Here is a 114,812-nt window from a genome sequence, read left to right as displayed (position 1 = left end):
GTCCTCCGGGGCGATCACCGTCGCCGGATCGGGCTCAGGAAGCGGAGGGGCGAGATGCACCACGGGCGCCGCGACGCGCCCCGCGCTCACCCCGCGTCCGCGGAGAACGGCACCGGAGGCGATCTCGGCCGGAGCCGCGATCTTCGTCACGGGCGCGGCAGAGCTCTGCGGCGCGGCGGTGGGACGCCCAGCCGACGCGTGCTCGGTCCCCTCGCCGAATCCGTCGTCGAAGAGCGCGGCCACGCGGGCCAGTGCCGCCTCAGCGTCTGCTCCCCGGGCTGTCAGCTCCACCTCGTCTCCCTGGCGGGCTCCGAGGATCAGCAGTCGGGAGAGGCTCGCGGCAGACGCATCCGGTCCCTCCGGAAGGCGACGCAGCCGCACGTCCGAACCCGCGGCGGCTCGGGCGATCAGCGCCGCCGGGCGCGCGTGGATGCCGAGGGGGTTGCGTACCCGCACCCGAAGGACGTGCGCGTCGCCCGCGTCCGCGGTCGTTCGCGTCGAGGCGGTCTCCACAGCATCGGACTCCCCGGGGCTCCCGAGCTGCCCGGTCTTCGCGCCGAGGGCCGCACCGGCCTCCGCCGCCACATCGTCGAGCGAACCGCCCGCGGCCGCCGAGACCACCGCTGCCAAGAGCCCCTCCACGAAGGGAGCGGGGGCGAGGCGCACCGGCACGTCGCTCCCGCGCAGCTCGAGGGCGAGCTCCGCGCTCAGCACGGCGGATCCGAGATCCATGAGCACCAGCACCCCGTCGCAGTCGGCGGCCAGCTCATCGATCGCGCCCGCGACGGCGACGGCATCCGTTCCGAGGATCGGCGCCCCTTCGCCGTCGGTTCCTGCACCGGCGGCGACCTTCACCCGCACATCCCCGCCCTGCACCATCTGCAGGGCAAGCTCCAGCGCCGCCTCCCCGAGTCGTGCACTGTGGGAGACGGCCACGATCCCGATCATCAGGAGCTGCCGGAGATCGCCGCGGAGAGCGTGTCGAACAGGATGGCCGTCGAGGCGGCACCCGGGTCGAGGTGTCCGGCGCTGCGTTCGCCCAGATAGCTCGCCCGGCCCTTGCGGGCCACGAGCGGTTCGGTCGCGTCTCGTCCTGCGGCCGCGGCATCGGTGGCCCGCCGCGCCGCCGACGACAGATCGGCGCCTTCGGCGATCGCCGCATCGAGCGCGTCGACCGCGGGTGCCATGGCGTCGAACATCGTCTTGTCGCCGGCCTCGGCCTTGCCGCGGGCGACGATGCCCTCGAGTCCCGCGCGCAACGCGGATGCGAGGCCGGCGGCGTCGAGCTCGTCGACCGCGCCGGCCGTCATCCCCATGCGCAGGAAGAAGGTGCCGTAGAGCGGCCCGCTGGCGCCGCCGACCGAGCTCACGAGCGTCATGCCGACGCTCTTCAGCAGTTCGTCCGCCGTCGCGGGGGCTCCCGCGGCGAGCTTCTCCCCCACCGCGCTCATGCCGCGCGCCATGTTCGCGCCGTGGTCGGCGTCGCCGATCGCCGAGTCCAGCTCCGTGAGCCACTCGCGCTTCTCGGTCACCGCGTCGCGGAAGCGCGAGATCCAGTCGACCAGGGTGTCGGTTCCGATGGTCGCCATCACGCCCCCCACCGCAGACCAGGGGTGTTCACCGGGGCGTCCCACAGGCGCAGCAGCTCGTCGTCGACTTTGAGCACCGTGACGGAGCATCCGGCCATGTCGAGCGAGGTGATGTAGTTGCCGACGAGGTTCCGCACGATCTGCACGCCCGCCTTCTCGAGGAGCGCCGCGACCTCGGCGTACATCAGGTACAGCTCGATCTGCGGTGTCGCCCCCATCCCGTTGACCATCACGATCGCGGGTCCGGCGAAGTCGAGGTCGGCGAGGATCGGCTCGACGAGCTGACGGGCGATGTCGGATGCCGGAGCCAGCGGCTCACGGTGCCGACCCGGCTCGCCGTGGATGCCGATGCCGATCTCCATCTGGTCCTCGGGGAGGTCGAAGGTCGGCTTGCCGGCGGCCGGGACCGTGCAGCTCGTGAGCGCCATGCCCATCGAGCGCCCCTGGCCGTTGACGCGCTTCGCGAGTTCGACCACCGAGGCGAGGTCCTGGCCCTCCTCCGCGGCGGCACCGACGATCTTCTCCAGCAGCACGGTGAGGCCTACGCCGCGACGCCCCGCGGTGTAGAGCGAGTCCTGCACGGCCACGTCGTCGTCGACCACGACGCTGCCGACCTCGATGCCCTCCATCGACGCCAGTTCGGCCGCCATCTCGAAGTTGAGCACGTCGCCGGTGTAGTTCTTCACGATGTGCAGGACCCCGGCACCGCGGTCGACGGCCTTGGTCGCGGCCTGCACGCGGTCGGGCGTGGGCGAGGTGAAGACCTCTCCCGCCACGGCGGCGTCGAGCATGCCCTCGCCGACGAACCCGCCGTGCAGCGGTTCGTGTCCTGATCCGCCGCCGGACACGATGGCGACCTTGCCCTGCGCCTTGGGCGTCGCCCTCATGATGACGTGGGTCTCGAGATCGACCGACAGCTCCGGATGGGCCAGCGCCACGCCTCTGAGCGACTCGACGAGCACGTCTTCCGGGGCGTTGATGAGCTTCTTCACTGCGATCTCCTTTGATCTCTTTCGCGAAAATCGGAAAGCAATTCGTTAATGTCGAATATGCTCGGACCCGGTCGGGTTGTCAAGATCAATCCGGAAGACCAGCACGACGAGCCGGTTCGACGTCGAACCGGAAGAAGGGATGCCCCGTGATCCAGGCGATCGACCGTGCGGCGAAGATCCTCGAGCTGCTCCAGGGCGCGCGCCATCTGGGCATCACCGACCTCGCGGCGGCCCTCAGCCTTCCGCCCTCCACCGTGCACGGCATCGTGAAGTCGCTGCGCTCGCACGGCCTCGTCGCGAAGGAGCGCGGCGGACAGCGCTACATGCTGGGCCCCACTCTCCTGCGTCTCAGCAACGTCTACCTCGACACGCTCGACGTGCGCGCGCGGGCGATGCGCTGGACGCAGGAGCTCGCCCGCCGCACCAACCTCTCCGTACGGCTCGGCGCCCCGCACTTCACCGATGTGCTGGTCATCCACCACAACCTCCGCCCCGATGACAGTCAGCAGATGCTGGAGACGGGGGTCGCGATCCCGGCTCACGCCTCGGCGATGGGCAAGGTGCTGCTGGCCTACGACCTCGGGTTCCAGCGGAGCGTGTTCGAGCAGCCGCTGCGCAGCCTCACCGGCGACACGGTGACCGACATCGCACGGCTCACCCTGGAGCTTCCCGCGATCGCCGAGCGCGGGAACGCGGCAGAGTTCGATGAGGCGGTGCTCGGCGAGTCCTCGATCGCGGCCCCCATCGCGGATGCCTCGAACGACATCGTCGCAGCCGTGGCGGTGGTGATGCCGACCACGCAGACACCGCCCTCGGATGCCATCCTCGACGCGCTCCGCGAGACGGCGCGCAACATCTCGCGGGAACTCGGCGCGACGTCCTGGCCGCCGCGCGTCGCCCCCGCGGAGGACTGACCGCGCGAGGCCGTCAGCTGCGCAGGGCCGACAGCCACGAAGGGTCGTCAGCCGCGCAGCGCGAGAGCGAGCGGAAGGACGTCGGTCGCGCCCGCCTGCCGCAGCGCACGAGCGGCGACCGCCATCGTCCACCGGCTGTCGACCAGGTCGTCGACGAGCAGCACAGGGCCGGCAGGCACCTCCAGGTGCTCGGCGCTGAACCGGTCCCAGAGACCGGCGAGGCGGAAGACGCTGTTCCCGCCGGGCTGCCCTGTCGGGCCGCCGCCGACCGGTTCGAGCGCCCCCAGGTACGGCAGGCGGCCGACCTCGGCGATGCCCCGGGCGAGCGAATCCACCAGCAGCGGACGCGAGCGCGACGGCAGGGCGACGACCGCCACCGGCCGCTCGGCCCAGCCCCACCCGGCGAGCACCCGGACGCACGCCTGGAGCAGCGCCGGCGTGACGGCTGCATCCGACGCGCCCGCCGCGAACAGGTCACGCAGCGTGTTCCCCCATCCCAGGTCGGTGAGACGCGCGAGCGCCCGCCCCTCCCCGGCCTGCTCGTCGGCGGCGATGCGGCCCTTGAGCGGCACCCCGAGCCGGTCGGCTCCCGTCGGCCAGGCCCGTCGGGGCTCGATCGGAACCCCGACCCGATCGAGCGACTCCGCGGCCTGCGTGCTCGCCGCCGTCCCGATCTCGCGCGGGAACCATCCGCCCGCGCAGTTGTCGCACCTCCCACACGGAGCAGCTGTGTCGTCGTCGAGCGAGCGCTGCAGGAACTCCATCCGGCATCCGTCGGTCTGCTCGTACTCGATCATGTGCTGCTGCTCGGCGACACGCTCGGCGGCGATCCGCTCGTAGCGCTCGGCGTCGTAGGTCCACGGCTCGCCGGTCGCGACCCAGCCGCCCTGCACACGCCGCACGGCCCCGTCGACATCGAGCACCTTCAGCAGCAGCTCGAGCGGCGTCCGCCGGATGTCGACCATCGCCTCGAGCGCCGGCGTCGAGATCGGCGTATCGCCGAGGGCGCCGATCACCCGCTCGGCGCGCTCCCTGTCGGGCATGGACGCGGTCGCGAAGTAGTGCCAGATGTCGCGGTCTTCCACCCCGGGCAACAGCAGAACGTCGGCGCTCTCGCTCGCACGACCGGCACGACCCACCTGCTGGTAGTACGCCACGGGAGACGAGGGCGCGCCCAGGTGCAGCACGAAGCCCAGATCGGGCTTGTCGAAGCCCATGCCCAGAGCACTGGTCGCGACGAGCGCCTTGACCTCGTTGCGCTTCAGCATCCCCTCCGACTCGGCGCGCTCCTCGGTGTCTGTCTGCCCGGTGTACGCCCGCACGTCGTGGCCGTGGTCGCGCAGCAGCCGGGCGGTGTCGACGGCCGCGGCGACGGTCAGCGTGTAGATGATGCCGGAACCGGGCAGGTCATCGAGATGGCTCAGCAGCCAGGCCAGGCGGCTCGCCGAATCGCGCAGCCGCAGCACGCCCAGCCGCAGCGAGGTGCGCGCGAGGGGGCCCCGGATCGTGAGCACCGGCGCGGCGGCTGCGGCGGCCTCCCCCGTGCCCTCGGTCAGACTGCCGAGCTGCTCGGCCACATCGGCCACGACCCGGCTGTTCGCGGTCGCCGTCGTCGCGAGCACGGGCACGTCGGCCGGCATCTGGGCGATGAGGTCGCGCAGCCGGCGGTAGTCGGGACGGAAGTCGTGTCCCCAGTCGCTGATGCAGTGCGCCTCGTCGACGACCAGCATGCCGATGCGCCGGACCAGTGCCGGCAGCTGCTCCTCGCGGAACGCGGGGTTGTTCAGCCGCTCGGGCGAGACCAGCAGCACGTCGACCTCGTCGCGGTCGAGCTGCGCGAGCACGTCGGTCCACTCGTGCGCGTTCGTGGAGTTGATGGCGACCGCGCGCACCCCGGCGCGCTCGGCGGCGGCGATCTGGTCGCGCATGAGCGCCAGCAGGGGCGACACGAGCACGGTCGGCCCGGCGCCCTGCCGCCGCAGCAGAAGCGTCGCGACGAAGTAGACCGCCGACTTGCCCCAGCCGGTGCGCTGCACCACGAGCGCGCGGCGGCGCCCCTCGACCAGCGCCTCGATCGCCTCGTACTGTCCGTCGTGGAAGTCGGCGTCGGGGCGGCCGACGAGCTCGCGCAGTGCGGCGAGCGCGGCCTCGCGGGTGTCGACGGGAGAGGGGGAGGTCATGCCCCCACTCTGCCTCACGCCACCGACACCTCGCGGCCGTCATCCACAGGCTCGACCGCGCCCGGGATCCCGGCATCCGGCATCCGGGCCCGACTTGTCGGATGAAAACACAGATGCAGGTTCAGAACACCTCTCCGGACCTGCATCCGTACTCTCAACCTGCAGATGTGTCGATCCCGGGCCGCAGATCGCGCCTAGCGTAGGAGCATGATCACCCGCGAACTCGCCGTCGCCCTGCGGGATGCCGGCATCGGCTGGCACCCGTCCGAAGGCGACCGCTTCCAGCTCGACCTGCCCGACGACGTGGAGCTCGAGGCGGAGGCCGACGTCTTCACGGTCAGCGAGATGACGATCGAGGCGCGCCAGACGCCGAGCGGCACCGATCTCGCGTTCAACGGCACGACGGAATGGGCGCTCGACGCCGTGACTCTCGCGGACGCGGTCTGGCTGCCGCGCGAGGACCAGCTGCGCGACCTGCTGCGCGGCACTTTCCGCTCGCTGGTGCGTCTCGACGACACCTTCCGCGTGGACATCGAGATCGCCGGGAACGGCCTCTCGTTCGAGCATCCGGACCCGGCCGAGGCGTACGGTCGGGCCCTCCTGGAACTGATCTCGCGCTCGCACTGACACCCGCCTTGAAGAGGGGCGACCTTCTGTGCCAGAATAACCTAACGATCGGTCAGTAAAGATGCTGAATGAGGAGCCATGACGACCACCCCCGGAGACCTCTCCCTGGTCCCGAGCGAGATCTCGGATGCGGAGCGCACGTTCGACGAGCTCATCGCGAACGAGCAGCGCATCGAACCCCGCGACTGGATGCCCGACGCCTACCGCAAGACGCTCATCCGGCAGATCTCCCAGCACGCGCACTCCGAGATCATCGGGATGCAGCCGGAGGGCAACTGGATCACCCGCGCGCCGAGCCTCAAGCGCAAGGCGATCCTGATGGCCAAGGTGCAGGACGAAGCCGGCCACGGTCTCTATCTCTACTCGGCCGCGCAGACCCTCGGGATCACGCGCGACGAGATGATGGACCAGCTCATCAGCGGCAAGGCCAAGTACTCGTCGATCTTCAACTACCCCACCCCGACCTGGGCCGACATGGGCGCGATCGGCTGGCTCGTCGACGGCGCGGCGATCGTCAACCAGGTGCCGCTGTGCCGTGCGTCGTACGGACCCTACGGCCGCGCCATGGTGCGCGTCTGCAAGGAGGAGTCGTTCCATCAGCGCCAGGGATTCGAGATCCTGCTCAGCCTGATGCAGGGCTCTGAGGAGCAGCGACAGATGGCGCAGGATGCCGTGAACCGCTGGTACTGGCCGAGCCTGGCGATGTTCGGGCCGCCCGACGAGCAGTCTCCGAACTCCGCTCAGTCGATGAAGTGGAAGATCAAGCGCTTCTCCAACGACGATCTGCGTCAGCGCTTCGTCGGGATGCTGGTGCCGCAGGCCGAGATCCTCGGCGTCACGCTGCCCGACCCCGACCTGCGCTTCGACGCGGAGACCGGCCAGTACGTCATCGGCGAGATCGACTGGGACGAGTTCTTCGAGGTGCTGCGCGGCAACGGTCCTTGCAACGCCGAGCGACTCGAACGCCGGCGGACCGCCCACGAAGAGGGCGCTTGGGTGCGCGAGGCCGCGGCGGAGTACGCCCGCAAGCAGGCCGTCAAGACGAAGGCCGTGGCCTGATGGCGAGCCCCGGCGCCGACGAGCGCGAGCCCTGGCCCCTGTGGGAGGTCTTCGTCCGCGCGAATCGCGGCCTGAGCCACGTGCACGTGGGCTCGCTGCACGCCCCGGATGCCGAGATGGCCATCCGCAACGCCCGCGACCTCTACACGCGTCGCGGCGAGGGCGTGTCGATCTGGGCCGTTCCGGCCGACGCGATCACCACCAGCGACCCTGATGCGAAGGGCGCGTACTTCGAGAGCCCCGCCGGCAAGAACTACCGGCACGCCGTGTACTACACGGCGTCCGAGGGGGTGCCGCACCTGTGACCCTTCGCTCGCCACACCCCACTCCGGATGCCGACATCCACGGCGACGTGACCGTCGACGCGCTGCAGCTCAGCGATGAGCTCTCCGGCACAGGCGCGATCGCCGCGTCCGCCGACATCGCCGAGTACGCGCTCCGCCTCGGCGACGACGCGCTGATCCTCTCGCAGCAGCTCGGCGCCTGGATCTCCCGCGCACCCGAGCTCGAGGAAGACGTGGCGCTCGGCAACATCGCCCTCGATCTGCTCGGCCATGCCCGCTCGCTCCTGCACTACGCCGGCTCCTATGACGGCCGGAGCGAAGACGACCTCGCGTTCTTCCGCGACGAACCCGAGTTCCGGTGCGCCTGGATCGTGCAGCAGCCCAACGGCGACTTCGCGCAGACCATCGCCCGGCAGTTCGTGGTGTCGACCTACATGTTCGAGCTCTACTCGGCGCTGCGGACGAGCAGTGACGAGACGTTCGCGGCGATCGCCGAGAAGTCTCTGAAAGAGGTCGACTATCACCGCGATCACGCCGTGCAGTGGATGCTGCGCCTCGCCGGCGGCACGGAGGAGTCGCGAGCCCGGGTCATCCGCGCGACCGGTGACGTCTGGCCGTACGTCGACGAGCTGTTCCGCGACGACGACCTGATCGACCGGCTGGGCGATGCCGCCGTGCGCCCGTCGAGCCTGCGCGCGGGCTTCGACGGTGTGGTCGACACGGTGTTCGCCGAGGCCGAGTTGGCCGTGCCGCCGGTCGCCGCCTCCTCCGCCGGAGGACGGCGCGGCGCACACGCGACTCCGCTGGGCCATATCCTCGCCGAGATGCAGGTACTCGCGCGTCGGCATCCGGGGGCGTCATGGTGACCCTCACTCCGACGCAGGCGGCATGGCGGATCGCCGCCGCCGTCCCCGACCCCGAGGTTCCCGTCCTCACGATCGAGGACCTCGGGGTGCTCCGCGCGGTCGAGGCCGACGGCGACCGTGTGCGCGTCGACATCACGCCGACGTACAGCGGATGCCCGGCGATGGACACGATCCGCGACGACGTGATCATGTCGCTGACGGCGGCGGGCTTCGCGGAGGTCGACGTGCGCTTCGTCCTCTCCCCCGCCTGGACGACGGACTGGATGACGGATGCCGGCAAGCAGAAGCTCGAGGCCTACGGCATCGCGCCGCCCTCCGGCCGCGCCGCTACGGGGTCCCTGAGTCTGTCGAAGGGCGGTCCGATCCGCCTGGCGATCAGCGTGCGCTGCCCGCGCTGCGGCTCGCTCGACACGCACGAGGTCTCCCGCTTCGGCTCCACCTCCTGCAAGTCCCTGTTCGAGTGCCGCGCCTGCCTCGAGCCCTTCGACCATTTCAAGGTGCACTGATGTCGCTCTTCTCCTCCGCGCGAGCCGCCGCCTCGGCATCCGTCCCGCCGCATCGCTTGCCCGGCGAGCGCACGCGCGCCCGCTTCCACACGCTCACGGTCGAGGACGTGCGTCCGCTCACCGACGACGCCGTCGAGGTGACCTTCACCGTGCCGGCCGAGTTGGCCGATGACTACGACCACCTGCCGGGCCAGTACGTGGCGCTGCGGACCACGCTCAAGGGCACGGAAGTGCGCCGCTCGTACTCGCTGTGCCGAGCTCCCGAGCACCGCACCGACGGCCGGCCGACCCGGCTCAGCGTCGCGGTGAAGCGCGACGAGGGCGGCCTGTTCTCCACCTGGGCGCAGACCGGCCTGCATCCCGGGTTCGAGATCGATGTGATGAGCCCGCAGGGCACCTTCACCTCGGGCCTCGACGATCTCGATCACAAGCACGTGGTCGGCATCGCCGCAGGCTCCGGCATCACGCCGCTCATGGCGCTCGCACACACGGTGCTCACCCGGTCGACGACCTCGCGCTTCACCCTGCTCTACACGAACCGGTCGACCCTCGACGTGATGTTCCTGGAGGATCTCGCCGATCTCAAGGACCGGTACCCGACCCGCGTGACGCTGCACCACGTGCTGTCGCGGGAGCAGCGGACGGCTCCGGTGCTCTCGGGGCGGATCGACGAGGAGAAGCTGCGGACCATCTTCGCCTCGCTCATCGATCCTGCCGACGTCGACGAGTGGTTCCTGTGCGGGCCCCTCGCGCTGGTGGATCTGTGCCGCGAGGTGCTCGCCGACGTCGGCGTCGCACGCGAGCACATCCGGTTCGAGCTGTTCACGACGGGTGACGAGCCGCTGCGCACCGCCCGGCCGGTCGAGGTGCGCGCGGGAGCTGCGACATTCCGCATCGAGGTGAATCTCGACGGCGTCTCCTCGACGGTGGAGAGTCCGGTCGACGCGCACGAATCGGTGCTGAATGCGGCGCTGCGCGTGCGTCCCGATGCCCCGTTCGCCTGCGCGGGCGGCGTCTGCGGCACGTGCCGCGCCCGCGTGATCGAGGGCAGCGTGAGCATGACGGAGAACTACGCGCTTGAGCCCGACGAGCTCGAGCGGGGCTACGTGCTCACCTGCCAGTCCCATCCCACCAGCGACCGCGTGGTCGTCGACTACGACGTATGACCGGAGTGCGTCGCCTGGGTCCCTGAGCTTCTCGAAGGGCCCGCCGAGAGGAACCCCATGATCGATCTCACCATCGCCGATGACGTCGCCACGATCGTGCTGAACGCGCCCGACAAGCTGAATGCCCTCGACGAGCAGGCACTGCACGGGCTCGACGCCGCGTACGCCGAAGCCGAGTCCGCGGGCGTCCGCGCCCTCGTGCTGCGCGGCGAAGGGCGGGCGTTCTGCGCCGGACGCGACATCTCCGGCGTCGACCCGCGAGAAGACGACGTGATCGGCTACCTCGGCGGACTCGTGACACCGCTGCTGCAGCGCATGTCGCGCTTCCCCGCACCGACGTTCGCGGTCGCGCACGGCGCCTGCCTCGGCGTGGGGCTCGGCCTGCTGATCGCGACGGATGTCGTCTACGTCTCGGAGTCCGCGAAGATCGGCTCGCCGTTCGCCGCGCTCGGGGCGACGCTCGATTCGGGAGGGCACGCGCTCTTCCTCGATCGGCTCGGTGCCCACAAGACCCTCGACCTCATCTACACCGGCCGCCTGATGAGCGGTGCCGAGGCCGTGGCATCCGGTCTGTTCTCGCGGGTCTTCCCCGACGACGAGGTCGTCTCCACGACGACGGATGCCGCTGCCACCGCCGCACGAGGAGCCACGGCTGCGTTCCTCGCCAGCAAGCAGCTCGTCGCCCGGATCCGCGACGAGCGACTGGCCCTGTGGGACTCGGTCGACATCGAGAACGCCGCGCAGGCCGCGCTCTGCGACTCGGACGACTACCGCGAGGGCTTCGCCGCCTTCCAGGAGAAGCGGAAGCCGGAGTTCCGGGGGCGCTGAGCGCGGCAGCATCCGCCGGCCGCCGCCTGATCCGGCGTCAGCGAACGATCTGACCGAGGATCGTCGGATCGGTGATCTTGTCGTCGCGCGAGAGCATCACGACCTTCGACACGATCTCCGCCGTTCGGGGATCGTCATCGACGAACGGGAGGAAGACCCGGCCGCGGTGCTGTGCGCTCACCGGGATGATGAACAGCGTGTTCCCCGGGATGCGATGCACGATGCCGGAGCCCAGGTGCACGGAGTAGATCCCGAGCGATCCCTTCACGCGCGCATGGTGTCCCTCGACCTCGACATTCTCGAGTCCGAGAAGCCGACACGTCTCGTCGACGAGTCTCTGGCGCATCTCGATACTCGACTCCGAGGCCTGCGGATCGACGCCGCTGGCATGGGCGACCGAGACCACCAGGTCGAGATCCCGCATCGTCTCTGAGAAGACGCGAGGTGGAACGTCGGCCAGCGCGAGCGCCTCATACGAGCCCGCGCGAGCGAACCGGACGTCGTCGAGTGCGGTCTCCTCGACGTCGCCGGGAGTTCCCCACCCTCCTGAGGCGTTGCAGAACGCCGTGATCCTCTCGTTGTGGAAGGTGCGCCCGTATCCGAGCCCGTAGTCCCTGACCCAGCCGCGGGCGAGGAACAGACCGGCTGCCCGCCTCGAGTCGAGCTGGTGTCCGACGTAGCGCCGCGACGAGATCCCCTGCTCGGACTTCTCGTTCTCGTTGAGGAGGTACAGCTCGCGGAACAGCTGCTTGAACGGCTGCGGACGTCCGCTCGTCATCACCGCGTGCTGGAGTTCGGGCCAGTCTCCGCTCGCCAGCAGATCGACCGGATGCGCGATGCGCAGGTCTCCGACCGCGCGGAACCTCGAGTCATCCGCGCGGACGAGCTCGTCTCCCCCGGCGCTGAGGAACCCCACGCGGCCTTCGCCATCGACCATCACCAGGTCCGACAGCATCCGGCCGAGGATCGGGTGCGCCTGCAGGAGCGCGAGCTCCTCCGCATCGATGACGTCGCCGAGCACGCAGGCGGCCTCGAGCGAGGCGCGGACCCGCTGCGCCTGCTTCTTGAGGTCGCGCGCCCGGGTCGTCAGAGCGGCGATCTCCTCGATCTTGCGGCTCTTGGCCGGCACGGCTGCCAGGGTCTTGCCGGCGCGGTCGACCGCGATCTCGGGCATGCCCATGTCGTCGATCGTGAGGCTGACCGTCACATCGCCGTCGACGGCCGTGACCGGTCCACGACTGAGGTCTTCACCCGCCCTCGCCTCCATCGCCCAGATCAGGCGCTGCGGATCGCGATACCCGGCCGTGCGGGCGAGGTTCTCCAGCGCCGTGTGCACGGCCGCCGTCTCGGTCGCGCGGCGCTGGGGTCCGTTCGTCTTCCCGGTGCTGACGAACGCACGGAGCACCTCGTACCGGCGCAACAGCTGATCCGGATCACCGCTCAGCGGCAGCAGTCCGTAGGCGCGCACGGCGTCCTGATGGCGCTTCTCGTGCATGCGCGTGAGCAGCTCGTCCTCGGCGACCTTGCCGCGCAGCGCGTTCGCGAAGAGCTCGGCCTGCTTGTGCTCACCGGACGCCGAGGCGAACTTCGATGCCTTGAGCACACGATCGAGCCGGTCGTCGCCCAGTTCGGCGTGGAGCCGGTGGAACCACTCGGCGTCCGCGCAGCCCTTCTCGCGCTCCTCGTCCGACACGGGTGTGCGCTGCTGGATCTCCCGTGACCGCTCTGCGCGGATGCGCCCGCTGACGTCGTACGTGTCGACGGGGGTGTGCGCGTGCAGCCACCAGACGGCGGAGGCGAATCCCGGCCATCCCAGGTGCTCCTCGAACAGCTGCGCCCACTGCGGCGAATACATCGCGGTCTCGATGATGCGGCTCTCGGGAAGCTTCGAGCCGGCGAAAGCACGAGCGATCGAGGCGACGGTCTCGTCGGGTGCGGGGTAGCTGATGCGGACGAGGTGGGAGAACACGCCTTCGCGGTCGCTCGCGTACAGATAGCGCCGCGTGAACGGACGTCGCCCCAGAGTCCGGAGCACGGCGACCAGGTTGTCGGCGCCCGTCGCCCGCTCCAGGGACATCGCCATCCGGGAATACGGCGTCTCGTGGTCGCCGCGAGGCAGTTCGAGCTCGGTCACCGTGCGCTGCACCTCCTCCACCACCGCCTGGGTCGCGGGCGGCGCGCCCGTGATCGCGGTGAACCGGGCCAGCGGATCGCTCTCGGCGACGTCGAGCTCGCCGCGCAGACGGGGGCGTGTGAACACATGGTCGACGAGGTCCGCGCGGGTGGCGATCCCGCGCTCGAACGCCTCGATCACCGTCGCCAGGGGCGGCCGGTACCGGAAAGGCTGGTCGACGACGGTCTCGGCGGCGCCCCAGTACGAAGGATCGCGCAGCTCGACCTTGGGCGCCGCCCACTGATCGACCGCACCCTCCGGTTCGTCCACGAAGCGCAGCATCCGCCACAGGCGATCGAGTTGCCCGTCGTCGAGCGACGCGGGGTTCAGGTGGTTCCACGCCCCCCGGAACACCGAATCGTCTTCTCGCGGGTCGCGTCCGATGCGTCGACGACTGTCGTCGAACTGGACGTTCCGGGGACCGATCAGCTGTTCGACCGGCAGCTCTGCGGCAGACAGGGCGATCAGGTCCAGCACGGGCTCCGTCCAGGTCGATCGCCACTCGCGGTGGACGAGGTGTCGGATCAGATCCAGTCGGAGGGATGCCGTCCGATCACCGCGGTCCCGCCCGATGTCGCCCAGCACCTGGACCCCTCGCGGCCCGTCATCCGCGTTCAGCAGCCGGAGCAGGACGAGCTCGACTCCGCCGTCGACGAGTTCACCGCTGATGCGCTCCCACCAGGGGTCCAGCAGGTCGGCGGCGGGCATCGAGCCGTCGTCGTTCCGCTCGATGTTCCTGATGTTGGCGAGCAGTTCGACGCCGCCCCGCGTCTGCACCTCGACGTTCGCGTGCTCGTCCAGCCACGCGCCCAACGACAGCCAGATGCGCCGGGCACCCGGGTGATACGCCTTCCATCGCGATGCCGGCGGGGCGGCCGGACGGACGGCCGGGGTGCGGTCGGCGACGCCGAATCGAAGGAGGGGCGGACGGCTGTCGGCATGCGCCATCGCGCCCGCGACGTCGTCACCGGCTGCACCTGATTCCGGGGCGGGGCTCTTCTCGTCGGAGTCGAGCCCGGCGAGCTGGGCGAGTTCGTCTGCTGCCCGTCGCTGATCGGGCTTTCCTGCGCGCAGCCGTGAGACGGTCGCCTCGAGGCGCCCGGGCGACTGCTTCAGCAGGAGACCCAGGGCCGACTTCCGGAGATCGTCGGTCTTCCGGGTGAGCGCCTGCTCGAGCGGCAACGCCTCTTCCTCAGTGATCTCGTCGACATCCAGCGCGCGTCGCGCCTCCCAGCGCACCTGCGACGAGACGTCGAGCACGAGGGTCAGCAGCTGCGACCGGTACCGCACCGGCTCCTTCGCGTAACGCTTCGCCGCGGCGTAGCGCGCGTCGGCCGATGCGCCGTCGAGATCGATCTCGTCCACACCGGAGTGGGCGGCCAGGAGATCGGTGACGTCCGACTTCTGCATCTTCACGACTCGCGGGGCGAGCATGCCGATGTCGACGTTCTGCACCGAACCCAGATCCTCCAGCCGCCGGCTCAGCGTCGTTCGGACTCGATCGGTGAACGGCATCGTCCCGTAGGCCTGCCCGCGCTGGATCGGCCAGGCCGCGAGGGCCACGGCGAAGACGCGTACGTCGTTGTCGCCCAGCGCTACGGCGAGAGAGTCTGCCGCGGCCGGATCTGAGACATCGATCAGGATGCGGGCCGCGGCGAGCCGTCGACCGGCGTCTTCATCATCGAGGAGCGCGGATGCCGCGGCGACAGCGGTGTCGACGTCGTGCACCGCGAGAACCCACAGGCCGAGGAAGACCTCGACAGGCGCGGCGGCGCGGAGCCGCTGGACGTCCGGCGTCTGACGCAGGAACCGCGCGAGCGTCGCGAAGGCGTCGGCGGCCTGCGATGCCCGGTCCACCTTCAGGTCTTCACCCACCCACTCCGACAGTGCCCGGACCGCGCTGGAGAACCGCACCAGGTTGTTCTCGACGATGAGCTCAAGGAAGAGCGTGAGCGCGTCGGGATGCGCAAGGTCCAGAGACTCGAAGATCGTCTGGCGCAGCCCTTCCGCCCGACCCGCCTCGCGCAGCTGCCGAGCCACGACGTCCCACAGTTCACGGTCGCTGCCGGCGAGCAGGGCGAGATATCCCTGCACCGACGGACCGCCGACCGCATGCGCACCCGCGACGCTGTCGACCAGGACCCGTCGAACGGCCGTGTTCCCGGCATCCATCGCCGAGGCGAGAAGGTCTCCGAGCGGCAGGTTCTCCGGAAGGTGCAGCAGCCACGTGGCGTGCCAATCGATCGGCTGGGGGTAATGGGTCGCGTGGCCCAGCAGCGCTGTCAAGGTCGACCACCGGTATGCGCGGGTGCGCGCCGGGTCGGACGAGCGATATCCGCGATGAGACCAGCCGCGCAGGTAGGGGCGCGACATCGACCACTCCCACCAGTGCGCGAGCTCAGCGGCGAGCGAGGGCGAGAACGCCTTGAACACCTTGGTGCGCTCGCGCGTCGAGAGCTCATCGAGTTCGGCAGCGATGGCGTCGGCAGTGCGTCGCACCTCTGCCGCCGCTTCCGGATCGTGATCACCGGAGCGATCGTTCAGGTTGTCCTCTATGCGGCGGGCGAGCCGCGGCGTGCCCCAGCCCTGCGCCTGGATGGGACGCCGCCCCTTGTCATCGCACGAGCAGTACGTGCGCAGTTCTTCCTTGGCCTGCTCGGCTGTCAGCACTGGTTCTGTTTCCCTATCCCGTCAGGGCGACGAGCCGCACGAGCCGGAGGCGGGTCTGCGGCTCGATCGTGATGATGTGGTCGAGGTCGGCGATCCGGACGTCGTCGACGAAGACGAAGAACAGCTCGTCGGAAAACGCTTCGACGGCGCGCGCGTAAGCGTCGTCGAATGCCGGGGCCTCGGGCATGGCGCGCGGCTCGCGGCCGTAGCGCCCGGTGTCGACGCCGATGGCGAGGTCGGCGGGTGTGAGGATCTGCAGCACGGCCGACCGGGAGCGATACGCCTCGTATGCGGCCAGCTCGTGCTCTACGAGAGTACGCAGCAGCGCACGCAGCGAGCGCTCGCCGTCGACACCGGATATGGTCAGCTCTTCGCCGACCGCTCGGCTACCCAGCAGTGCGGTCTCGACGATCATCCGACCATCCTGACATGAAGCCGTTCACGTTCCTTCCCGATGGTGTTGATGGGCGGGTCGCCGCGCCGCACGCCGGATGCGTGGACGATCGAGGTGTCGATAGTCGACAAGGATCGTGGCGCGATCGGCCGGTCGACACTCCGACAGATACAGCTTCTGTCCTCCGACGTAGCGCGTGTTCTCCTCGACATCGGGGTCGCCTGGCAGCCCGTCGCGCGCAGACATCCGGCGGACGGATTCCGTGAACGGCACGTCGAGGAAGATCGAGAGATCCCAGACGTCGACAAGCTCCGGTCGGTGAAGGAAAATGCCGTCGACGAGGAGGATGCTCCCGCGCGGAACATCACGACGGGGGCCGCTCAGGAGTCTGTCGGAGTCGACGTCGTGTCCCGCAGGCAGATAGGTGCCTCGGCCGCTGCGGAACGGGTCGATGACCTCCTGATGGAACTGTTCATAGTCGTAGGAGTCCAGCCAGAAGCCCTCCGGCGAGCTGGCTCCGAGGCGGTAGCGGTGCTCGCGCAGGTGGTGGAATCCGTCGATCGAGACCCGGACGACCGGGCTGGACGAGGGCATCTGCGCGGCCAGTTCATCCGCGAGCCGTGTCTTGCCCGAGCCGTCGACGCCGTCGATCCCGAAGATGACATTCGGGCCATCGGGCTCGGGGACGGGCATCAGCGCGAGCAGCGTCGCGAGGAACCCCGCCCGCTGATCGCTCATCTTCCGCCTCTCGCATGTAGGTCTCCGATCGTGCCATACCGATGACGTTCCTCAGGCTGCGCAGAATCCGGCGCGCGTGTCCGACCCCGGTGCGAGAATGCGGGGATGAAGCTCTCGGAGCTCGTCTCCACCACCGAAGAAGTCGCCGCCACGTCGTCGCGCCTGGCCAAGATCGACGCGCTCGCGCGGCTGCTGGCGACGGCGGAACCCGAGGAGATCGCGCCGCTCGTCGGGCTGCTCCTCGCGTCGCCGCGCCAGGGTCGGCTCGGCGTGGGCTGGCGAGGCGTCGCGGCACTCGAGGTCTCGCACGCCGAGAACTCGAGTCTCACGATCGCCGATGTGGACGAATCGCTCGACGCCCTCGCCGCGGCATCCGGCGCCGGTTCCGCTGCCACGCGCAGCAGCGCCCTCGGCACGCTCGCGGCACGTGCGACCGCCGACGAGTGGGACTTCCTCGTGCGCGCCATGCTCGGCGAGCTGCGCACCGGTGCGCTCGGCGGTGTGGTGCTCGACGCGATCGCGAAGGCGTCAGGCCGCGTTCCCGCGACCGTGCGGCGGGCAGCGATGCTCTCGGGCGACCTGGGCGAGACCGCGCTCGTTGCGCTGACCGGCACCGCCGAAGACCTCGACGCTATCGGCCTGCAGGTCGGGCGTCCCGTGCTGCCGATGCTGGCCGCCACGGCGGCGACTCCCACCGCAGCGCTCGAGATCACCGGCCAGGCCTCCGTCGAGTACAAGCTCGACGGCGCCCGCATCCAGGTGCATCGTCACGGCGACGACGTCGGCGTCTACACCCGCAGCCTCGCCGACATCACGCACCGCGTCCCGGAGCTCGTCGAGATCGTGCGGTCGCTTCCGGCGCACGATCTCATCCTCGACGGAGAGACCCTGTCCCTCGACGAAGACGGCGGGCCGCGTCCGTTCCAGGAGACGATGTCGCGGTTCGGCGCCGACGTCTCCCGCGAACTCCTGCTGCGGCCCTGGTTCTTCGACCTCCTGCACGTCGACGGCCGCGATCTGCTCGACGAGCCGCTGTCCACCCGCCTCGCCGAACTCGAACGCGTGGCCGGAGAATGGCGGATGCCGGGTGTCATCACCGCCGATCCGGATGCCGCCGAACAGCTGTCCCGCGAGGCCCTCGCGGCCGGGCACGAGGGCGTGGTCGTCAAGTCGATCGATGCACCCTACGCCGCCGGTCGGCGCGGCAAATCCTGGGTCAAGGTCAAGCCGGTGCTGACCTACGACCTCGTGGTCCTCGGCGCCGAGTGGGGCTCCGGCCGACGACAGGGCTGGCTGTCGAACCTGCATCTCGGCGCCCTCGACACTGACGGCGAGTTCGGCGATCCCGGTGGCTACGTCATGGTGGGCAAGACGTTCAAGGGCCTCACCGACGAGCTGCTGCGGTGGCAGACCGAGACGTTCCCCGGGTACGAGACGCGGCGTACGCAGGGCACGGTTTTCCTGCGACCCGAGATCGTCGTGGAGATCGCGATCGACGGTGTGCAGCGCTCTCCGCGCTATCCCGGCGGCATCGCGCTCCGCTTCGCCCGCGTGAAGGGTTACCGCCCCGACAAGACGCCCGCCGAAGCCGACACGATCCAGACGCTGCGCGCGCTGCTCCGCGGGTGAGGATAAATATCGCGTATCCGCGATATCATCAAAGCATGCGACGGGGAGCTTTCTTGATCAAGACCGCCCGTGAGCGCACAGGGCTGACGCAGAGCGCTCTGGCGAACCGCTCGGGCATCCGCCAGAGCGTCATTAGCGAGTACGAGAGCGGGAGGCGCGAGCCATCGGTCGCTGCTCTCGACAGGCTTCTGGGTGCCGCAGGACTATCGCTGGCCCTCGCCGACGAGCCTGAGACTCTTCGCCGGGTGCGCCTCCGAGCTGCGGACCTTCGGGCGATGTTCGCCGAGCACGGCGCGACGAACATCGAAGTGTTCGGCAGCGTCGCCCGCGGCGACGATCATGAGAACAGCGACGTCGACCTCCTCGTCGACCTCGCCCCGACAGTCGGGATGTTTGATCTGCTCCGTATGCAATCCGCGGCCGAGGCACTACTCGAGCGTGCAGTCGACATCGTTCCGCGTGCCAGCCTCAAATCCGGTGTCGCGGACGATGTTCAGCGAGAAGCGATTCCCCTATGAGCCGACGGACTCGTACACGGCTCGAAGACATCGCACTCGCCTGCGCGAAGATCTCGGGTTACGTCGAGCGCGCTGACAATGAGGACGAGATCGTGTTCGACGCGATTCGCATCCGCCTGCTGGAAATCGGCGAAGCCGTGAAAGACCTCCCGGCGGATATCCTCGACGCCGAACCCACGATCCCCTGGCGTGAGATCGCCCGTATGCGCGACCAGCTCGCGCATCGCTACTTTGACACCGCGCACGCCGTCGTCACCGCGACCGCACGGAACGATATTCCGCTGCTCGCGGCAGCCACCACCCGTCTTCTTGACGGGCTGGACGACGAGGACTGACGCGCCGCCGCGTCACGCCGACGGCGGAAGCCCCAGGTCCTCTTCCCGCACGGTTCCCTGGAACGACCACGGGAAGTTGATCCAGAGGTCGGTGTCCTTCCAGGCGTAGTCCGGCTGGATGATCGTCGAGGGCTTCGTGTAGATCGTGACCGAGCGTACATCGGCGCCCTTGTCTTTCAGGAGCTCCACCGCGAGCGCGAGGGTGCGACCCGAGTCGGCGACGTCGTCGACCAGCAGCACACGACGCCCGTCGAGGTACGCCATGTCGAGCTCGGGAGGGAGGACCTCCGGTGCGTCCAGCACTGTGCCGATCCCGGTGTAGAACTCCACGTTGATGGCGCCGCAGTTCTTGGCGCCCAGCCCGTAAGCGATGGCTCCGGCGGGAAGCAGTCCGCCGCGGGCGATCGCCACGACGACCTCCGGCTCGAAACCGCTGGCGAGGATGCTCCGCGCCAGTTCGCGTGTCGCCGTGCCGAAGCCGTCCCAGGTGAGCGTCTCGCGCTCGGTCGTCGTAGTCGTCATCGCCTCATTCTCCCCCACGCACCGTCAGTCGAGTCGCGTGACCTCGACGGAGACGAACAGCTCCGATGCGCTCGGTCCCGCGTACACGCCGCGCAGCGGTGCCACGTCCCCGTAGTCGCGGCCGTGCCCGACGTAGACGTGCGATTCTCCGATGTCCAGGAGGTTCGTCGGGTCGTACCCCCGCCACTCCCCCGAGTACCACTCCACCCACGCGTGCGACTCGCCGATCACCGGCTGGCCGATCGGCGCCGTCGGATCCGGATGCAGGTAGCCCGACACGTAGCGCGCGGGGATCCCCGCCGCCCGCAGCACGCCCAGCGCGACGTGCGCGATGTCCTGGCACACCCCGGATCGCGCGGCCCACGCCTCGCGCGCCGTGGAGTTCACGCCGGTCACGCCGCTCTGGTAGTCCATGGCTCCGCCGACCGTCCGGCAGATCTCGAAGGCGGTGTCGTCGACGCCGCCTCCCTCGGCTCTGATCCGCAGGGCGAGCTCGCGCATCTCGTCGTCGGGCATGGTCGCCGGTGTCTGCGTGACGCACTCGGCGAGCGAGAGTGACGACGGGATGCGCGCGTCGAGCTCTTCCCACCCCACCGCGTCGCCGGTGTGAGCCAGAGCGCGCACATCGACGACGCTGGTCGCCGTGACCGACAGCAGCTGATGCGGCGTGAGCACCTCGAACGTCGACACGCGAGTGTCCCAGTAGTCGGCATAGGAGTGCTGCGTCGCCGTCGGAGAGATGTCCAGGGTCGCCTGCAGCACGAACTGCCCGTCGCGCGAGTGCGGCAGCATCCGCGCCTCGTTGTACGAGGCGGTCGCCGGCTTCTCGTAGCGGAAGCCGGTCCGGTGCACGATCCTCAACCTGCTCACAATGCTTCTCCGATCCACACCGGCATCGCGATCGACGGGAAGTAGCGCTCCCGGATCGCATCGCTCGCCACCGAGATCGCCACCTGCACCTCTTCCATGCTCTCCGAGAGCCGGTGCACGATGTCGGCGACGGGTCGGTACTCCAGTTCCGATCGCATCCGGCCGAGCACCCGATGGGCACGATCAGGTGCGCCGAACGCTCCGGCCGGGTCGATCCCGCGCAGACACTCCTCCGCCTGCAGGATGCTCGACAGCACCGACCTCGGGAACAGCTTGTCCACGAGCAGGAACTCCACCGCTGAGGCCGCCGTCGGCACGGCACGATGACCGCGCAGATGTGCTTCGTACGCGCCGCAGCTGCGCAGCAGCGTGGTCCAGCTCGGGCCGCCGGCATCCGTCAGCGACCGGGTCGCCAACAGGCGGGCCGTCATGTCGGCGCGCTCGATCGAACGGCCGAGGACGAAGAACTGCCAGGCCTCGTCGCGGCTCGTCGACGAGTCGACCACGCCGAACGCGAGCGCCGACCGGTCGCGGACCCAGCGGAAGAACGGGTGCGTCTTGTCGGAGGCGACCCACCGCGGCATCCGCGCATTCGACTCGTTGAGGGTCTCCCAGAGATCCGTCGAGATGATCTCCCGTGCCCGCCGTGCGTTCTCGCGCGCGGCGGCGATCGAGTGGGCGATGGATGCCGCGTGATCGCGGTCCAGCGCCAGCAGCCGCACCACGTCGTCGCGCCCGACCGTGCGTTCGCCGTCGGCCGTGGTACCCATGACCGAGAGCAGGGCCCGGCACGCGGTGTCCTCCTCGACCCACGGATCCTCCAGGAGCAGCTGCAGGTGCACGTCCAGGATGCGGGCAGTGCCGTCGGCGCGCTCGACGTAGCGGCCGATCCAGAACAGCGCCTCGGCGATGCGGCTCAGCATGTCGCGCCTCCCTGCTGCTGCTGTTGTTGTTGCTGCTGCTGGTGATGCCGGGTCTCGAGGTCCTCGTCCTGCGGCGACGACAGGAACGGCGGATGCGGCTCCTCTCGCGGAGACGACACGATCCCGATGGCGCCTGTCGCGATCGACACCTCGTCGGTCGCAGGGTCCGAGAGCCCGGCCAGCGTCGCGGTCGGCCCGGTGAACAGGGAGGGATCCAGCACCCAGGTGTCCTTGGACCCGCCGCCCTGGCTCGAGTTGACGACCAGCTGTCCCTCGGGGAGCGCGACGCGTGTGAGCCCTCCGGGCAGCACCCAGATGTCCTCCCCGTCGTTCACCGCGAAGGGGCGGAGATCGACGTGCCGCGGGCGGAAGCCGTCTTCCACGAGCGTCGGGATCGTCGAGAGCTGCACGACCGGCTGCGCGATCCAGCCGCGCGGATCGGCGAGCAGCTGCGCCCGCAGTGCGTCCAGCTCCGCGCGCGTCGCATCCGGGCCGACCACGAGTCCCTTGCCGCCCGACCCGTCGACCGGCTTCACGACGAGCTCGTCCAGTCGATCGAGCACCTCGGCGAGAGCATCCGGCTCTTCCAGCCGCCAGGTGTCGACGTTCGGGAGGATCGGATCCTCGCCGAGGTAGTACCGGATGAGCTCGGGGACGTACGTGTAGACGAGCTTGTCGTCGGCGACGCCGTTGCCGATCGCGTTCGCCAGCGTGACGTTGCCGAGGCGCGCGGCGAGCATCAGCCCGGGGGCGCCCAGCACCGAGTCAGGCCGGAAGTGCTGCGGATCGAGGAACTCGTCGTCCACGCGGCGGTAGATCACATCGACACGGGTGGGCCCTGCGGTCGTGTGCATCCACACCCGTCCGCCGGAGCAGAAGAGGTCGCGACCCTCGACGAGCTCGACGCCCATCATGCGCGCCAGCAGCGTGTGCTCGTAGTACGCGGAGTTGTACACGCCGGGCGTGAGCACGACGACGGTGGGGTCGTCGACGCCGGCCGGCGCCGCGGCGCGCAGAGCTTGGAGCAGTCGTCCCGGATAGTCGACGACCGGTCGCACCCGGAGGCTCGTGAACAGCTCCGGGAGCGTCTGCGCCATCACCCGTCGGTTCGCGAGCACATAGCTGACGCCGCTCGGCACACGGACGTTGTCCTCGAGCACCCGCCAGGCGCCCTTCTCGTCGCGGATGACGTCGATCCCGGCCACGTGGATGCGCACGCCGTTCGCGCCGACGATGCCCGCCGCCTGGCGGTGGAAGTGCGAGGAGGAGCTGATCAGCGTCGCGGGGATCACCCCGTCGCGCACCGCCGACTGCGGGCCGTAGACGTCCGCGAGGAAGGCTTCGAGCGCCCGCACGCGCTGCTTGACCCCGGATTCGACGTACATCCAGTCCTCGGCGGCGATCACACGCGGCACCACGTCGAGCGGGAACGGCCGCTCCTCGCCCGCGAAGTCGAACGTCACGCCCTGCGCGAGGTACGAGCTCGCGAGCGCATCCGTCCGCGCCCGCAGCTCGGCATCGTCCATCCCTGCGAGCGCCGGATACATGTCGCGGTACGGGAGGCGCACGTCGCCCGCGCCCGCCACGACCTCGGACGGGAACATCTCGTCCCAGGGCTGCGGCCCGCGGCGCATCGCGGTGCGACGAGAGGTGTATCCGTTGAACAGCGACTCCATGACGGAATACTTCCGTGGCGGAGTTTCGGCGATGTTTCCGGGGGAAGACGACGCAGCGACACGCCCGCTGCCGCGGTAGAGTCGAGGAGTCCGGCGGTCGCCCGCCGGTGCCTGAAAAAGAGGCACGAAGCACCTCGCGCAGCAGCGAGGGCGAGACACATACGGATCCGCAGTTCTCCGTCCCTGTCTCGAAAGGCATTCCCATGCCCACCGTGTCCGCACATGTCGCCCTCACCCTCGCCCAGCACATCGACGCCGTCTTCGGCGTGATGGGCAACGGCAACGCCTACTTCCTCGATGCGATCGAGAAGCAGACGGATGCCGTCTTCACCGCCGTCCGCCATGAGCAGGGCGCCGTGGTCGCCGCCGACGCGCACTTCCGCGCCTCCGGGCGCATCGCCGCCGGCACCTCGACATACGGCGCCGGCTTCACGAACACCCTCACTGCTCTCGCGGAGGCCGTGCAGGCACACGTGCCGCTCGTGCTCGTGGTCGGCGACGAGCCGACGTCGGGCCCACGCCCGTGGGACGTCGACCAGATCGCCCTCGCGTCGGCCGTCGGGGCCCGCACCTATACGGTCGGACGGACGGATGCCGCGGCGACCACAGTCATCGCGATCGAGCACGCCCTCACCTATCGTGTGCCCGTCGTGCTCGCGATCCCGTACGACGTCGCCGCCCTCGAGGCGGGCCCCGTGGCGGAGGCGCCGTCGCCGCGCCTGCCCGCACCGCTCACCCCGAAGGGCGAGTTCGCCGAGGGGATGCTCGACGAGATCGCCGCGGCGCTGCGCGGAGCCGAGCGCCCGTTCCTGCTCGCGGGACGCGGCGCATGGCTGGCCGGTGCGAGCCAGTCGCTGGGCGAGCTCGCCGAGCTGACCGGCGCGCTCACCGCGTCGTCCGCCCTCGGCCGCGGGGTCTTCCCCGACCCCCGTTACGACCTCGGCGTCACGGGCGGATTCGGTGCCGACGGTGCGATGGAGCTCGTCCGGACGGCCGACGTCGCCGTCGTGTTCGGGGCGTCGCTGAACCAGTTCACGATGCGCTTCGGCGAGCTGTTCGCCCCGGGTACACGGGTGTTCCAGATCGACATCGCCCCCGCCGCCACGCATGCGCACATCGGAGGTTTCGTCCGCGCGGATGCGCGCGTCGCGGCCGAGGAGCTCGTGACCCGGCTGCGGTCCACGTCGGCCAACGGGCACAGCTTCGGAGATCGGGCTCGGCACGCGGCATCCGCCGAGGGTCCTGCCGGCGAGTCGGCCGCGGGCTCCGAACCTGTGCCCGCCCGGCCGTGGCGGGAGAGCGTCGACGTGGCATCCGCCCGGGCATACGACGCCGGCGACGACCTCGCAGCCGACGGCCGGCTCGACCCGCGTTCGGCAGCACGGCGCATCGCCGAGCTGCTTCCAGAGGACCGCGTCGTGGTCTCGGACGGCGGACACTTCATCGGCTGGGCCAACATGTACTGGCCCGTCGCCGCACCGGATCGCATGATGATGATCGGCACCGCGTTCCAGTCGATCGGTCAGGGCTGGCCGAGCGTCGTCGGCGCCGCTCTGGCCCGCCGCGACTCCACGATCGTGCTGACCTCGGGCGATGGTGGCGGACTGATGGCGATCGCCGACCTGGAATCCGCCGTGCGCGCCGCGGCCGGGCGAGGTATGGCCGTGATCTGGAACGATGCCGCCTACGGGGCCGAGGTCAACCTCTACGGTCTCAAGGGGCTCGCCGAGGGCCCGATGCTCATCCCCGAGGTCGACTTCGCCGCGTTCGGGGCTGCGGTCGGGGCCGAGGGCGTCGTGGTCCGCACGCTCGCCGATCTTGACCGGCTGGAGGCCTGGGCGCAGGAGGATGCCGCGACCCGCCGCTTCCTGCTCCTCGACCTTCGCATCTCCGGCGCTGTCATCGCCCCGTACCAGCAGGAGATCATCCGCGTGAACTCCTGACGCTCCCGTGGCAGTTGTGGCGGGTGAATCGGCTCGACACCCACCGCAACTGCCACGGGAACGAAGGCGCGGGACTCTCAGCTCTGGGCGCCGTAGTCCGGAAGTTCCTGCAGCGTCCACGTGTTGCCGTCGGGGTCGTCGAAGCTGACGAATCGGCCCCACCCCTGCTCGTCGACGCCCTGCGCCTCGACACCGACACTCCGCAGGTGCGCCAGCGCCTCATCCGCACTCGGCACCACGACCTGGATCGTGTTCTGCTGCCCCGGTTCGAGATCGATGCCGAGACCGGTGCCGAACGCGATCGAGCAGGCCGACCCCGGCGGCGTCATCTGCACGAACCGCATCCCGTCGAACGGTGTCTGGTCGTGGTCGGCGTTGAAGCCGATCTTCACGTAGAAGTCCTTCGACCGGTCGACATCTGTCACCGGCACGAAGATGAGTTCGATCTTCCAATCCATCACGCACTCCTCCTGGCGGGCGCCGTCGCCCGTCCGCGACCACGGTACGACGCACTCGACGTGCGGCGCCACCGTCTTGTACAAATGCGCTTGTACAGACGCCGACCACGGAGATCGGCCGCGTCAGACTGCCGGAAGCAAGGCCCCCTCGAAGAACTCCGCGAGCTCGTCGACCCCCTCCAACGGCAGGATCGCCGCGACGTACTGGTCAGGACGGACGACGATCACGACGCCGTCGCGAGACAGCTCCCGCGCCTCGAAGATGTCGGTCTCCGTCCACTTCGAGGGTCCCGCGGCGTACACCTTCTCCCAATCCGTGAGTCCGAGCGGCCCGGTCTTGGGCTGGAACAGCGCAGGTGCGCTCGTGACCTCGACCTCCTCGTACGGCTGCTGGTACACCGCCTTCACGTCGAAGACCGCGTCGGCGTCGGCATCCGCGGGGGTGAAGCGAGCGAACACCGGCGCAGCGGCATCCGCCCACGCGGCGAGCGCTTCCCCGGCGCGGTCGCCGAACGCGTAGACCCGCCACCGTCCGTCCGCGCGAGCATGGTGACCGAGATGCACGACGTTGCCGTCGCCGACCCTGATGACCTCGGCCGACTTGAACCGCTTGCCGAGCGGGAACCCGCCGGCCAGCCCCTGGTGCGCATCGGATCCGGTGATCATCGACGCGGTGTACTGCGTCATGAAACCCGACGGGAACTCGGCCGTCGCCAGGTAGTACGTGGCGAGCTCGCCCGGGTCCGAGATCTCCTCGGGCTTGCGCGCCATGAGCGACGACCACTCCCGATCGAAGTCGATGAGCTGCTGCGCGACCGGGCGCCGCTCGGCGCCGTACGTCGCGAGCAGAGCCTCCGGTGCGCGACCGGTCAGCACGGAGCCGAGCTTCCAGCCCAGGTTGAAGCCGTCCTGCATCGAGACGTTCATGCCCTGTCCTGCCTTGGCACTGTGCGTGTGGCACGCGTCACCCGTCAGGAAGACCCGCGGGGTGCGGCCCGACTCCTCGAGCACGTCGTCGAAGCCGTCGGTCACCCGGTGTCCGACCTCGTACACGCTGTGCCAGGCGACCTGCTTCACGTCGATCGTGTACGGATGCAGGATGTCGTTCGCCTTGCGGATGATCTCCTCGATCGGCGTCTGCCGCACGCGGTGGTCGTCGTCCTGCGCGACCTCGCCGAGATCGATGTACATCCGCGACAGGTAGCCGCCCTCGCGGGGGATGTGCAGGATGTTTCCTGCCTGGGAGTTGATCGCGCACTTGGTGCGCCAGTCCGGGAAGTCGGTGTTCACGAGCACGTCCATGACACCCCAGGCGTGCGCGGCGCTTCCGCCGACGTGGGTGCGCCCGATGGCCTGACGCACACCGCTGCGGGCGCCGTCGCAGCCCGCGACGTACTTCGCCCGGATGGTCTGCTCCTCGCCGGCCCGCTCCCCCGCCACGTGGCGCACGCGGACCTCGACGGGGTGCTCGCCCTCGTCGTGCACGGTGAGCCCCACGAACTCGACGCCGTAGTCGGGCGCGATCCGGCCCGGCCCCGTCGCCGCCGCCTCGGCGAAGTAGTCGAGCACGCGCGCCTGGTTCACGATCAGGTGCGGGAACTCGCAGATGTCATAGGCGTAGTCGGCGGTGCGCGCGGTGCGGATGATCTGGCGCGGATTCTCCGGGTCAGGACTCCAGAAGTTCATCCAGCCGATGTTGTAGGCCTCGGCGACGATGCGCTCGGCGAATCCGAACGCCTGGAAGGTCTCGACGCTGCGCGGCTGGATGCCGTCGGCCTGCCCGAGCACGAGCCGCCCCTCCCGCTTCTCGATGATGCGCGTCGAGATGTCGGGGTACTGCGACATCTGCGCGGCGAGGAGCATGCCGGCCGGGCCCGAGCCGACGATGAGCACGTCGACCTCGTCGGGCAGGGCAGCCGGACGATCCGTGCCGAGCCCTGCGGCATCCTGCACGCGCGGGTCCCCGGAGACGTAGCCGTGGTGGTGGAACTGCATCGTCGTCGATTCCTTTCGAGGAGTCTTCTCATTCTGCGCTCCTGTGGCACGCCGTGCGGGTCATCGCGACGATGACCCCACGACGTGCCACGGGAGCGGGCGAGGTCAGGCCTTGGCGAGTCCGTAGATCGGGCTGACCGACTGCTCGTCCTCATGATCCGGGCCGAGCGGGATGCCGGAGCGGTCGCGCAGCAGCAGGGTGGCGATGAGGCCGAGAACCGTCATGCCGGCGAGGTACGCGGTCACCGCCTGGGTCGACCCCGTCGCCTGCACGAGCGCCGTCGCGATGGTGGGCGCGAACGCACCGCCCGCGATCGCGCCGATCGCGTACGAGATCGAGACGCCGGAGAAGCGGATGCTGGCGGGGAAGAGCTCCGTGTACAGCGCCGCCTGCGGGCCATACGTGAACCCGAGGCCGATCGTGAGGATGGCGAGCCCGGCGAAGAGCAGCCCGATCTGTCCGGTGTTGACGAGCGGGAACAGGGCGAAGACGCCGATGAGCTGCAGCACCCAGCCGATGATGTAGGTCGTGCGGCGACCGATGCGGTCGCAGATCCATCCGGCCAGCAGCGTCGTCAGCAGCCAGGTGACCGCGGACCCGGCGACCGCCCAGAGCACCGGACCGCGATCGAGGCCGATGGGGCCCTCGGGGTTCGTGGCGTAGTTCTGGATGTAGCCGCCCGTGGTCATGTAGCCGACCGCGTTGTTGCCGGCGAAGACGAAGGCCGCGATGATCACGAGCAGCGCGTGCTTGCGGAACAGCTGCACGATCGGCATCCGCGCCTTCTCCTTGCGCGCGGCGAGCTCGGTGAACACCGGGCTCTCCTCGACCTTCCGGCGCACGTAGTAGCCGACGAGGATCAGCACGACGCTGAGCAGGAACGGCACGCGCCATCCCCACGCCGCGAACTGGTCACCGGGTGCGATCGCGGTCATCAGCGCCATCACGCCCGAGGCGAGCAGCAGCCCCAGCGGCACGCCGATCTGCGGCGAGGCCCCGAAGATGCCGCGCTTCTTGCGCGGGGCGTGCTCGACGGCCATGAGGACCGCACCGCCCCACTCGCCACCGGCCGAGATGCCCTGGATGATGCGCAGCAGCACCAGCAGGATCGGCGCGGTGATGCCGATGGCCTCGTACGTCGGAAGCAGACCGATCAGCGCGGTGGCCGCACCCATGAGGATCAGCGTCCACATGAGCACCGTCTTGCGCCCGAGCTTGTCGCCGTAGTGGCCGGCGAGGAACGCGCCGAGCGGGCGGAAGAGGAAGCTGACCCCGACGGTGGCGAAGGCGATCAGCGCGCTGTTCGCGCCCAGGGGCTCGAAGAAGAGCTGGCCGAACACGAGGCCGACCGCGGTGGCGTAGATGAAGAAGTCGTACCACTCCACGGTGGTCCCGACGACGGTGGCGAACACGACGCGCCGCCGATCGGCCGCTGTCGCGATGGTGCCGGTGGGCGTGAACCCAGCCTGTGACTGCCCGCTCATGGGGTGTCTCCTTTGATTGTGACTGCACTGTCACGGCGTGCGGGGACGTGAATCCCGAGTTGCTTGCCGAGGGGTGATCCGATGATATATGATTTCGAATACGACGCACAAGGCGTCCTGCAGCACACCGCTGACGAGCGCGAGGAGGCGCCCCGTGACGGACCAGATCGCCCGCCCCGGCAAGATCATCGCGATCCATCTGAGTTACGCATCCCGCGCGGATCAGCGCGGCCGGCGCCCGGCAGCCCCCTCCTACTTCTTCAAGCCGGCCAGCTCCGTCGGAGTCTCCGGCGGCACGGTCGAGCGCCCGGCCGGGACCGAGCTCCTCGCCTTCGAGGGGGAGATCGCCCTGGTGATCGGCACCACCGCACGCCGCGTCTCGCTCGACGAGGCGTGGTCGCACGTCGGCGGGGTCACCGCGTCGAACGACCTCGGCCTGTACGACCTGCGCGCGAACGACAAGGGCTCCAACGTCCGCTCCAAGGGCGGCGACGGCTACACGCCGCTCGGACCGCAGCTGATCGATGCGCGCACGGTCGACCCCGCCGCGCTGCGCGTGCGCGCCTGGGTCAACGGCGAGCTGCGTCAGGACGACACCACCGCCGGCCTCATCTTCCCGCTCGCCCAGCTCGTGGCCGATCTCTCCCAGCACTTCACTCTCGAGCCCGGCGACGTGATCCTCACCGGGACACCGGCCGGCTCCTCCGTCATCGTCCCGGGTGACGTCGTCGAGATCGAGGTGGACGCCCCGGATGCCGCGGGCGCCCCCACCTCCGGGCGCCTGGTCACCACCGTCACGCAGGGCGACGTGCCGTTCGACGCGGAGCTCGGATCTCTCCCCGCGGTCGACGACCTGCAGCGCACCGAGGCCTGGGGATCCGCGGAAGCGGCGGGACTGGCCGACGGCCCTTCGACAGGCTCAGGGACCCAGCATGGTGTGACGCCCGCGAAAAGCGGGTTCGCTGAGCCGGTCGAAGCGTCCCCCACGCTCTCCCCGGAACTCCGGGCGAAGCTCCTCGAAGCCCCCACCGCCGGGCTCTCCGCCCAGCTGCGCAAGCGCGGGCACCACTCCTGCTTCATCGACGGCGTCTCCGCCAACATCCCCGGCGCCAAGATCGTCGGCACGGCCAAGACGCTCCGCTTCGTGCCTTTCCGCGAGGACCTGTTCCAGAGCCACGGCGGCGGCTACAACGCCCAGAAGCGCGCCTTCGACGCGGTGGACGAGGGCGAGATCATCGTGATCGAGGCTCGCGGCGATGCGACGACCGGCACGCTGGGCGACATCCTCGCCCTCCGCGCCCGGGCCCGCGGAGCAGCCGGAGTGATCACCGACGGCGGGGTCCGCGACTTCGACGCGGTGGCCGAGATCGGTCTTCCCGTCTTCTCGCAGGGCGCCCACCCCTCGGTCCTCGGTCGCAAGCACGTGCCGTGGGACGTCGACGTGACGATCTCCTGCGGCGGAGCGACCGTGCAGCCCGGCGACATCATCGTCGGCGACGGCGACGGCGCGATCGTCATCCCGCCGTCGCTCGTCGAGGAGGTCGTCGACGCCGCACTCGCCCAGGAGATCGAAGACGCCTGGATCGCGGAGCAGGTCGCCGCCGGACACCCGGTCGACGGGCTGTTCCCGATGAACGCCGAATGGCGCGCCCGCTACGAGGCGGAAAGCCCTTCGACAGGCTCAGGGACCCAGCTATGAGCGCGACCGCTGTCAGCAAGTCCGAGGTCGCCTACGAGTGGATCCGCTCGCGCATCACCGCGCACATGTTCAGCCCCGGCTACCGCCTGGTGCTCGGATCGATCGCGGACGACCTGAAGATGAGCGTCGTGCCGGTGCGCGAGGCGATCCGGCGACTCGAGGCCGAGGGCCTCGTCACCTTCGAGCGCAACGTCGGCGCCAGGGTCACCCTCGTCGACGAGAGCGAGTACGCACACACCATGCAGACGCTCGGCATCGTCGAGGGCTCGGCGACGGCGCTCTCCGCTCCCCTGCTCGACGAGGCGGCTCTCGACGAGGCGGCGCGGATCAACGACCGGATGTCGCGGATGCTCGAGCACTTCGACGCCCACGCGTTCACCGAGCTCAACCGGCAGTTCCATTCGGTGCTGTTCGAGCCGTGCCCGAACCCGCACCTGCTCGACCTCGTCCACCGCGGCTGGTCTCGGCTCTCCGGCATCCGCGAATCGACGTTCGCGTCGGTCCCGGGTCGCGCCCAGCACTCGGTCGAGGAGCACGCCGAGATCCTCGCACTCATCCGGGCGGATGCCGATCCGCTCGAGATCGAGCTCGCCGCCCGCAACCACCGCTGGCGCACGATGGACGCGTTCCTCGATGCCCTGCACACCCGTTCCGCCCACGCCACAGGAGAAGCCTCATGACCGACTCGCGCATCCCCGCCGATCTTCCTGACCACATCCAGCACTACATCGACGGCGCCTTCGTCGACTCGGTCGACGGCGACACGTTCGACGTGCTCGACCCGGTGACCAACAAGACCTACACGACGGCCGCCGCCGGCAAGAAGGCCGACATCGAGCTGGCCGTGGCCGCCGCGAAGCGCGCCTTCGACGAAGGCCCGTGGCCGCGGATGCTGCCGCGCGAGCGCTCGCGCGTGCTGCACCGCATCGCCGACATCGTCGAGTCCCGTGACGCACGGCTCGCCGAGCTCGAGTCCTACGACTCCGGCCTGCCGATCACCCAGGCGCTGGGTCAGGCCCGCCGGGCGGCCGAGAACTTCCGTTTCTTCGCCGACCTGATCGTCGCGCAGTCGGATGACGCCTTCAAGGTGCCCGGCCGCCAGATGAACTACGTCAACCGCAAGCCGATCGGCGTCGCCGGCCTCATCACGCCATGGAACACGCCGTTCATGCTCGAGTCGTGGAAGCTCGGCCCCGCGCTCGCGACCGGCAACACCGTGGTGCTGAAGCCCGCGGAGTTCACGCCGCTCTCGGCATCCCTCTGGGCGGGCATCTTCGAAGAGGCGGGACTCCCCCGGGGCGTCTTCAACCTCGTGAACGGCCTCGGCGAAGACGCGGGCGACGCCCTCGTCAAGCACCCCGACGTCCCCCTGATCTCCTTCACGGGCGAGAGCCGCACCGGACAGATCATCTTCGGCAACGCCGCCCCCTTCCTCAAGGGCCTGTCGATGGAGCTCGGCGGCAAGTCGCCCGCCGTCGTCTTCGCGGATGCCGACCTCGAGGCCGCCGTCGACGCCACGATCTTCGGCGTCTTCTCACTCAACGGCGAGCGCTGCACGGCAGGATCCCGCATCCTCGTCGAGCGCTCCATCTACGAGGAGTTCGTCGAGCGCTACGCCGCTCAGGCGAAGCGCGTCAAGGTGGGCTACCCGCACGACCCGGCCACCGAGGTCGGCGCGCTGGTCCACCCCGAGCACTACGACAAGGTGATGAGCTACGTCGAGATCGGCAAGAGCGAGGGGCGACTGGTCGCCGGTGGCGGACGCCCCGACGGGTTCGAGGAGGGCAACTTCGTCGCGCCGACCGTGTTCGCCGACGTCTCCCCCGACTCCCGCATCTTCCAGGAGGAGATCTTCGGCCCGGTCGTCGCGATCACACCGTTCGACTCCGACGACGAGGCGCTGTCGCTCGCGAACAACACGAAGTACGGCCTCGCGGCGTACATCTGGACCAACGACCTGAAGCGCGCGCACAACTTCGCGCAGTCGGTCGAGGCCGGCATGGTGTGGCTGAACAGCAACAACGTGCGCGACCTCCGCACCCCGTTCGGCGGAGTGAAGGCCTCGGGTCTCGGTCATGAGGGCGGCTACCGCTCGATCGACTTCTACACCGACCAGCAGAGCGTGCACATCACGCTCGGCGGAGCCCACAACCCGACCTTCGGCAAGAACTGACCCGCCGCTCTGATCTGCAAGGACGCTGACATGACCGATCGCGAAGACATGACCCTGACCTCTGCCGGCTACTACGTGTCGCAGGAGGCGCCGATCCGCACGACGAACCCCGTCGCGACGCCGCAGAGTTCCCCGCCCGACATCCTGCGCTGCGCCTACATGGAGCTCGTCGTCACCGACCTGGCCGCGTCGCGGCAGTTCTACGTCGACGTGCTGGGACTGTACGTGACCGAGGAGGACGACGAGGCGATCTACCTCCGCTCGACCGAGGAATTCATCCACCACAACCTCGTGCTGCGCAAGGGACCGGTCGCGGCCGTGGCCGCGTTCTCGTATCGCGTCCGCGCGGCGGAAGACCTCGACCGTGCGGTCGCGTTCTACACGGAGCTCGGCTGCGACGTGCGCCGCAACCCCGACGGGTTCGTGAAGGGCGTCGGCGACTCGGTCCGCGTGGTCGACCCGCTCGGCTTCCCGATCGAGTTCTTCCACCAGTCCGACCACGTCGAGCGCATGTCGTGGCGCTACGACCTGCACATCCCGGGCGAGCTCGTGCGGCTCGACCACTTCAACCAGGTCACCCCCGACGTGCCGCGCGCCGTGAAGTTCATGCAGGATCTCGGCTTCCGCGTGACCGAGGACATCCAAGACGACGAGGGCACGGTCTATGCCGCCTGGATGCGCCGCAAGCCCACCGTGCACGACACCGCCATGACCGGCGGCGACGGTCCCCGCATGCACCACGTGTGCTTCGCGACGCACGAGAAGCACAACATCCTCGCGATCTGCGACAAGCTCGGCGCCCTCCGCCGCTCCGACTCGATCGAGCGAGGGCCGGGCCGCCACGGCGTCTCGAACGCGTTCTACCTGTACCTGCGCGATCCCGACGGCCACCGCGTCGAGGTCTACACGCAGGACTACTACACGGGCGACCCCGACAACCCGGTCATCACCTGGGACGTGCACGACAACCAGCGCCGCGACTGGTGGGGCAACCCCGTCGTCCCGTCCTGGTACACCGATGCCAGCCTGGTGCTCGACCTCGACGGCAACCCGCAGCCGGTCGTCGCCCGCACCGACAGCTCGGAGATGGCGGTCACGATCGGCGCCGACGGGTTCTCGTACACGCGCGCGGACGAGGGCGAGAAGAAGCTGGGCAACCAGCTATAGGTCACCACCGACGCTTCGACAAGCTCAGCGACCCAGTGGCTGGGTCCCTGAGCTTGTCGAAGGGCCCGACCGAACAGAGAGAAGGAACGGATGCTGTCGCAAGAAGTCATCGCAGAGATCGCGGCCCAGCTCGCCGAGGCCGAGCGTGCACACACCGTGATCCCGCGCATCACGGCGCGCTACCCGGATGCCGTGATCGAAGACTCCTACGCGATCCAGGGTGTCTGGCGCGACAGCCAGATCGCCGCGGGCCGCCGGCTCGTCGGGCGCAAGATCGGACTGACCTCCAAGGCGATGCAGCAGGCGACCGGCATCACCGAACCCGACTACGGTGTGATGTTCGACGACACGGTGTACGAGTCCGGCGCCGAGATCCCTGTCGACCACTTCTCCAACGTGCGCATCGAGGTGGAGCTGGCGTTCGTGCTGAAGCATCCGCTCGAAGGTCCCGACTGCACGCTCGATGACGCCCTCGCGGCGATCGACTACGCCGTCCCCGCGCTCGAGGTGCTCAACTCGCACATCGAGCTCGAGGGGCGCACGATCGTCGACACCATCAGCGACAACGCCGCCTACGGGGCGATGGTGCTGGGCACCGAGCGTCGCCGCCCGGACGAGATCGATCTGCGCTGGGTCCCCGGTGTGCTGTCGCGCAACGGTGAGATCGAGGAGACCGGAGTGGCCGCGGGCGTGCTCGGGCATCCGGCCACCGGCGTCGCGTGGCTGGCGAACAAGTTCCATCAGCACGGCGCGCGTCTGGAGGCGGGAGAGATCATCCTGGCAGGATCGTTCACGCGCCCGATGTGGGTGTCGCGCGGCGACGAGGTGCTGTGCGATTACGGACCGATGGGAACAATCACATGCCGCTTCGTCTAGACCCGTCGTTCCGCGAGCGCATCGCCGCCTCCGATCGTGCGCTGATCGGCATGTGGGCATGCTCGGGCAGCACGCTCGTCACCGAGGTCGCCGCGGGTTCCGGGCTCGACTGGCTGCTGATCGACATGGAGCACTCCACGAACACGCTCGAGTCGGTGCTGCTGCAGCTGCAGACGGTCGCGGCGTACCCGATCACCCCGCTCGTGCGGGTGCCCTCCAACGACACCGTCGCGATCAAGCAGATCCTCGACCTCGGCGCACAGAACCTGATCGTGCCGATGGTGTCCTCCGCCGATGAGGCGCGAGCCGCCGTGTCCGCGACGCGCTATCCCCCGGCCGGCGTCCGCGGGGTCGGCAGCGCGCTGGCGCGCAGCGCCCGCTGGAACCGGGTCGACGGCTACCTCCAGGAGTCGGCGCGGCACACCTCCCTCACGGTGCAGATCGAGACGGCGGCCGGCGTGGACGCGGCGGGGGAGATTGCCGCCGTGGACGGCATCGACGCGGTCTTCGTCGGTCCGTCCGACCTCTCCGCCTCGATGGGTCTCCTCGGCCAGCAGACGCATCCCGATGTCGTCGCCGCCGTCGAGAAGGTCTTCCATGCGGTCAAGGCGGCGGGCAAGCCGGTCGGGGTCAACGCCTTCGACCCGGCCGCCGCCGATGCGTACGTCGCCGGCGGTGCGGACTTCGTGGCGGTGGGCGCCGATGTGGCGCTGCTCGCGCGGGCATCCGAGGCGCTGGCCGCCCGCTTCATCACGGCGGACGGATCGGCACGCGCCAGCTACTGACGTGGCAGGATCGTCTGATGCGGACGAGGGCGGTGAACCGATGAGCCGCGGGCTCGCCGCGATGCGGGACCGCAACTTCCGGTGGTTCTTCCTCGCCAGGGCGATCACCATGATCACCGGCTCGATGTCGTCGATCGCGCTCGCGTTCGCGGTGCTGGAGATCGACAACGACGCCCGCTCCCTGTCGTTCGTGCTGACCGCCTTCACGGTGAGCAACATCGTCTTCCTCCTGTTCGGCGGCGTCGTGGCCGACCGGCTGCCGCGGGCCCTGATCATCCAGACCTGCTACGTGATCGACATCCTCACGATCGGCGCGATGGCGGCGCTGCTGTTCACGGACTCGGCGACCGTCGCGCTCCTGGTGGTGCTCTCGGTCGCCAACGGCGCCTCCACGGCGTTCGTGCTGCCGGCCATGCAGGGCATCATCCCGCAGCTGACGACGCCCGAGAACCTTCAGCAGGCCAACGCGATGCTCTCGTTCGTGCGCTCCGCCGTGACGATCGGCGGCCCGATCATCGCCGGCATCCTCGTCGCCACAGCCGGCCCCGCCTGGGCGATGGTCGTGCAGGCGGCCGGCTGGGTGATCGCCATCCCGGTCCTCGCCCTGGTGAAGCTCCCGCCTCCCGCGCATGCCGGCGGCACGACCATGTTCCACGATCTGCGCGTCGGCTGGCAGGAGTTCTGGAGCCGATCCTGGCTCTGGACGATCGTGCTGGCCTTCATGGTCATGAACGCGATCCACGTCGGCGCCTGGGGCGTCGTGGGTCCGTACATCGCGAAGAACGACGATCTGCTCGGCATCGCCGGGTGGGGCTGGGTGCTCAGCGCCGAGGGCGCCGGCGTCCTCGTGATGACGCTGATCCTGATGTGGTTCCCGCTCAGACGGCCGCTGCGCTACGGGATGCTCGGCATGGCCGCGTTCGCGATTCCCGTGACCATGCTGGGCGTGCACCCCGCCGTCGTGCTCCTCGCCATCGCGGCCTTCATCGCGGGTGCGGGCGCCGAGGTCTTCAGTACCGGGTGGAACCTCGCGATGATGGAGAACGTGCCCGGCGAGAAGCTCTCCCGCGTGTCCAGCTACGACATGCTCGGCAGCTTCGTCGCGATGCCGATCGGCACGTTGGTGTTCGGCTGGCTCATCACCCATGCGGATGCCGCGACGGTGCTGATCACGTCCGGGATCGTGTACGCGGGCGTCGCGCTCCTCACTCTCGCCGTGCCGAGCGTGTGGCGCATGGGAAGGCCGGACGGCGCCCTGAATCCCGACGCCTCGCCTCAGCGCGCCTGAGTGATCCCGGTTCCGCCAGGAACCGGGATCAGCGCACCGCCCCTGCCGTCAACCCGCCCACCAGCCAGCGCTGGAAGAACACCGCGGCCGCGAAGACCGGGATCACGCCGATGAACGACGCGGCGGCGATCTTGCCGAAGTGCGGCGTGCGATCGCCGTAGAACAGCGAGAGGGCGACCGGGAACGTCTGCGCGTCCACGCTCTGCGTGAGGAACGTGGCGAGCAGGAACTCGTTGTAGTTGAGGATCGCGACGATGATCCCGATCGCGACGAGACTGGGCAGGAGCAGCGGCACGACGACCGACCAGAGCATCCGCAGGGTCCCCGCTCCGTCGATGCGCGCCGCCTCCTCGATCTCCACCGACAGCCGGCGGAGGAATCCCTCCAGCAGCCAGACGGCCACCGGGACGTTGACGAGCGCGTAGACGAGCGTGAGCCCGACGAGCGTGTTGTTGAGCCCGATCGAGCGCAGCAGTGTGAGCAGCGGGACCACGGCGACGATCGGCGGGAGGAGCCACGGGCTCATGAGCGTCGCGGCGAGCGTGCGCCCACCGGCGTTGTGCCGGACGATGGCCCAGGCACCGGGGACCGCGATGACCAGCGACACCACAGCGCCGCCGACGGCGGCGGCCAGGGAGTTCAGGATCGAACGCGGGATGTCGGTGGCCAGCACATCCCCCCAGTTCTCCCACTGCGGGGCAGCGCTCCACAGGACTCCGGAGACGGTCTCGTCGCGCCCCATCAGCGACACCGAGAACAGATACGCGAGCGGGACCAGGGTGACCGCGAGAGCCACGAAGAGCACCGTGCTCGCGACGGGCCGCTGACGGGTGCGCCGGTCAGTCATGACGCGCCTTTCGGGCGAAGACGGCCACCACGAGCGTCACCACCGTGACGATGACCGCGAACACGAGGGTGATCGCCGACGCGCGACCGATGTCGAACTCCTTGAGGGCGACCTGCTGGATGAGGTACGTGGTCACGGTCGAGGCCTGACCGGGTCCGCCCGACGTCATGACGAACACGAGATCGAAGACCTTCAACGCGATGACGAGACGGATGAAGAGCGCCGCGATCACGGTGCCCGCGATCGCCGGCCAGGTGATGTGCCGGAACAGCCCCGCGCCGTGAGCGCCGTCGAGCGACGCGGCCTCTCGCACCGAGGGGTCCTGCGTGAGCAGCGCGGCGTAGACGAGGATCACGATCAGCGGCGTCCACTGCCAGACATCGGCGAGGCCGATCGCCGGGAGCGCCCAGGCCGTCGTCGACAGCGGCGTGAGCGAGTCGCCGGGAAGCAGCGTCGCGAGCAGTCCGCCGCCCGGGTTGAACACCAGCTTCCACAGCGTGCCGACCACGACCGGGGGCGTGATCAGCGGCAGCAGGAGCAGCGTCCGCAGGACCGCGCCGGCTCGGGTCGCGCGCTCCAGCGCGACGGCGATCACGACGCCCAGCACGACGCTCACGACGGCGACCGCGACCGCGTACGCGACAGTCCGTCCGAACGAGGCGACGACGTCGGCATCGGCGAGGATCGTCTCCAGGTTCGCCGTCCCGACCCACTCCTGGAAGGGCCGCCCGAGCGTCGAGTCCGTGAAGGCCGCGGCGAGGATGAACAGGAGCGGATACGCGCCGAGCACCACGATCGACAGGATCGTCGGCGCCGTGAGCAGTCCGGCGCCCGCCCGCGCGGAGCCGCCCGCCCGTCTCGGCACTCGGCCGGACGCGCGGGCGGCACGCACCTGGATCGCGGAGGCGTCAGCCAAGGATCTCTTCCCACTCGGCCTGGACGCGGTCGAGGGTCTCCTTGGCAGTGCCGCCGTCACCCGCGATGAGCTTCGCCAGCTCGTCGGTGAGGATCTGCGCCGCCTGCGACGCGTTCTCTCCCGTCGGCCAGGCGAGCGATCCGCTGAGCGTCGTGCGGTTGACCCGCTGCAGGTCGGGGTAGGTCTCCCCGTACGCCGCGCTCTCGAGCGAGGACTCGCGGTTCGGGTCGATGCCCGTCTGCGGGTCGGCGACGATCAGCTCGGAGTTGACCTCGCTCGACGCGGCGTACTCGATGAACGCCTTCGCCAGGTCGGTCTTCTCGGTGTTCGCGGCGATGACCCACGTGAAGCCGGCCACGAGCGACGCCCGCGCCTCGGTGTTGTCGCCGCCGACGGGCAGCGTCGTCACACCCCACTTGCCCGCGACCTTGGAGTCGGGGTTCGTCTCCGAGCCCACGCCGAGGTCGGTCCAGTTCTCGATGAAGCCGACCTTGCCGTCGTACCAGGCGCCGTTGCCGACGCCGAAGTCGGTCTCGGCCGCCGTCGGGAAGGCGTACGGCACGGCATCCACCAGCGACTGGGCCGCGGCCACCGCAGCGGGAGAGTTGATCGTGGGCTTGCCGTCCTCGTCGACGAACTCCCCGCCGAAGCCGGCCAGCCGGTTCGCGTAGGCGGCGCCGAGGATCAGGGGCGACTTCTGTCCGAAGATCGCAGAGCCGTACACGCCGTCCGCGCCTTCGTTCTCGGTGATGGTCTTGACGTCGGCCACGTACTCGTCCCAGGTCGCGGGCGGCTCGGTGATGCCGTTCCGCTCGAGGATCTCCTTGTTGTAGAAGAGCACGTGCGTGTCGCCGTCGAAGGGCAGACCGTAGCGGCGGTCGCCGACCAGGGTGTACGGGTCGTTGATGGAGGGGATGAAGTCGTCCTCCTCGAGCGAGGGGGTCTCGGCGATCCAGTCCGTGAGGTCCTGGATCGAGCCGCCCTCGGCGAGGTCGCCGATCGACACGTACCAGGGAGCCGCGACATCGAACGTGTTCGCTCCCGACTGCTGGTCGAGTGCGAGTGTGGAGCCGATCTCGTCGTAGGGGACGATGGTGAGGTTCACCTCGGCGCCGGTCTCCTCTTCGAAGTGCTCCTTGAGCCAGTTGGCCGCACCCTCGTGCGAGGTGATGAGCAGAGCGTTCAGGCTCTGCCCGGAGAAGTCCCCGTCGTCGCCCGCTCCGCCCGCGTCGGGAGTCTGCGTCGCGCAGCCGGCGATGACGAGGGTCGCGGCCGTGAGGGCGGCGGCACCGAGAAGGATGCGGCGTCCACCGCGGCTCGGAAGGGATGACATGGGGGCTCCTCAGGCGTCGGGTCGGGGAAGCGGATCGGCGCTCAGGCTAGGTCTCGGCCGTGGACCGACGCATCGCGGACGTAACAGTTCGTCGTGCGGCGACGCGAAGAGTCATCCCGCGCGACAGAGCGCAACCCGAGTGGCTATGGTCGCGGAGTCCCCGACCACCTGAGGAGCACCGTGTCACGCCGCATCATCCTGAACGCCTTCGACATGACATGCGTGACGCACCAGGCTCCCGGACTCTGGCGGCACCCGGAGAACCAGGCCGACCGGTACCACGATCTCGACTACTGGGTGGACCTGGCGAAGACGCTCGAGCGCGGCAGGTTCGATGCGATCTTCATCGCCGACGTGCTCGGGACCTACGACGTCTACCGCGACTCGGCCGCCACGGCGCTCGGCGATGCGGCGCAGGTGCCCCTCGGCGATCCGGTCGTGCAGATCTCCGCGATGGCGCACGCGACCGAGCATCTCGGATTCGGGGTGACCGTCGCCACGACCTACGAACAGCCGTACGCGCTCGCCCGCCGGTTCTCGACCCTCGACCACTTCACGCGGGGGCGGGTGGGGTGGAACGTCGTGACCAGCTACCTCGATTCCGCCGCACGCAACCTCGGGCTCGACACGCAGATCGCCCACGACGACCGGTACGAGATCGCCGAGGAGTTCCTCGACGTGACGTACAAGCTGTGGGAGGGGTCGTGGGAGGACGCCGCGGTGCTCCGCGACCGCGAGTCCGGTGTCTTCACCGATGCGGCGCGCGTGCACCCGATCGCACACGAGGGGCGGCACTACCGGGTCCCCGGCATCCACCTCGCCGAGCCGAGCCCCCAGCGCACTCCGGTGATGTTCCAGGCGGGAGCCTCGCCGCGCGGGCGCCAGTTCGCGGCGAAGCACGGTGAGGCGATCTTCATCAACGGGCTGCGTCCGGAGGTGACGCGACCGGTGACCGACGACATCCGCGATCGTGCGGAGACTCTCGGACGCCCGCGGGACTCGGTCAAGATCCTCACCCTGATCACCATCGTGGTCGCGGCCACCGACGAGGAGGCGCAGGCCCGGCTCGAGGACTACCGCCGCTACGTCTCGGTCGAGGGCGCCCTGGCGCTCTACGCGGGATGGACGGGACTCGACCTGTCACAGTACGACCCCGACGTCCCCCTGGAATACGTCGACACGGATGCCGGGCGCTCGGCGCTGTCGCTCTTCACCAAGGCCGATCCGGAGCGCCGGTGGACGCCGCGCGACATCGCCCACTACGTCGGGATCGGCGGCATCGGCCCCGTCATCGTCGGCAGCCCGCAGACCGTGGCGGACGAGCTCGAGCGATGGGTCGAGGTCGGCGGCGTCGACGGCTTCAACATCGCCTACGTGGTGACGCCGGGATCGTTCGAGGACATCGTCGAGCACCTCGTCCCCGAACTCCGCCGCCGTGGCCGCACGTGGGATGACTATCCCGAGGGCACGCTGCGCGGGAGGCTCACCGGCGACGGCTCTCCGGTCGTTCCGGAGTGGCACCCCGCGCACGCGTATCGGGGCGCCTACGTCGGCGGTCCCAGCGCGCTCGACGGCACACTCGGCGGCCCGCTGGTGGATGCCGCGAACGACGACCTGACCGAACTCACCGAGAAGGAGGGCGCCCGATGAGCGTCATCGCAGAGACCACGAATCGCAGCCGCTGGACGGGTACCGCGGATGCCGCGGAGCGAGCCCACTGGCGTGGAGTCGCAGAGCGTGTCGCCGACGAGCTCGCGAGCGACGCCCTGCAGCGCGACCGCGCGAATCAGGACCCCACGGTCGAACTCGACCTGCTCCGCGATGCGGGGCTGGTGACGCTGCTCGAACCGGCCGAGTTCGGCGGAGGCGGCGCGCACTGGGAGACGGCATTCCTCGTCATCCGCATCCTGTCGCGTGCCGACGCATCGGTGGCCCAGGTCCTCGCCTACCACTACATCAACTCGAGCAACATCGGCTTCGCGGCCGACCCGTCGGTGCAAGAGGCCTGGCATCGCAAGACCATCGCGGGCCGGTGGGTGTGGGGCGACTCCGTGAACCCGACCGACCCGGACCTCGAGCTGACGGCGGACGGCGACGGCTTCCGGCTCAACGGCCTGAAGCGCTTCTCGACCGGCGCATCGGCCGGCGACGTGGTGCTGGCCGCGGCGCTCGTCCGCGGCGGAGACCGCGACGGACAGGTGCTGTTCGTCGTGCTCGATCACGATCGCGAGGGAATCCGCTATCTCGGCGACTGGGATGCGCTCGGACAGCGCCTGTCCGCCAGCGGGTCCGTGCGCTTCGACGACGTCCGCGTCTCGGCAGACGATGTGCTCGGCGAGCTCGGCGACGAGCCGTTCTCGACACTGATCACGCCCGGCATCCAGCTCGCCTTCGGAAATCTGTATCTCGGGATCGCCGAGGGGGCCCTCGCGCGAGGACTCGACCTGGTGCGTGCGCGCCCCCGCGCCTGGTTCCTCAGCCAGGCCGACTCCTACCGGGACGACCCGTTCGTGCAGCGCGTCGTCGGCGAGTTCGCCTCGCGCATCGCCGCGGTCGAGGCTCTGACGGACCGCGCCGGACGCCTCTTCGACGAGGTCGTGGATGAAGGGGACGCCGTCACGGCAGAGCGCCGCGGGGAGCTGGCGATCGAGATCGCCAAGGTGAAGGTGGTGTCGACCGAGGTCGGCATCGAGGTCGCGAACCGGATCTTCGAGATCACGGGTTCGAGCTCGGCGCGCGCCGATGTCGGGCTGGATCTCTTCTGGAGGAACGTCCGCACCCACTCGCTGCACGATCCGGTCGACTACAAGAAGCTCGAGGTCGGCGCCTGGACGCTGAACGGCGAGCTCCAGCCGATCTCCCTGTACACCTGATGAGCGAGCAGACGCAGCGGCTCACCGTCGCTCGAGAGCACCTGGGGCCCGTGTTCGCCGAGATCGCGGCGGGCACGGTCGTGCGCGAGCAGGGCCATGAGCTTCCATTCGCCGAAGTCGAGGCACTGCGCGACGCCGGTTTCGGGAGGCTTCGGCTGCCGATCGACGACGGCGGCTTCGGGCTCGACTGGCCGTCGTTCGCCGAGCTGCTCATCGAGCTCGCCGCGGCGGACTCGAACCTCCCCCAGATCTTCCGGGGCCACATCGCGTACGTCGAGCACGTGCTGGCCGCGGCGCCGAGCGATCGACGATCACGGTGGCTCGACCGCATCGCCGACGGCGAGCTGGTCGGCAACGCGTGGTCGGAGAACGGCGCGGCGGCGGTCGGCACGAACGCGACACGGGTGAGCCGGCGAGCAGACGGCACCTGGCGGGTGGACGGACGCAAGTTCTACACGACGGGCAGCATCTTCGCCGACTGGGTGGACGCCACCGTCGATCTGGACGGCGAGACCGTCACCGCGCTGATCCGGCGGCACCAGGGCGGCGTGGAGATCTCGGACGACTGGGACGGCTTCGGACAGCCGCTGACGGGGACCGGCACGGCCGTGTTCACCGACGCGAGCGTCGACGAGGACGACGTCGAGCCGTTCACCTCGAGATTCCCGTATCAGACGGCCGTCTACCAGCTCACGCTGCTGGCGGTGCTCGCGGGGATCGCCGCCGCGATCGAACGCGACACGGTCGCGCAGGTGCGTGCGCGCACCCGCACCTACAGCCACGGGAGCGCGAACCGCGTGGCCGACGACCCGCAGGTGCTGCAGATCGTCGGAGAGCTGACGGCGACGAGTGCGACGGCACGTGCGCTCGTGCTCGATGTCGCCCGTGCCGTGCAGCATGCGGCGGACGTCCTGGGCACGTCCGAGACCGAGGATGCCGTGGCGGCAGCGGAGCTCGGCTCGTCGAGGGCGCAGATCGTGCTCACCGAGCTGGTCCCTCGCGCCGCGTCCCGCCTGTTCGACACCCTCGGCGCATCCGCCGTGCGATCGGGGACGGCACTGGATCGCCACTGGCGCAACGCCCGCACGGTCGCGTCCCACAACCCGTGGATCTTCAAGGCGCGCCAGCTCGGCGACCACGCGGTCAACGGACGCACTCCCGACTTCGTGTGGGCGGTCGGAGAGTCGAAGGTCGCCGTCGAGAGCGCTCTGCCGGGGTGACCTCCGGCTCTGGCGTATTCATAGCAATCCGGGCGAGACTGTCAGCATGACCTTCGCCGCGCTCCAGCCCCTCGCCGACCGTGCCGCCCTGTTCACCGCGCTCCGCCAGGACGCTCTCGCCGCCGCGGCAGACGCGCTGGGTGAGCACCGCTGGGACGCGGACATGGCCGCGGGCACCATCACCTTCACGGCGAACGCCGACCCCTCTCGCCAGCTCGTCACGCGGGCGCACCTGATCGCGACGATCGCCCCGGGGCCACGGTCGATGCTGTGGGCCTGGGCGCACCCGCAGGGCGATGCCCAGGGCATCGCCGCACAGCTGCGTTCCTACGGGGCGGAGCACGGCATCGCCGATCTCACCGCCCCCGAGGTCCCCTTCCCGGCAGACGCGGCCGCGGACGAGGCATGGATCGCCCAGGCGGCTCACGTGGTCGGCGGGGTCGCGGTGGAGCTCACCGGCCGCTCGCCCTACTACTCCGCGCCGGTGGGCGGCGGCACCCGAGCCGTCTTCCTCCTCGACGCGCCGCTCCCACCTCTCACGGTGTCCGACGCCGTCATCGCGCTCCCCCGCATCCTCTCGGGCCTGGCCCTCACCGACGCCCGCACGTCCGTCTGGGACCTCGCCCGCCTCGCCGGCTGGACCCTCACCTGGACGGATGAGGCGTTCTCCGGAGCCTCTGTCGTCGACGCCTCGGGCTCGGCGACGTTCCGCTTCGACGAGCAGGCGCGGATCAGCGGGATCGAGGGGTCGCTCCAGGCGCAGGCCTGATCCGACGCGGGCGCGGCACCTGCGGGATCAGGCCCGGTGTGGGACTCTGGTCGCATGAAGAACGGAATCGTCCGGTTCGTATCGCTGTACGTCTTCAACGTCGCGGTCCTGCTGCTCATCGGTCTGCTGCTGCGCGGAGTCTCCGTCGGATGGAACGCGCTCTGGGCCGCCATCATCCTGACGCTCGCGGCCCTGTTCGTGAAGCCGCTGCTGCGGAACGTCTTCCGACGGTCTGCCGCGAAGTCGGCCGCGGACCGCACGAAGACGGGCGAGAAGGTCGTCCAGTACGTGCTCGTGTACATCGTCGAGCTGATCGTGTGGGTGCTCACGGTGTGGCTGAGCGGCGTGCGCTCCACGAGCTTCTGGGGCTACGTCATCCCGCCGCTGATCCTGCTGCTCGGCTGGGTCGTCTACGACCAGATCGACGACAAGCTCCATGCCAAGGCCGGAGAGATCTACGACGTCGTCCAGGCGCGCGTCAAGGGCGGCGGCGCGAAGCCCACGGCATCCGCCCCTGCCCCCGAGACGCCGGAGACGACGGCCGCCCGCGACGAGCTCAAGGACGGCCTCACTCCCGAGCAGCGGCGGATGCTCGACGAACTCGGCTGACTCCGAGCCCGCTCCGATCGCGAGAAGGCACCCATCCACGGTGGAATGGGTGCCTCTCTGCGACGGGAGCTTGGGCTAGGCGACCCGCTCGGCCGCCTCGACCACGTTCGTCATGAGCAGGGCCACCGTCATCGGGCCGACACCACCCGGGTTCGGCGACAGGTAGCCGGCGACCTCGGCGACGTCGGGGTGCACGTCGCCGAAGACGAGGCTCCTGCCCGTCTCCGGGTCGCTCTCCCGCGTGACGCCGACATCGAGCACGGCCGCGCCGGGCTTGACGTCCTCGGCGCGGATGAGGTGCTTGACCCCCGCTGCCGCGACGATGACGTCGGCCTCGCGCAGGTAGCGCGGCATGTCGACGGTGCCGGTGTGCGTGAGCGTGACCGTCGCGTTCAGGTCGCGTCGCGTCAGCAGCAGACCGATCGAGCGTCCGATGGTGACACCGCGTCCGACGACGACCACGTGCTTGCCCGTGAGGTCGTAGTCGTTGCGCAGGAGCAGCTCGATCACGCCCCGCGGGGTGCACGGCAGCGGCGTGTGGATCGGTGCGTTCACGTTCAGCACGAGCCGACCGAGGTTGGTCGGGTGCAGGCCGTCGGCATCCTTCGCCGGGTCGATGCGCTCGAGGATCGCGTCGGTGTCGATGTGCTTCGGCAGCGGCAGCTGCACGATGTAGCCGTGGCACGCCGGATCGGCGTTGAGCTCGTCGATCAGCGCCTCGACGTCGGCCTGGGTGGCATCCGCGGGCAGCTCGCGCTGGATCGAGTTCATCCCGATCGCCTCGGACTGCCGGTGCTTCATGCCCACATAGAGCTGCGATGCCGGGTCGGCGCCGACGAGCACGGTCGCGATGCCGGGCGTGACGCCCTTCTCCTTCAGCGCGGCGACCCGCTCCGTCAGCTCGGCGCGGATCTCGGCAGCGGCCGCCTTGCCATCGAGGACGACAGCGGTCACTGCTGCAGGTCCGGGTAGAGCGGGAAGGCCGCGGCGAGCGCGTCCACGCGCGCACGGAGCGCCTCGACGTCGGCGCCGGGGATCAGCGCGAGCGCGATGATGTCGGCGACCTCGGTGAACTCCGCGTCGCCGAAGCCGCGGGTCGCGAGCGCCGGCGTGCCGATGCGCAGACCCGAGGTGACCATCGGCGGACGCGGGTCGTTCGGCACCGCGTTGCGGTTCACCGTGATGCGGATGTCGTGCAGCAGGTCTTCGGCCTGCTTGCCGTCGATCTCGGCGTCACGCAGGTCGACGAGCACGAGGTGCACGTCGGTGCCGCCGGAGCGCACGCCGATTCCGGCATCCTTCACGTCCTGCTGCGAGAGGCGCTCCGCGATGAGAGCGGCACCGCGCAGGGTGCGCTCCTGACGCTCGGCGAACTCGGGAGTGGCGGCGAGCTTGAACGCGGTCGCCTTGGCGGCGATCACGTGCATGAGCGGACCGCCCTGCTGGCCCGGGAACACGGCGGTGTTGATCTTCTTCGCGATATCGGCGTCGTTCGTGAGGATGAAGCCCGAGCGCGGACCGCCGATGGTCTTATGCACGGTCGACGAGACGACGTGCGCGTGCGGCACCGGGTTCGGGTGCAGGCCGGCGGCCACGAGACCGGCGAAGTGCGCCATGTCGACCCAGAGGAGCGCGCCGACCTCGTCGGCGATGGCGCGGAACGCCGCGAAGTCGAGCGTTCGCGGATAGGCCGACCAGCCGGCGATGATCACCTTCGGCTTGTGCTGGATCGCGAGCCGGCGCACCTCGTCCATGTCGATGACGGAGGTCTCGGGGTTCACGCCGTACGCGACGATGTCGTAGAGACGGCCGGAGAAGTTGATCTTCATGCCGTGCGTCAGGTGGCCGCCCTGGTCGAGCGACAGTCCGAGCAGCGTGTCGCCGGGGCGGGCGATCGCGTGCAGCACGGCGGCGTTCGCCGAGGCACCCGAGTGGGGCTGGACGTTGGCGAACTCCGAGCCGAACAGGCTCTTGGCCCGCTCGATCGCCAGCGACTCGGCGACGTCGACCTCTTCGCAGCCGCCGTAGTAGCGACGGCCCGGGTATCCCTCGGCGTACTTGTTCGTGAGCACCGAGCCCTGCGACTGCAGCACGGAGACAGGCACGAAGTTCTCGGAGGCGATCATCTCGAGGAACGTCTGCTGACGCTTCAGCTCGCGGTCGAGCACCTGGGCGATCTCGGGATCGACCTCGGAAAGCGGGGCGTTGAAGTAACGGTCGGTCATGACATGCTCCTCTGACGACGGATTCGAAGGGTGTACCGATCGGCCCAGGCGCGCGGTCGAATTCCGTGGTCAGTCGCTCCCCGGTGGTAGTCCACCCAGACGCCAGTTGCGACGGTTACGAGCATAGCGGATCGCCGCTGCACGCCGCGTCCCGCGACGACGCTGCGAGATCATCCGACCGGTACCACGTGGACGTCGGCATGGGCGCCCGGGACCGTGGCGAGTTTGCGGTCGATCGTCAGCACCCTGGCCTCGAGCACCTCTCCCAGCGCAAGGTACGCCGCATCGTAGGCCGCGGCATTCATGGCGAGGTCGGCGACTCTCCCGAGGAGCGGCGACACCGGAAACAACACCAGCTCCATCCGCTGAAGCAGCGCAAGCTGTCCATGAAACTCCGCATCGGTCGTCAGACGGGCGAGACGCAGCCCTCGAAGGGCGTTCGCGACCTCCGTCGGACCATGCGCGGGCATCGCCCAGTCACCATCACCCATCATGACCTCACGCACCTGCTGTCCTCGATCACCGAGGTCGGTGATCGCCTCGACCAGGGCCGAAGCGTCGAGAACGATCACGAATCGGCTGGCGTGCCCAGCACGTCCATGATGCGTTCGTCACGTTCGTCCCGGCCTTCGCGGATCAGCTCCGCGATGCGGTCGGAGGACATCTCTCCGGAGACCGGAATCGGCACCATCGCACGGAGGAACTCACGGTTTCTCGACTTCCTCGCCTCGACTTCCAGGACTTCGCGGAGGAACACCTGCAGGGATTGCCCCCGCTCGCGCGCTGCGCGCATCAGATCGTCTCGGATCCCGTCCGGCACGTCGCGCACTTGAATCGCCACCATGCGACGGATATTAGCATGCACATTTGCATGCACGGTCTGTGATCTCAGCATGGGGAGACGGTAGCGGGGGAGGACGCATCGCCGCGGAGGTTGTCCACAGAATCGATTCGACCTCCACCATTCCGCTGGATGCTGCCGCCGGGTAGGTTTTGTTCATGGTCTTTACCCATTCCCTTCCGCTCGTGCCAGCGCCCGTGTCCGCCACCGCAGGAGAGGGACGGATGCCGATCACCGCGACGACGCGTGTGCTCGGCCCCTCCCCCGCCGCGACCCAGCTGATCGAGGCGGTCGAGCGACGCAGCGGCATCCGCCTTCCTCTCTCGGACGCGGCCACGGCCGACATCGAGCTCCGCGTCGACCCGGCCGTGGCCGCCGCCGAGGGCTACACGCTCTCCGTCGGCGACGGCGCGGTCGTCGTCGGCGCCGACGAGGCCGGCCTGTTCTACGGCGTGCAGACCCTGCTGCAGCTGTTCCGCGAGGACGAGAGCGGATGGGGCTTCCTGCGCTCCGAGGTGCAGGATGCTCCGCGGTTCGGTCGTCGCGGCGTCATGCTCGACGTCGCCCGGCACTTCTTCGACGTGGCCGAGGTGAAGACCTTCATCGACAGCACCAGTGCGCTGAAGTTCAACCACCTGCACCTGCACCTGAGCGACGACCAGGGCTGGCGCATCCACATCGACTCGTGGCCGCTCCTCACCGAGCTCTCCGCCGCCACCTCGGTCGACGGCCACCCCGGCGGCTTCTACACGAAGGACGACTACCGCGAGATCGTGTCGTACGCGGCAGAGCGCCACATGATCGTGATCCCCGAGATCGACCTGCCGGGCCACACGCACGCCATCGGCGTCGCCTACCCCGATCTCGTCGAGGCGCCGGTGCTGAACGACGGCCTCGTCGCCGAATCCGCGAGACTCGGGCAGCCGCTGCCCGTCGCCGGGGAGACGTACCTGGGCTGGGGCGTCGGCCACTCCAGCGTGCGCATCCACGAGGAGCGCACCTACGAGTTCGTCCGCGACGTCGTCCGCGAGCTCGCCGAGCTCACGCCCGGACCGTACATCCACGTCGGCGGAGACGAATCGCTCGGCACCCCGCAGGCGGACTTCGACCTGTTCGCCGAACGCGTCACCGCCATCGTCTTCGACGAGGGCAAGACGCCCGTCGCCTGGCACGAGATGGGCTCAGCTGCCGAGATCGCCGAGGGAACGGTCGGCCAGTACTGGGGCAAGACGACGCCGGAGGGCACCCACGCCGAGGAGGCGACCCACTTCGTCGAACGCGGTGGCGCGCTGATCATGTCTGCCGCCGACGTCGCCTACCTCGACATGAAGTACTCGGAGGACTTCCCCCTCGGACTGACCTGGGCGGCGATCATCGACGTCCGCTCGGCCTATGAATGGGAGCCGACCGCGGTACTCGAGATCCCGGATGCCGCCATCCTCGGCATCGAGGCTCCGCTCTGGTCCGAGACCACGCGCACGCTGAGCGACGTCGAGAAGCTCGTCTTCCCGCGCGCCGCCGCGCAGGCGGAGATCGCATGGTCGCCGAAGGAGGCGCCCGACCGCGTCTGGTCGTCGTTCCGCGAGCGGCTCGGCTCCCTCGCCCCGCTGTGGAAGGCTGAGGGAGTCGATTTCCACCCCGCCGACGAGATCCCCTGGAGCGAACGTTGAGCATCCACTCCTCCGCGACCGGCTCGCTGGTCATCCATTCCGCCCGCATCGTCGACCGCGGCGAGATCGTCGAAGACGGCTGGGTCCGCTTCGCGGACGGCGAGATCGTCGGACGCGGGACGGGGACGACCTGGGAACCCGCGGATGAGACGATCGACGCCGCCGAGCTCGCCGGCCCCGGCGCCGTGCTCACCCCCGGTTTCGTCGACATCCACGGGCACGGCGGAGCCGGAGCCGCGTTCGACGACGGCGTGGAGGCCATCCGCACCGGGCGCGCCCTGCATCGCGCTCACGGTACGACCCGCGCGGTGATCTCGCTCGTGACGGCACCCCTGGACGATCTCGCCCGCAGCGTCGCCACGATCGCCGACCTCATGGAGATGGATGCCGACATCCTCGGCACGCACCTGGAGGGTCCCTTCCTCGATCCCGCCCACCACGGCGCCCACGAGCCCTCGCTCCTCAGGGCACCGGCGGCCGATGATGTCGCCCGCCTCCTCGAAGCCGGGCGCGGCACCGTCCGTCAGGTGACGATCGCCCCGGAGCTGCCGGGCGGACTCGACGCGATCCGACAGATCGTCGCCGCAGGCTCGGCAGCGGCGGTCGGCCACACGAGCGCGGATGCGACGATGGCGGTCGCCGCCTTCGAAGCGGGCGCATCGATCCTCACGCATGCGTTCAACGCGATGCCGGGCATCCACCACCGCGCACCCGGTCCCGTGCTCGCCGCCGCGGCGGATCACCGCGTGATCCTCGAGGCGATCGCCGACAACGTGCACCTCGATCCTCACGTGATCAAGCTGATCTTCGACTCCGCTCCGGGACGCGTGGCACTGATCACCGACGCGATGGCCGCCGCCGGCAGCGCCGACGGCCATTACGACCTCGGCGCCGTGAGCGTCACGGTCGAGAACGGCGTGGCCCGCGCCGACGACACCGGCTCGATCGCGGGCTCGACCCTGACGCAGGACGTGGCGCTGCGCCGAGCGGTCGATGCGGGTGCCGTGCTGCCGGAGGCCGTTCGAGCACTCACCGAGACGCCGGCGCGGGCGATCGGCCGCGACGCCGTGCTCGGCAGCCTCCGCGCCGGCATGACCGCGGATGCGGTGCTGCTGGATGCAGAACTGCGCGTCGCGCGTGTCTGGGTGGGACCGCGGCTCCGCTGACAGGAACCGCATCTCGCGACGACGCGCAGCTCTGAGCACTCCGGTCGATCCGATGATGGGGCGGGAGGCCGCCTCTCCCCAGATCGGCGGCCTCATCCCCTCACAGAGAGGGGGGCCGAGAACTCCTCCCCCGAGGCTCTCGACCCACCCAGCCGGTGCAGTTGCCCCTCGCACCAGCGCCTGAACTCCGCCCCCCGGTGGAATTCGTACGGCTGTCTCTATGGGATGAGACGACGCCGACGCCGATTCATTACGCGACTTCTCAGATTTTCCTGGATTCTTTTCTCGACGATCCGGGGAAATTAGTCCAGACCTGGGATTTATCCACGCAAAGAATCTGCCGGCGAGATCCCGCCGAGGGGTGGCCAAGCTGGGAGATCCGGGAGAGAATGGAAAGACGCGTGATGAGATCCACTCTCGCGCGTCTCTTCCTGTGGAGGCGTTCCTGCGCCCCAGGAGCGATGGATGACAGTGCACGAACAGAACTCACACCACGACGAACCGATCGGCGACGCCGACCTGATCCTCCGCGCCCGCTCGGGCGACACGGAGGCCTTCGGTGAGCTCTGGCGACGCCACTACCCGTCCGGCCTGTCCGTCGCGCGCTCCATCACGTCGTCGATCGACCCCGACGACCTCGTGCAGGAGTCGTACACGCGCATCTATCAGGCGATCATCAAGGGCGGCGGCCCGAACGGGTCGTTCCGCGCCTACCTGTTCACGAGCATCCGCAACACGGCGGCAGCATGGGGCCGGTCGCGTCGGGAGACCGCGATCGACGAGCTCGACACCGTCGCCGACCCGGACACCACCGACCAGGCAGCCAACGAGGCACTCGATCGCAGCCTGACCGCGCAGGCCTTCCGCAGCCTTCCCTCCCGCTGGCAGGAGGTGCTCTGGTACACCGAGATCGAGCAGATGAAGCCGCAGGAGGTGGGCCCGCTCCTCGGCATGAAGTCCGGCGCCGTCTCGCAGCTGGCCTTCCGGGCCCGCGAAGGTCTTCGTGAGGCGTGGATCCAGGCTCACCTGCGCAGCGCCGCTGAGGGGTCGGACTGTCAGTGGACGATCGAGCACCTCGGCGCATACTCGCGGGGCAACCTCGGCACACGTGATCACAAGCGACTCGAGCTCCACCTCGACGAGTGCGCACGCTGCATGATCGTCGCCGCCGAAGCGAAAGACGTGTCGAAGCGGCTCGCCCTCGTCCTGCTGCCTCTCGTGCTGGGCGTCACCGGCGCCGCGGGGTACCTCGCCACGCTGCAGGGCGGCGGAACGCCGATCGTCGCTCTCGCCGCGATGCCCTCGAGCATCCCCGGCAGCGTTTTCGCCGGCGACCCCGGCGCCGCTGCCCTCGGCGCGGGCGCCGGCAGCGGTGCAGCCGGTTCGAGCGGCACGGCGGGCGGCGGCGCGGGTGTCGCGACCGGTGCCGGCACCTCCGGCGGCGTGCTCACCGGGATGGGTGCCCTCGTCGGCGCGGGCTCGGCTGCTCTGGTCGTCGCCGGCGTCGTCGCCGCGGCGACGATCATCCCCGGCCTGGCGGGCGCCGATCCATCGACCTCCCTCCCCAGTGCCGCCGACGCGGACTCGTCGTCGATCACGTCCGACGTCGGACCCGACGCGTCGCTGAACCTCGAAGAGCCGGTCGTCATCGCGCCGGTGACGAAGCCCGACGCGACGCCGCCCCCGCCGGCGGATGAGACCGCGGTGCGGTCGACTCCGGAGCAGAACGGCCCGGTCGTCGCCCCGCCGGCGCCTCCGGTGACGGCTCCCGACCCGGAGGACGACGTCGATCCCACGGACCCGACGGACCCGACGGACCCGACGGACCCCACCGATCCGACCGATCCCACGGACCCGACCGATCCCACGGACCCGACGGACCCCACCGATCCCACAGACCCGACCGATCCCACGGACCCGACCGATCCCACCGATCCGACAGACCCCGGAGTGCCGACCACCGCGCCCTCCTGGTCCGCCGCCACGATCTGGTTCGAAGGTCTGCGCATCCACTACAGCGTGCCGATCACGGGCGTTCCCGGAGCGACCGTGGAGGCGCTGCTCGACGGGAGCCGTGGCGGAGGAGACGAGATCGTTCTCGACTCCCTCGGCCAGGGAACGATCGATCTGCGGCCCGGTCTGGCCCAGCTGGTGTTCGCATCAGACACGACGGTGACCTTCCGCTACGTGCTCGCCGACGGCATCGGCCCCTCCGCCGACACGACGTTGCGCGCACTGGGCAATCCCCTCCTCGTCGACGCGGATGCGGCTCCGGTCGCGGAAGCCACGCCCCTCGACGACAGCGCCGCAGGCGTCCCTGCCGGAGAGCCTGTCGAGACGGCCGCCCCGGTGGAGGTCGCCCCCGCCTCGGCGGAGGAGGCTCCGGCTCCGGTCGAGACCGATCCCGCCCTTGTCGAGACGGAACCGGGCCCTGTCGAGACGGAACCTGCCCCTGTCGAGTCCGCACCCGCGGTCGTCGAGCCGACACCGACCGTCGACGCCGTCCTCGCCCCGGTGGACGAGGCCCTCGCCACGACCGAGGGGTCCGCACCCGCCGAATAGACTGGGAGCATGCCCCAGGATTCCGCACCCGTCCCCGGCGTCGACCGTCCGGTCATCACCGCTCTCGACATCGTCCGCGCCGTCGTGCTGGTCGTCGCGGTGGCATCCCTCGCCCTGTGGGGCTTCGCCAGCTGGTCGCTTCCGTGGAACGTCATCACCGGTGTGGGTGCGCCGGTCGTCGTCCTCCTGGTGTGGGCTCTGTTCCTCTCCCCGCGCCCTGTTCTGCGAGTGCACCCATTCCTCCGTGCCGCCGTCGAGCTCTTCATCTACGTGGGCGTCACGATCGCCTGGTGGTCGATGGGCCAGGCGCTCATCGGCACCGCGTTCGCCCTGGTCGCCATCGTCACCGGCGTCCTCAGCGGTCGACGCGCCCTGTCGTGAAGACGCGGTCATGACCGCACTGTCGCTGCTGCAGGAGGCGCTCGGCCCGCTCGTCGACGTGAGCGATGCGACGCTCGAGGAGGCGCGCGCCGACCGCTCCGGGCACGCCGCCGTCGGTCGCCCACTCGCGGTCGTGCACGCGGAGACCGTGGACCACGTGCAGCAGACCATGCGGATCGCCACCGCCACCCGCACACCCGTGATCGTCCGCGGCGCGGGCACGGGGCTGGCCGGTGCGGCCAACGCCGGCGAAGGAGAGATCGTGCTCTCCACCCGTCGGATGGACGCGATCCTCGAGGTGCGCCCCGACGACCTGCTCGCCGTCGTCGAACCCGGCATCCTCAACGCCGACCTCAACGACCGTCTCGCGGTCTCCGGCGTGTGGTGGGCGCCCGACCCCGCCAGCCGCGACATCTCGACCGTCGGCGGCAACATCGCGACCGGCGCGGGCGGACTGCTCTGCGCCAAGTACGGCGTCGTGCGCGACGCAGTGCTCGGCGTCGACCTGGTGCTCGCCGACGGCCGCCTGCTGCACCTCGGGCACCGCAGCGTCAAAGGCGTGACGGGCCTCGACCTCACCTCGCTGGTGATCGGCTCGGAGGGCACGCTCGGCGTCGTCGTCGGCGCCACGCTGAAGCTGCGCCGCCTCGTCGCGGGTGACGTCTGCACCCTCACCGCGACCTTCCCCGGCGTGCGGGCCGCGGCCTCGGCATCCGCTGCGGTCACCGCCGCCGGCGTGCAGCCGGCGATCATGGAGCTGATGGATGCCGCGAGCCTCGCCGCCGTCCACGCCCTGCTCGATCTGCCGGCCCCCGCTGTCGGCGCAGCCCAGCTCACCATCCGCACCGACGGCCCCGCGGCCGCCGCGGAGGCCGAGACGATCGCCGGGATCCTGCGCGATCACGGCGGGCTCACGACCGTCGCCCGCGACCGCGAGGACGGCGAGCGGCTTCTCGCGATCCGGCGCTCGATGCACGCGGCGATGGCCTCTCTCGGCACCACGCTGATCGAAGACGTCTCGGTGCCGCGCAGTGCGATGCCGGCCATGTTCGATGAGATCGCGCGCATCGAGCGCGATTTCGGGCTCACGATCCCCACGGTCGCCCACGCCGGCGACGGCAACCTGCATCCGAACTTCATCTTCGAGGGGTCCGAGACTCCGGCGCACGTCTGGGCGGCCGCGGACGAGCTGTTCCGCGCGGCGATCCGCCTCGGCGGCACCCTGACCGGCGAGCACGGCATCGGCGTGCTGAAGCGTCGCTGGCTCGCCGATGAGCTCGGCGACGACCAGTGGCGGCTGCAGCGGCAGATCGCGGCCGTGTTCGACCCGCTCGGCATCCTCAATCCCGGAAAGGTCTTCGAGCCCGATGCCTGATATCCATGTGAGCGCCGCCGTGATCGTCGACGACGACGGGCGCGTGCTCGTCGTGCGCAAGCAGGGCACGACGAGGTTCATGCAGCCCGGCGGCAAGCCGGAGCCCGGTGAATCCGCCGCGCAGACGCTGATCCGCGAACTGCACGAAGAGCTCGGGCTGCTCCTCGACGAGGCCGACCTCCAGCCGCTCGGCACGTTCATCTCCGAGGCGGCCAACGAACCCGGTCATCGTGTGGTCGCCGAGGCGTTCGCGACCTCGATCGACCCCGAGGCGGTGTCGGTGCAGGCCGAGCTCGCCGAACTGCGCTGGATCACTCCGTCTGACGTCGCGACGCTGCCGCTCGCCCCGCTCAGCCTCGAGCATCTGCTGCCCATCGCCTGGCCGGCGCAGGCGCGCTAGGGCGCTCCCGCTAGATGCCCTGCCAGGCGGGCTTGTTGGCGAACGTGTACCGGTAGTAGTCGGCGAGACGGAGGCGGGATGCCGCCGCCTCATCGACGACCACCGTGGCGTGCGGGTGCAGCTGGATCGCAGAGCCGGGGAGGAAGGCCGTGAGCGGCCCCTCGACAGCGTCGGCGACCGCCTGCGCCTTGCCTTCTCCGAACGCGAGGAGCACGAGGTGGCGCGCCTTCAGGATGGTTCCGAGTCCCTGCGTGATGCAGTGCCGCGGCACGTCGTCGATGGAGTCGAAGAAGCGCGCGTTGTCCTCGCGGGTCTGCTCCGTGAGCGTCTTCACACGGGTCTGCGAGGCGAAGGAGGATCCGGGCTCGTTGAAGCCGATGTGCCCGTCGGTGCCGATCCCGAGGATCTGCAGGTCCACCCCTCCTGCTGCGGCGATCGCGGCCTCGTAGTCGTCACCGGCGTGCTGGATCGTCGCCTCGGCGCCGTTGGGCACGTGGATGCGCTGCGGATCCAGGCCGAGCGGCTCGACCACCTCGCGCGTGATCACCGAACGGTAGCTCTCGGGGTGCGCGGGGTCGATGCCGACGTACTCGTCCAGCGCGAAGCCGCGGACCTGCGAGACATCGTGACCGGCGAGCTGCGTGCGCAGTGCGAGGTAGACGGGCAGTGGGGTGGACCCCGTGGCGAGACCCAGCACCGCGTCGGGGCGGCGCTCGATGAGCTCGACGATCTCGGTGGCGACCAGCGCGCCGGCGGCTGCCGCGTTCTCGACGATGACGACCTCAGCCATGGGGGACGATCTCCTTCTCGGGGACGGAGGCGCCGACCAGAGCGGCGCCGAAGGCAGCCGCGGGAGAACCCGCGGAGAGCAGTTCGATTCTCTCATCCAGACGCAGCGACCGCATGAACGGTGACGCCTCGGCGCCGGCGTGCAGTGCGGCGCGGATGCCGTCCTCGAGCCGAGCTCCGAGCGCCGTGAGTCCACCGCCGATGACCACCGTCTCGACGTCGGCGGACAGCACGAGGACGCGGACGGCGGCGGCGGCGCCGTGGTAGAGATCGTCGCGGAGCGCCGACGCATCGGCGTCTCCCGCGTCCGCCGCATCGAAGATGTCCCTGATCGGGAGTGCGCCGGGGCGCCCCCACGCCTTCGCGAGGGCACCTCCCCCGCAGAACGTCTCGATGCAGCCGAACTGTCCGCATCCGCACAGGCGGCCGTGCGGGTCGACCGAGATGTGTCCGACCTCGCCCGCCGTGCCGCGCGAACCGCGCCAGATGCGTCCGTCGATCACGATGCCCGCCGCGACGCCCGTCCCGAGGTTGAGGTACGCCATGGAGCCGGCGACGCCGCTGAGGACGGCAGCCCCGAGGGCGGCGGCCTTGACGTCGTTCTCGACACGGAAGGGGATGCCGAGCTCCTGCTCGGCACGTGCGGCGAGATCGAGCGATTCGACGCCGAGGTTGACCGCATGGTCGACGCGCCCCTGCGTCACGTCGACGAGGCCGGGGATGCCGATGCCGACGGACCCGATGTCCGCGACGGGGAAGCCCGTCTCGTCGGCGAGCGCGGTGACGGCCATGACGATGCTCTCGACCACCGCGTCATCGCCCCAGCCGGTCGAACGGCGGATGCGGCCGAGGATGTCACCAGAGCCGTCGACCGCGACCGCGTCGATCTTCGTCCCGCCGACGTCCAGGCCCACTCGAATCTGCCGACCTGCCCGGTCGACGTTCTGTGCCCCGGTCATCGGATGGCGCTTGTGTCTGTCGTGCGGGCGGCGCGGGTCACGACACTCCCAGCTGTCCGGAGAGCACCATCACCGCGGTCCCGCGCAGCACGATGTCGTCCTGATGCGTGCGGCGCACCACGACGTCTTCGAAGACGCCCTCGAGCGTGCGCGCGTGCAGGGTCTCGATGGCGGCGTCGATGAGGATCCCGTCGAGCAGATCGGCGGGGCCAGAGAGCACGACCTCGGACAGGTCGAGGGCCGCGACGATCGGGGCGATGGCGATCGCCATGCGCGTTCCCGAATCGCGGAGGATCTCGTCGCGCGCGGCGGGGTCGGCCGCGAGCGCCTCGCGCATGCGGCTGACGCTGAGCCACGCTTCGAGGCAGCCGTCCTTGCCGCAGGCGCAGCGCGGACCGCCGTCGGTCCCGACGACGACGTGCCCGATCTCCCCCGCGGCGAATCGGCTGCCGAGGAGGGGCTGGCTGCCCGTGATGAGGCCGGCACCGACACCGCGCCCGAGCTTGATCAGCATGAAGTCGGCCTTGGCGTCGCCGAACGTGTACTCGGCGAGCACGGCCGCGTTGGCGTCGTTGCGGGCGAGCACCGGCAGGTCGAGATCGACGCTGAGCTTGGCCTCGAGCGGGAAGTTCGACCATCCGAGGTTCGGCGAGCTGAGCACGACGCCGTCGGGGCGGACGACACCGGGCGTGCCGATGCCGACGCCCAGCAGCGGCTGCGTCGATGCGGCGACGAGGGTGCGCGCGAGCTCGAGCGTCGCCGCGTACACGGCATCCCCGTCCGGGGATTCCGGGCGGGCGACCTCGCGTCGCTCGAGGACATCCCCGTCGAGGCTGAGCACGGCCCCCTCGAATGCGGTCGGACCGGACAGGTCGAGACCGAGGATCTGGTGCCCGATGCGGTCGATGTCGATCAGGATCGGAGGCTTGCCGGGGCCGACGGCCTCGCGCACACCCATCTCGATGACGATCCCGTCGGCGATGAACTCGGCGACCAGGTCGGAGATGGTGACCCGGGTCAGTCCTGTCTCTCGCGAGAGGTCGGCGCGGCTCATCGCTCCGGCGTGGTAGAGCGTCTGCAGCACGAGCGCACGGTTGTGCCCGCGCGCGTGCTCGGGGAGCACCTTGGACCGGGAGCGAAGGTGCCGGCCGGGGCCGAAGGCGTGCGCATTCGCACCGCCGTACTCCGACGGCGATGCGGCACGCTGTTCATCCGAAACGGACATGTTTGTTAGTAGACCTTACGAACAAAATTTGTGCAACCTCTGCCGCGAGGCGGGCGGCGAGGGTTACCGAAACGTTACATTACTTTCGAGGCAGGACAGCGCGGGAATCCGAGAGCTCCACGAGGCGGGCGACCAGCCCCGCGACGATCGCCTCCCGCGCCTCGACCGTGAGCGGCTTGCCCGGCACTCCGGGGCGCCTCTGGTCCGGCGCAGGACCGTCCAGGGGCCGGTACCGCACCCCCGAGGCCTGCAGACGGCGCAGGTGCGTCGTCAGGCGGCGTCCGAAGTCAGCATAGGGCTCCGGTTCCCCACCCGCCCAGAGGCGTTCGGCGATCGCCGCGAGCCGCGGGAACATCGCGAAGTCGACGCGGTCGGGAGTGGGCAGATGCTCGCTCCACACGTTCGCCTGACCGCCGACCGCGCCGTCCTCGATGCGCAGGGTGTAGGCGCGCTCGATGCTCAGCGGCGGTCCGACGCGGATGGGCTCCTCCGCCGACTCCGACTGGGGGTAGTCCAGGTACACCTCCAGGTCGGGGCACGCCACGACCGGGATGCCGCGCGCGAGCGCCTCCCGCATCGCGACAGGACCCCGCCAGGCGAGGATGCGGACGCCCTCGGGGACCTCCCCCTCGAGCACCTCGTCCCACGCCAGCGCGGTGCGCCCGCGGCTGCGGACATGTGCGACGAACTGGGCCGTGAACCACGGCTGCACGTCGTGGGGCGTGGCGAGGCCGAGCTCGCGCATCCGTTCGGCGGCCGCGGCGCTCCGCGCCCACTCGGTGACGGGCACCTCGTCGCCGCCGATGCCGATCCATTCGGCGTCGAACGCCTCGCACAGTGCGTCGATCGCCGCACGGCCGAACGCCAGTGACGCCTCGGTCGGGGCGAGCGTGCGCGGATTGACGCCGAAGCGCTCCCAGGGCGCCGTGACCGGTTCGCCGACATCGGTGTTGCCCAGCTCGGGATATGCCGCGAGGCCGGCCTGGATGTGGCCGGGCAGCTCGACCTCCGGCACGAGCGTCACGAAGCGCTCGGCCGCGTAGGCGACGAGCTCACGCAGCTGGGCGGTCGTGTAGAACCCCTCGTGGATGCCGGGTTCGACGGTCGCGAGCGGACCGTGTCCCCTCTGCGTCGACGATCGGCGGGAGCCGACCTCGGTGAGCCGCGGGTAGCCGGGAACCTCGAAGCGCCAGCCCTGATCGTCGGTGAGGTGCAGATGGAGCACGTTCAGGTGGTGGTCCGCGAGGAGGTCGATGAGGCGTCGCACCTCGTCGACCGGGCGGAAGTGACGTGCCACGTCGAGCATCACCCCGCGCCAGCCGTACGCGGGCGCCCCCTGCCACACGCCCGCGGGCAGCGTCGCCGACGCGGCGTCCGGGTCGCGCAGCTGTCGCAGGGTCGTGGCGCCCCGGAAGACGCCCGCCGCGCTCGCTCCCCGGATCTCGACGCCGTCGGCGGCGATGGTCAGGCGGAACGCCTCCTCGCCGATCCGCGCGCCCTCCACGACCTCGGCGGCGATGCCCTCGTCGATCACGAGCCGGATCGGCGGCGCGTCCTCGACGGCCGCTCCCCCGCCCAGCCGGGCGACGGATGCGGACAGTCCCGGCTCCGCGACGATCGGCGTCGCCGGCCCCCAGGAGAACACGGGAGCGGCCGGATCGATGCGGGAGTCGATGCGCGGAACCGTCGCACGATGCGCGGGCGGCGGCATCCGCAGCGCTCGCCCCGGCGTCGCACCCGTGACCTGCCCGTCCGACAGCACGGGAACACCGCCGATGAGCACCTCCAGGATGCCGATCGGCGCCCCGAGCGGCCGCTCGAAGGTCGCGCCGGCGGCGACCGTCTGCGGGTCGAACAGCACGAGGTCGGCGATCGCCCCCTCGCGGATGACGCCGCGTGGTGCATCGCCGCGGTCGAGGCCCAGCCGTGCGGCCGGGGTGCCTGCCAGATGCCGCACCGCCTCCTCGAGGGTGAGGACGCCGAGCTCGCGCACGTAGTGCCCGAGGTAGCGGGGGAAGGTCCCCCGCCCGCGCGGGTGCGGGCGGGCGCCGATCAGGATCCCGTCGCTGCCGCCGGTGTGACGCGGATGCCGCATGATGGCGCGGACGTTCTCCTCGTCGCCGATGTGCATCAGGATGCCGGTGGCGCCGGCATCCGCGGTGATCATGTCGAGCACGACGTCGACCGCTCGACGGCCCGTCGTCGCGGCGATCTCGGCGACCGTGCGACCGACCAGCTCCGCGAGGGCCGGATCGGCCGCGCCCGAGATCTGGATCGCCGACCAGTCGGCCTTCTCGCCGTGGAAGCCGTCGCAGCCGATCTCCTCGAGCTCCACCCGCACGGCTTCCCTGCCGGCCGCGTCGAGCGCCGCGATCGCTCCCAGCAGGTCGCCCGTCGCGGCGAGCCTGCTGGGCAGCAGAGCGGCCAGAGTCGTGGCGCCGGGGAGGTAGGGGTAGGTGTCGAGCGTCACGTCGACGCCGTCGGCGATCGCCGCGTCGATCAGGGCCAGCAGCTCGTCGGCACGCCCGCGGTTCGGGGCGAAGTTCATCGTCGCGTGGGTCAGGTGGATCGGGCAGCCCGTGCGCCGGCCGATGTCGAGCGCCTCGCGGTAGGCGTCGAGCGCTCCCGCGCCGTAGCTGCGCGTGTGCGGCGCCCAGTAGCCGCCGCGCTCGGCGACCACACGGCACAGTGCCTCGAGCTCGTCGGTGTCCGCATACATGCCGGGCGTGTACGTGAGGCCGCTCGACATCCCGAAGGCACCGGCGTCCAGCGCCTGGCCGAGCATCGCCGACATGGTCGAGACCTCGTCCGACGTGGCGCGACGGTTCGCGTGTCCGACGACCATCATGCGGAGGTTCCCCTGCGGCACGAGCACAGCGGCGTTCCCGACCGTCGCGGTGTCGATCGCCGCGAGCAGGTCGTCCATCGTGCGCCAGGGCGCGGCGGCGGGCGTCCCGTTCCAACCGGCGATCTGCGCGGGGATGACGGATGCCGTCGCCTCGTCCAGCGGCGCGTATCCGAGGCCGTCCTGACCGAGCACCTCGGTCGTCACACCCTGGCGGATCTTGGCGTCGTGCGCGACGCCGGTGAGGACCGCGAGGTCGCTGTGCGCGTGCATGTCGATGAAGCCCGGCGCGAGGACGAGCCCGGTCGCATCGACCTCGATCGCGCCCTCCGGCAGTTCGAGGTCGAGCGACGGGGCATCCGTGCCCCTCACGATCGCGACGATCCTGGCGCCCTCGACCGCGACGTCGGCCGTGTACCGCGGCGAGCCGGTGCCGTCGACGACGGTCGCTCCGCGATACACCCGCACGCGGCCTGCTGCCGCCTTCTCCGCACTCAGAAGCATGTCGCGACCGCTCCGATCACCCGGGGGTCCGCGGCGTCGGGGTCGTCGATGACGGCGACCACCTTCCACTTGTCGAAGGCCGTGCACGGATGCGAGAGACCGAGCCGCACCACGTCCCCGACGTCGACCGTCGCTCCGTCGGAGAGACGGAGGAAGGCGTGCTGGTCGTTGAGCGCCGTGATCTCGCCGTCCACCGACTGGGGCACCGGGAGATCGAGATCGAAGGGCACATCACGTCGCCCGGCGTCGAGCAGAGCTAGGCTCTCCTCCGGCTGCGAGACCACCCGCGCCCACGCATGCATCGCGGACCGGAGCGGCGTCGTGCCGGTGAGCGGTCCGAACGGCGACATCCGGCTGTAGAAGCCGTCGTCATGGATCTGGAACGCCCCCGACCGCAGCACCACGTCAGCTCCCTCGCTCCGCGTCAGCACCGCGGCGGCGCGGTCGGGGAAGGAGCTGCCTCCGGCGCTGAGCACTGGCCGGAGACCGTCGGGATAGGCGAGACGCTCATGCAGCTCGATCAGCGTCTGCAGATATCCGTCGACCGCCGCGACCGATGCGTCGCTGCGGTCGGGACCGAACGGCCCCTCGTAGCCGGCGACGCCCGCGAGGCGCAGTCCGGGGGCGTCGGAGATCGCCGCGGCGATCCGCTCCCCCTCCTCGACGGTGCGCGCGCCGGTGCGTCCGTGGGCGCCGCCGAGTTCGACGAGGACATCGAGCGGCCGGGCGGCATCCGCGAGCGCGCCCGCCAGGATCTCCACCCCGGCGACGGAGTCGGCCCAGCACAGGATGCGCAGTCCCGCGTCGGCCGCGAGGAGTTCGCCGAGCCGCGATACGGCCGCGGCATCCGTCACGGCGTTCGCGATCAACACGGTCGGCACGCCGGCGTCGACGGCGACCTCGGCCTGCCAGGGCGTCGCGACGGAGATCCCCCACGCGCCGGCGTCGAGCAGTCGCTGCCACAGCGCGGGCGCCATCGTCGTCTTGCCGTGGGGGGCGAGCACGACACCCTGCGCCCTCGCCCAGGAGAAGACGGTGTCCTCGTTGTGAGCGAGCGCGCTCTCCTGCACCGTGAGCACCGGTGTGACCAGGTCGGAGAGACGCAGATCCGCGTCCGCGACCTCCGACAGCCGCAGCCCGGATGCGCGGGCCGGGAAGCCCTTCGCCCAGGCGCCGAGAACAGGATCCGGAATTTGTAGAGGCACCTAACAAGGCTACTAGGGTGGAACCATGACCGCGAAGACCCGAGTTTCCACCGACGCAGCCCCCGCCCCCGCGCACACCTTCTCGCAGGGCGTCCGGAAGGGCCCCATCGTGCAGGTCTCCGGCCAGGGCCCGGTCCACCCCGAGACGAACGAGTACCTCTTCCCCGGTGACGTCGCCGCGCAGACGACCCGCACCCTCGAGAACGTCAAGGCGATCGTCGAGGCATCGGGCGCCACGTTCGACGACGTGGTCATGCTGCGCGTCTACCTCACCACGCGCGAGGACTTCCCCCTCATGAACGAGGCGTACGGCGCCTTCGTGACCGCCCACACCACGAGCGGCGTGCTCCCCGCGCGCACCACCGTGTTCACAGGTCTGCCCCGCGAGGAGATGCTCGTCGAGATCGACGGACTCGCCGTCATCTCCTGACCCGGGGGCCCGCCGAGCGAGCCCCCCATACACCGTTGCCTCCCCGTTACCTGCCATCACGTACTATTGAGCATCAGGACACGTGAGAACCGGGGGGTGAAGTTCGTGACCGATGTGATCTCAGTACCGGGCGCAGCACAGGCGCATGGCGACGACGATGCGGCCACGGCCGTCATCGCACCCACCGATTCCCTGCCGCCCACGACCGGCGATCAGCCGCTCGCCTGGGCGCCGATGGAGCCGGCGCCGAAGAAGCGCCGCCTCGGGCTCTGGATCGGTCTCGGCCTCGGTGTCGTCGCCATCGGCGCGGGCGCCGCATCCATGGTCCTCATCGCTCCGGGAACGACCGTCGCCGGCATCCCGGTCGGCTGGATGACGCCGGGCGCCGCGGCCGACGCGATCAACGCCCACCTCGCCGAGACAGAGGTCGTCCTCACGGGCGACGGCGAGGGCACCGTGCTGACCGGAGCCGACCTCGGCGCCGCCGTCGACGCGACGGCTCTCGCCGACAAGGCGTTCGCCACGGCACCGATGTGGAACCTCGGCGCCTGGATGGGCGAGCCGGTCCCGGCCGACATCTCCTTCGACACCGCGCAGGCGACGAGCGCGCTGCGCGCCGCCGTGCCGACCAGCTTCGAAGACCCGGTCGACGCCGGCGTCGCCTTCGACGCGGCCACCGCCTCCTACGTGACCACGCCGGCCGAGGCCGGAACCGGCATCGACGTGGGCGAGCTCAACGCCGCATTCGTCGACGCCGTCGCCGGTGGCAGCAAGACTCTCGAGTTCCCCGGAGGCCCGGCCGAGGCTCCGGCCGCCGTCTCCGACGAAGACGCCGCCGCGATGGCCGCGAAGATGAACACGCTGCTCACCACCATCGGCTTCTACGTCGGCGCCGAGCGCACCGTGCCGATCGACGCGGCCACCGCCGCCAGCTGGATGACGGTCGTGGATGACAACGGCCAGCTGCGCATCGAGGCCGACGCACAGGCGATCAGCTCGACCTCCGACTACCTCGCGCTCGTCGTCGACCGCGCACCGGTCAGCGCCACGAGCATCGTCGATTCGGGCGGCAACGTCCTCCGTGAGGAGCAGGCCGGTGTCACCGGCCGCACGGTCGGCGACACCTCCGACGTGGCGGAGAAGTTCGCCCAGCAGCTCGCCGCCGGCGATGGCGTCTTCGCACTCTCGGTCACCGAGGTCCCCTTCGAGACCGTCACGCTCTTCCGGCGGATCGACGTCGACCTCGGCGCGCAGCGCGCCACGCTGTATGAGAACGGCGCCGTCGTGGAGTCGTGGGCGATCTCCTCCGGTCTGGACGCGACTCCCACCCCGACCGGGAACTTCACCGTGTTCGCGCACACCGAGATCCAGGACATGATCGGCACGGACTACGTCACCAAGGATGTCCCGTGGAACACCTGGTTCGCGCCGGACATCGCCTTCCACGGCGCCTACTGGCACAACAACTTCGGCAACCAGATGAGTCACGGATGCGTGAACATGCCCATCTCGGTCGCGAAGTACGTCTACGACTGGGCGCCCGTCGGCCTCGAGGTCTCGGTCCACCACTGAGCGGACGTCTCCTCGCGAGACGCACGCGAAAGGGGCCGGATGCGATTCGCATCCGGCCCCTTTCGTGTGTTCGTCAGCGCAGAGCGTCGACGATGCCGTTCAGCGTGGCCGACGGACGCATGACCGCCTCGACGAGCGCGTCGTCCGGGCGGTAGTAGCCGCCGATCTCGACGGGCTTGCCCTGCACGGCGTTGAGCTCGGACACGATGGTCGCCTCGTTCTCCGCGAGGGTCGCGGCGATCGGCGCGAACGACGCCGCGAGTTCGGCATCCTTCGTCTGCGCAGCCAGCTCCTGAGCCCAGTAGAGGCTGAGGTAGAAGTGGCTGCCGCGGTTGTCGATCGTGCCGAGAGCGCGGCCCGGGGAACGGTCCTCCTCGAGGAACGTGCCGGTCGCGGCATCCAGCGTCTCGGCGAGGACACGGGCCTTCTCGTTGCCCGTGCGGTCCGCGAAGTGCTCGAGCGACGCCGCCAGCGCGAAGAACTCGCCCAGGGAATCCCACCGGAGGTAGTTCTCCTCCACCAGCTGCTGCACGTGCTTCGGGGCCGAGCCGCCAGCACCCGTCTCGAACAGACCGCCACCCGCGAGGAGCGGGACGATCGAGAGCATCTTGGCGCTCGTGCCCACCTCGAGGATCGGGAACAGGTCGGTCAGGTAGTCGCGCAGCACGTTGCCGGTGACCGAGATCGTGTCCAGACCGTGGCGCATGCGCGCGAGCGTGTAGCGCGTGGCCTCCTCGGGCGCGAGGATCGTGATCGTCAGCCCCTTGGTGTCGAGCGTCGCGAGGCCCTGGTGCACCTTCGCGATGATCTGAGCGTCGTGCGAACGGTTCGCGTCGAGCCAGAACACGGCCGGCACGCCGGTCGCCCGTGCGCGTGACACGGCGAGCCGCACCCAGTCCATCACCGGGATGTGCTTGGTCTGCGTCGCGCGCCAGATGTCGCCCTTGCCGACCCGGTGCTCGATCAGCACGGTGCCTTCGCCGTCGAGGACCTGGACGATGCCGTCCGAGGCGATCTCGAACGTCTTGTCGTGGCTGCCGTACTCCTCGGCAGCCTGCGCCATCAGGCCCACGTTCGGCACGGTGCCGATCGTGGCGGGGTCCAGCGGACCGTTCGCGATGACGTCGTCGAGCACAGCCTGGTAGACGCTCGCGTACGAGGAGTCCGGGATGACCGCGAGCGTGTCCGCCTCGCCGCCGTCCTTGCCCCAGAGCTTGCCGCCGTTGCGCACGAGCGCGGGCATCGATGCATCGACGATCACGTCGCTCGGCACGTGGAGGTTCGTGATCCCCTTGTCGGAGTTCACGTACGACAGTGCCGGGCCTTCGGCGATGGCCTTGTCGAACGCTGCGGCGATCTCGTCGCCGCCTGCCATGTTCGCGAGGCCGGTGAGGATCGAGCCGAGACCGTCGTTGGCGCTGAGGCCCGCGGCGGCGAGCTGCTCGCCGTACTGCGCGAACACATCCGCGAAGAACGCCCGCACGACGTGGCCGAAGATGATCGGGTCGCTGACCTTCATCATCGTCGCCTTGAGGTGCACCGAGTACAGGATGCCGTCGGCCTTCGCGGTCTTCAGCGTCTCGTCGAGGAACGCGTCGAGGTCGGCGGCCGAGAGGAACGTCGCGTCGATGATCTCGCGCGGAAGGACCTTCAGGCCCTCCTTGAGCACGGTGACCGTGCCGTCCTCCGCCGTGTGGCGGAAGCTCAGAACGTCGTCGTGCGCGGCGACCCAGGAGCGCTCGTTGCTCTTGAAGTCATCGTGACCCATCGTCGCGACGCGGGTCTTCGAGCCCTCCGCGAACGGCTTGTTGCGGTGCGGGTGCTTCTTGGCGTAGTTCTTCACCGCCAGCGGCGCGCGTCGGTCGCTGTTGCCCTCGCGGAGCACCGGGTTGACCGCCGAGCCCTTGATGCGGTCGTAGCGCGCCCGCACGTCCTTCTCCTCCAGCGAGGAGGGCTCGTCCGGGAAGTCCGGGATGTCGTACCCCTGCTGCTGGAGCTCGGCGATCGCGCCCTTCAGCTGCGGGATGGACGCCGAGATGTTCGGCAGCTTGATGATGTTCGCCTCGGGCAGGGTGGCGAGGCCGCCGAGCTCGGCGAGCGAGTCGCCGACCTGCTGCTCGGGGGTGAGCTTCTGCGGGAAGGCGGCGAGGATGCGGCCGGCCAGCGAGATGTCGCGGGTCTCCACCTCGATGCCCGCCTGGCCGGTGTAGGCCTGGATGATCGGCAGGAAGGAGGCGGTGGCAAGGGCCGGCGCCTCGTCGGTGTAGGTGTAGATGATGGCGTCGTCGGTCACCAGGAGGTTCTCCGTTCGCGGGGTCTATTTGTCTCGATACCAAGATACCTGAGCCGCTCTCGCCGCGTGGGCCGCACGCCTCGCCAAGGCATCCGGAAACCGATCCCGTTGCGGCCGTGAGCGAAATGTTCCTCCGAAACGTGTTCCTCCGCGCGGGAGGGGTTAGCCTGGGATCATGTCCGAACTGCGCATGGTCGAACTCTCCGCTGCGACGATCGTCGCCGTGAACAACCTGTCGCTAAAGCCCGGACAGGAGCAGTTCCTCGCCCCCGTCTCCTACGGGATCGCGGCCACCGTCATCAACCCGCAGACGTCGTGGCAGCGGGTGATCCTCGATCGCGACGAGGTCGTGGGGTTCGTCAGCGCGAACTTCGACGACGAGGCGCCGGAGGAGCATTTCCGCTCCGTTCTCTGGCGCATCAACGTCGACGCCGACGATCAGGGTCGCGGCGTCGGGCGCTTCGCGGTCGAGTCGCTCATCGACGAAGCGCGTCGCCGCGAGGTCGACCACGTGAACGTGATCTACGAGGCAGGCGACGGCGGACCGGAGAACTTCTTCCACCGCGTCGGCTTCACGCCCGTCGGCGAGACGGCATACGGCGAGATCATCGCCGAGATCCGCGTCACACCCTGAGACCGGCGGCGGGGTCTCGAATCCCCTCCCCCATCGAGACTCCGTCGCCTTTCATCGACCATCGGCGGGACCGCTCCCACGCCGATCGTCACGAATATGTTGCGAGCAACCACAAAAAGCTTGCGCTCCTCTCATCGCCGTGCGTATCATCGCTCCAGAGGCATTAGCGAAACGCTTCGACAGCATTCCCGCATGACGACGATGGAGTCACGATGACGACGATCCACGAGGTGGCCGAGGCCGCCGGAGTGTCGATCAGCACGGTCTCCTACGCGCTCAGCGGCAAGCGTCCGGTGTCCGAGAAGACCCGCGTGCGCATCGAGGATGCCGCACGTGCGCTCGGCTACGAGCCGGATGCCGGAGCCCGGATGCTGGCCGGAAGGCGTACGCACATCTTCGCGCTGACCGAGCCCCTGCGCGCGGACACGCACGCCCCGACGCACATGGCCTTCGTGCTGGCGACGGCCGTGGCTGCACGCCGGCGCGGATACGACATCCTCCTGCTGACCGACGAGCAGGCATCCGAAGGCATGAACCGCGTGGCGGCCAGCAACCTCGTCGACGCGATCCTCGTGCTCGATGTCGCGCCGGACGATGAGCGCGCGGCGATCGCGCGGACGGTGCGCACCCCCACGGTGTTCATCGGGATACCCGACGACCACGAGGGCCTGACCTGCGTCGACCTCGACTTCGAGGCGGCCGGACACCTCGCCGTCGATCGTCTGGCGGACGCCGAGCACACACGCATCACCCTCCTCGGTCAGACCGAGGTCTCGTACCGGAAGTCGAACTTCCCGCGGCGGCTGCTCCACGGAGTCCAGGATCGCGCCGTCGAGCGCGGGGTCGCTCTCGACTGGGTGACCACGGGCGCGGCGGCCACCGACATCGCCGCCGTGCGAGCGGCCGCGGAGACGGCGATCGCGCGCGGCGACCGGGCCTTCATCGTGCACGCCGTCGACGATGTGCACGGGGCGCTGCTGACCGTCCTCGACGAGCACGGGCTGCGCGTCGGGCACGACGTGTCCGTGATCTCCGCCGCCGCCTCCTTCGACACGACGACCCTCGCCGTCCCGGTCGACACCATCCCCCTCGTGCCGCAGCAGTCGTGCGAGCTCGCCGTCGACCTCGCGGTCCGCCGCCTGGAAGAGGCGGACGTGCGACCGGGGATCCATCTCCTCCCACCCGAATACCGCTCCGTCGGATCGGTCGCCCCTCGGGGCTGACATCCGACCCGACGCTCCTGCCTGCGCATTGTCGAAACGCTTCGACGATTGCACCCCCACAACTGAAGACCCGCCCCAGAGAAGTGTCCGGCCCGACGGGCCACCGAGAAAGGAGTGCCGACGATGGCACGCAACATCCGCAGGACGAAGGCGCTCGCCGTGATGGCCGCGCTCACCGCGACGGGGATCGCCCTGAGCGGCTGCACGGCCGGCTCCGGCGACGACGGCGGTGATGGCAAGACCCTCAAGCTGTGGCACTACGAGGGAGCCGACAGCGCGATGGGCAAGGCATGGGCCGAGGCCATCAAGATCTTCGAAGAGGAGACCGGCGCGAAGGTCGAGTTCGAGGAGAAGTCCTTCGAGCAGATCCAGAAGACCGCCAGCCAGGTGCTCGACACCGACGCGGCACCGGACCTGATGGAGTTCAACAAGGGCAACGCGACAGCGGGGTTCCTCGCGTCGACCGGCCTGATCGCCGACATCTCGGATGCCGTGGACGAGTACGGCTGGGATGAGAAGCTCGCGCCCTCCCTGCAGACGACCGCGAAGTACTCCGAAGACGGGGTCATGGGCGGCGACACCTGGTTCGGTGTGCCGAACTACGGCGAGTTCGTCGGCGTCTACTACAACCAGGACGCGTTCGCGGCGGCGGGACTCGAGATCCCCACGACCTACGACGAGTTCGTCGACGTGCTCGACGCCTTCGTCGCGAAGGGCATCACGCCGCTGGCGGAGGCCGGCGCCGAGTACCCCCTCGGACAGCTCTGGTACCAGCTCGCGCTGCTCGAGGGCGACCGCGGATTCGTCGACGCCTACCAGCTCTACGACGGCGAGGTCGACTGGCAGGGACCCGAGGTCACGGCCGCGACCGAGACCCTGAAGGAGTACGTCGACAAGGGCTACATCGCCTCCGACGTCTCCTCGGTCAAGGCCGAGGACGCCGGCGTCTCGTTCATCAACGGCAACTCCCCCATCTTCGTGTCGGGCTCGTGGTGGTTCGGTCGTTTCGTGGCCGAGGCCACGGGCTTCGACTGGACGATGACCGCCTTCCCCGGCGCCGATCTCTCGCTGGGCTCCTCGGGCAACCTCTGGGTCGTCCCCGAGAACGCCGCCAACAAGGAGCTCGCCTACGAGTTCATCGACATCACCATGCGGCCCGAGATCCAGGCGATCATCGGCAACAACGGCGGTCTGCCCGTGGCCGCGGACACCGCCGACATCACCGACGAGAAGAGCGCGGCCCTCATCGAGACGTTCAACGGCGTGCTCGACGCCGACGGCCTGTCGTTCTACCCGGACTGGCCCGCCCCCGGCTTCTACGACGTCATCGTCCAGGAGCTCCAGGGTCTGGTCACCGGTGTGCAGGACGTGAAGACCACGAACACCAACCTCGGTGAGCAGTACGACGAAGGCACCGCCGAATTCCGTTGATCCGTCCGCGGGGGCGGCATCCTCAGGATCGCCGTCCCCGCCTCCTCCTGGAGATGAACATGTCGCTCGCCACCCGCGAGGGCCGCCGCCAGAAGCTGCCGCCCGAACAGCCGTCCATCCCGCAGCGCAGCGGCGGGACCGGCGCCTACTGGATGTACCTTCTTCCCGGCTTCGCTCTGCTGCTCGTCGTCGTCATCATCCCGCTCATCTGGAACGTGTACCTCACCTTCACGAAGTGGAAGGGCGTGCGCACGCCGGAGTTCATCGGGCTGGAGAACTGGCAGAAGATCCTCACCGACAGCGACTTCTGGACGTCGTTCACGAACTCCGTCTGGATGATCCTGGCGATGGTCGTGGTCCCCACGATCGTCGGTCTCATCGTCGCCGCCCTGCTGTTCGACGTCGTCGGCCGCAAGTTCGGCGGCAAGGTCGGCAGCTTCCTGCGGGCCACCTATTACCTCCCGCAGATCCTGCCCATCGCCGTCGCCGGCATCGTGATCGGATGGATCGTGCGTCCGGGCGGAGACGGAGCCCTCAACCAGATCCTCGGCGCCTTCGGACTGCCGTCCTACGACTGGCTGGGTCAGATGCCCTCCGCGCTCATCGTGCTGATGCTCGTCATGGTGTGGGTGCAGCTCGGCTATCCGGTCGTCGTGTTCATGGCGGCTCTGCAGCGCGTCGATCCCGAGCTCTACGAGGCGGCGGAGCTCGACGGGGCCAACTGGCTGCAGCGGTTCACGGCCATCACGATGAGCATCATCCGCCCGGAGATCTTCGTCGTGACGCTGACCTGCACGATCGCGGCCCTGAAGGTGTTCGGCCCGGTCTACATCATCACGCGCGGCGGACCCGCGGGCGCCACGCTCGTGCCGGCCTACTACGCGTACCAGGAGTTCTTCACCAAGCGGAACGTCGGCTACGGCGCGACCATCGCCACCGTGCTCACCATCGTCGTGGTCATCGTGTCGATCGTGTTCATCCGCGTGCAGAACTCGCTCGAGCGCAAGGAAAGGGCGGGACTGTGATGCACGCCACCACTGCCATCGTCACCGGCAAGCCGTCGAAGAGCCGTGCCCGCGGCGGCATGACCAAGAAGCGGCCCGTCGACTGGCTGCTGCTCGCCCTCGTCGTCGTGGGTGCGCTGCTCGTGATCGCGCCGTTCTACCTCGTGCTGGTGAACTCGTTCAAGTCGCCGGTGGACTACGCCACATCCGGTCCCCTCGCCTTCCCCGAGACGCCCGACTTCGGCGGGATCATCAAGTTCTGGGAGCGGGTGAACTTCCCCGAGAAGGTCTGGAACTCGATCTTCATCTCCGGCATCGTCGCGGTGCTGGCCGTCGTGATCTCGATGCTGAATGCCTTCGCGATCGGCATCGGCCGCATCCGCGGGCGCAGCTGGATCGTGCTGCTGTTCCTCATGGCCAACCTGCTGCCGCAGGAGGCCCTGCTCTACCCGCTGTACTACATGTTCAAATCGGTGGGGCTGTACGACAACGTGTGGGCGGTGATCATCGTGTTCACCGTGATCCAGGCCGCCTTCGGCACCTACCTGCTGTCCTCCGTGTACGGCACGTTCCCCAAGGAGATCCTCGAGGCGGCCTCGCTCGACGGCGCGACTCGCTGGCAGATCCTCTGGCGCGTGATCTTCCCGATCAGCCGGCCGACCCTGTCGGTGCTGCTCATCTTCTTCTTCATCTGGACGTGGAACGAGTTCCTCATCCCGCTGACGTTCCTCGCCTCGAACGCCAACCAGACCGTCCCGGTCGCGATCAGCGTGCTGCAGGGCGACCGTCTGATGGACGTCACGACGACGAGCGCGTCGGCTCTTCTCGGCATCATCCCCACGCTCATCTTCTTCCTCATCTTCCAGCGCACGCTGACACGCGGCATCACGGCAGGAGCAGTCAAGTAATGAAGTTCACCGACGGGTTCTGGCAGCTTCGTCCCGGCGTCACCGCGCTCCACGCACAGGAGGCCTACGACATCGCGGCGACCGACGACACCCCCGATGGCCCCGGCATCGTCATCACCGCTCCGACCATGGTGATCGCCCGGCGCGGCGACGTGCTCAACCGGCCGGTGCTGACCACGACGCTCTCCTCCCCCGCGGAGGGCGTGATCCGCGTGCGCATCGCACACCACACCGGCGGGCGATGGCACGGAGGCTTCGCCCTTCCCGGGGCAGAGCGCAGCACGGCATCCGTCTCGGTCTCGGAGGCCGGCGGCGTCGTGAACGCGGGCGCACTCGTCGCCCGGATCGCCCCGGGCGCCCCCTGGAACCTGGCGTTCGAGGTCGACGGGCATCGGGTCACCGGCAGCGGCCACAAGGCGCAGGGGTACATCCGTCTCGCCGACGACGCGCAGGTCGATCCGGGCATCGTGGGCAACGCCCGGCAGGGAGGACGGATGCCGGCGGCATCCGCCTTCCTGCATGAACAGCTCGATCTCGGTGTGGGCGAGCACATCTACGGGCTCGGCGAGCGCTTCGGTCCCCTGGTCAAGAACGGCCAGACGGTCGAGATCTGGAACGCCGACGGCGGCACCTCGAGCGAGCAGGCGTACAAGAACGTGCCGTTCCACCTCTCCGACCGCGGATACGGGGTGCTCGTCAACGACCCGGGTCACGTCTCCTACGAGATCGGGTCCGAGGCCGTCGAGCGCGTGCAGTTCTCGGTCTCGGGCGAGGTGCTGGAGTACTTCGTGATCGCCGGCCCCACGCCGAAGCAGGTGCTGGGCCGCTACACGGCGCTGACCGGGCGGCCGCCGGTCGTTCCGGCGTGGTCCTACGGCCTCTGGCTGTCGACGAGCTTCACGACCGACTACGACGAGCAGACCGTGAACTCGTTCATCGACGAGATGGCCGCTCGCGAGCTGCCTGTGTCGGTCTTCCACTTCGACTGCTTCTGGATGCGCGAGTTCAACTGGTGCGACTTCGAGTGGGATCCGCGGGTCTTCCCCGACCCCGAGGGCATGCTCGGACGCCTGCACGACAAGGACATCCGCGTCTGCGTCTGGATCAACCCGTACATCGCGCAGCGTTCGCCGCTGTTCCGCGAGGCCGCCGATCAGGGATTCCTGGTGCGCCGCGCCGACGGATCGGTATGGCAATGGGACCTCTGGCAGGCGGGCATGGGGCTCGTCGACTTCACGAATCCCGACGCGACGGCGTGGTACCAGTCGCAGCTCCGCGCGCTCATCGCGCAGGGCGTCGACTGCTTCAAGACCGACTTCGGGGAGCGCATCCCCACCGACGTCGTGTGGGCGGACGGCGCCGACCCCGAGCGCATGCACAACCTCTACACGGAGCTGTACAACCGCGCCGTGTTCGAGGTGCTCACTGACGTCCGCGGTGACGGCGAGGCCGTGCTGTTCGCCCGGTCCGCGACCGCGGGCGGCCAGAGCATGCCCGTGCACTGGGGCGGAGACTCGACCTCGACGTTCGCGTCGATGGCTGAGACCCTGCGCGGGGGCCTCTCCCTCGCGCTGAGCGGCTTCGCGTTCTGGAGCCACGACATCGGCGGATTCGAGGGAACGCCGGATGCCGCGGTGTTCAAGCGCTGGACCGCGTTCGGGCTGCTCGGCTCGCATTCGCGCTTCCACGGGTCGAGCTCGTACCGCGTGCCGTGGGCATTCGACGAGGAGGCTGTCGATGTGACCCGGCGCTTCACGCACCTGAAGATGCGACTGATGCCGTATCTCTACCAGCAGGGGCTCGATGCCGCGGCGACCGGCGTACCGCTCATGCGGCCGATGGTGCTCGAGTTCCCGGACGACCCGGCCGCCGCCTATCTCGACCGCCAGTACATGCTCGGGTCGGATCTGCTCGTCGCCCCGGTGTTCTCGGCCGAGGGCACCGTCGACTTCTATCTGCCCGCGGGCGAGTGGACGTCGCTCCTCACCGGGGAGACCGTGACGGGAGGCTCGTGGCGCCGCGAGACCCACGGCTTCGACTCCCTGCCGCTGTATGTGCGGCCCGGCACCGCGCTCCCCTGGGGCGCACGCGTCGACGGACCCGGGTACGACTACCACGACGGGCTGCAGCTGCGCGTCTTCCCCGGCGGGACGGGCGCCGGATCGGTGACCGTGACGAATCCGGATGGCCGTAGTGTGACCTACGACGTCGACCTCGAGGAGATCACCGGATGACCAGCCCGCTCACCCCGCTCATCCCGCGCGACGACTACCGGGGCTCCGGTCTCGTCTTCCCGGAGGGCTTCACCTTCGGCTCGGCCACCGCCTCGTACCAGATCGAGGGCGCGGCGGCCGAGGACGGGCGCACCCCGTCGATCTGGGACACGTTCAGCAAGACACCGGGACGCGTCTGGAACGGCGACACGGGAGACGTCGCGTGCGACCACTACCACCGCGTCGACGAGGACCTCGACCTGATGCAGGACCTGGGCCTGCAGGCCTATCGCTTCTCGATCGCCTGGCCCCGCATCGTGCCGACGGCCTCGGGCGAGGTGAATCAGGCAGGGGTCGACTTCTACTCGCGGCTCGTCGACGGGCTGCTCGAGCGCGGCATCCGCCCGGTGGCCACCCTGTACCACTGGGATCTCCCCCAGTACCTGGAGGATGCCGGAGGCTGGACGGCCCGCGCGACGACCGATGCCTTCGAGCGCTACGCCGAGATCATGGGTTCCGCGCTCGGCGACCGCGTGCACACGTGGACCACCCTCAACGAGCCGTGGTGCTCTGCCTATCTCGGCTACGGGCAGGGCGGGCACGCGCCGGGTCGGCATGAGCCGGCATCGGCGCTGGCGGCCGTGCACCACCTGAACCTCGCGCACGGGCGTGCGATCCAGGTGCTGCGAGCGACGTCGAGCGGCGACCCCGACTACTCGGTGACGCTGAACTTCCATGTGCTCCGCGGGCAGGGAGAGGGCGCCGCCGAGGCCGTGCGGCGCATCGATGCCCTGGCGAACCGGGCGTTCACCGGACCGATGCTGCGGGGCGAGTACCCCGCCGATCTGCTGGCTGACACGGCATCCGTCACCGACTGGGACTTCGTTCAGGCCGGAGACCTCGCCACGATCGCGCAGCCGATCGACGTGCTCGGCGTGAACTACTACTCGACCGCGACCGTACGGCTCTGGGACGGCGTGTCCGAGAAGCAGCAGAACGACGGACACAAGGGCGCCGAGGGCGGCACGGCATGGCCCGGAAGCGACCGGATCGTGGAGTTCGTCGAGCAGCCCGGGCCGTACACGGCCATGGGCTGGAACATCGCACCGGAGGGGCTCGAGGAGCTGCTCGTGTCGCTGTCGGAGCAGTTCCCGGATCAGGCGCTCATGGTCACCGAGAACGGGGCTGCCTTCGAAGACGAGGTCGCCGAAGACGGCGCGGTCCCCGATCCGGAGCGCACCGACTACCTGCGTCGGCACTTCACCGCCGCGCACCGCGCGCTCGAGCGCGGGGTCGACCTGCGCGGGTACTTCGTGTGGTCGCTGCTCGACAACTTCGAGTGGGGCTACGGCTATGCCAAGCGATTCGGGATCGTGCGGGTCGACTTCGACACGCTCGAGCGCACCGTGAAGGACTCGGGGCACTGGTACCGCGAGCTCGTGCGGACGCGGACCGTGGGAGCCTAGGCCTCGGTCGCGAGCCGGACGATCAGCGGTGGTCGTCCGGCTTTCCGGGGCGTCGGCGCGACGTCCACGCCGACAGGGCGGATGCCGCGGCCCCCGCCGCCCGATCGATGGCCTCGGCCGAGCGACTCAGCACGTCCTGTGCCGCGTCCTGCCACGCGGGGATCGTCGTCGCCTCCCCCGCCTGCACCTTCGCCGCGTGCTCCGCCGCTTCGAAGGCGCGCTCGAGTTCGGCGACGGCATCTCGGTAGGCGGCGAACTCGGCGGGGGTGACGCGGCCGGTCGCGGCCCGACGCATCTCCTTCGCGTGATCCGCCGCTCGCAGATACGCGGCCGTCTCCGGTCGCTTGACGTCGGTCATCGCCGGGTAGCCGATCTGCAGCGCCGGGTCGGTCTCGTAGCGCATCCAACGGGCGATCACCGCGTCGTGCTCCGCCTGCAGCCGATCCAGCGGACGAGGACCGGATGCCGGCGGGATCGCCGCCCGCGCGGCGTTCAGCCGCACCTGACGGGCTCGCACATCGGCCGACGCGGCCTTCGCATCGCGTTCCCTCTCGCGCAGCATCCGCCGTGCGGCGGCGACCTGCTCCGCGGACGCCCGCTGTGCCGCGCGCTCGGCGGCGACCCTCGTCAGGTCCGCCCGCGCGATCTTGAGCGCCGTCCGCCGCTCCGCCGCGACCTGCTGCGCCGCGCGAAGGTCATGGCGGGCCGCATCGACGGCGAGCCTCCTGCCGCTGGTCGTGCTGTTGCGTCGGTTCACCCCGATCACCCCCACCGTCCCCACGGCGACCGCGGAAGGCGCGATCCACCACCACTCGGCCACGAGCAGCAAGGGGTCCATCCTTCGATGCTACCCAGGGGCAGGTTGCGGCACGCGGGCTTGGGCGTCTTCTGCGGCCGATTCCCACCTGACGAGGCGACCGGCCCTCACCCCTCCGGTGGCCCCTCGAACTTCCGCGGCCGATCCGAACTTCTGCGGCCACATCGATCGGATGTGGCCGCAGAAGTTCGAGATGGCCGCGGAAGTTGCGGCGATACGGAAGCGACGCGGCTAGACCAGGGTCTCCTGCCACGCCGCATGCAGCTGCGCGAACTTGCCGGTGCCGCTGATGAGCGCGTCGGGGGTGTCGTCCTCGATGATCTGCCCGTGCTCCATCACCAGCACACGATCGGCGATCGCGACCGTCGAGAGGCGGTGCGCGATGATGATCGCCGTGCGGTCCTTGAGCAGGGTCTGCAGCGCGTCCTGGATCAGTCGCTCCGACGGGATGTCCAGCGAGGCCGTGGCCTCGTCGAGGATCAGCACCGCGGGGTCTGCCAGGAACGCGCGGGCGAACGAGATCAGCTGACGCTGTCCCGCCGACACCCGGCCACCGCGCTTGTTGACGTCGGTGCCGTATCCGTCGGGCAGGGACGAGATGAACTCGTCAGCGCCGACGGCCCGAGCCGCCGCGCGGATCTCATCCAGCGTCGCGTCCGGCTTGCCGAGCGCGATGTTGTCGGCGACCGTGCCGCTGAACAGGTACGCCTCCTGCGTGACCATGACGATCGCGCGGCGGAGATCCTTCGGATGCAGCGAGCGCAGGTCGACGCCGTCCAGCGTGACGTGTCCCTCCGACGGATCGTAGAACCGCGAGATCAGCTTCGCCAGCGTGGACTTGCCCGCGCCGGTCGTGCCGACGAGCGCGATCGTCTGACCCGCGGGGATGTCGAGCGAGAAGTTCGGCAGGATCGTCTTCTCGCCGTTGTAGCCGAAGGTCACCTCGTCGAAGTTCACGTGTCCGCGCGACTCCCACAGATCCACGGGCTTCTCGGGGTCCGGCACCGTCGGCACCTCTTCGAGCACGCCCGACACCTTCTCCAGCGCGGCCGTCGCCGACTGGTAGGAGTTCAGGAACATCGCGATCTCCTGCATCGGCGCGAAGAAGTTGCGCACGTAGAGCACCGCGGAGAGCAGCACACCCACCGTGAGCGCTCCATCGGAGACACGGATGCCGCCCCAGAGCACGACGATGCCGAGCACCAGCGCTGCGACGCCCATGAGCCCCGGCTCGAACGTGCCGAACAGCAGCATCGACCGGCGGTTGACGTCGCGGTAGTCGCCCGCGACCTCCTGGAACGACGTGTCGTTGCGCGGCTCCTTGCGGAACGCCTTCACGGCGCGGATGCCGGTCATCGTCTCGACGAACTGCACGATCACCTTCGCGCTGATGACGCGGGACTCGCGGTAGACGAGCTGAGAGCGCGAGTAGAACCAGCGCATCAGGAAGAACAGCGGGATGCCGCCGACCGCGAGGATCAGCCCCGACTGCCAGTCCCAGAAGCACAGGGCGATGAACGTGAACAGGCCGAAGAGCACACCGGAGACGAGCTCGTTCAGACCTCCGTCCAACAGCTCCTTGATCGAGTCGAGGTCGCTCGTCTGACGGGAGATGATGCGCCCCGACGTGTACGACTCGTGGAACTCCAGGCTCAGCCGCTGCGTGTGCAGGAAGATGCGCTTGCGAAGATCGAGCAGCACCGCCTGTGTGAGCTTGGCGGCGATGATCACGTACCAGGCGATCAGGATCGAGGCCAGGAGCCCCGCGAGCAGGTAGATGCCGCCGACCATGAAGGTCGGCATCCAATCGGCGTCGTTCAGCACGGCCGGCAGGGCGCGGTCGAGCCCGATGCTGATCAGGATCGGGCCGGCGACCTGCAGAGCGGTCGAGACCACCAGCACGGCAGCCGCGAGCACGATCTGCGGCTTCAGCGGACGGACGAGGGATCCGAGCAGACGGAGGGACCGACGACGGATCTCCTTGCTCTCCTCGCGGGTGTACCGGGAACGATCCTCGTCCTGGGTTCCGGTGATGGCGGAGCTCATCGCTGCACCTCCTTCTTCATTTCGGTTGCTGAGTCCGACGAAGCATCGTCGGCGGCCGCCATCTCGAGGCCCTCGCGGACCTCTTCGGCGACCTCGAGCTGCTCGTCGCGGATCACGGGGATCGCCCCGGTTCGTGCCGCCTCCTCCGCCTCGAGGCTCGAGATGACATGACGGTAGTGCCGACTCGACTTGAGCAGTTCGGAGTGCGTGCCCACCGCGGTCACACGCCCGGCCTCGAGCAGGGCGACGCGGTCGGCGAGCGCGACCGTGGAAGGACGGTGCGCCACGATCATGGCCGTGGTGTCGGCGAGGACGTGCCGGAGCGCCTCCTCCACGAGGGCCTCGGTGTCGACGTCGAGTGCGGACAGCGGGTCGTCGAGCACGAGCACCTTCGGCTTCGCCGCCACCGCACGGGCGAGGGCCAGCCGCTGCCGCTGGCCGCCGGACAGGCTGAGCCCCTCCTCGCCGATCACGGTCTCCACGCCGTCGGGCAGGGAGTCCACGAACGCCGCCTGAGCGACCTGCAGCGCCTCGCGCAGCACCCGCTCGCCCTCTTCGCTGTGCACGTCGAGGTCGGCACGGCCGAGCAGCACGTTCTCGCGGACGGTCGCCGAGAACAGCGTCGCATCCTCGAACGCCATGGCGATGTGCTGCCGCAGCTCGGAAAGCGGGAGATCGCGCACATCGACGCCGTCGAGCGTGACCTTGCCGCCCGTGACGTCGTAGAGACGCGTCGGCAGGGTCGTCAACGTCGTCTTGCCGCTTCCGGTGAGTCCCACCAGCGCCATGGTCTCGCCGGGGCGCAGCACCAGGTCGATTCCGTCGAGCAGGTCGCGCTCGTGTGCGCCGGCGTCCTGGTAGCGGAAGTGCGCGTTCTCGAACGCGAGCTCTCCCCGCGGGTTCTCGATGTGCACCGGGTGCTCCGGATCCGTGATGGTGCTCGTCTCGGAGAAGATGTCGAACACACGGTCGGTCGCCGTGCGGGCGTCGAGCATGAACGAGAACAGGAAGCCGATCGACTCGATCGGCCACCGCAGCACGACGGCCATCGCGAAGAACGCGAACAGCTCTGCCTCGTCGATCGCGCCCTGGGAGATCAGCCAGATACCGGACATCAGGCTGAGTCCGAAGGCGATCTGCGGCATCAGGTCGAGCCAGAACCAGATCGACGCGATCGCGCGGGCCTTGCTCATCTCCGTCTCGCGGAGCGTCTCGGCCTGACGGCTGAACCGGCTCAGGGCGTGCTTGCCACGGCCGAAGGCCTTCAGCACGCGGATGCCGTGCACGCTCTCCTCGACGCTGGTGGCGAGGTCGCCGGCCTGGTCCTGGCTGCGGCGGGTCAGCGCGCCGTAGCGCTTCTCGAACAGGTATCCACGCACCCACAGCGGGATCGCGGTCACGAGGAAGATCGTGCCCAGCAGCCAGTGCCAGCGGAAGAGCAGCACCGACCCGATGGCGATCGTGAGGATGTTCACGACGAGCAGCACGAGGCCGAAGGCGAGCCAGCGCCGGATGAGGCCGATGTCCTGCATCATGCGGCTGAGCAGCTGACCGGACTGCCAGCGGTCGTGGAACGACACCGGCAGCGTCTGCAGGCGCGAGTAGAGCGTCGTGCGCATCTGGTACTCGACCTCGGTGGCCGGGTTCAGCACGAACTGCCGGCGCAGCCACACCATGACGGCCTCGCCGAGCGCGAGGGCGAAGACGACGACGGCACCGACGACGATGGCGCTGATCTCGCCGGACCGCACGGGTCCGCCGATGATCTGCTCGAGCACGATCGGGATCATCAGGGCGATGATCGCGGCGATGAGCGCACTGGCGGCACCGCCGGCGAGCCGCCAGACGACCGGCTTCACGAAGGGCTTCAGGCGCCACAGTGCAGCCGGAGTGGAGAGGGTGGAAGAGGGCGAGGTGTTCTGCGAGGAAGGCGAGGAGGACATGTCTCTCAGATGAGTTTCGTATGGGAAAACGGTTGCGGAAAGGGACGGATGACAGCGCGGACTCTGCGAGCCCGGCATCCGTTGCGAGAGAAGCGGCTCTAGATGAGCGGACGCACCGGGGTCGAGCCGAGAGCGTCGATCCGCACAGCGGCGATCGTGGTCATGATGTCCTCCTCAGGGGCTCGGCGGCGTCGCCCGGTCGGCGCGACAGCCCACCAGCCTATTCCTGTGAACCAGCTGAAGGCAAGAGTCATTCCCGATTGATCGGATCGCCCCGCGCCACGGAGGTCGCAGCCGCGGCTCAGCTTCGCGTCGTGCGCCCGAGCTCGGCCCTCAGCAGACGATGCAGGTTCGCGCCGAGCACCGAGAAGATCTCCTCTTCGCCCCAGCCCCGCCGGAGCAGCGCCTCGGTGACGAGCGGGAGCCCCGTCGGCCCTTCGAGTCCCGGGATGTAGCAGTCGACCGGCACGCCTTCGACCAGCTCCTCCACGCAGCAGGGGGCTGTCGTGTCTTCGAGGACCTCGCGGACGAAGTCCGGCCCCATGCCGACGTGGTCGATGCCCGCGATCGAGACGACATGCTCGAGGTGATCGACGACGGTGTCGAGCGTGTGGGTGTCGGCGTGCAGGTACGACGCGAAGAAGTTGACGCAGACGACCCCGCCGCCTGCGGCGATCGCCGCGATCTGCGCGTCGGTGAGGTTGCGATGGTGATCGAACAGGGCCCGCGCCGACGAGTGCGACGCGATGACGGGGCGAGTCGCGAGTTCGAGCACGTGATCGACGCCGGCTGCCCCGAGGTGACTGACGTCGAAGATCATCCCGATCCGCTCCATCTCCGCGAAGGCCCGGATGCCGGGACGCGTGAGCCTGCTCCCGGCGGCGTCCTCGCCGCTGCCGTCCGCGAACGCGCTGCGACCGAAATGCGCGACGGAGCCCATGCGCACGCCCAGCCGGTACACGGTCTCGAGGAGCTCGACGTCTTCGGCGATGCCCGGCATGCCCTCGAGTGCCAGCACGAGCGCGATGCGCCCCTCGGCGACCGCCCTGTCGATGTCGGCACCGGTGAGGCAGAGGGCCACGGCGTCGGCGTTCCCCTCCGCGAGGCGGTGCGCGGCCTCGATCATGCGGAGCGTTCGCCGCAGGGCGCCTTCGGGGCGATAGAACTCGTCGATGAAGACGGGAAGGACCTGCAGATCGACGCCGCCGGCCTGCAACTGCGGAAGCCACTGCCTGCGGAAGAACGACGCCCACTCATCCGACGGCCGAGTCGCGACCGCGCACAGCAGGTCGTTGTGCGCGTCGGCGACGAGGGCGCTGCGGTGGAGCGCGGCTGCTCGGTTATCGGTCATGCGCCCATCCTGCCGCCCTGGGACACCTGATCCGGGCATATCGCCCGAACGGCGCGAGAAGTAACGTGATCGTCACGCAGATCTCAGCGTGCGGAGGACTCTCTGGCCAGCAGGCTCTCCTTGACCGGGAGGCCCCAGGCGAAGCCGCCGAGGCTGCCGTCGGTGCGCAGCACGCGGTGGCACGGCACGAACAGCGCCGGTGCGTTCCGCGCGCAGATGGATGCCGCGGCGCGCACGGCACGTGGGTTGCCCAGTCGTGCTGCGAACGAGGTGTAGGTCAGGGGCTCTCCCGCGTCGATCGCACGCAGCTCGGCCCAGCCGGCGAGCTGCAGCGCCGTTCCGGTCTGCTTCACGGCGACCGCGTCGATCGCGGAGAGGTCCCCCGCATAGTAGGCGAGGGCCGCAGCGGCGGCATCCGTCTCTCCGTCGCGGATCGCCTCAGGGCGGGCGGAGGCTGCCAGTCGGCCGACGATCGCGTCGGCGTCGGCCGTCCAGCCGGACGAGAGCACGCGCTGCCGGTCGTCGACGAGGATCGTGAAGGGGCCGTCGGCGGTGTCGATGGTCTGGATGATCGCGGTCATGATGTCTCCTTCGAAGTGACGGTTCGGGTGATACGGGCGGGGCGAATCGGTGCGGCTCGCCAGAGATGCGCGCTCAGGTAGCTGCGCCAGGGGGCGGCGCGCTCTGCCCAGGCCGTGAGCGCCTTGGGCTCGCCCGGGAGGCCGGAAGCCGCGGCACCGGCGCGCAGCGCCACGTCTCCGGGGAGCAGGATGTCGGGATCGCCGAGCACCCGCATCCGCACGTAGTCGGCGGTCCACGGACCGATACCCGGCATCGCGAGCAGCGCGGCGCGCTGCTCCGCTCCGTCGTCGCCGACGGTGAGGCGCAGGGACCCGTCTGCGAGGGCCGCGGCGGCTCCGGTGATCGCTCGGATTCGGGCGGCCGGCCCGCGCAGCACCTCGGTGCCGCGCTCGGCGATCGCCGCCATCGTCGGGAAGAGCAGACCGCTCTCCGTGCGCTCCCCCAGCGCCTCGGCGAGCCCGCTGAGCGCGGTGCGCGCCGCCACGACGGTGATCTGCTGTCCGATCATGGCGCGGATCAGCATCTCGTGCGGGTCGGCCGATCCGGGAACGCGGATGCCCGGTGTGCGCGCCACGAGCGGCGCGACCTCAGGGTGGGCGGAGAGAGCCTCGGCGACGGCGATCGGGTCGGCGTCGAGGTCGAAGATGCGGCGGACGGTCGCGACGAGAGGCGCGAGGTCGGAGAGCCGTGCGACGCGGGCGCGGAGGCGCAGGCGCTCGGCGGCATCTTGGCGCACCTCGAACCAGGCAGCACCTCCGCTCATGCGCAGGTGGCGGGAGAACGACGTCGGCGTCGCCTCCTCGACCCCCGGCAGCGCCCGCGCCGTCATCCAGTCGAAGATGCCGCTGGCATCGAGCGGGCCGCGGTACGGGAGCACGAGGTCGATCACGCCGGAGGCGACCTCGATGCCGGACGACCGTCGGCGCGCACGCAGCTCGCCGGGAGTGAGTCCGAACACCTCGCGGATCGTGTCGTTGCCCTGCCGGATGCTGGCGAAGCCGGCCGAGAACGCGACATCGGAGATCGGCATGTCGGTTCCGACGAGGAGCATCCGCGCGGTGTGCGCCCGATGCGCCCTGGCCAGCGCGAGGGGACCCGCGCCCAGCTCGGCGCTGAGCAGTCGGGTGAGGTGACGCGAGGAGTACCCGAGCCGTGCAGCCAGCCCCGGCACGCCTTCGCGTTCGATCACGCCGTCGGCGATCAGACGCATCGCTCTGGCCGCCGTGTCGCCGCGGACGTTCCAGGCGGGAGAGCCGGGAGCCGCCTCCGGCAGGCAGCGCTTGCACGCACGGTAGCCGGCCTCGTGGGCGGCCGCGCTCGTCGGATAGAACGTGACGTTCTGCGGTTTCGGCGTGCGCGCGGGGCAGCTCGGCCGGCAGTAGATGCCGGTCGAGCGCACCGCCGTCACGAACTGCCCGTCGAAGCGCGTGTCGCGGGCGTTGATCGCCCGATAGCGTTCGTCGAAGTCGGTCAGGGGGAGGCTCATGCCCCCACTCTGTCACGACCCGCCGACATCGACTGGCGGGAATCGGACATCGCTGTGGATGCCCCGGATCAGTGGAAGAAGTGCCGCTCCCCGGTGAAGAACATCGTCACACCGGCCTTGCGAGCGGCATCGATGACCTCTTCGTCGCGCACCGACCCACCCGGCTGCACGATGGCCGTGACACCCGCGTCGATGAGCACCTGGGCGCCGTCCGCGAACGGGAAGAACGCGTCGGACGCCGCGACCGATCCGGCCGCGCGATCTCCCGCCCGCTCGACCGCGAGGCGGCACGAGTCGACGCGATTGACCTGGCCCATGCCGACGCCGACCGTGGCGTTGTCCTTCGCGAGCACGATCGCGTTGGACTTCACCGCGCGGCACGCCTTCCACGCGAAGATGAGGTTGACCATCTCGTCATCGCTCGGACGCTCACCGGAGACGAGCTCCCAGTTCTCGGCGACGGATCCGATGTCGTCGGGGAAGCGGTCGGCGTCCTGCAGCAACAGGCCACCGGAGACCAGACGCACGTCCATCCGCTCCTGCTGCCAGTCCTCCGGCAGCTGCAGCAGGCGGAGGTTCTTCTTCGCCTTGAACACCTCGAGCGCGGCCGGCTCGAACGAGGGCGCGACGATGACCTCGGTGAAGATGTCCTTCAGGTTCTCGGCCATCTTGAGGGTCACCGTGCCGTTGGCGGCGATCACGCCGCCGTACGCCGACACCGGGTCGCACTCGTGCGCGCGCAGGTGGGCGCTGGCGATGGGGTCGAGGGCGTTCGGCGCGGTGGTGGCGATCCCGCACGGGTTCGCGTGCTTGATGATCGCGACGGCCGGCTTCACCATGTCGTAGGCGGCACGCAGCGCGGCATCCGCGTCGACGTAGTTGTTGTACGACATCTCCTTGCCCTGGAGCTGCGTCGCCTGCGCGATGCCGTGGCCGCCGGCGCGCGTGTAGATCGCGGCGCGCTGGTGCGAGTTCTCGCCGTAGCGCAGCGTGGCGAGACGCTCGGCCTGGATCGTCAGGTGCACCGGCAGGTCGTCCGGCTCGCCGAGCGTTCCCTCGGCGAACCACTGCGCGACGGCGGTGTCGTAGGAGGCGGTGTGCGCGAACGCCCGGGCGGCGAGTTCGCGGCGCTGCGACAGCGAGGTGCCGCCTTCGCCGATCGCCGCGACGACCGCGGGATAGGACTGGGGAGAGACGACGATCGCGACGTTGGCGTGGTTCTTCGCCGCGGCGCGCACCATCGCCGGCCCGCCGATGTCGATCTGCTCCACGACGTCGTCGCCGACGGCACCGGAGGCGACCGTCTCGACGAACGGGTAGAGGTTCACCACGACCAGCTCGAACGGGGCGATGTCGAGCTCCTGCAGCTGACGCTCGTGGTCCGCGAGACGGAGGTCGGCGAGCAGACCGCCGTGGACCTTGGGGTGCAGCGTCTTCACGCGTCCGTCGAGCATCTCCGCAACGCCCGTGACGGCGGCGACGTCGGTCACGTCGAAGCCCGCATCGCGGATCGTCGCGGCCGTCGATCCGGTCGAGACGATCTCCACTCCGGCGGCGGCCAGCGCTTCGGCGAGCACGAGCAGATCGGTCTTGTCGCTCACCGAGACGAGCGCGCGCCGGATCGGCACGGTGTCGCGATCGCGGTAGAGCGAGGGGTCGTGGCGGGGGCCGGCCATGGTGGGCTCCTTCGTGCGTGAGGTGCGTCGGGTGGAAGCTGTCAGGGTGCGGGGGTCAGTGCGAGCTCGCCGGTGGCGATGGCGCGCACGACGTCGATGAGCAGTCGACGCTCGACGGGCTTGATGCGCTGGTGCAGGCTGTGCTCGGTGTCGCCGGGCAGGATCGGCACGCGTTCCTGCGCGAGGATCGGTCCGGTGTCCACACCGTCGTCGACCACGATCACGCTCGCACCGGTCTGCTCGACGCCGGCGGCCAGCGCGTCGCGAACGCCGTGGGCGCCCGGGAACTCCGGGAGGAACGCCGGGTGCGTGTTCAGCAGCCGCGGCGAGTACTCCGCGACCAGCGCCGGCGGCAGCAGGCGCATGAGCCCGCTGAGGACGACCAGATCCGGAGTCCAGACGGCGAGCTGTCGTCCGAGCTCTTCACCCCACGCCTCGCGACTGTCGTGCTCGTGCCACGGCACCGTGAAGCTGGGGATGCCGAACTCCTCGGCGTGCGCCAGCCCGTCGGCTTCGCGGTCGGCGCCGACCACGACGACCCTGGCGGGGAAATCGGGGTGACGAGCGGCCTCGAGGAGGGCGCGAAGGTTCGAGCCGGTGCCCGAGATGAGAACGGCGACCGTGAGCACGCGCCCAGTCTACCGGGGCGCGGGCAGTGCTCCCGCCTCGCATCCGCCGTCGTCCGAGGGCATCAGTCGAGACGGTCCGAGGGGTCGCGCTTCGGGATCGTGAACCCGCGGAGGTCGTCCAGCGGCGCCGTGTCGTCGAACGGGGAGGGGCCGGTGGTGCGTGCCGCGTCGGATGCCGGCGCCGGGTCGCCGTCCACGAGCGGCTCGGCCGACATCTCGGCCAGCCACCGATCGGTGCGCTCCTCCGCCAGCTCGTCGCGATGTCGCGGCGACAGCAGCAGGATCGCGGCCCCGAGGAGCACCTCGCCGCCCAGGGCGAGGGCGAACGGGAGCGGCGACGGCCCGACCTCTGCCAGTCGACCCGGTCCCATCGACCCCGAGGCGAGCACCGCGGCGAGCGCGGCGATCCCCGCGGTCACGGCGCCGATGCCGAGTGCGATGACCGTTCGCTGGGACATGCCGAGCGGCGTGCCCTCCCACACCAGGCGGGAGCGGACGGCCCAGCCGGCGAAGGCACCGGCGGCGATCGGCACGAGCACGATGATCAGCATCCAGATCGAGCTGTTCTCCGGGAGCAGGCCGAAGACCGGGATGCCGGGGACCACTCCCAGCTGCGTGCCCGCCGGCGACACCGCGGTCCCGGCGCCGACCGCGAAACCCGGTCCCGCGATCCAGGACGCCACCCACACGATCAGCGTCGGCAGGTAGACGAGCTGGCCGAGCGTCATGACCGTCAGCCCGAGCACGTCGACGCGGGCCGCCTGGAACAGGGCGACGACCTCCCCGCCGCGCAGCGCGATCATCACGGCGAGCGCCGTGGCCGCCGCGCCCGTCACGGCGACGATGACGATGGCCGTGCCGCGCACGATCGCGGCCGGGACCGCCGCCCAGTCCTCCCTGGCGTCGAGCGCGTCGTGGATGCGATCCAGCAGGCCCCCGTCGCCCTCCTCCCAGGCGACGCGGACTCCGCCGCACATCGCGCCGACGAGGTACACCGCAGGCGGGAGGAGGATCGCCAGGAACAGGGGGGTCTGCGCCGCCGCGAGCTCTGTGCTGAGCGCGACGCCGGTCGCGATGAGGGCGAAGACGGCCGAGCCGGAGAGCGCGCCGAGGAGCCAGGCGCCGGCGGTCGCGGCACGCTTGCCGGAGCGTGCGGCGAACAGCAGGGTGAACAGCAGGAATGCGAGCGGGGTGATCGACACGGCGAAGCTCGCGGCTTCGGTCGGGAGGCCGAGCGCGACGATGAGCTCGTCGGGGATCGTCACCGCGAGCGGCACTCCGTGACCGAACTCCCACAGGGTGCCGGTGAGCGGCCAGAGCGCACCCCAGTCGGCGGTGACGCCGAACGCCAGCGTCCAGAGCAGCGTCAGCGGCGCCAGGAGCACGGCGAGGCCGACCGCGGCGGCGATGGCGGCGTCGAAGGCGGCGAGGAGCGCGACGAGGAGGCGTTGCATATCGAATCGAGACTACGACGAGTTCCCGCTCACCTCCTGGGGGCGCGCGCTGGTCGGACGACACGATAGCGTCTTCTCCGGAGGTTCCCCCGATGACAACTGCCCCGTCCCCCGCCCACGCGCCCACTGAGCCCGCGAGCGCTCTCGATCGCTACTTCGAGATCAGCAAGCGAGGATCCACGGTCGGCACCGAGATCCGCGGCGGCCTGGTGACGTTCGTCACGATGGCGTACATCGTGATCCTGAACCCGATCATCCTGTCGGGCAAACCCGATGTCGCGGGCGACATGCTCGCCTTCAACGCCGTGGGAGCTGCCACCGCCCTCACCGCCGGTGTGATGACGATCCTGTTCGGACTCGTCACGCGCCTGCCGTTCGGCTTCGCGGCAGGTCTCGGCATCAACGCCTTCGTGGCCTTCTCGGTGGTCGGCCAGGTCACCTGGCCCGAGGCGATGGCGCTCGTGATGATCAACGGTGTCATCATCGTGCTGCTCGCGGCCACAGGACTGCGGAAGGCGATCTTCGACGCGGTCCCCTTCCAGCTGAAGATCGCGATCACGGTCGGAATCGGCCTGTTCATCGCCTTCATCGGCTTCGTCAACTCCGGCTTCGTCACCGCGACGGGCGCCTCCTCTCCCCCGGTCGGCCTCGGCGTGAACGGCTCGGTGGCGACCGTGCCGAGCCTGCTCTTCGTGATCACGCTCCTGCTCACCGGCATCCTGGTGGCGCTGCGGATCAAGGGCGGCATGCTGATCGGACTCGTCGGCGGCACGGTGCTCGCCGTGATCGTCGAGGCGATCTGGCACATCGGCCCGCGCGGCTTCGACGACGAGGGGAATGTCGTCAACCCCGGCGGCTGGGGGCTGACCGTTCCCGCGCTGAACGGCTCGCCTGTGAGCGTTCCGGACCTCAGCCTGGTCGGCGCCGTCGACTTCACGTTCGATTTCGGCAAGGTCAGCGTCGTCGCGCTGGTCATGATCGTCTTCACACTGCTCTTCACGAACTTCTTCGACGCCATGGGCACCATGACTGGCCTGGCCAAGGAGGCGAACCTCGCCGATGACAACGGCGACTTCCCCCGCATCAAGTCCGCACTGATCGTCGAGGGTGTCGGCGCGATCGCCGGCGGCGCGACCTCGTCCTCCTCGAGCACCGTGTTCATCGAGTCGGGTGCGGGCATCGGCGAAGGGGCGCGCACCGGCCTCGCCAACGTCGTCACCGGCGTCGTCTTCCTGCTCGCGATGTTCCTGACGCCGCTCACGTCGATCGTGCCGACCGAGATCGCCGCTGCCGCGCTGATCATCGTGGGTGCGATGATGATGGCGCAGATCCGCCACATCGACTTCGGCGACTTCCGCGTGCTGCTCCCGGTCTTCCTCACCGTGTCGGTCATGCCGCTGACCTACTCGATCGCCAACGGCATCGGCGCGGGCTTCGTCAGCTGGGTGCTCATCCACGCGTTCTCCGGCAAGGCCAAGAGCATCAGCCCCCTGCTGTGGGTGGTCGGCGCGGGCTTCCTGATCTTCTTCGCGCGGGGCCCGATCGAGGCGCTGTTCGGCATCGGGATCTGATATCCCGATATGAAGGAGGGGGCGGATGCTGCGGCATCCGCCCCCTCCGTCTTACGCTCGTCGTCGTGACGGATCCCGGCGACGAACAGGAGTTCACGCTGCTGCATCGGATGAACACCTGGGGTCTGTCGAGCGATCGTCCGGGGAGTCTGAGCTGGGAGTACCGCGGGCAGGTCTGGCGGGCGCGCCGCCCGGCCGACGGCGATCCTCCCTCGGAGGTCAGCGTCCGATGCCCGCAGTGCTACGAGACCCTCGCGCTCCGCGTCGAGTCGGTGCGAGCGATGCGTCGGCGGAAGACCATCCTCCGATGCGCAGCCCTGCTCCTCGCCCTCATCGGCGTCCTCGCCATCGTCTCGTGCGCCGCCCAGGTCGGCGTGGCCGACGACAACTCACTCGCCGACGACATCCGCTCGTCGGCGAGTGCCGGGGCAGCCATCAGCACGCTGCTCGTGATCGCGTCGCTCACGGCGGCGTGGACGCTGATCCTCACGGCCGCGAACCAGGTCGGGGTGCAGGGCCACGGCGCGGGAGCTCCGGCCTTCGCCCGGCATCGTGTGCAGCAGGGCCCGTCGTCACCGGCCCCGTAGCGATCCCGGCGGCTCTCTGGTAGACCGGAGGCACCTCCCGAGAAGGTGGATCCGATGTCCGCATCCGACGCGGCCGCAGGCGCCCGCTATGTCACCGACGGCGGTCTCGAGACCGACCTGATCTTCCACCATGGCGTCGAACTTCCCGACTTCGCCGCGTTCGTGCTGCTCGACGACGAGCGTGGCCGTGGCCTGCTGCGGGAGTACTACCGCGGGTTCGCCGAGGTCGCGCGCGCCCACGGCGCCAGCCTGAGGCTCGAGTCCGCCACCTGGCGGGCGAGCGCGGACTGGGGTGCGCGACGGGGGTACGACGCGGCAGCCCTCCGCAGATCCAACGTCGCCGCGGTGGACCTGCTCCACGATGTCGCGGCGGACTTCCGCGATCTGCCCGAGGTCCGCCTCGTCGGGGTGATCGGTCCCCGCGGCGACGGCTACCGACCCGGCTCATGGGACGCCCGCAGCGGAGCCGACGACGCACTCGCCTACCACCGGGCGCAGGTGCAGGCGCTCAGCGATGCCGGAGTGCACGTCATCGCGGCGTACACGCTCACGGATCCCGCCGAGGCCATCGGCATCGTCCGCGCCGCACGCGAGGCCGGGATGCCGGTCGAGATCTCCTTCACCGTGGAGACCGACGGGCTTCTCGCCTCGGGACGCACTCTGGCGGAGACGATCGACCTCGTCGATGCGGCCGCCTCGCCGGACGGCTATCTGTTGAACTGCGCGCATCCGGAGCACCTCGACCGCGCGATCGATCCGACGGTCACCGCGCGGATCATCGGCATCCGTCCCAACGCGTCTCGTCTGTCGCACGCGGAACTCGACGAAGCCGAGCAGCTCGACGACGGCGATCCGGAGGAACTCGCCGCCCGCACCGTCGAGCTGCTGCAGCGGATGCCGGCTGTGCGCGTGATCGGCGGATGCTGCGGCACCGACGTGCGCCATATCGCCGAGATGTGGCGTCGGCTCAGCGCTCAGGAATCCGGCTGAGGCGACGAGGCTCCGTCGCCGAGCAGATCTCAGGCGAACGCGGCGGCGAACTCGGGTGCCGGCTCGATCGGCTCGATCACGTCGATGAGCACGCCGCCCGGCGCCTCGACGATGAAGTGCCGCTGGCCGAAGGCCTCGTCGCGCAGCGTGAGGCGTTCGGGGAGCTCGCGCTCCCCCACCAGCCGGGCATGCTCGGCGGTGGCATCGGCGACCTCGACGTTGAGCAGCAGTCCTCGCACCGGCTCACGGAAACCGGCGGGGATCGTCTCATGCCGCCGGTCGAGGATCGCGAGCTCGCCGCCCTCGAAGCACAGGCTCACGTACCAGTCGGTCTCGAAGGTCGTCTCGAAGTCGAGCTCGTCTCGATAGAAGCCCGCGGCTTCGGCGACGTCGTCGACCATCAGCACGGGGTAGAAGCTCGTGATGTCCATGCGGATCCCCTTTACATACTCTGTGTTTGTATCTTCGGGTCTAGAATACATACACACCGCACGTAAGGGAACCCCATGCCTCGAGCCTCCGCCGCCGACGCCGCCGCGACCGCCCGCCGGATCCTCGATGTCGCCGGCGCCCACTTCGCCGAGCACGGCTACGCCGCAGCATCCGTCGACGAGATCGCTCGCGCAGCGCAGGTCACGCGCGGCGCCGTGTACCACCACTACACGTCGAAGCCGCTCCTCTTCGCGGCGGTGGCCTCCGCGCAGCAGGGGCTCGTCGCCGACGCGATCATGTCGGCCACGGCGGACAGCGCCCCGGATGCGGCGCTCCGCGACGGCAGCCACGCGTTCCTCGACGCGATCACGCGCGGCGCGGCCGCGCGCGTCCTGCTCGTCGACGGGCCGGCTGTGCTGAGCTGGGAGGACTGGCGACGGTTCGATGCCGAAGGCCCTGCCGTGACGTTGCACGAGGGTCTCGCCGACGCCGGGATCGCGCCGGCGCTGCGAGATGCACTGACGGCGGCACTCTCGGGAGCCATGAACGAGCTCGCGCTCTGGTTGTCGGAGCGGCCGGCGGATGCCGCGGCTCGCGCCCAGGCGCACGACGCGCTCGACCAGCTGCTGGACGCTGTGGTTCCGCAGACGTCCTGACCGCGGCCCAGGGCCCCACTTCTGCGGCCGACTCGAACTTCTGCGGCCTCCAGGGCGGCGGATGGCCGCAGAAGTCACGAATGGCCGCAGAAGTTGAAGCGCCCCGGGCATGAAAGAAGGCCCCAGAGTGGAGTCCGGGGCCTTCAGATCAAGCGTAGCTCAGGTCAGAGACCTTCGACAATCGCACGCATCAGGTCAGCGGTCTCGGACGGCGTCTTGCCAACCTTGACGCCGGCGGCCTCGAGGGCCTCCTTCTTCGCCTGCGCGGTACCGGCCGAGCCCGAGACGATGGCGCCGGCGTGGCCCATGGTCTTGCCCTCGGGAGCGGTGAAGCCCGCGACGTAGCCGACGACCGGCTTGGTGACGTTCGCCTTGATGTAGTCGGCCGCACGCTCCTCGGCGTCGCCGCCGATCTCGCCGATCATCACGATCGCCTTGGTCTCGGGGTCGGCCTCGAACGCGGCGAGCGCGTCGATGTGCGTGGTGCCGATGACGGGGTCGCCGCCGATGCCGATGGCGGTCGAGAAGCCGAGGTCGCGCAGCTCGAACATCATCTGGTAGGTCAGGGTGCCCGACTTCGACACGAGGCCGATCGGTCCCTTGCCGGTGATGTTCGCCGGCGTGATGCCGACGAGCGCCTCACCGGGCGTGATGATGCCGGGGCAGTTCGGCCCGATGATGCGGGTCTTGTTGCCCTTGCTCTGGGCGTACGCCCACGCCTCGGCCGAGTCGCCGACGGGCACGCCCTCGGTGATGACGACCAGCAGCGGGATCTCGGCGTCGATGGCCTCGATCATGGCGTCCTTCGTGAAGGCGCCGGGGACGAAGGCGATCGACACGTCGGCGCCGGTCTCCTTCATGGCCTCGGCCACGGATGCGTAGACGGGGAGCTCGACGGCGTTGCCGTCCTTGTCGGTGTGCGCGACCGTGGTGCCGGCCTTGCGGGCGTTCACGCCGCCGACGACCTGGGTGCCGGCCTTCAGCATGAGTGCCGTGTGCTTGGTGCCCTCGCCGCCGGTGATGCCCTGGACGATGACCTTGGAGTCCTTGTTGAGGTAGATCGACATTTCTTCAGTCCTTGTGTCTCAGGCGTTGGCGAGCTCGGCGGCCTTGTCGGCGCCCTCGTCCATGGTGGCGGCCAGGGTGACGAGCGGGTGCGCGTACTCGGCGAGGATCGCGCGACCCTCGTCGACGCGGTTGCCGTCGAGACGCACGACGAGCGGCTTGGATGCCGTGGCACCCAGCGTCTCGAGGGCACCCTTGATGCCGTTGGCGACGGCGTCGCACGCCGTGATGCCACCGAAGACGTTGACGAACACGCTCTTGACCTGCGGGTCGCCGAGGATGACGTCGAGGCCTGCGGCCATGACCTCAGCCGAGGCGCCGCCGCCGATGTCGAGGAAGTTGGCGGGCTTCACGCCGTTGTGGTTCTCACCGGCGTAGGCGACCACGTCGAGCGTCGACATGACGAGTCCTGCGCCGTTGCCGATGATGCCGACCTCGCCGTCGAGCTTCACGTAGTTGAGACCGGACGCTTTGGCCTTGGCCTCGAGCGGGTCGGCGGCGTCCTTGTCCTCGAGCGCCTCGTGCTCGGGGTGACGGATCTCGGAGGCGTTGTCGTCGAGCGTGACCTTGCCGTCGAGCGCGATGATGTCGCCCTCTTCGGTGCGGACCAGCGGGTTGACCTCGACGAGCGTCGCGTCCTCACCCTTGTAGACGTCGAAGAGCTTCACGAAGACGTCGGAGACCTTCTCGACGAGGTCTTCGGGGAAGTTCGCCGCGCGAGCGATCTCGACCGCCTTCTCCTTGTCGATGCCGGTGAGCGGGTTGACCTCGACGCGCGCGAGCGCCTCGGGACGCTCGACGGCGAGTTCCTCGATCTCCATGCCGCCCTCGACCGAGCAGAGGCTCAGGTAGGAGCGGTTGGCCCGGTCGAGCAGCACGGAGAAGTAGAACTCCTCGGCGATGCGTGCACCCTGGGCGACCATGACGCGCTTGACGACGTGGCCCTTGATGTCGAGGCCGAGGATGGCCTTCGCTGCCTCGTAGGCCTCGTCGGGGGTCTTGGCGACCTTGACGCCGCCCGCCTTTCCACGGCCGCCGGTCTTCACCTGAGCCTTGACGACGACCACGCCGCCGATCTTCTCGGCTGCCGCCCTCACCTCTTCAGGAGTGTCCGCGACGATGCCGGCGAGGACCGGCACTCCGTACTTCTCGAAAACGTCTCGTGCCTGGTACTCGTACAGATCCACTGTGGTTCCTTCACTGGGCTGCTGTCTGGTAATTCTCTCGATGTCGAGACATCGACCAGTCCCCCAGCCTACTACCTCCGCCCGAGAGCTCCCGCGGCGCACCCTGCCCGTATACCGGTCGGTTCCCGCGGATTGCACCCCCGATTGCGCTATCGCGCGGACGATCTAGGCTTTCGCTATGCGAGACTTCCCCGAACCGCGCGCCGCCGTCGTCGCCGCAGCCCTCGAGCTCTTCCAGGATCAGGGGTTCGACCAGACCTCCGTCGAGCAGATCGCCAAGGCGGCCGGAGTCTCGCGATCCACCTTCTTCCGGCAGTTCGGCGGCAAGGAGGACGTGGTCTTCGCCGACCACGAGGTGCTCCTGGAACGGCTCAGGGAGTTCCTCGCGGAAGGACATGACGACCCCTGGGGCGCCGTGTGCGCGGCATCCGAATCCGTCTTCGCCCACTTCGCGCACGATCCGGAGCTCGCACGACGCCGCTACCAGATCGTGCGGCAGGTCCCGGTGCTTCGCGAGCGCGAGATCATCACGGTCTTCCGCTACGAGCGACTGTTCGACGACTACCTGCGCGGCGCCCTCCCCGGCGTCGATCCCCTGGACGCCGTCGGCTTCGCCGCGCTCGTGACGGCCGTGCACAACCACGTCCTCCGCCAGCTGCTCCGCGGCAAGAAGAAGGTGCCGCTGGCGACGCTGCAGACGGCACTCGCCGACGTGCGCCGCCGCTACGGCGTGGGAGTGGATGCCACGGCCGGAGCTCCCGACGATGTCGTCGTCGCGGTGTTCCCGCGCTCGATGCCGATCGCCGAGGTGACCAGGAGACTGCGGTCCGAATTGGACTGATGTTCGCGGGTCGTGGGACCGAGTATCGAAGAGTACGATACTTGGTGCCACGAAGGAGTACCCATGAGCATCGAAGCCCCCCTCCCCGGCGAGCGTGTCTCGTCGTATGACATCACCGGCCGCCAGGACAGCGACTACTACGCCGTCTTCGCCGACATCCCCGCCGCCGACCGCGAGGCGTGGGACCGCGCGAAGGCCTACGTCGACGAGGTCGCTCCGCAGATGGCGGATGCCTGGGACCGCGCGGAGTACCCGCTCGACGCCGCCCGTCGCATGGGCGAGATGGACCTCGTCGTCGACGGCATCGACCACCCATCGCTGACGCACCTCTCCCCGCTGGCCGCAGGTCTCGTCAACATGGAGATCTCCCGCGGCGACGGCTCACTGGGCACGATCCTCGCCGTGCAGGGCGGCCTCGCGCTGCGCACTCTGGCGCTCTTCGGCTCCCCGGCCCAGCAGGAGAAGTGGCTGACGGCCCTCGCGGACGGCTCGGTCCTCGGATCCTTCGCGCTCACCGAGCCCGACCACGGATCCGACTCCGTCTCGCTGGAGACGGTCGCCCGGCGCGACGGCGACAGCTGGATCATCCGCGGCGCGAAGAAGTGGATCGGCAACGGCGCCTCCGGCGGGATCACTTTCGTGTGGGCCCGCGTCGACGATGAGACGGCCGCCGAGCACGGCGCCGTGCGCTGCTTCCTCGTCGAGCAGGACACCCCCGGATACACCGGCACCGTCATCCGCGGCAAGGCGTCGCTGCGGGCGATCCACCAGGCGCACATCCGGCTCGACGACGTGCGCGTCCCCCTCGACGCGGTGCTTCCCGGCGCTGCGAGCTTCAAGGACGCATCGACCGTGCTGTACGCGACGCGCTCCGGCGTCGCGTGGTCGGCGCTCGGCCACGCCACCGCCTGCTACGAGGCGTCGCTGGCCTACGCCAAGGAGCGCGTGCAGTTCGGCAAGCCCCTCGCGAAGTTCCAGATGGTGCAGGAGCGCCTGACGCACATGCTCGAGGACCTCACGGCCATGCAGCTGTACTGCCGTCGCATGGCCGACCTCGAGAACGCCGGAGATCTGCGACCGACGCAGGCCTCGCTCGCGAAGTTCCACAACACGCGCGCGGCGCGCCGGGTGGCGTCGACCGCGCGCGATCTGTTGGGCGGCAACGGCATCCTGCTGGAGAACGGCGTGATGCAGCACATGGCCGACATCGAGGCCATCCACACCTACGAGGGCACCGAGAGCGTGCAGGCGCTGCTGCTCGGCCGCGACATCACCGGGATGAGCGCGTTCGCCTGATCCGCTGCCGGCCGCCAGCGATCCTGACGCATCATGCAGATGAGCCGGTCCCGCCCGTCCCAGCTCGGAACCCGCACGAATCCGCGGGATTCGTAGAGGCGCACGGCTGCGGCACGCCAGTCCCAGACCGACAGGCGCACGGGGCCTTCGGCTGCGGCGACAGCGGCGTCGAGAAGAGCGGAGCCGATGCCGCGGCCACGAGCGGCGGGCGCCGCCCAGAGACGCTTGATCTCGGCCGCGCCGTCGAGCCGCGCCAGGACGACGACCCCCATCGTCACCTGGTCGACGTCGGCGAGGAGCACGGGGAAGCCGGCGTACGCGGCGGCAGGGTCGTCGAACTCGGCGCGATATCGCTCAGGGAGCGCATCGCCGCCGTCGTGCCGCGGCGCGAGTCCCTCTCGGCGCTTCTCCGCCTCGGTCTGTCGGAGGTAGGCGCCGACGGCGGCGGACACGACGACGGCATCCGGTCCGGAGAGATCCGCCGGACGGATCACGGGAGCGGAGGCATCCACTGCCATGCCCGGGCTCCGGGTCAGCTGCAGCCGCAGGCGCCGGCCGGCGTCTTGACCATGAAGCAGACGTCGCACACGCCGTAGTCGCGATCGGCCACGGGCGTGGGCGCACGCTCGCCACGAGGAGCCGAGACGCGCGGCGTCGTCGTGCGCTTCGGCTTGGGCTGCGCGATCGGCATGAACTCGGTCGGGTGATTGACGTAGAAGTACGGCGCACGCCCCTCGCTCGGCTGCAGGCGCAGCGGAGCCGCGCCGATCACGAGGCGCTCGTCTTCGGTGAATCCGTTCGTGTAGGTGCGTCCGATGTGAAGGGAAGCCCCTTCACCACGACGGATCGCCTCGATGTAGCGACCGCGGTCGATGTACGAGCTGATGCCGATCGCCTCGACGATGGCCGTGATGAACGCGTAGTTGGAGATGTCGATGCGGTGCGCGCGCAGCGCTTCGTTGAGCGAACGGTATGGACGGGAGGTGCCTGCGGGGGTCGGCCCCTGTACTTCTTTCATCCTCTCCAGGATCGCACGTCTGAGCGCCGGCTTCGACCGCTTCTCTGCCGCTGCCGTGCAAGACTGGCGTGATGGCACGGGCGACGATCATCGGCGCAGGTCCCAACGGACTCGCGGCCGCCGTCGCGCTCGGACGCGCCGGCTACGACGTGCACGTGCTCGAAGCCTCCGACACGGTCGGCGGAGGCATCCGGACGCAGGAGTCCACGCTCCCGGGATTCCGGCACGACGTGTGCTCGGCCGTGCATCCCGCGGCCGTCTCGTCGCCGTTCTTCCGGGCATTCGGACTCGCCGAGCGCATCGAGTGGATCCATCCGGAGATCTCCTACGCCCACCCGCTCGACGGCGGACGCGCCGCGATCGCCTGGCACGACATCGAGCGCACGGCCGCAGGGCTGGGCGTCGACGGGCAGGCATGGCTCGCCCGTGTGCGGCCGTTGAGCACGCGCATCGAGGGTCTCGTCGACTTCACCGGCAATCAGCTGCTGCGCGTTCCGCGCGACCCGGTCACCGCCGCCCGCTATGCGATCAGGATGCTGGATCAGGGCACGCCCTTGGCCGGACGCGCATTCCTCGGCGATGCGGCCGCCGCCCTGATGTCGGGAGTCGTCGCGCATGCGAACTCTCCGCAGCCGACGCTCCCGGGCGCCGCCGCCGGGCTGCTCCTCGCCGCGTTCGGCCACGCCGGCGGCTGGCCGTACCCGCGCGGCGGCGCGCAGCAGATCGCCGACGCGCTGATCGCCGACATCGAGTCCTACGGCGGGACCATCGAGTCAGGCGTCCCTGTCACCGACCTGCGGCGGCTCGACTGGGGCGATCCCGCGCGGGGCGATCTGCTGCTGCTCAGCACCTCGCCGCGCCTCGCCCTCACCCACGCCGATGTGCCCGCCGCCTACGCCAGGGCGATCTCGGCCTACCGCTACGGCGCGGCGGCGGCCAAGGTGGACTTCGCACTCGACGGCCCGATCCCGTGGACGAACCCCGACGTCCGACAGGCGCCGACCGTGCACCTGGGCGGCACGCGCGCGGAGATCTGGGCCAGCGAGAACGCCGTCGCGGCCGGACGCGTCAGCGAGCGCCCGTATGTGCTCGCCGTGCAGCCCTCGGTGCTCGACCCCTCGCGCGCGCCGAAGGGCAGAGCAGTGCTGTGGGCGTACATCCACGTGCCGAACGGATCGGATCTCGACCCCACCGAGCTGATCACCGCGCAGGTCGAGCGCTTCGCACCCGGTTTCCGCGACCTGATCCTCGCGCATCACGCCGTGCCGGCATCTTCGCGCGAGGCGATCAATCCCGCGGAGATCGGCGGAGACATCTCGGGCGGAGTGTTCGACATCCGGCAGGCGCTGCGACGGCCGACGCTGTCGCCTGTGCCGTGGCGGACGCCGATGCGCGGGGTCTACCTGGCCTCGGCATCGACTCCTCCCGGTCCCGCGGTCAACGGCATGGCCGGCTGGCACGCGGCGCGCACCGCCCTGCGCGATGCGGGGACGCCGACGGACCTCGGCGACCTGTTCGCCTGAGCCGGTCCCCCTTCCGCCGCACGACCCCCGCGGCCAGGATGGGACCATGCGCTACGACATCCCCTCCCCGATGCTCGCGAAGGCCGTCCCGGCGGTGCCCGACCCGGCGAAGACGCCCGGCGGACTGCTGTACGAGCCGAAGTGGGACGGCTTCCGCGGCCTCATCGCGTGGGACGGCGAGACGGTCGAGATCGGCTCCCGCGGCGCGAAGCCGCTCACCCGGTACTTCCCCGAGCTCGTGGAGGCCATCCCGGCGCTCCTCCCCGGCCCGTGCCTCCTCGACGGCGAGATCGTCGTCGCCACCGGACCGCAGGGCGCCCAGCGCCTGGACTGGGAGGCGTTGAGTCAGCGCATCCACCCCGCGGCCTCCCGCGTCGCCAAGCTCGCGGCGGAGACGCCCGCCATGTTCATCGCGTTCGACCTGCTGGCGTACGGGGACGACGATCTGCTCGGCCAGTCCTTCGAGACCCGCCGCGCCCGTCTCGAGACCGTGATGGATGCCGTCGAGCATCCCCTGCACATCACACGCACCACGCGTGACCGCGACGCCGCCGTCCGCTGGCTCGCCGAGTTCGAAGGCGCGGGCCTCGACGGGGTCGTCGCCAAGCCGCTCGATCAGCCCTACGCCCCCGGCAAGCGCACCCTCTTCAAGATCAAGCATGCGCGCACGGCCGATGTGGTCGCGCTCGGCTACCGGATCCACAAGTCCGGTTCGGGCGTCGGCTCGCTGCTCGTGGGACTCCACGACGACGACGGCACCCTGCGGCAGGTCGGCGGCGTCGCCGCGTGGAGCGATGCGCGTCGGCAGGAACTGGTCGAGGAGCTCGCGCCCCTCGTCGAACGCGACGAGAGCGGCGACGCGGTCACCGGCGAGGGCGAGCGGTCACGGTTCAGCGGCGCAAAGGACGTGTCGTTCGTGCGGTTGCGCCCGGAGCGCGTGCTCGAGGTGCGCTACGACCAGCTCGAGGGCGCGCGCTTCCGCCACACCGTGCAGTTCGAGCGCTGGCGTCCCGACCGCGATGCCCGCTCCTGCACCTACGACCAGCTCGACACGGTCGCCGGCTACGACCTCGCCGACGTATTGTCCTGAGGCCGCGTCAGTCGCCTCACGGCAGCAGTTCGATCATTTGCGGTCGCGCCGATCCCGTGCTTGCTGGCGGACTCGTGTGCTTTCACGCCGCCGACGCCGTCAGCGCGTCGCGGATGACCTCCGAACGGGTCTTTCCTTCACGCTGAGCACGCGCATCGAGGGCCGCGATCTCGTCCAGCGTGAGACGCAGAGCGACGACTTGAGACGGTTCGGCGCCCCGCCCTGGGCGTCCGCGTCCGCGTCGCTTCATCGCCTCGACGTCGTAACCCGCCTCGGCTTCGGCCGCCCAAGCGGCGATCTGTTCCTCTGTGACGGGCTTTCCGTTGATCGTCTCTCGCGCTGCCATGTCATTAATGTATGACGAAAATGCCTGAGGATCAACGGTCAATCATCAATCGGATTGCCCTCGGCATCCCAGTTGCCGGCGACCTTCTTGCTCGGCTGCACACGCGGCGGCTCCCCGGGCATCTTCGGGAACTCCGGCGGGAAGGACAGCTCACCGAGCCCGTTCTCCTTGTCGCGCTCCCACCACTCGAGCAGGGTGTCGATGCGTCCCGGCGAGGTCTGCATGTCCGCCCAGGGATCGCCGACGTCCGCGAGCCGCTGCGGGATGCTGCGCACCGTGAACACGGTCGGGTCGAGCCCGTCGAGCTCCTCCCACAGGACCGGCGTCGAGACGGTCGCACCCGGCAGGGCACGTGGACTGTAGGCCCCGGCCATCGTGCGGTCCCGGTTGGCCTGGTTGAAGTCGACGAAGATCCGCTCCCCGCGCTCCTCCTTCCACCAGTTCATGGTGACCTGCTCCGGCATCCGGCGCTCCAGCTCCCGCCCGGCGGCGATCACGGCATGACGCACGTCGAGGAACTCATGCGTCGGCTCGATGGGGGCGAAGATGTGCAGACCGCGGTTGCCGCTGGTCTTGGCGAACGCGTCGAGGCCGGCCTCGCGAAGCACCTCGCGCAGCGTGTGTGCGGCGGTGACGGCATCCGCGAAGTCCGTTCCCGGCTGCGGGTCCAGGTCGATGCGCAGTTCGACGGGGTTGTCGGCATCCGTCGCCAGCGACGCCCAGGGATGGAACACGATCGTGTTCATCTGCACGGCCCAGACGATCGCACTGGCGCGGTTGAGGACGATCTGCGGATGCTGGCGCCCGCTGTTGTAGGTCATCATCTCGGCGTCGACGAAGTCAGGCGTGCCCTTCGGCGGGTTCTTCGAGAAGAACCCCTCCTTCCGCGGCTTTCCCGCCGCTTCGATGCCGTCGCGGAAGCGCTCGAGGGACACGGCCCTGTTGCCGTTCGCGTTGAGGAATGGGATCGACACCGACTGCACGTACTCGGCGAGCTCGGCCTTGGTGATGCCGAGGTCCGGCCACACCACACGGTTGGGGCTGGAGAGCACGACCTCGCGCTCTCCGTCGGAGTCGGCGACGGTCAGGGTCACGCGTTCGGAGGCCATGCTCCGACCCTAGGGTGCCGACGGATTCCGGGGAAGACCGCGCTCAGTCGTCGAGGTCGACCGCGAGCACCAGGACCGGTGCGAGCGCGTCGCGCTCGACGACGATCGACGGCCCCGCGGTGTCGACGATCACGCCGGCCATCTCGGCGTGACTCGAGAGCACCTTGGCGAGCTGCTCGGGTTCGAACGGCAGCGGGCGATCGCCCCGGCCGAGCGCGATGACCTCGAGCGGATGCGAGAAGAGCTGCAGGAACCGCCGACCGTCGGTGGTCTGCGCCTCGGCGATGCCGATCTGACCGGTGCCGGTGCCGTCGTTCACGGCCACCCACATGCGCTTCGACGCGAGCGCCTCCCCGACCTTCACGGCGGAATCCTGTTCCCGCGGCGCGGCGAGGAGCGACTTGACCGTCATGTCGACGTCGGCCTGATCGAGCGTCTTCTGCAGCAACTCGGTCGGGAACACCACGCGGTGCGGTGCGGAGGCGTTGTCCACGATGAGACCCGCGAAGTCGCCGGACACCACCTGCTGCAGCACGGAGGTGACCGGCTGCGCCACCGCCGAGCTCGCGGCGGGATCGTCTTCCAACTGCACCGAGTCGCGCACGGCGGCAGCGGAGCTGAACGCGAGCATGAACTGGCGCTCGGCATCACGGACGACCGCGACCGCGAGCGGCTTGCCCTCGCTGATCTGCGTGCGCGCGTCGCCGATCACGCGGATGTACAGGTGCCCCTGCAGAGCCTGGCGCATGACGCCGAGCAGCTGCTCGTTCGTCGCGCCGGCCTCGACCTCCTTGAGGGCCTCGCGGAGCAGGACGTTGTCCTTCATCCCGGCGATGGTCTCGGTCTGCTCGGGCGGCAGGCTCGGAGCGAGCGGGAGCCGCCGGTCCTGCGGAATCGCGAGCTGCGGGGCGGGCTGCGCCGCCGACGGCCGCGGAGTCGGCAGACCCGACGGGGCCGACGGAGAAGCGGATGCCGCTGCCCCGGGCGCCGCCTCGGCGTCGGGCAGAGCGACCTCGGGGCCGGCTTCCTCACCGACACCGCGGAACGCCTGGACGGAGATGCCGATCGTGGGCGCCGCGGCGACCGGTTCGGCGACAGCCGTCTCGGCTGCGTCGTCGGCGGGCGTGCGCGATTCGGTCTCGGGGGCGTCTGCTGCCGGGGCGACGGCGTCGTCGCTGGACTTCTTGCGGCGGGAGAAGAGGGCCATATGAGCCAGCCTAACCCGCTCGCGAGCCCTAGATCTTCTCGATCGGCGCGACCTTGATGAGCAGCTTCTTCTGCCCCGCGGTGTCGAAGCGCACGTGCGCGATGCGCTTCGCTCCCTCACCGGTCACGGCATCGACCCTGCCCTCGCCGAAGTCGACGTGACGGATGCGATCACCTGCGGTGAGCTCGAGGTCGCCGTTGTCGCGCATCTTGGCGGTGACGCGGTTGGGGAACTTGTCCATCGCTGTCGAGAGCGGCTTGAGCGAATCCCTGCCCGGCAACGCCTTGACGCCGAACCGGTCGCCCGAACCCGAGCCCGATCCGCCGAATCCGCCGGAACGACGCGCGTTCAGGGCACGCGACTGCATGCCCCCACGCGAGTTGACGTCGCCCGGCGACTGGCGCCAGTCGATCAGCGCCGCGGGGATCTCCTGCAGGAATCGACTGGGCATCGCGACCGTGACCTCGCCGAACTGCGCCCTGGTCATCGCGAGCGAGAGGTGCAGCCGCTTGCGGGCCCGGGTGATGCCGACGTAGAACAGTCGACGCTCCTCCTGGGGGCCTCCGGGCTCGCCCGCCGAGATGCGATGCGGGATGAGGTCTTCCTCGACGCCCGTGACGAACACGGCGTCGTACTCGAGGCCCTTCGCCGTGTGCATCGTCATCAGGGAGACCGTTCCGGACTCGTCGTCGAGGTCGTCGGCATCCGACACCAGCGCGACCTCGGTGAGGAAGTCGACGATCGTGCCCTCGGGGTTGTTGCGCGCGAAGTCGCGGGCGACGGCGACGAACTCGTCGAGGTTCTCGACGCGGGCCTCGTCCTGCGGGTCGCGGCTCGCCCGGAGCGAATCGAGGTACCCGCTCTTCGAGAGCAGCAGGCTCAAGCCGTCGGCGACGGTGGTCGGGGCCGGGAGCTCGCCGGATGCCGGGAGCATGATCGCCGTGGCCTCGGCGAGAACGGCGTCGAGGTGCGCGATCGCGGCCTGGATCTTCGGGCCGAAGCCGAGTTGCGCCGAGTTGGCCAGGGCATCGCGGAAGCTGATGCCGTGCTCCTCTGCGAAGCGAGCGATCGCGGTCTCCGTGACGTCGCCGATGCCGCGGCGCGGCTTGTTCAGGATGCGGCGCACCGACATCTCGTCGGCCGGGTTCGCGACAGCGACGAGGTAGGCGAGCGCGTCCTTGATCTCGGCGCGCTCGTAGAACTTCGTGCCGCCCATGATCTTGTACGGCACCGCGGAGCGGATGAAGATCTCCTCCAGCGCGCGGGACTGCGAGTTGGTGCGGTAGAACACGGCCATCTCGGAGTACGGCATGCCGGCTCGGCGCAGCACCTCGATCTCGTCGGCCACGAACTGCGCCTCATCGTGCTGCGAGTAGCCGGTGAAGCCGATGATGGCGTCGCCGTCGCCCTTGTCGCTCCAGAGCTTCTTGTCCTTGCGGTCGAAGTTGTTGCCGATGACGGCGTTCGCCGCGGACAGGATGTTCTGGGTCGAGCGGTAGTTCTGCTCGAGCAGCACCACCCGCGCACCCGGGAAGTCGCGCTCGAACTCGCTGATGTTGCGGATGTCGGCGCCGCGGAACGCGTAGATCGACTGGTCGGAGTCGCCGACCACCGTGAGCGAGGCACCGCCGAGGGCGGGCGTCGTCTCGGGTTCGAAGATCATCATGCCGTTCGAGGCATACGGATCGGGAGCGTCGGAGGAGACCGGCCTCGTCAACTCGTGGATCAGCGCGTACTGCGCGTGGTTGGTGTCCTGGTACTCGTCGACCAGGATGTGCCGGAAGCGGCGCCGATAGGTGTCGGCGACCTGCGGGAAGGCACGGAAGAGGTACACCGTCTGACCGATGAGATCGTCGAAGTCGAAGGCGTTGGCCTTCTGCAGCTGCCGCTGGTAGTCGGCGAACAGCTCGACGAAGATGCGCTCGGTCGGGTCGCTCATGTTGGCCTGGCGGGCGTACGACTCGGCATCGGAGAGCTCGTTCTTGAGCTTCGAGATGCGCGACTGCACGGAGGCCGGGGTGAGGCCGTAGGCATCGGCCTCGTGCTCCTTCACGAGGCGCTTGATGAGCGCGCGCGAGTCACCCGAGTCGTAGATCGTGAACGTCTTCGTGAACCCGAACTGCTCGGCCTCGCGGCGCAGGATGCGCACGCACGCGGAGTGGAACGTCGAGATCCACATGCCGCGCGCGGCGTCGCCGATGAGTCCGGCGACGCGCTCGCGCATCTCGCCCGCAGCCTTGTTCGTGAACGTGATCGCGAGGATCTGGCTCGGCCACGCCTCGCGGCCGCGGAGCAGCGACGCGATGCGGCGCGTGAGCACGCTCGTCTTGCCGGATCCGGCGCCCGCGACGATGAGCAGCGCGGGTCCGCGATAGGTGACGGCTTCGAGCTGCTGCGGGTTCAGTCCGGCGAGGAGGTCGTCCTGTCCCTCGGCCCCTGCGGAGCGGGGACCGGCGGTTCCGGGGACGATGAGGGGAGCTTCGGTCATGGCCTTATGAGTCTAGGCCGCGGCACCGACACCGCGGCACGGCGACGACGGCCGTCGAGAGACGGGAGGGGTGCACGAGCGAACTCGCACACCCCTCGTGTCGCGGGTCGGTGTCAGGCGGTGCGTCGGCGCCGAACGACGGCGATGCCACCCGCCGTCAGCAGCATCAGCGCGAGCGCGATCGCTGCGATGGGCAGCTCCGCTCCCGTGGCCGCCAGACCGCCGGATGCCGCCGTGATGCGGATGTCCGCCCACCCGAGCAGCGTGCCGTCGGCCGCGTAGACCGCGATCCGGTGTGCACCGAGCGCGGCATCCGCCGGGATCGTGACGTTCAGAGCGCCGGATGCCGAGAGCGATCCGGTCGCGATGCGCACCGGGTCGGAGTACATCCACACCGCGACGTCCTCGCCGGCGGCATCCGCTCCGACCGTGACCGTGACCTTCTGGCCTCGCGTCGCGACCGCCGGGTCGACCGTCACGCCGTTGCGGTTGCCGTCGACCAGATCCGTGCCGGGCAGCGGCGGCGTCTCGCCACCGGGGTTCTCCCCGCCGGGGTTCTCGCCGTCGACACCCGGGAGGGTCCCGACGCGCAGCGCCTCCGACGCGAAGCCGTCGGCGAACCACCAGACCGGGCGCTGACCGTCGACCGACAGCGAGGCCGGAGCCGTGGCGAAGCCCTCGTTGTTGATGTCGGGCATCCCGGCGGGGCGCGCGTAGTGCGCGACACCCGGCTTCGCGGTGCCGTTCAGGGTGATCTCGGCCGAGCGGCCCTGGCATCCGTCGTCGCAGACCGCCCACAGCGTGTTCCGCACGCCGTCGTAGTCGAGTGCCATGACCCCGGGGAGCCCGGGGGCGATCTCCGACACCAGCGTCGCCGTGCCGTCCGCGGCGAGCGCGAAGGCGTAGACGTGTCCGTTGTCCTCGACGGCGACGAAGAACAGCCCGTCTCCGTGCCCGGCGTATGCCGACGGGTCGTACGCGGCTCCGGTGTTGTCATCGAAGAGCTTTCCGGCGAGCGCCGCGTCAGGCACCCACTGGACGGCCTCCATGCCGAGGTTGGCTCCGACGGCCGGCAGCAGCGCGGTCAGATCCCACTCCTGCTCCGCGACGAGGTCTCCCGCCGCGGCATCCGGGGCCACCTTCAGCACGACGTTCTGGTTCACGCCCTTGGCGCTGTTGTCGCGTTCGGAGGCGACGTAGACCGCGCCTGCGCCGTCGACCGTGATGCCCTCGGTGTCAGGACCTGCGGCTCCCGGGCCCTCGGCGTCCTTCTGGAAGCGGACGCGCTTGCCGTCCTCCCAGCCGTCGACCTTCTCCACCGAGCCGTCGGAATGCGCCTCGAGCTTCCAGATGCGCCCTTCGCCGTTGTCGACCGCCCAGAGGAACACGCCGTCGGCGGTCTCCTGCACGTCGAGGCCCGAGCTGTCCTCGAGGAAGGTCGGGACGCCGTCGAGCGCGCGCACGTCGGCGGAGCCGGGCCACGGCGAGACCGTGACCTCGCCGTCGCAGACGTTCGCCGCGCCCTTCGTGGACTCGGTCGTGGTCGCGAAGACCCCGGTGGCGTCGGGGCAGCGGCCCCACGTGGTCGCCGCGTGGCCCTCACCCCAGGTGGTCTCGTCGATCAGCAGGTCTCCGTCGAACAGGCGCACCGTGTCGCCGCCGCCGAGACCGAAGCCCAGCTGCTCGCGCTCGACGACGAGGTATCCGCCGGCCGCGATCGAGGTGCCGGCGGGGATCGCATACGCGTGCGCGTCGTCATCGTCCTTCACGACGACGCCCGAGACGTCGAGGGCCGCCGTCGTCGGGTTCACGAGCTCCACCCAGTCGTCCGGGGAGCCGCCGTCGGACTCGACCTCGTTGATGCGCACGGGGTTGCCGCAGGCGTTGCGGAGTCCCTTGGTCGACACGGCCACATCGGCGAACTCGCCCGTGCCGTCGGCGCAGCGCGCCCAGACGCCCTCGGCGTGCGCCGCGTATACGTGCTCGTCGACCGTGTTCCCGTTGGCGTCGCGGATCGTCACGGTGTCGCCGTTGCCGAGCCCGAACACGAAGTTCGCGGGCTGGTCGAACACGAAGAAGGCGCCGGGCTCGAGGATCGTGCCGGCCGGAAGCGGCGTGGTCTCCGCGGCATGGCCGTTCGGATCGTTGTCCATCACGGACCACCCCGAGAGGTCGACCGCCGTCGCTCCGGTGTTGACGATCTCGACCCAGTCGGTGGCATCGCCGTTCGACTCGATCTCGTTGATGACGACGTCCGGCATCACGCAGGAGTTCGCCGCACCCGGGGTGGGGTGGGCCAGCAGGAACGCGCCCTCGCCGTCGGGGCAGCGTGCGAGCGTCGCTGCGGCGAAGTCCCCGTCGATGGCCGCGTGTCCGGACCAGGGCAGCGTGTCGTCGATCATCGTGCCACCGGCGTCGTAGAGACGGATGCGGTCGGCGCTGCCGATGCCGATCGGATCGCGGAATGCCGCTTCCGCGCCTCCGACGAGTCCGATCGTGCCCTCCTCCACGACGAGGAAGGCTCCCGCCTCGATCGTCGTGCCGGGCAGGAACTGCCAGCGGTGGTCATCCGAGTTGTCGCGGACCTCGTAGCCCGAGATGTCGAGTGCCGCGTCGCCGGGGTTGTGGAACTCCACCCAGTCGGCCGGCTGCGAATCCACCTCGTTGATGACGATCGCACCGTCGACAGGCGTCACCGAGCAGTCGTTGGCCGCACCGGGCGTTGCTGCCGTCGCGTGCGCCCACTCCCCGGTGCCGTCAGGGCACCGCGACCAGTCCGACAGCGGCGCGGTGTTCTCGTACGCGTAGGCGTCGATCTCCGCACCGGCCGGGTCGAACAGCACGACCTCGTCGCCCTTGCCCAGCCCGAAGCCGAAGTCGACATCCTTCTGAAGAACGAGGAACTCCCCCGGCGCCAACGACGTGCCTTCCGGCGCAGATCCGAACGCGTCGCGCTTCTCGTCGGAGATGTACCAGCCGTCGAGGGCGACCGACTCGGTGCCGGCATTGTAGAGCTCGACCTGATCGGCGAGACCGGTCGCTGCGTCGTCGTAGATGATCTCGTTGAGCACGAGACCCGCGGACGCGGTGACGCCCGGAGCCTCCTCGACGGGACGGATGCCGGGATCGGCGCCGACCGCGGCGACCGGGGTGGCGAGCAGGGCGGCGGCGCTGAGGGCGCAGACGGCCGTGACCGCCGCTGCGTAGTGCAGGCGGGGCATGGAGGACTCCTGGGTAGGGGTTCAGACGGGTAGGCCTCCAGACCACCGACTCCGCGTGGCCGCGCGGCGACTCGCACGTGCACGGGAGGTGAACGACGGGTGGCCGTTCACCTCCCGTGCCGCGTGGGCTCTGGCTCAGGCGATGCGGGTGCCCGGCGGAAGCCGTCGCGCCGGCGTGCGGGTGCGCGCCCACGCCCCGGCGAACAGGGAGCCGGCGATGACGAGCTGCACTCCCAGACCGACGAACCAGCTCGGCACGGTCGAGTCGAGGACCTCCTGCGGTGTCCGACCGGTGACGCCACCGCTCGGATCGCACTCGTCCCAGCGCTGCTCGAGGGGTGACAGCTGCGCGCTGCGCACCCCGTACTTGATCTGCCCGAACAGGTCGACGGGGTAGCCGTCGGCGGAGAGCTCGGTCGGGGTCGCATCCGCGAGCACCACGAACGGGTTGGCGGCGAGCGCCCACCAGACGAGATCGAACCGCGGCACCTCGTAGCTGTTGCTCTCCCAGCGCTCGCAGTCGACGTTCCCGGAAGAGTCGTACGGACGGTGATAGCTGGTCGCCTCGCCGCGCACCGCCATCCCGCCGAGGAGGAAGACGATGAGCGTGCCGATCACGAGCACCGACACGACGAGGTAGGTCGTCGCGACCGAGAACAGCGGACGCGCGAGCAGTCCGCTCAGTCCCACGCCGATCGCGGCGACCACGACGATCTCCACCGCGAGGACGAGGAGGGAGACGAGCAGGACGGCGGCGTTCGCTCCGCCGCCGAGCAGGGATAACGCGAGGAACGGCAACGCCACGACGAGGAACGCGCCGCCCGTCGCGATGGCGGCGACGAGCTTGCCGATCATGATGTCGCCGGTCGAGACGGCGGTGACCTGGACCGCGGCGAGCGTCGCGGCATCGCGGTCGCCGTTGATCGCGTTGCCGCTGAGCGTCGGCGAGACCAGCACCACCAGCAGCAGGACGATGTTGACGACGATCGAGTAGACCCCGGCTCCGACGGCGTCACCCCAGGAGTACACGGCGAACGCGAGCCCGGTGATGCCGAGCAGGACGAGCGCGAACACCCCGAGGAGGACGTACCAGCTGACGCTGCGCAGGCGCTGGGTCAGCTCGAGGCGGGCGACGGTGCCGATGTGCGCGAGACTCATGCGCCTGTCTCCGTTCCGGCCGGGGGCGGGGTGGGGGCGGATGCCGGGGGCTGCGGGAGGTTCAGGAACGTGTGTTCGAGCGCGCTCTGCGCGGGGGCGAACTCCGCCACCGGGAGCCCGGCCTCGACGAGGCGGCGCAGCGCCTGGGCCGCGCCGTCGTCGTCGGTGAAGCCGACCAGGACGGCGCCGCGGTCGGATCCGAGCGACTCGGGAGCGAGGCCCAGCAGGGAGGCGACCTGCCAGGCGTCGGCGTTCATCCGCTCCGGCGTCGCTCCGGCGAGGCGGACCCGCCATGCGCGCACCGACGCCTGGGCCGGGGCCGCGTCGACGACCGACCCGGCGACGAGGAACACCGCATCGTCGACGACCTCCTCCAGCTCGGAGAGGATATGGCTGGAGATCAGGACCGTGCGGCCCTCCGCCGCGAAACGGCGCAGCAGGACCCGCAGGTGCACACGCGCCTCGGGATCGAGACCGGATGCCGGTTCGTCGAGCAGCAGCACCTGGGGGTCGTGCACCAGGGCGCGGGCGAGGCCCAGCTTCTGCTTCTGTCCGCGGGAGAGCACCTTCGCGGGTGCATCGGCGAGGTCGCCGAGCCCGACGAGCGCCAGCAGCTGCTCAGCGCGGGTCGCCGCCTCGGGCTTCGGCATGTCGTAGAGGCGAGCCGTCGTGACGATGGTCTCCCGGGCGGTGAGCGACGGCCAGGCGCCGAGCGCATCCGGCACCCACCCCAGTCGCCGTCGAGCGGCGAGCGGGTCTGCGGAGGGGTCGACGCCGCCGATGCTGATCCGGCCGGTGTCGGGAGCGAGCAGGGAGGCGAGCATCAGAAGCAGCGTGGTCTTGCCCGCGCCGTTCGGCCCCACGAGTCCGGTGACGCGCCCCGGCTCCGCGCGGAGGGTGGCCGCCCGCACGGCCTGAACCGTCCCGAATGCTCTGCTGACGTCTTCCACGACGATTCCGGTCATGCGGTCAGTCTGCCATCCGGGTGCAGCGCGGCCCGGGAGCTCGGGGCGGATGCTCAGCCGGCTCGGATCGCAGGTGACACAATCGATCCATGCGCACGATCCTCAACATCATCTGGGTGATCCTGGCGGGATGGGCTCTGTTCCTCGGCTACATCCTGGCCGGCGTCCTGCTGTGCATCCCGATCATCACGATCCCGTGGGCGATCGCCTCGTTCCGCATCGCGCGGTACGCGATCTGGCCGTTCGGCCGCGAGGTCGTCAGCAAGCCGACCGCCGGCGTCGGGTCGTTCCTGGGCAACGTGCTCTGGGTGATCCTCGCCGGCTGGTGGCTCGCGATCGGGCACATCATCTCGGGTATCGCGCTGTGCATCACGATCATCGGCATCCCGATGGGCATCGCCGACTTCAAGATGGTCCCGGTCTCGCTGATGCCGCTCGGCAAGGAGATCGTCTCCACCCGCAGGGGCGCGTTCGACCGTACGCTCGGATCCTGACGCCGCGAGGTCAGCTGCGGAAGAAGCTCACGCCCAGGTCGGGGTGGTCGACGAAGACGCCGTCGACGCCCGATCGGGCGATCACGCCCCACTCCGACTCGTAGTCGCCGAAGGCTCCCTTGCCGCCGGGCCCTCGGAACTCCGCCGCGAGGAACGCGTTCTCCGGGCGGCATGTCCAGGTGAAGACCTTGAGCCCGCGCGCGTGCGCGTCCGGCACGATCGTGCTGCCGCGGGCGAGCAGCATCTTCTTGTTCACGCTGATCCCGTCGACCTTGCCGACCAGTTCGTCGAGGCCGTGCGGCGTGACCGTCGCCTTGTAGGTGAGCGCCTGCTTGCCCTCGGCGACGAGCAGGTCGTACGGGCGCCCCGCCGCCTCGATGAGATACACGTACGACGCGGAGATCCCGCGTGCGCGCAGCTGGCCGAGCACGGTGGACTCGAAGCACTCGATGATCAGCGGCAGCTCGCCGTCCGCCCAGCCCGCATCCCGGAGCTCCCTCTCGATGAGCGGTGCGAGATCCAGGCCGATGCTGGCGAAGTACGTCGCGTGTTTTACCTCGAGCACGACGCCGATCTCGCGGCCGTGCTCCGCCGACCCCTCGCGCACGATGTCGAGCACGTCGCGCAGACGCAGGATCGCCTGCGAGTCGTCGAAGCTCGCACTGGAGGCGCGCACCTCGGGCAGCCGCTCGCGCCCGCGCAGGGTCGACAGCTCCGCCCAGGTGAAGTCCTCGGTGAACCAGCCCGTCAGCGCCTGCCCGTCGACGCGCTTGGTCGTCTTGCGGTCGGCGAACTCCGGATGCCGGGCGATGTCGGTCGTGCCGGAGATCTCGTTCTCGTGGCGGACGACGAGGACGCCGTCCTTCGTGGCCACCACGTCGGGCTCCACCGCGTCGACGCCCATCGCCAGTGCGAGTTCGTAGGAGGAACGGCTGTGCTCCGGGCGGTAGCCGGGCGCACCACGATGCCCGATGACGAGGGGCGATTTCCTTGGCACGCTCTCAGCGTAGAACACCCCACACCCGCCACCACGCGGGTATCGTAGAGGAAAGCGACCTACGACCCCCTTTTGGAGTGAGGCCCACCAATGAGCAACTTCGCCTTCAACAACCCGGCGTTCAAGCAGCAGGATCCGCGCAATGTCGCGACCTACCCGGGCGGACCGCAGGCCGCTCAGGGTGCGCAGAACGCCTCCTTCCAGCACGCCACGATGGATGCCGCGGCCAACGCGCAGCTCGAGGGCATGTACGCGGCACCTCCCGCCGGCGCCATCGAGACCGACCGGATGTCCGTCGAGGACACCGTCTGGAAGACCGCCGGCCTGTTCGCCATCCTTCTCGTGACCGCGGCCGTCGGCTGGGTCTGGACGCTCGGCGGGGTCCAGATGAACCCGTACGGCGGCGTCTCGATGCTGCCGTGGATCATCGGCGCCCTCGGCGGCTTCGTGCTCGCCATGGTCATCACCTTCACGTCGCGCAAGAAGGTGCGCCCCGCGCTGATCTTCGCCTACGCGGCTTTCGAGGGCCTCTTCGTGGGTGGCATCTCGGCGTTCTTCGAGGTCATCTACCCCGGCATCGTCTTCCAGGCGACCCTCGCGACGGTCTCCGTCGTCGGCGTCACGCTGGCCCTCTTCGCCAGCGGCAAGATCCGCGCCTCGAAGAAGGCCACCAAGGTCTTCATGATCGCCATGGTCGGCTACCTCGTCTTCTCGCTGCTGAACCTCGTCCTGATGTGGACGGGCGTGCTGCCCGAGGGACAGGCGTTCGGCCTGCTGAGCGCGTCGATCGCCGGAATCCCGCTCGGACTCATCATCGGTGTGCTCGTCGTCATCATGGCCGCGTACTCGCTGGTGCTCGACTTCGACCAGATCCAGCAGGGCGTCCGCAACGGCGCTCCGCGCCAGTTCGGCTGGATGGGCGCCTTCGGCATCATGGTCACGGTCGTCTGGCTCTACGTCGAGATCCTGCGCATCATCGCGATCGTCCGCAGCAACTGATCACGATGATCAGCTGATCAGAGACCTCGTCGAGAGGCCCGTCTCCCTGGGGAGGCGGGCCTCTTGCCATACCCGGGGAGGTGCGCGCAAGGGGGTGTCCTCGCGGATAGTCGAACGGCATAGTCATCTGCGAGACCCGACACCACGGGTATTCGCAACACAAAGGAGCAGACCATGAGTTTCCTCGGATTCCTTCTTCTCGGCCTCATCGCCGGCGCCATCGCCAAGCTGATCCTCCCGGGCAAGCAGGGCGGCGGCTGGATCGTCACGCTCCTGCTCGGCGTGGTCGGCGCCTTCCTGGGCGGCTGGCTCGGATCCGTCATCTTCGGTGTGGGCCTGGAGGAGTTCTGGAGCCTGCAGACCTGGCTCCTC

100 protein-coding genes and 1 riboswitch (2 of these 101 running past the window's edge) are annotated in these 114,812 nt (G+C 69.8%); of the genes, 50 read left to right on the top strand and 50 right to left on the bottom strand.

Annotated elements, in window-relative coordinates:
• The 3 genes in view from ptsP to dhaK are tightly spaced (at most 11 nt apart) and all read right to left on the bottom strand, a layout consistent with a single transcriptional unit that may run on beyond the window.
• A protein-coding gene (ptsP, locus tag DC434_RS07780; RefSeq protein ID WP_165808023.1) for a phosphoenolpyruvate--protein phosphotransferase crosses the window boundary here: on the bottom strand, positions 1–936 show its 5' portion. 1,548 nt of this gene lie to the left of the window's left edge; 936 of the gene's 2,484 nt are visible here — the first part of the coding sequence; it begins with the start codon at positions 934–936; its stop codon lies off the left edge, out of view.
• 11 nt (positions 937–947) lie between these two features.
• Complete coding sequence (gene dhaL / locus DC434_RS07775; protein ID WP_116634691.1) at positions 948–1,589, bottom strand: dihydroxyacetone kinase subunit DhaL; 642 nt, start codon at positions 1,587–1,589, stop codon at positions 948–950.
• On the bottom strand, positions 1,589–2,581 hold the full coding sequence (gene dhaK / locus DC434_RS07770; RefSeq protein ID WP_116634690.1) for a dihydroxyacetone kinase subunit DhaK: 993 nt from the start codon (positions 2,579–2,581) through the stop codon (positions 1,589–1,591). Before dhaK ends, dhaL begins: the two co-directional genes overlap by 1 nt.
• A 146-nt stretch (positions 2,582–2,727) precedes the next feature.
• On the opposite strand from dhaK, the gene DC434_RS07765 reads away from it, so the two are divergent.
• Complete coding sequence (locus tag DC434_RS07765; protein WP_116634689.1) at positions 2,728–3,495, top strand: IclR family transcriptional regulator; 768 nt, start codon at positions 2,728–2,730, stop codon at positions 3,493–3,495.
• A 47-nt stretch (positions 3,496–3,542) separates the two neighbouring features.
• Here the strand turns inward: DC434_RS07765 and DC434_RS07760 are convergent, their stop codons facing one another.
• Positions 3,543–5,675, bottom strand: coding sequence for a DEAD/DEAH box helicase (locus DC434_RS07760; protein ID WP_116634688.1), 2,133 nt, complete (start codon positions 5,673–5,675; stop codon positions 3,543–3,545).
• A 207-nt stretch (positions 5,676–5,882) separates the two neighbouring features.
• Between DC434_RS07760 and DC434_RS07755 the strand changes: the two genes are divergently transcribed.
• The 7 genes from DC434_RS07755 to DC434_RS07725 all read left to right on the top strand — a co-directional run bounded on the left by DC434_RS07755 (position 5,883) and on the right by DC434_RS07725 (position 11,011).
• On the top strand, positions 5,883–6,302 hold the full coding sequence (locus DC434_RS07755) for a pilus assembly protein CpaE (RefSeq protein WP_116634687.1): 420 nt from the start codon (positions 5,883–5,885) through the stop codon (positions 6,300–6,302).
• Between the two features lie 78 nt (positions 6,303–6,380).
• Entirely contained in the window at positions 6,381–7,361 is a 981-nt protein-coding gene (paaA, locus tag DC434_RS07750; RefSeq protein ID WP_116634686.1) for a 1,2-phenylacetyl-CoA epoxidase subunit PaaA, read from the top strand.
• Entirely contained in the window at positions 7,361–7,666 is a 306-nt protein-coding gene (gene paaB, locus DC434_RS07745; RefSeq protein ID WP_116634685.1) for a 1,2-phenylacetyl-CoA epoxidase subunit PaaB, read from the top strand. Before paaA ends, paaB begins: the two co-directional genes overlap by 1 nt.
• On the top strand, positions 7,663–8,511 hold the full coding sequence (gene paaC, locus DC434_RS07740; RefSeq protein WP_116634684.1) for a 1,2-phenylacetyl-CoA epoxidase subunit PaaC: 849 nt from the start codon (positions 7,663–7,665) through the stop codon (positions 8,509–8,511). The genes paaB and paaC overlap by 4 nt, the downstream gene beginning before the upstream one ends.
• Complete coding sequence (gene paaD, locus DC434_RS07735; RefSeq protein ID WP_116634683.1) at positions 8,505–9,017, top strand: 1,2-phenylacetyl-CoA epoxidase subunit PaaD; 513 nt, start codon at positions 8,505–8,507, stop codon at positions 9,015–9,017. Before paaC ends, paaD begins: the two co-directional genes overlap by 7 nt.
• On the top strand, positions 9,017–10,183 hold the full coding sequence (paaE, locus tag DC434_RS07730) for a 1,2-phenylacetyl-CoA epoxidase subunit PaaE (protein WP_116634682.1): 1,167 nt from the start codon (positions 9,017–9,019) through the stop codon (positions 10,181–10,183). The genes paaD and paaE overlap by 1 nt, the downstream gene beginning before the upstream one ends.
• Before the next feature lie 57 nt (positions 10,184–10,240).
• The gene (locus DC434_RS07725; RefSeq protein ID WP_116634681.1) at positions 10,241–11,011 is read left to right on the top strand and encodes an enoyl-CoA hydratase/isomerase family protein; all 771 of its coding nucleotides are present in this window, start codon (positions 10,241–10,243) and stop codon (positions 11,009–11,011) included.
• A 37-nt stretch (positions 11,012–11,048) separates the two neighbouring features.
• On the opposite strand, the gene DC434_RS07720 is transcribed toward DC434_RS07725, so the two are convergent.
• The 3 genes from DC434_RS07720 to DC434_RS07710 are packed head-to-tail and all read right to left on the bottom strand — an operon-like array spanning position 11,049 to position 16,986.
• Positions 11,049–15,854: a DUF4132 domain-containing protein gene (locus tag DC434_RS07720; protein WP_116634680.1), complete on the bottom strand. Its 4,806-nt coding sequence runs from the start codon at positions 15,852–15,854 to the stop codon at positions 11,049–11,051.
• A gap of 13 nt (positions 15,855–15,867) precedes the next feature.
• Positions 15,868–16,269, bottom strand: a complete 402-nt coding sequence (locus DC434_RS07715) for a hypothetical protein (protein WP_116634679.1) — start codon at positions 16,267–16,269, stop codon at positions 15,868–15,870.
• 24 nt (positions 16,270–16,293) lie between these two features.
• Positions 16,294–16,986, bottom strand: a complete 693-nt coding sequence (locus DC434_RS07710; protein ID WP_207769923.1) for a uridine kinase — start codon at positions 16,984–16,986, stop codon at positions 16,294–16,296.
• Between the two features lie 105 nt (positions 16,987–17,091).
• On the opposite strand from DC434_RS07710, the gene DC434_RS07705 reads away from it, so the two are divergent.
• Genes DC434_RS07705 through DC434_RS07695 form a run of 3 tightly spaced genes read left to right on the top strand, consistent with a single transcriptional unit; the run spans position 17,092 to position 19,468 of the window.
• A complete protein-coding gene (locus DC434_RS07705) occupies positions 17,092–18,615 on the top strand; it encodes an ATP-dependent DNA ligase (RefSeq protein ID WP_116634678.1) in 1,524 nt (507 codons plus the stop codon).
• 53 nt (positions 18,616–18,668) lie between these two features.
• A complete protein-coding gene (locus DC434_RS07700; protein ID WP_207769922.1) occupies positions 18,669–19,133 on the top strand; it encodes a helix-turn-helix domain-containing protein in 465 nt (154 codons plus the stop codon).
• On the top strand, positions 19,130–19,468 hold the full coding sequence (locus tag DC434_RS07695) for a HepT-like ribonuclease domain-containing protein (RefSeq protein WP_116634676.1): 339 nt from the start codon (positions 19,130–19,132) through the stop codon (positions 19,466–19,468). Before DC434_RS07700 ends, DC434_RS07695 begins: the two co-directional genes overlap by 4 nt.
• Positions 19,469–19,480: 12 nt before the next feature.
• On the opposite strand, the gene DC434_RS07690 is transcribed toward DC434_RS07695, so the two are convergent.
• The 4 genes from DC434_RS07690 to DC434_RS07675 are packed head-to-tail and all read right to left on the bottom strand — an operon-like array spanning position 19,481 to position 23,459.
• Complete coding sequence (locus DC434_RS07690; protein ID WP_116634675.1) at positions 19,481–19,990, bottom strand: phosphoribosyltransferase; 510 nt, start codon at positions 19,988–19,990, stop codon at positions 19,481–19,483.
• 24 nt (positions 19,991–20,014) lie between these two features.
• A complete protein-coding gene (locus DC434_RS07685; RefSeq protein ID WP_116634674.1) occupies positions 20,015–20,860 on the bottom strand; it encodes a transglutaminase family protein in 846 nt (281 codons plus the stop codon).
• Entirely contained in the window at positions 20,857–21,783 is a 927-nt protein-coding gene (locus DC434_RS07680; RefSeq protein WP_116634673.1) for an alpha-E domain-containing protein, read from the bottom strand. The genes DC434_RS07685 and DC434_RS07680 overlap by 4 nt, the downstream gene beginning before the upstream one ends.
• The gene (locus DC434_RS07675; RefSeq protein WP_116634672.1) at positions 21,777–23,459 is read right to left on the bottom strand and encodes a circularly permuted type 2 ATP-grasp protein; all 1,683 of its coding nucleotides are present in this window, start codon (positions 23,457–23,459) and stop codon (positions 21,777–21,779) included. The genes DC434_RS07680 and DC434_RS07675 overlap by 7 nt, the downstream gene beginning before the upstream one ends.
• A gap of 203 nt (positions 23,460–23,662) precedes the next feature.
• On the opposite strand from DC434_RS07675, the gene DC434_RS07670 reads away from it, so the two are divergent.
• Positions 23,663–25,402 (top strand): thiamine pyrophosphate-binding protein, encoded by a 1,740-nt coding sequence (locus DC434_RS07670; protein WP_116634671.1) that lies wholly within the window; start codon positions 23,663–23,665, stop codon positions 25,400–25,402.
• Positions 25,403–25,479: 77 nt separating this feature from the next.
• Here the strand turns inward: DC434_RS07670 and DC434_RS07665 are convergent, their stop codons facing one another.
• The 3 genes from DC434_RS07665 to DC434_RS07655 all read right to left on the bottom strand — a co-directional run bounded on the left by DC434_RS07665 (position 25,480) and on the right by DC434_RS07655 (position 29,340).
• Positions 25,480–25,860, bottom strand: a complete 381-nt coding sequence (locus DC434_RS07665) for a VOC family protein (protein WP_116634670.1) — start codon at positions 25,858–25,860, stop codon at positions 25,480–25,482.
• 123 nt (positions 25,861–25,983) lie between these two features.
• Complete coding sequence (locus DC434_RS07660; protein WP_116634669.1) at positions 25,984–27,855, bottom strand: FAD-dependent monooxygenase; 1,872 nt, start codon at positions 27,853–27,855, stop codon at positions 25,984–25,986.
• A gap of 105 nt (positions 27,856–27,960) precedes the next feature.
• Positions 27,961–29,340 (bottom strand): MFS transporter, encoded by a 1,380-nt coding sequence (locus DC434_RS07655; protein WP_116634668.1) that lies wholly within the window; start codon positions 29,338–29,340, stop codon positions 27,961–27,963.
• 154 nt (positions 29,341–29,494) lie between these two features.
• Here DC434_RS07655 and DC434_RS07650 point away from each other — a divergent pair, with 154 nt between their 5' ends.
• From DC434_RS07650 to DC434_RS07620, 7 genes are all read left to right on the top strand, one after another.
• Positions 29,495–31,039: a fumarylacetoacetate hydrolase family protein gene (locus tag DC434_RS07650; protein ID WP_116634667.1), complete on the top strand. Its 1,545-nt coding sequence runs from the start codon at positions 29,495–29,497 to the stop codon at positions 31,037–31,039.
• On the top strand, positions 31,036–31,719 hold the full coding sequence (locus tag DC434_RS07645; RefSeq protein ID WP_116634666.1) for a GntR family transcriptional regulator: 684 nt from the start codon (positions 31,036–31,038) through the stop codon (positions 31,717–31,719). The genes DC434_RS07650 and DC434_RS07645 overlap by 4 nt, the downstream gene beginning before the upstream one ends.
• The gene (gene hpaE / locus DC434_RS07640) at positions 31,716–33,212 is read left to right on the top strand and encodes a 5-carboxymethyl-2-hydroxymuconate semialdehyde dehydrogenase (protein WP_116634665.1); all 1,497 of its coding nucleotides are present in this window, start codon (positions 31,716–31,718) and stop codon (positions 33,210–33,212) included. Before DC434_RS07645 ends, hpaE begins: the two co-directional genes overlap by 4 nt.
• Positions 33,213–33,242: 30 nt before the next feature.
• On the top strand, positions 33,243–34,379 hold the full coding sequence (gene hpaD / locus DC434_RS07635) for a 3,4-dihydroxyphenylacetate 2,3-dioxygenase (protein WP_116634664.1): 1,137 nt from the start codon (positions 33,243–33,245) through the stop codon (positions 34,377–34,379).
• A 90-nt stretch (positions 34,380–34,469) separates the two neighbouring features.
• Complete coding sequence (locus DC434_RS07630; RefSeq protein ID WP_116634663.1) at positions 34,470–35,255, top strand: fumarylacetoacetate hydrolase family protein; 786 nt, start codon at positions 34,470–34,472, stop codon at positions 35,253–35,255.
• On the top strand, positions 35,240–36,040 hold the full coding sequence (locus tag DC434_RS07625; protein ID WP_116634662.1) for an HpcH/HpaI aldolase/citrate lyase family protein: 801 nt from the start codon (positions 35,240–35,242) through the stop codon (positions 36,038–36,040). Before DC434_RS07630 ends, DC434_RS07625 begins: the two co-directional genes overlap by 16 nt.
• A gap of 40 nt (positions 36,041–36,080) precedes the next feature.
• The gene (locus DC434_RS07620) at positions 36,081–37,328 is read left to right on the top strand and encodes an MFS transporter (RefSeq protein WP_165808022.1); all 1,248 of its coding nucleotides are present in this window, start codon (positions 36,081–36,083) and stop codon (positions 37,326–37,328) included.
• Positions 37,329–37,356: 28 nt separating this feature from the next.
• Here DC434_RS07620 and DC434_RS07615 read toward each other — a convergent pair whose 3' ends face one another.
• The 3 genes from DC434_RS07615 to DC434_RS07605 are packed head-to-tail and all read right to left on the bottom strand — an operon-like array spanning position 37,357 to position 40,424.
• A complete protein-coding gene (locus DC434_RS07615; RefSeq protein ID WP_116634660.1) occupies positions 37,357–38,175 on the bottom strand; it encodes a carbohydrate ABC transporter permease in 819 nt (272 codons plus the stop codon).
• Complete coding sequence (locus tag DC434_RS07610) at positions 38,168–39,091, bottom strand: sugar ABC transporter permease (RefSeq protein ID WP_116634659.1); 924 nt, start codon at positions 39,089–39,091, stop codon at positions 38,168–38,170. Before DC434_RS07610 ends, DC434_RS07615 begins: the two co-directional genes overlap by 8 nt.
• Positions 39,084–40,424: a sugar ABC transporter substrate-binding protein gene (locus DC434_RS07605; protein WP_116634658.1), complete on the bottom strand. Its 1,341-nt coding sequence runs from the start codon at positions 40,422–40,424 to the stop codon at positions 39,084–39,086. Before DC434_RS07605 ends, DC434_RS07610 begins: the two co-directional genes overlap by 8 nt.
• 180 nt (positions 40,425–40,604) lie before the next feature.
• On the opposite strand from DC434_RS07605, the gene DC434_RS07600 reads away from it, so the two are divergent.
• From DC434_RS07600 to DC434_RS07580, 5 genes are read left to right on the top strand one after another with little or no spacing between them, the layout of a single operon-like run.
• Entirely contained in the window at positions 40,605–42,074 is a 1,470-nt protein-coding gene (locus tag DC434_RS07600; protein ID WP_116634657.1) for an LLM class flavin-dependent oxidoreductase, read from the top strand.
• The gene (locus DC434_RS07595; protein ID WP_116634656.1) at positions 42,071–43,297 is read left to right on the top strand and encodes an acyl-CoA dehydrogenase family protein; all 1,227 of its coding nucleotides are present in this window, start codon (positions 42,071–42,073) and stop codon (positions 43,295–43,297) included. Before DC434_RS07600 ends, DC434_RS07595 begins: the two co-directional genes overlap by 4 nt.
• Positions 43,297–44,517 carry an acyl-CoA dehydrogenase family protein gene (locus DC434_RS07590; protein ID WP_116634655.1) on the top strand — a complete coding sequence of 407 codons (1,221 nt, stop codon included), beginning with the start codon at positions 43,297–43,299 and terminating at the stop codon, positions 44,515–44,517. Before DC434_RS07595 ends, DC434_RS07590 begins: the two co-directional genes overlap by 1 nt.
• A 46-nt stretch (positions 44,518–44,563) precedes the next feature.
• Positions 44,564–45,286: a DUF6882 domain-containing protein gene (locus DC434_RS07585; RefSeq protein WP_116634654.1), complete on the top strand. Its 723-nt coding sequence runs from the start codon at positions 44,564–44,566 to the stop codon at positions 45,284–45,286.
• A 54-nt stretch (positions 45,287–45,340) separates the two neighbouring features.
• Positions 45,341–45,895 carry a hypothetical protein gene (locus DC434_RS07580; protein WP_116634653.1) on the top strand — a complete coding sequence of 185 codons (555 nt, stop codon included), beginning with the start codon at positions 45,341–45,343 and terminating at the stop codon, positions 45,893–45,895.
• 75 nt (positions 45,896–45,970) lie between these two features.
• Here the strand turns inward: DC434_RS07580 and DC434_RS07575 are convergent, their stop codons facing one another.
• From DC434_RS07575 to DC434_RS07560, 4 genes are all read right to left on the bottom strand, one after another.
• Positions 45,971–46,849: a bifunctional methylenetetrahydrofolate dehydrogenase/methenyltetrahydrofolate cyclohydrolase gene (locus tag DC434_RS07575; protein ID WP_116634652.1), complete on the bottom strand. Its 879-nt coding sequence runs from the start codon at positions 46,847–46,849 to the stop codon at positions 45,971–45,973.
• Positions 46,846–48,120 (bottom strand): serine hydroxymethyltransferase, encoded by a 1,275-nt coding sequence (gene glyA, locus DC434_RS07570; protein ID WP_116634651.1) that lies wholly within the window; start codon positions 48,118–48,120, stop codon positions 46,846–46,848. Before glyA ends, DC434_RS07575 begins: the two co-directional genes overlap by 4 nt.
• A 35-nt stretch (positions 48,121–48,155) precedes the next feature.
• A riboswitch (ZMP/ZTP riboswitch) is annotated at positions 48,156–48,240 on the bottom strand.
• Positions 48,241–48,290: 50 nt separating this feature from the next.
• The gene (locus DC434_RS07565; protein WP_116634650.1) at positions 48,291–48,692 is read right to left on the bottom strand and encodes a PIN domain-containing protein; all 402 of its coding nucleotides are present in this window, start codon (positions 48,690–48,692) and stop codon (positions 48,291–48,293) included.
• Positions 48,689–49,015 carry a hypothetical protein gene (locus DC434_RS07560; protein WP_133192790.1) on the bottom strand — a complete coding sequence of 109 codons (327 nt, stop codon included), beginning with the start codon at positions 49,013–49,015 and terminating at the stop codon, positions 48,689–48,691. Before DC434_RS07560 ends, DC434_RS07565 begins: the two co-directional genes overlap by 4 nt.
• Positions 49,016–49,119: 104 nt before the next feature.
• Between DC434_RS07560 and DC434_RS07555 the strand changes: the two genes are divergently transcribed.
• The 6 genes from DC434_RS07555 to DC434_RS07530 all read left to right on the top strand — a co-directional run bounded on the left by DC434_RS07555 (position 49,120) and on the right by DC434_RS07530 (position 56,515).
• Positions 49,120–50,631 carry a beta-N-acetylhexosaminidase gene (locus DC434_RS07555; RefSeq protein WP_116634648.1) on the top strand — a complete coding sequence of 504 codons (1,512 nt, stop codon included), beginning with the start codon at positions 49,120–49,122 and terminating at the stop codon, positions 50,629–50,631.
• Positions 50,628–51,797: an N-acetylglucosamine-6-phosphate deacetylase gene (nagA, locus tag DC434_RS07550; protein ID WP_116634647.1), complete on the top strand. Its 1,170-nt coding sequence runs from the start codon at positions 50,628–50,630 to the stop codon at positions 51,795–51,797. The genes DC434_RS07555 and nagA overlap by 4 nt, the downstream gene beginning before the upstream one ends.
• Before the next feature lie 465 nt (positions 51,798–52,262).
• A complete protein-coding gene (locus DC434_RS07545; RefSeq protein WP_116634646.1) occupies positions 52,263–54,359 on the top strand; it encodes a sigma-70 family RNA polymerase sigma factor in 2,097 nt (698 codons plus the stop codon).
• Between the two features lie 9 nt (positions 54,360–54,368).
• Positions 54,369–54,740, top strand: a complete 372-nt coding sequence (locus tag DC434_RS07540) for a YrdB family protein (protein ID WP_116634645.1) — start codon at positions 54,369–54,371, stop codon at positions 54,738–54,740.
• 10 nt (positions 54,741–54,750) lie between these two features.
• On the top strand, positions 54,751–56,115 hold the full coding sequence (locus DC434_RS07535; protein ID WP_116634644.1) for an FAD-linked oxidase C-terminal domain-containing protein: 1,365 nt from the start codon (positions 54,751–54,753) through the stop codon (positions 56,113–56,115).
• Positions 56,108–56,515 carry an NUDIX domain-containing protein gene (locus DC434_RS07530; RefSeq protein WP_116634643.1) on the top strand — a complete coding sequence of 136 codons (408 nt, stop codon included), beginning with the start codon at positions 56,108–56,110 and terminating at the stop codon, positions 56,513–56,515. The genes DC434_RS07535 and DC434_RS07530 overlap by 8 nt, the downstream gene beginning before the upstream one ends.
• Before the next feature lie 10 nt (positions 56,516–56,525).
• Here the strand turns inward: DC434_RS07530 and DC434_RS07525 are convergent, their stop codons facing one another.
• From DC434_RS07525 to DC434_RS07505, 5 genes are all read right to left on the bottom strand, one after another.
• Positions 56,526–57,305: a glucosamine-6-phosphate deaminase gene (locus DC434_RS07525; RefSeq protein WP_116634642.1), complete on the bottom strand. Its 780-nt coding sequence runs from the start codon at positions 57,303–57,305 to the stop codon at positions 56,526–56,528.
• Positions 57,298–58,263 carry an ROK family protein gene (locus DC434_RS07520; protein WP_207769921.1) on the bottom strand — a complete coding sequence of 322 codons (966 nt, stop codon included), beginning with the start codon at positions 58,261–58,263 and terminating at the stop codon, positions 57,298–57,300. Before DC434_RS07520 ends, DC434_RS07525 begins: the two co-directional genes overlap by 8 nt.
• Before the next feature lie 37 nt (positions 58,264–58,300).
• A complete protein-coding gene (locus DC434_RS07515; RefSeq protein ID WP_116634641.1) occupies positions 58,301–59,488 on the bottom strand; it encodes an ROK family transcriptional regulator in 1,188 nt (395 codons plus the stop codon).
• Positions 59,489–59,567: 79 nt separating this feature from the next.
• Positions 59,568–62,837, bottom strand: coding sequence for a family 20 glycosylhydrolase (locus DC434_RS07510; protein ID WP_116634640.1), 3,270 nt, complete (start codon positions 62,835–62,837; stop codon positions 59,568–59,570).
• Positions 62,828–64,042: an alanine racemase gene (locus DC434_RS07505; protein ID WP_243408851.1), complete on the bottom strand. Its 1,215-nt coding sequence runs from the start codon at positions 64,040–64,042 to the stop codon at positions 62,828–62,830. Before DC434_RS07505 ends, DC434_RS07510 begins: the two co-directional genes overlap by 10 nt.
• A 25-nt stretch (positions 64,043–64,067) precedes the next feature.
• On the opposite strand from DC434_RS07505, the gene DC434_RS07500 reads away from it, so the two are divergent.
• Both DC434_RS07500 and DC434_RS07495 read left to right on the top strand, forming a co-directional pair.
• A complete protein-coding gene (locus tag DC434_RS07500; protein WP_116634639.1) occupies positions 64,068–64,472 on the top strand; it encodes a RidA family protein in 405 nt (134 codons plus the stop codon).
• 96 nt (positions 64,473–64,568) lie between these two features.
• Complete coding sequence (locus DC434_RS07495; RefSeq protein ID WP_116634638.1) at positions 64,569–66,044, top strand: L,D-transpeptidase; 1,476 nt, start codon at positions 64,569–64,571, stop codon at positions 66,042–66,044.
• Between the two features lie 73 nt (positions 66,045–66,117).
• On the opposite strand, the gene DC434_RS07490 is transcribed toward DC434_RS07495, so the two are convergent.
• On the bottom strand, positions 66,118–68,337 hold the full coding sequence (locus DC434_RS07490; RefSeq protein WP_116634637.1) for an NADP-dependent isocitrate dehydrogenase: 2,220 nt from the start codon (positions 68,335–68,337) through the stop codon (positions 66,118–66,120).
• Positions 68,338–68,512: 175 nt separating this feature from the next.
• Between DC434_RS07490 and DC434_RS07485 the strand changes: the two genes are divergently transcribed.
• The 7 genes from DC434_RS07485 (at position 68,513) to DC434_RS07455 (ending at position 77,216) form a co-directional block, all read left to right on the top strand.
• A complete protein-coding gene (locus DC434_RS07485; RefSeq protein WP_116634636.1) occupies positions 68,513–68,971 on the top strand; it encodes a GNAT family N-acetyltransferase in 459 nt (152 codons plus the stop codon).
• A gap of 212 nt (positions 68,972–69,183) precedes the next feature.
• A complete protein-coding gene (locus tag DC434_RS07480) occupies positions 69,184–70,194 on the top strand; it encodes a LacI family DNA-binding transcriptional regulator (RefSeq protein ID WP_116634635.1) in 1,011 nt (336 codons plus the stop codon).
• A 123-nt stretch (positions 70,195–70,317) separates the two neighbouring features.
• Positions 70,318–71,625 carry an extracellular solute-binding protein gene (locus DC434_RS07475; protein WP_116634634.1) on the top strand — a complete coding sequence of 436 codons (1,308 nt, stop codon included), beginning with the start codon at positions 70,318–70,320 and terminating at the stop codon, positions 71,623–71,625.
• Positions 71,626–71,684: 59 nt separating this feature from the next.
• Positions 71,685–72,650, top strand: a complete 966-nt coding sequence (locus DC434_RS07470) for a sugar ABC transporter permease (protein WP_116634783.1) — start codon at positions 71,685–71,687, stop codon at positions 72,648–72,650.
• The gene (locus DC434_RS07465) at positions 72,650–73,537 is read left to right on the top strand and encodes a carbohydrate ABC transporter permease (RefSeq protein ID WP_116634633.1); all 888 of its coding nucleotides are present in this window, start codon (positions 72,650–72,652) and stop codon (positions 73,535–73,537) included. The genes DC434_RS07470 and DC434_RS07465 overlap by 1 nt, the downstream gene beginning before the upstream one ends.
• Entirely contained in the window at positions 73,537–75,771 is a 2,235-nt protein-coding gene (gene yicI, locus DC434_RS07460) for an alpha-xylosidase (protein ID WP_116634632.1), read from the top strand. The genes DC434_RS07465 and yicI overlap by 1 nt, the downstream gene beginning before the upstream one ends.
• Complete coding sequence (locus tag DC434_RS07455) at positions 75,768–77,216, top strand: GH1 family beta-glucosidase (RefSeq protein WP_116634631.1); 1,449 nt, start codon at positions 75,768–75,770, stop codon at positions 77,214–77,216. The genes yicI and DC434_RS07455 overlap by 4 nt, the downstream gene beginning before the upstream one ends.
• A 22-nt stretch (positions 77,217–77,238) precedes the next feature.
• Here DC434_RS07455 and DC434_RS07450 read toward each other — a convergent pair whose 3' ends face one another.
• From DC434_RS07450 to DC434_RS07410, 10 genes are all read right to left on the bottom strand, one after another.
• Positions 77,239–78,054, bottom strand: a complete 816-nt coding sequence (locus tag DC434_RS07450) for a hypothetical protein (protein ID WP_133192789.1) — start codon at positions 78,052–78,054, stop codon at positions 77,239–77,241.
• Positions 78,055–78,264: 210 nt separating this feature from the next.
• Positions 78,265–80,079: an ABC transporter ATP-binding protein gene (locus tag DC434_RS07445; protein ID WP_116634629.1), complete on the bottom strand. Its 1,815-nt coding sequence runs from the start codon at positions 80,077–80,079 to the stop codon at positions 78,265–78,267.
• Complete coding sequence (locus tag DC434_RS07440) at positions 80,076–82,022, bottom strand: ABC transporter ATP-binding protein (protein WP_116634628.1); 1,947 nt, start codon at positions 82,020–82,022, stop codon at positions 80,076–80,078. Before DC434_RS07440 ends, DC434_RS07445 begins: the two co-directional genes overlap by 4 nt.
• A 98-nt stretch (positions 82,023–82,120) precedes the next feature.
• Entirely contained in the window at positions 82,121–82,276 is a 156-nt protein-coding gene (locus tag DC434_RS20090; protein ID WP_165808020.1) for a hypothetical protein, read from the bottom strand.
• Positions 82,277–82,323: 47 nt separating this feature from the next.
• A complete protein-coding gene (locus DC434_RS07435; RefSeq protein WP_116634627.1) occupies positions 82,324–83,373 on the bottom strand; it encodes a membrane dipeptidase in 1,050 nt (349 codons plus the stop codon).
• An 83-nt stretch (positions 83,374–83,456) separates the two neighbouring features.
• The gene (locus DC434_RS07430; protein WP_116634626.1) at positions 83,457–83,954 is read right to left on the bottom strand and encodes a methylated-DNA--[protein]-cysteine S-methyltransferase; all 498 of its coding nucleotides are present in this window, start codon (positions 83,952–83,954) and stop codon (positions 83,457–83,459) included.
• Positions 83,951–85,441 carry an AlkA N-terminal domain-containing protein gene (locus DC434_RS07425; protein WP_116634625.1) on the bottom strand — a complete coding sequence of 497 codons (1,491 nt, stop codon included), beginning with the start codon at positions 85,439–85,441 and terminating at the stop codon, positions 83,951–83,953. The genes DC434_RS07430 and DC434_RS07425 overlap by 4 nt, the downstream gene beginning before the upstream one ends.
• Before the next feature lie 68 nt (positions 85,442–85,509).
• Positions 85,510–87,117 carry a bifunctional phosphoribosylaminoimidazolecarboxamide formyltransferase/IMP cyclohydrolase gene (gene purH, locus DC434_RS07420; RefSeq protein WP_116634624.1) on the bottom strand — a complete coding sequence of 536 codons (1,608 nt, stop codon included), beginning with the start codon at positions 87,115–87,117 and terminating at the stop codon, positions 85,510–85,512.
• A 41-nt stretch (positions 87,118–87,158) separates the two neighbouring features.
• On the bottom strand, positions 87,159–87,746 hold the full coding sequence (purN, locus tag DC434_RS07415) for a phosphoribosylglycinamide formyltransferase (protein ID WP_116634623.1): 588 nt from the start codon (positions 87,744–87,746) through the stop codon (positions 87,159–87,161).
• A 62-nt stretch (positions 87,747–87,808) separates the two neighbouring features.
• Complete coding sequence (locus DC434_RS07410) at positions 87,809–89,200, bottom strand: DUF6350 family protein (protein WP_116634622.1); 1,392 nt, start codon at positions 89,198–89,200, stop codon at positions 87,809–87,811.
• 92 nt (positions 89,201–89,292) lie between these two features.
• Here DC434_RS07410 and DC434_RS07405 point away from each other — a divergent pair, with 92 nt between their 5' ends.
• From DC434_RS07405 to DC434_RS07395, 3 genes are all read left to right on the top strand, one after another.
• Positions 89,293–90,771, top strand: coding sequence for an NCS2 family permease (locus DC434_RS07405; RefSeq protein WP_116634621.1), 1,479 nt, complete (start codon positions 89,293–89,295; stop codon positions 90,769–90,771).
• Positions 90,772–90,836: 65 nt separating this feature from the next.
• On the top strand, positions 90,837–91,358 hold the full coding sequence (locus DC434_RS07400; RefSeq protein WP_116634620.1) for a hypothetical protein: 522 nt from the start codon (positions 90,837–90,839) through the stop codon (positions 91,356–91,358).
• A gap of 54 nt (positions 91,359–91,412) precedes the next feature.
• Positions 91,413–92,348: a homocysteine S-methyltransferase family protein gene (locus tag DC434_RS07395; protein ID WP_116634619.1), complete on the top strand. Its 936-nt coding sequence runs from the start codon at positions 91,413–91,415 to the stop codon at positions 92,346–92,348.
• A gap of 29 nt (positions 92,349–92,377) precedes the next feature.
• Here DC434_RS07395 and DC434_RS07390 read toward each other — a convergent pair whose 3' ends face one another.
• Positions 92,378–92,779, bottom strand: a complete 402-nt coding sequence (locus DC434_RS07390) for a VOC family protein (RefSeq protein ID WP_116634618.1) — start codon at positions 92,777–92,779, stop codon at positions 92,378–92,380.
• 75 nt (positions 92,780–92,854) lie between these two features.
• Between DC434_RS07390 and DC434_RS07385 the strand changes: the two genes are divergently transcribed.
• On the top strand, positions 92,855–93,436 hold the full coding sequence (locus DC434_RS07385; RefSeq protein ID WP_116634617.1) for a TetR/AcrR family transcriptional regulator: 582 nt from the start codon (positions 92,855–92,857) through the stop codon (positions 93,434–93,436).
• Between the two features lie 164 nt (positions 93,437–93,600).
• Here the strand turns inward: DC434_RS07385 and sucD are convergent, their stop codons facing one another.
• Both sucD and sucC read right to left on the bottom strand, forming a co-directional pair.
• Positions 93,601–94,503, bottom strand: coding sequence for a succinate--CoA ligase subunit alpha (gene sucD, locus DC434_RS07380; protein WP_116634616.1), 903 nt, complete (start codon positions 94,501–94,503; stop codon positions 93,601–93,603).
• 18 nt (positions 94,504–94,521) lie between these two features.
• On the bottom strand, positions 94,522–95,688 hold the full coding sequence (gene sucC, locus DC434_RS07375; RefSeq protein ID WP_045252498.1) for an ADP-forming succinate--CoA ligase subunit beta: 1,167 nt from the start codon (positions 95,686–95,688) through the stop codon (positions 94,522–94,524).
• 178 nt (positions 95,689–95,866) lie between these two features.
• Here sucC and DC434_RS07370 point away from each other — a divergent pair, with 178 nt between their 5' ends.
• Complete coding sequence (locus DC434_RS07370) at positions 95,867–96,529, top strand: TetR family transcriptional regulator (RefSeq protein ID WP_116634615.1); 663 nt, start codon at positions 95,867–95,869, stop codon at positions 96,527–96,529.
• 63 nt (positions 96,530–96,592) lie between these two features.
• Positions 96,593–97,825, top strand: a complete 1,233-nt coding sequence (locus tag DC434_RS07365; protein WP_116634614.1) for an acyl-CoA dehydrogenase family protein — start codon at positions 96,593–96,595, stop codon at positions 97,823–97,825.
• On the opposite strand, the gene DC434_RS07360 is transcribed toward DC434_RS07365, so the two are convergent.
• On the bottom strand, positions 97,753–98,343 hold the full coding sequence (locus tag DC434_RS07360; RefSeq protein WP_116634613.1) for a GNAT family N-acetyltransferase: 591 nt from the start codon (positions 98,341–98,343) through the stop codon (positions 97,753–97,755). The two genes, DC434_RS07365 and DC434_RS07360, sit on opposite strands and share 73 nt — an antisense overlap.
• A gap of 14 nt (positions 98,344–98,357) precedes the next feature.
• Entirely contained in the window at positions 98,358–98,843 is a 486-nt protein-coding gene (locus DC434_RS07355) for a hypothetical protein (RefSeq protein WP_116634612.1), read from the bottom strand.
• A gap of 71 nt (positions 98,844–98,914) precedes the next feature.
• Between DC434_RS07355 and DC434_RS07350 the strand changes: the two genes are divergently transcribed.
• Positions 98,915–100,366 carry an NAD(P)/FAD-dependent oxidoreductase gene (locus DC434_RS07350; protein ID WP_116634611.1) on the top strand — a complete coding sequence of 484 codons (1,452 nt, stop codon included), beginning with the start codon at positions 98,915–98,917 and terminating at the stop codon, positions 100,364–100,366.
• Between the two features lie 46 nt (positions 100,367–100,412).
• On the top strand, positions 100,413–101,456 hold the full coding sequence (locus tag DC434_RS07345) for an ATP-dependent DNA ligase (RefSeq protein ID WP_116634610.1): 1,044 nt from the start codon (positions 100,413–100,415) through the stop codon (positions 101,454–101,456).
• Between the two features lie 82 nt (positions 101,457–101,538).
• Here DC434_RS07345 and DC434_RS07340 read toward each other — a convergent pair whose 3' ends face one another.
• From DC434_RS07340 to DC434_RS07310, 7 genes are all read right to left on the bottom strand, one after another.
• Positions 101,539–101,802, bottom strand: a complete 264-nt coding sequence (locus tag DC434_RS07340; RefSeq protein ID WP_116634609.1) for a ribbon-helix-helix domain-containing protein — start codon at positions 101,800–101,802, stop codon at positions 101,539–101,541.
• Between the two features lie 38 nt (positions 101,803–101,840).
• A complete protein-coding gene (ligD, locus tag DC434_RS07335; RefSeq protein ID WP_116634608.1) occupies positions 101,841–102,911 on the bottom strand; it encodes a non-homologous end-joining DNA ligase in 1,071 nt (356 codons plus the stop codon).
• A 43-nt stretch (positions 102,912–102,954) separates the two neighbouring features.
• Positions 102,955–104,118 (bottom strand): SseB family protein, encoded by a 1,164-nt coding sequence (locus DC434_RS07330; RefSeq protein WP_116634607.1) that lies wholly within the window; start codon positions 104,116–104,118, stop codon positions 102,955–102,957.
• Positions 104,119–104,146: 28 nt separating this feature from the next.
• Positions 104,147–106,606, bottom strand: a complete 2,460-nt coding sequence (locus tag DC434_RS07325) for a UvrD-helicase domain-containing protein (protein WP_116634606.1) — start codon at positions 106,604–106,606, stop codon at positions 104,147–104,149.
• Positions 106,607–106,719: 113 nt separating this feature from the next.
• On the bottom strand, positions 106,720–109,827 hold the full coding sequence (locus DC434_RS07320; RefSeq protein WP_116634605.1) for a lamin tail domain-containing protein: 3,108 nt from the start codon (positions 109,825–109,827) through the stop codon (positions 106,720–106,722).
• A gap of 135 nt (positions 109,828–109,962) precedes the next feature.
• Positions 109,963–110,985, bottom strand: coding sequence for an ABC transporter permease (locus tag DC434_RS07315; RefSeq protein WP_116634604.1), 1,023 nt, complete (start codon positions 110,983–110,985; stop codon positions 109,963–109,965).
• Positions 110,982–111,950, bottom strand: coding sequence for an ABC transporter ATP-binding protein (locus DC434_RS07310; protein ID WP_116634603.1), 969 nt, complete (start codon positions 111,948–111,950; stop codon positions 110,982–110,984). Before DC434_RS07310 ends, DC434_RS07315 begins: the two co-directional genes overlap by 4 nt.
• Positions 111,951–112,039: 89 nt before the next feature.
• On the opposite strand from DC434_RS07310, the gene DC434_RS07305 reads away from it, so the two are divergent.
• Positions 112,040–112,444: a YccF domain-containing protein gene (locus DC434_RS07305; protein WP_116634602.1), complete on the top strand. Its 405-nt coding sequence runs from the start codon at positions 112,040–112,042 to the stop codon at positions 112,442–112,444.
• 10 nt (positions 112,445–112,454) lie between these two features.
• Here the strand turns inward: DC434_RS07305 and DC434_RS07300 are convergent, their stop codons facing one another.
• Positions 112,455–113,441: a glycerophosphodiester phosphodiesterase family protein gene (locus DC434_RS07300; RefSeq protein ID WP_116634782.1), complete on the bottom strand. Its 987-nt coding sequence runs from the start codon at positions 113,439–113,441 to the stop codon at positions 112,455–112,457.
• Between the two features lie 90 nt (positions 113,442–113,531).
• On the opposite strand from DC434_RS07300, the gene DC434_RS07295 reads away from it, so the two are divergent.
• Positions 113,532–114,440, top strand: coding sequence for a Bax inhibitor-1/YccA family protein (locus DC434_RS07295; RefSeq protein ID WP_116634601.1), 909 nt, complete (start codon positions 113,532–113,534; stop codon positions 114,438–114,440).
• Between the two features lie 174 nt (positions 114,441–114,614).
• On the top strand, positions 114,615–114,812 hold the 5' portion of the coding sequence (locus DC434_RS07290; protein WP_116634600.1) for a GlsB/YeaQ/YmgE family stress response membrane protein. It continues 75 nt past the right edge of the window; 198 of the gene's 273 nt are visible here — the first part of the coding sequence; the start codon lies at positions 114,615–114,617; the stop codon falls past the right edge of the window.

The sequence above is a fragment of the Microbacterium sp. TPD7012 genome (assembly GCF_003075395.1).
GTDB lineage: Bacteria > Actinomycetota > Actinomycetes > Actinomycetales > Microbacteriaceae > Microbacterium.
The sequence above is the reverse complement of the archived record's forward strand: the minus strand, read 5'-3'. Positions and strand labels throughout refer to the sequence as shown.

What these genes read in the sequence shown, in the direction of transcription:
- dhaL (WP_116634691.1), bottom strand. Translation starts at nt 1,589, where the DNA reads ATGGCGACCATCGGAACCGACACCCTGGTCGACTGGATCTCGCGCTTC.
- DC434_RS07760 (WP_116634688.1), bottom strand. Translation starts at nt 5,675, where the DNA reads ATGACCTCCCCCTCTCCCGTCGACACCCGCGAGGCCGCGCTCGCCGCA.
- DC434_RS07755 (WP_116634687.1), top strand. Translation starts at nt 5,883, where the DNA reads ATGATCACCCGCGAACTCGCCGTCGCCCTGCGGGATGCCGGCATCGGC.
- paaA (WP_116634686.1), top strand. Translation starts at nt 6,381, where the DNA reads ATGACGACCACCCCCGGAGACCTCTCCCTGGTCCCGAGCGAGATCTCG.
- paaB (WP_116634685.1), top strand. Translation starts at nt 7,361, where the DNA reads ATGGCGAGCCCCGGCGCCGACGAGCGCGAGCCCTGGCCCCTGTGGGAG.
- paaD (WP_116634683.1), top strand. Translation starts at nt 8,505, where the DNA reads ATGGTGACCCTCACTCCGACGCAGGCGGCATGGCGGATCGCCGCCGCC.
- paaE (WP_116634682.1), top strand. Translation starts at nt 9,017, where the DNA reads ATGTCGCTCTTCTCCTCCGCGCGAGCCGCCGCCTCGGCATCCGTCCCG.
- DC434_RS07725 (WP_116634681.1), top strand. Translation starts at nt 10,241, where the DNA reads ATGATCGATCTCACCATCGCCGATGACGTCGCCACGATCGTGCTGAAC.
- DC434_RS07715 (WP_116634679.1), bottom strand. Translation starts at nt 16,269, where the DNA reads ATGATCGTCGAGACCGCACTGCTGGGTAGCCGAGCGGTCGGCGAAGAG.
- DC434_RS07710 (WP_207769923.1), bottom strand. Translation starts at nt 16,986, where the DNA reads ATGAGCGATCAGCGGGCGGGGTTCCTCGCGACGCTGCTCGCGCTGATG.
- DC434_RS07705 (WP_116634678.1), top strand. Translation starts at nt 17,092, where the DNA reads ATGAAGCTCTCGGAGCTCGTCTCCACCACCGAAGAAGTCGCCGCCACG.
- DC434_RS07695 (WP_116634676.1), top strand. Translation starts at nt 19,130, where the DNA reads ATGAGCCGACGGACTCGTACACGGCTCGAAGACATCGCACTCGCCTGC.
- DC434_RS07690 (WP_116634675.1), bottom strand. Translation starts at nt 19,990, where the DNA reads ATGACGACTACGACGACCGAGCGCGAGACGCTCACCTGGGACGGCTTC.
- DC434_RS07680 (WP_116634673.1), bottom strand. Translation starts at nt 21,783, where the DNA reads ATGCTGAGCCGCATCGCCGAGGCGCTGTTCTGGATCGGCCGCTACGTC.
- DC434_RS07675 (WP_116634672.1), bottom strand. Translation starts at nt 23,459, where the DNA reads ATGGAGTCGCTGTTCAACGGATACACCTCTCGTCGCACCGCGATGCGC.
- DC434_RS07670 (WP_116634671.1), top strand. Translation starts at nt 23,663, where the DNA reads ATGCCCACCGTGTCCGCACATGTCGCCCTCACCCTCGCCCAGCACATC.
- DC434_RS07665 (WP_116634670.1), bottom strand. Translation starts at nt 25,860, where the DNA reads ATGGATTGGAAGATCGAACTCATCTTCGTGCCGGTGACAGATGTCGAC.
- DC434_RS07660 (WP_116634669.1), bottom strand. Translation starts at nt 27,855, where the DNA reads ATGCAGTTCCACCACCACGGCTACGTCTCCGGGGACCCGCGCGTGCAG.
- DC434_RS07655 (WP_116634668.1), bottom strand. Translation starts at nt 29,340, where the DNA reads ATGAGCGGGCAGTCACAGGCTGGGTTCACGCCCACCGGCACCATCGCG.
- DC434_RS07645 (WP_116634666.1), top strand. Translation starts at nt 31,036, where the DNA reads ATGAGCGCGACCGCTGTCAGCAAGTCCGAGGTCGCCTACGAGTGGATC.
- hpaE (WP_116634665.1), top strand. Translation starts at nt 31,716, where the DNA reads ATGACCGACTCGCGCATCCCCGCCGATCTTCCTGACCACATCCAGCAC.
- hpaD (WP_116634664.1), top strand. Translation starts at nt 33,243, where the DNA reads ATGACCGATCGCGAAGACATGACCCTGACCTCTGCCGGCTACTACGTG.
- DC434_RS07630 (WP_116634663.1), top strand. Translation starts at nt 34,470, where the DNA reads ATGCTGTCGCAAGAAGTCATCGCAGAGATCGCGGCCCAGCTCGCCGAG.
- DC434_RS07625 (WP_116634662.1), top strand. Translation starts at nt 35,240, where the DNA reads ATGCCGCTTCGTCTAGACCCGTCGTTCCGCGAGCGCATCGCCGCCTCC.
- DC434_RS07620 (WP_165808022.1), top strand. Translation starts at nt 36,081, where the DNA reads ATGAGCCGCGGGCTCGCCGCGATGCGGGACCGCAACTTCCGGTGGTTC.
- DC434_RS07615 (WP_116634660.1), bottom strand. Translation starts at nt 38,175, where the DNA reads ATGACTGACCGGCGCACCCGTCAGCGGCCCGTCGCGAGCACGGTGCTC.
- DC434_RS07605 (WP_116634658.1), bottom strand. Translation starts at nt 40,424, where the DNA reads ATGTCATCCCTTCCGAGCCGCGGTGGACGCCGCATCCTTCTCGGTGCC.
- DC434_RS07595 (WP_116634656.1), top strand. Translation starts at nt 42,071, where the DNA reads ATGAGCGTCATCGCAGAGACCACGAATCGCAGCCGCTGGACGGGTACC.
- DC434_RS07590 (WP_116634655.1), top strand. Translation starts at nt 43,297, where the DNA reads ATGAGCGAGCAGACGCAGCGGCTCACCGTCGCTCGAGAGCACCTGGGG.
- DC434_RS07585 (WP_116634654.1), top strand. Translation starts at nt 44,564, where the DNA reads ATGACCTTCGCCGCGCTCCAGCCCCTCGCCGACCGTGCCGCCCTGTTC.
- DC434_RS07580 (WP_116634653.1), top strand. Translation starts at nt 45,341, where the DNA reads ATGAAGAACGGAATCGTCCGGTTCGTATCGCTGTACGTCTTCAACGTC.
- glyA (WP_116634651.1), bottom strand. Translation starts at nt 48,120, where the DNA reads ATGACCGACCGTTACTTCAACGCCCCGCTTTCCGAGGTCGATCCCGAG.
- DC434_RS07560 (WP_133192790.1), bottom strand. Translation starts at nt 49,015, where the DNA reads ATGCTGAGATCACAGACCGTGCATGCAAATGTGCATGCTAATATCCGT.
- DC434_RS07555 (WP_116634648.1), top strand. Translation starts at nt 49,120, where the DNA reads ATGGTCTTTACCCATTCCCTTCCGCTCGTGCCAGCGCCCGTGTCCGCC.
- DC434_RS07545 (WP_116634646.1), top strand. Translation starts at nt 52,263, where the DNA reads ATGACAGTGCACGAACAGAACTCACACCACGACGAACCGATCGGCGAC.
- DC434_RS07540 (WP_116634645.1), top strand. Translation starts at nt 54,369, where the DNA reads ATGCCCCAGGATTCCGCACCCGTCCCCGGCGTCGACCGTCCGGTCATC.
- DC434_RS07535 (WP_116634644.1), top strand. Translation starts at nt 54,751, where the DNA reads ATGACCGCACTGTCGCTGCTGCAGGAGGCGCTCGGCCCGCTCGTCGAC.
- DC434_RS07530 (WP_116634643.1), top strand. Translation starts at nt 56,108, where the DNA reads ATGCCTGATATCCATGTGAGCGCCGCCGTGATCGTCGACGACGACGGG.
- DC434_RS07525 (WP_116634642.1), bottom strand. Translation starts at nt 57,305, where the DNA reads ATGGCTGAGGTCGTCATCGTCGAGAACGCGGCAGCCGCCGGCGCGCTG.
- DC434_RS07520 (WP_207769921.1), bottom strand. Translation starts at nt 58,263, where the DNA reads ATGACCGGGGCACAGAACGTCGACCGGGCAGGTCGGCAGATTCGAGTG.
- DC434_RS07515 (WP_116634641.1), bottom strand. Translation starts at nt 59,488, where the DNA reads ATGTCCGTTTCGGATGAACAGCGTGCCGCATCGCCGTCGGAGTACGGC.
- DC434_RS07510 (WP_116634640.1), bottom strand. Translation starts at nt 62,837, where the DNA reads ATGCTTCTGAGTGCGGAGAAGGCGGCAGCAGGCCGCGTGCGGGTGTAT.
- DC434_RS07500 (WP_116634639.1), top strand. Translation starts at nt 64,068, where the DNA reads ATGACCGCGAAGACCCGAGTTTCCACCGACGCAGCCCCCGCCCCCGCG.
- DC434_RS07485 (WP_116634636.1), top strand. Translation starts at nt 68,513, where the DNA reads ATGTCCGAACTGCGCATGGTCGAACTCTCCGCTGCGACGATCGTCGCC.
- DC434_RS07480 (WP_116634635.1), top strand. Translation starts at nt 69,184, where the DNA reads ATGACGACGATCCACGAGGTGGCCGAGGCCGCCGGAGTGTCGATCAGC.
- DC434_RS07475 (WP_116634634.1), top strand. Translation starts at nt 70,318, where the DNA reads ATGGCACGCAACATCCGCAGGACGAAGGCGCTCGCCGTGATGGCCGCG.
- DC434_RS07470 (WP_116634783.1), top strand. Translation starts at nt 71,685, where the DNA reads ATGTCGCTCGCCACCCGCGAGGGCCGCCGCCAGAAGCTGCCGCCCGAA.
- DC434_RS07465 (WP_116634633.1), top strand. Translation starts at nt 72,650, where the DNA reads ATGCACGCCACCACTGCCATCGTCACCGGCAAGCCGTCGAAGAGCCGT.
- yicI (WP_116634632.1), top strand. Translation starts at nt 73,537, where the DNA reads ATGAAGTTCACCGACGGGTTCTGGCAGCTTCGTCCCGGCGTCACCGCG.
- DC434_RS07455 (WP_116634631.1), top strand. Translation starts at nt 75,768, where the DNA reads ATGACCAGCCCGCTCACCCCGCTCATCCCGCGCGACGACTACCGGGGC.
- DC434_RS07450 (WP_133192789.1), bottom strand. Translation starts at nt 78,054, where the DNA reads ATGGACCCCTTGCTGCTCGTGGCCGAGTGGTGGTGGATCGCGCCTTCC.
- DC434_RS07445 (WP_116634629.1), bottom strand. Translation starts at nt 80,079, where the DNA reads ATGAGCTCCGCCATCACCGGAACCCAGGACGAGGATCGTTCCCGGTAC.
- DC434_RS07440 (WP_116634628.1), bottom strand. Translation starts at nt 82,022, where the DNA reads ATGTCCTCCTCGCCTTCCTCGCAGAACACCTCGCCCTCTTCCACCCTC.
- DC434_RS20090 (WP_165808020.1), bottom strand. Translation starts at nt 82,276, where the DNA reads ATGACTCTTGCCTTCAGCTGGTTCACAGGAATAGGCTGGTGGGCTGTC.
- DC434_RS07435 (WP_116634627.1), bottom strand. Translation starts at nt 83,373, where the DNA reads ATGACCGATAACCGAGCAGCCGCGCTCCACCGCAGCGCCCTCGTCGCC.
- DC434_RS07430 (WP_116634626.1), bottom strand. Translation starts at nt 83,954, where the DNA reads ATGACCGCGATCATCCAGACCATCGACACCGCCGACGGCCCCTTCACG.
- DC434_RS07425 (WP_116634625.1), bottom strand. Translation starts at nt 85,441, where the DNA reads ATGAGCCTCCCCCTGACCGACTTCGACGAACGCTATCGGGCGATCAAC.
- purH (WP_116634624.1), bottom strand. Translation starts at nt 87,117, where the DNA reads ATGGCCGGCCCCCGCCACGACCCCTCGCTCTACCGCGATCGCGACACC.
- DC434_RS07410 (WP_116634622.1), bottom strand. Translation starts at nt 89,200, where the DNA reads ATGCAACGCCTCCTCGTCGCGCTCCTCGCCGCCTTCGACGCCGCCATC.
- DC434_RS07405 (WP_116634621.1), top strand. Translation starts at nt 89,293, where the DNA reads ATGACAACTGCCCCGTCCCCCGCCCACGCGCCCACTGAGCCCGCGAGC.
- DC434_RS07395 (WP_116634619.1), top strand. Translation starts at nt 91,413, where the DNA reads ATGTCCGCATCCGACGCGGCCGCAGGCGCCCGCTATGTCACCGACGGC.
- DC434_RS07390 (WP_116634618.1), bottom strand. Translation starts at nt 92,779, where the DNA reads ATGGACATCACGAGCTTCTACCCCGTGCTGATGGTCGACGACGTCGCC.
- DC434_RS07385 (WP_116634617.1), top strand. Translation starts at nt 92,855, where the DNA reads ATGCCTCGAGCCTCCGCCGCCGACGCCGCCGCGACCGCCCGCCGGATC.
- sucD (WP_116634616.1), bottom strand. Translation starts at nt 94,503, where the DNA reads ATGTCGATCTACCTCAACAAGGACTCCAAGGTCATCGTCCAGGGCATC.
- DC434_RS07370 (WP_116634615.1), top strand. Translation starts at nt 95,867, where the DNA reads ATGCGAGACTTCCCCGAACCGCGCGCCGCCGTCGTCGCCGCAGCCCTC.
- DC434_RS07365 (WP_116634614.1), top strand. Translation starts at nt 96,593, where the DNA reads ATGAGCATCGAAGCCCCCCTCCCCGGCGAGCGTGTCTCGTCGTATGAC.
- DC434_RS07360 (WP_116634613.1), bottom strand. Translation starts at nt 98,343, where the DNA reads ATGGCAGTGGATGCCTCCGCTCCCGTGATCCGTCCGGCGGATCTCTCC.
- DC434_RS07355 (WP_116634612.1), bottom strand. Translation starts at nt 98,843, where the DNA reads ATGAAAGAAGTACAGGGGCCGACCCCCGCAGGCACCTCCCGTCCATAC.
- DC434_RS07350 (WP_116634611.1), top strand. Translation starts at nt 98,915, where the DNA reads ATGGCACGGGCGACGATCATCGGCGCAGGTCCCAACGGACTCGCGGCC.
- DC434_RS07345 (WP_116634610.1), top strand. Translation starts at nt 100,413, where the DNA reads ATGCGCTACGACATCCCCTCCCCGATGCTCGCGAAGGCCGTCCCGGCG.
- DC434_RS07340 (WP_116634609.1), bottom strand. Translation starts at nt 101,802, where the DNA reads ATGGCAGCGCGAGAGACGATCAACGGAAAGCCCGTCACAGAGGAACAG.
- ligD (WP_116634608.1), bottom strand. Translation starts at nt 102,911, where the DNA reads ATGGCCTCCGAACGCGTGACCCTGACCGTCGCCGACTCCGACGGAGAG.
- DC434_RS07330 (WP_116634607.1), bottom strand. Translation starts at nt 104,118, where the DNA reads ATGGCCCTCTTCTCCCGCCGCAAGAAGTCCAGCGACGACGCCGTCGCC.
- DC434_RS07325 (WP_116634606.1), bottom strand. Translation starts at nt 106,606, where the DNA reads ATGACCGAAGCTCCCCTCATCGTCCCCGGAACCGCCGGTCCCCGCTCC.
- DC434_RS07320 (WP_116634605.1), bottom strand. Translation starts at nt 109,827, where the DNA reads ATGCCCCGCCTGCACTACGCAGCGGCGGTCACGGCCGTCTGCGCCCTC.
- DC434_RS07315 (WP_116634604.1), bottom strand. Translation starts at nt 110,985, where the DNA reads ATGAGTCTCGCGCACATCGGCACCGTCGCCCGCCTCGAGCTGACCCAG.
- DC434_RS07310 (WP_116634603.1), bottom strand. Translation starts at nt 111,950, where the DNA reads ATGACCGGAATCGTCGTGGAAGACGTCAGCAGAGCATTCGGGACGGTT.
- DC434_RS07305 (WP_116634602.1), top strand. Translation starts at nt 112,040, where the DNA reads ATGCGCACGATCCTCAACATCATCTGGGTGATCCTGGCGGGATGGGCT.
- DC434_RS07295 (WP_116634601.1), top strand. Translation starts at nt 113,532, where the DNA reads ATGAGCAACTTCGCCTTCAACAACCCGGCGTTCAAGCAGCAGGATCCG.